99 protein-coding genes and 2 tRNA genes (2 of these 101 running past the window's edge) are annotated in these 115,343 nt (G+C 51.8%); 58 read left to right on the forward strand and 43 right to left on the reverse strand.

All coding sequences use genetic code 11. The features are described from left to right. A protein-coding gene (locus tag OGV71_RS22660) for an aspartate:alanine antiporter (RefSeq protein WP_003035354.1) crosses the window boundary here: on the reverse strand, nucleotides 1–1,258 show its 5' portion. 428 nt of this gene lie to the left of the window's left edge; 1,258 of the gene's 1,686 nt are visible here — the first part of the coding sequence; its start codon is at nucleotides 1,256–1,258; its stop codon lies off the left edge, out of view. Between the two features lie 269 nt (nucleotides 1,259–1,527). On the opposite strand from OGV71_RS22660, the gene OGV71_RS22665 reads away from it, so the two are divergent. Continuing rightward, nucleotides 1,528–1,908 carry an inner membrane protein YbjM gene (locus tag OGV71_RS22665; protein ID WP_003035356.1) on the forward strand — a complete coding sequence of 127 codons (381 nt, stop codon included), beginning with the start codon at nucleotides 1,528–1,530 and terminating at the stop codon, nucleotides 1,906–1,908. A gap of 34 nt (nucleotides 1,909–1,942) precedes the next feature. Here the strand turns inward: OGV71_RS22665 and OGV71_RS22670 are convergent, their stop codons facing one another. Beyond that, complete coding sequence (locus OGV71_RS22670) at nucleotides 1,943–2,206, reverse strand: GrxA family glutaredoxin (protein ID WP_003035358.1); 264 nt, start codon at nucleotides 2,204–2,206, stop codon at nucleotides 1,943–1,945. Between the two features lie 172 nt (nucleotides 2,207–2,378). Between OGV71_RS22670 and OGV71_RS22675 the strand changes: the two genes are divergently transcribed. From OGV71_RS22675 to rlmC, 10 genes are all read left to right on the forward strand, one after another. Next, entirely contained in the window at nucleotides 2,379–2,669 is a 291-nt protein-coding gene (locus OGV71_RS22675) for a YbjC family protein (RefSeq protein WP_003035362.1), read from the forward strand. After that, the gene (nfsA, locus tag OGV71_RS22680; RefSeq protein WP_003836934.1) at nucleotides 2,653–3,375 is read left to right on the forward strand and encodes a nitroreductase NfsA; all 723 of its coding nucleotides are present in this window, start codon (nucleotides 2,653–2,655) and stop codon (nucleotides 3,373–3,375) included. The genes OGV71_RS22675 and nfsA overlap by 17 nt, the downstream gene beginning before the upstream one ends. Before the next feature lie 59 nt (nucleotides 3,376–3,434). Beyond that, complete coding sequence (gene rimK, locus OGV71_RS22685; protein WP_119174095.1) at nucleotides 3,435–4,337, forward strand: 30S ribosomal protein S6--L-glutamate ligase; 903 nt, start codon at nucleotides 3,435–3,437, stop codon at nucleotides 4,335–4,337. Nucleotides 4,338–4,427: 90 nt separating this feature from the next. Further along, nucleotides 4,428–4,904 (forward strand): type III secretion system chaperone family protein, encoded by a 477-nt coding sequence (locus tag OGV71_RS22690; RefSeq protein WP_003035368.1) that lies wholly within the window; start codon nucleotides 4,428–4,430, stop codon nucleotides 4,902–4,904. Nucleotides 4,905–5,337: 433 nt separating this feature from the next. After that, the gene (gene potF / locus OGV71_RS22695; protein ID WP_003035370.1) at nucleotides 5,338–6,450 is read left to right on the forward strand and encodes a spermidine/putrescine ABC transporter substrate-binding protein PotF; all 1,113 of its coding nucleotides are present in this window, start codon (nucleotides 5,338–5,340) and stop codon (nucleotides 6,448–6,450) included. 138 nt (nucleotides 6,451–6,588) lie between these two features. Further along, nucleotides 6,589–7,722, forward strand: coding sequence for a putrescine ABC transporter ATP-binding subunit PotG (gene potG, locus OGV71_RS22700; RefSeq protein ID WP_003035373.1), 1,134 nt, complete (start codon nucleotides 6,589–6,591; stop codon nucleotides 7,720–7,722). A 9-nt stretch (nucleotides 7,723–7,731) separates the two neighbouring features. Continuing rightward, the gene (potH, locus tag OGV71_RS22705) at nucleotides 7,732–8,685 is read left to right on the forward strand and encodes a putrescine ABC transporter permease PotH (protein ID WP_003035374.1); all 954 of its coding nucleotides are present in this window, start codon (nucleotides 7,732–7,734) and stop codon (nucleotides 8,683–8,685) included. Next, a complete protein-coding gene (gene potI, locus OGV71_RS22710) occupies nucleotides 8,682–9,527 on the forward strand; it encodes a putrescine ABC transporter permease PotI (RefSeq protein WP_003035376.1) in 846 nt (281 codons plus the stop codon). Before potH ends, potI begins: the two co-directional genes overlap by 4 nt. Before the next feature lie 59 nt (nucleotides 9,528–9,586). Beyond that, nucleotides 9,587–10,075 carry a YbjO family protein gene (locus OGV71_RS22715; protein WP_003035378.1) on the forward strand — a complete coding sequence of 163 codons (489 nt, stop codon included), beginning with the start codon at nucleotides 9,587–9,589 and terminating at the stop codon, nucleotides 10,073–10,075. A 41-nt stretch (nucleotides 10,076–10,116) separates the two neighbouring features. Beyond that, entirely contained in the window at nucleotides 10,117–11,244 is a 1,128-nt protein-coding gene (gene rlmC / locus OGV71_RS22720; protein WP_204583818.1) for a 23S rRNA (uracil(747)-C(5))-methyltransferase RlmC, read from the forward strand. A 323-nt stretch (nucleotides 11,245–11,567) separates the two neighbouring features. Here the strand turns inward: rlmC and OGV71_RS22725 are convergent. The 3 genes from OGV71_RS22725 to OGV71_RS22735 form a co-directional block, all read right to left on the reverse strand. Then, nucleotides 11,568–11,655: transfer RNA gene (locus OGV71_RS22725), tRNA-Ser, on the reverse strand. 149 nt (nucleotides 11,656–11,804) lie between these two features. Next, nucleotides 11,805–12,482 carry a hydrolase gene (locus tag OGV71_RS22730; RefSeq protein WP_046669941.1) on the reverse strand — a complete coding sequence of 226 codons (678 nt, stop codon included), beginning with the start codon at nucleotides 12,480–12,482 and terminating at the stop codon, nucleotides 11,805–11,807. 16 nt (nucleotides 12,483–12,498) lie between these two features. After that, on the reverse strand, nucleotides 12,499–13,359 hold the full coding sequence (locus OGV71_RS22735) for a pirin family protein (RefSeq protein WP_204583816.1): 861 nt from the start codon (nucleotides 13,357–13,359) through the stop codon (nucleotides 12,499–12,501). A gap of 108 nt (nucleotides 13,360–13,467) precedes the next feature. Between OGV71_RS22735 and OGV71_RS22740 the strand changes: the two genes are divergently transcribed. Further along, a complete protein-coding gene (locus tag OGV71_RS22740; RefSeq protein ID WP_003847025.1) occupies nucleotides 13,468–14,379 on the forward strand; it encodes a LysR family transcriptional regulator in 912 nt (303 codons plus the stop codon). A 79-nt stretch (nucleotides 14,380–14,458) separates the two neighbouring features. Here OGV71_RS22740 and infA read toward each other — a convergent pair whose 3' ends face one another. The 5 genes from infA to trxB form a co-directional block, all read right to left on the reverse strand. Then, nucleotides 14,459–14,677, reverse strand: coding sequence for a translation initiation factor IF-1 (infA, locus tag OGV71_RS22745; RefSeq protein ID WP_002211347.1), 219 nt, complete (start codon nucleotides 14,675–14,677; stop codon nucleotides 14,459–14,461). A 285-nt stretch (nucleotides 14,678–14,962) separates the two neighbouring features. After that, nucleotides 14,963–15,667, reverse strand: a complete 705-nt coding sequence (aat, locus tag OGV71_RS22755; RefSeq protein ID WP_204583814.1) for a leucyl/phenylalanyl-tRNA--protein transferase — start codon at nucleotides 15,665–15,667, stop codon at nucleotides 14,963–14,965. A 44-nt stretch (nucleotides 15,668–15,711) separates the two neighbouring features. After that, nucleotides 15,712–17,433 carry a heme ABC transporter ATP-binding protein/permease CydC gene (gene cydC / locus OGV71_RS22760; RefSeq protein WP_003035722.1) on the reverse strand — a complete coding sequence of 574 codons (1,722 nt, stop codon included), beginning with the start codon at nucleotides 17,431–17,433 and terminating at the stop codon, nucleotides 15,712–15,714. Continuing rightward, entirely contained in the window at nucleotides 17,434–19,200 is a 1,767-nt protein-coding gene (gene cydD / locus OGV71_RS22765; protein WP_204583812.1) for a heme ABC transporter permease/ATP-binding protein CydD, read from the reverse strand. Nucleotides 19,201–19,314: 114 nt separating this feature from the next. After that, a complete protein-coding gene (gene trxB, locus OGV71_RS22770) occupies nucleotides 19,315–20,283 on the reverse strand; it encodes a thioredoxin-disulfide reductase (RefSeq protein ID WP_003035727.1) in 969 nt (322 codons plus the stop codon). A 548-nt stretch (nucleotides 20,284–20,831) separates the two neighbouring features. On the opposite strand from trxB, the gene lrp reads away from it, so the two are divergent. From lrp to OGV71_RS22810, 8 genes are all read left to right on the forward strand, one after another. Continuing rightward, entirely contained in the window at nucleotides 20,832–21,326 is a 495-nt protein-coding gene (lrp, locus tag OGV71_RS22775; protein WP_002439523.1) for a leucine-responsive transcriptional regulator Lrp, read from the forward strand. 134 nt (nucleotides 21,327–21,460) lie between these two features. Then, nucleotides 21,461–25,477, forward strand: coding sequence for a DNA translocase FtsK (gene ftsK, locus OGV71_RS22780; protein ID WP_286534044.1), 4,017 nt, complete (start codon nucleotides 21,461–21,463; stop codon nucleotides 25,475–25,477). Between the two features lie 111 nt (nucleotides 25,478–25,588). Further along, entirely contained in the window at nucleotides 25,589–26,200 is a 612-nt protein-coding gene (lolA, locus tag OGV71_RS22785) for an outer membrane lipoprotein periplasmic chaperone LolA (protein ID WP_003831898.1), read from the forward strand. A 10-nt stretch (nucleotides 26,201–26,210) separates the two neighbouring features. Then, nucleotides 26,211–27,554, forward strand: coding sequence for a replication-associated recombination protein RarA (gene rarA / locus OGV71_RS22790; RefSeq protein WP_003836910.1), 1,344 nt, complete (start codon nucleotides 26,211–26,213; stop codon nucleotides 27,552–27,554). A 92-nt stretch (nucleotides 27,555–27,646) separates the two neighbouring features. Next, a complete protein-coding gene (gene serS, locus OGV71_RS22795; RefSeq protein ID WP_003836908.1) occupies nucleotides 27,647–28,939 on the forward strand; it encodes a serine--tRNA ligase in 1,293 nt (430 codons plus the stop codon). A 236-nt stretch (nucleotides 28,940–29,175) separates the two neighbouring features. Then, entirely contained in the window at nucleotides 29,176–31,620 is a 2,445-nt protein-coding gene (dmsA, locus tag OGV71_RS22800; protein WP_204583808.1) for a dimethylsulfoxide reductase subunit A, read from the forward strand. 10 nt (nucleotides 31,621–31,630) lie between these two features. Then, the gene (locus OGV71_RS22805; RefSeq protein ID WP_003035741.1) at nucleotides 31,631–32,248 is read left to right on the forward strand and encodes a DMSO/selenate family reductase complex B subunit; all 618 of its coding nucleotides are present in this window, start codon (nucleotides 31,631–31,633) and stop codon (nucleotides 32,246–32,248) included. Between the two features lies 1 nt (nucleotide 32,249). Continuing rightward, the gene (locus OGV71_RS22810; protein ID WP_003035744.1) at nucleotides 32,250–33,113 is read left to right on the forward strand and encodes a dimethyl sulfoxide reductase anchor subunit family protein; all 864 of its coding nucleotides are present in this window, start codon (nucleotides 32,250–32,252) and stop codon (nucleotides 33,111–33,113) included. Nucleotides 33,114–33,222: 109 nt separating this feature from the next. Here OGV71_RS22810 and ycaC read toward each other — a convergent pair whose 3' ends face one another. Next, complete coding sequence (gene ycaC, locus OGV71_RS22815) at nucleotides 33,223–33,849, reverse strand: isochorismate family cysteine hydrolase YcaC (protein WP_003035746.1); 627 nt, start codon at nucleotides 33,847–33,849, stop codon at nucleotides 33,223–33,225. 385 nt (nucleotides 33,850–34,234) lie between these two features. Between ycaC and OGV71_RS22820 the strand changes: the two genes are divergently transcribed. After that, nucleotides 34,235–35,383, forward strand: a complete 1,149-nt coding sequence (locus OGV71_RS22820) for an MFS transporter (RefSeq protein WP_003836902.1) — start codon at nucleotides 34,235–34,237, stop codon at nucleotides 35,381–35,383. Nucleotides 35,384–35,596: 213 nt separating this feature from the next. Further along, the gene (locus OGV71_RS22825) at nucleotides 35,597–37,018 is read left to right on the forward strand and encodes an amino acid permease (RefSeq protein WP_204583806.1); all 1,422 of its coding nucleotides are present in this window, start codon (nucleotides 35,597–35,599) and stop codon (nucleotides 37,016–37,018) included. Between the two features lie 43 nt (nucleotides 37,019–37,061). On the opposite strand, the gene pflA is transcribed toward OGV71_RS22825, so the two are convergent. From pflA to ycaO, 4 genes are all read right to left on the reverse strand, one after another. Continuing rightward, nucleotides 37,062–37,802 carry a pyruvate formate lyase 1-activating protein gene (gene pflA / locus OGV71_RS22830; RefSeq protein ID WP_003035751.1) on the reverse strand — a complete coding sequence of 247 codons (741 nt, stop codon included), beginning with the start codon at nucleotides 37,800–37,802 and terminating at the stop codon, nucleotides 37,062–37,064. Between the two features lie 185 nt (nucleotides 37,803–37,987). Further along, nucleotides 37,988–40,270, reverse strand: a complete 2,283-nt coding sequence (gene pflB / locus OGV71_RS22835; RefSeq protein ID WP_003035753.1) for a formate C-acetyltransferase — start codon at nucleotides 40,268–40,270, stop codon at nucleotides 37,988–37,990. A 59-nt stretch (nucleotides 40,271–40,329) separates the two neighbouring features. Next, nucleotides 40,330–41,187, reverse strand: a complete 858-nt coding sequence (focA, locus tag OGV71_RS22840) for a formate transporter FocA (protein WP_003035756.1) — start codon at nucleotides 41,185–41,187, stop codon at nucleotides 40,330–40,332. A gap of 404 nt (nucleotides 41,188–41,591) precedes the next feature. After that, the gene (gene ycaO, locus OGV71_RS22845; protein WP_003035758.1) at nucleotides 41,592–43,352 is read right to left on the reverse strand and encodes a 30S ribosomal protein S12 methylthiotransferase accessory factor YcaO; all 1,761 of its coding nucleotides are present in this window, start codon (nucleotides 43,350–43,352) and stop codon (nucleotides 41,592–41,594) included. 136 nt (nucleotides 43,353–43,488) lie between these two features. On the opposite strand from ycaO, the gene OGV71_RS22850 reads away from it, so the two are divergent. The 13 genes from OGV71_RS22850 to OGV71_RS22910 all read left to right on the forward strand — a co-directional run bounded on the left by OGV71_RS22850 (nucleotide 43,489) and on the right by OGV71_RS22910 (nucleotide 58,459). Then, nucleotides 43,489–44,181, forward strand: a complete 693-nt coding sequence (locus OGV71_RS22850; protein ID WP_003847009.1) for a DUF421 domain-containing protein — start codon at nucleotides 43,489–43,491, stop codon at nucleotides 44,179–44,181. Nucleotides 44,182–44,393: 212 nt separating this feature from the next. Then, a complete protein-coding gene (gene serC, locus OGV71_RS22855; RefSeq protein WP_003847007.1) occupies nucleotides 44,394–45,482 on the forward strand; it encodes a 3-phosphoserine/phosphohydroxythreonine transaminase in 1,089 nt (362 codons plus the stop codon). 69 nt (nucleotides 45,483–45,551) lie between these two features. Next, nucleotides 45,552–46,835: a 3-phosphoshikimate 1-carboxyvinyltransferase gene (gene aroA, locus OGV71_RS22860; RefSeq protein ID WP_204583804.1), complete on the forward strand. Its 1,284-nt coding sequence runs from the start codon at nucleotides 45,552–45,554 to the stop codon at nucleotides 46,833–46,835. 171 nt (nucleotides 46,836–47,006) lie between these two features. After that, the gene (gene cmk / locus OGV71_RS22865) at nucleotides 47,007–47,690 is read left to right on the forward strand and encodes a (d)CMP kinase (RefSeq protein ID WP_003035772.1); all 684 of its coding nucleotides are present in this window, start codon (nucleotides 47,007–47,009) and stop codon (nucleotides 47,688–47,690) included. 113 nt (nucleotides 47,691–47,803) lie between these two features. After that, nucleotides 47,804–49,477: a 30S ribosomal protein S1 gene (gene rpsA / locus OGV71_RS22870; RefSeq protein ID WP_003035776.1), complete on the forward strand. Its 1,674-nt coding sequence runs from the start codon at nucleotides 47,804–47,806 to the stop codon at nucleotides 49,475–49,477. Between the two features lie 159 nt (nucleotides 49,478–49,636). Continuing rightward, entirely contained in the window at nucleotides 49,637–49,921 is a 285-nt protein-coding gene (gene ihfB, locus OGV71_RS22875) for an integration host factor subunit beta (protein WP_003035780.1), read from the forward strand. Between the two features lie 205 nt (nucleotides 49,922–50,126). Next, nucleotides 50,127–52,391 (forward strand): ComEC family protein, encoded by a 2,265-nt coding sequence (locus OGV71_RS22880; RefSeq protein WP_286534048.1) that lies wholly within the window; start codon nucleotides 50,127–50,129, stop codon nucleotides 52,389–52,391. 36 nt (nucleotides 52,392–52,427) lie between these two features. Then, a complete protein-coding gene (msbA, locus tag OGV71_RS22885; protein WP_003035784.1) occupies nucleotides 52,428–54,176 on the forward strand; it encodes a lipid A ABC transporter ATP-binding protein/permease MsbA in 1,749 nt (582 codons plus the stop codon). Then, nucleotides 54,173–55,150 (forward strand): tetraacyldisaccharide 4'-kinase, encoded by a 978-nt coding sequence (lpxK, locus tag OGV71_RS22890; RefSeq protein WP_204583800.1) that lies wholly within the window; start codon nucleotides 54,173–54,175, stop codon nucleotides 55,148–55,150. The genes msbA and lpxK overlap by 4 nt, the downstream gene beginning before the upstream one ends. A 41-nt stretch (nucleotides 55,151–55,191) precedes the next feature. After that, a complete protein-coding gene (locus OGV71_RS22895) occupies nucleotides 55,192–56,424 on the forward strand; it encodes a winged helix-turn-helix domain-containing protein (protein WP_204583798.1) in 1,233 nt (410 codons plus the stop codon). Nucleotides 56,425–56,475: 51 nt separating this feature from the next. Continuing rightward, nucleotides 56,476–56,658 carry a protein YcaR gene (ycaR, locus tag OGV71_RS22900; protein WP_003035793.1) on the forward strand — a complete coding sequence of 61 codons (183 nt, stop codon included), beginning with the start codon at nucleotides 56,476–56,478 and terminating at the stop codon, nucleotides 56,656–56,658. Continuing rightward, complete coding sequence (gene kdsB / locus OGV71_RS22905) at nucleotides 56,655–57,401, forward strand: 3-deoxy-manno-octulosonate cytidylyltransferase (RefSeq protein ID WP_071697302.1); 747 nt, start codon at nucleotides 56,655–56,657, stop codon at nucleotides 57,399–57,401. The genes ycaR and kdsB overlap by 4 nt, the downstream gene beginning before the upstream one ends. Nucleotides 57,402–57,565: 164 nt before the next feature. Next, nucleotides 57,566–58,459: a YcbJ family phosphotransferase gene (locus OGV71_RS22910; RefSeq protein ID WP_003035798.1), complete on the forward strand. Its 894-nt coding sequence runs from the start codon at nucleotides 57,566–57,568 to the stop codon at nucleotides 58,457–58,459. Here the strand turns inward: OGV71_RS22910 and elyC are convergent. Beyond that, on the reverse strand, nucleotides 58,436–59,212 hold the full coding sequence (gene elyC, locus OGV71_RS22915; RefSeq protein ID WP_061547823.1) for an envelope biogenesis factor ElyC: 777 nt from the start codon (nucleotides 59,210–59,212) through the stop codon (nucleotides 58,436–58,438). The two genes, OGV71_RS22910 and elyC, sit on opposite strands and share 24 nt — an antisense overlap. A 135-nt stretch (nucleotides 59,213–59,347) precedes the next feature. Here elyC and cmoM point away from each other — a divergent pair, with 135 nt between their 5' ends. From cmoM to OGV71_RS22950, 7 genes are all read left to right on the forward strand, one after another. After that, a complete protein-coding gene (gene cmoM, locus OGV71_RS22920; protein WP_106902526.1) occupies nucleotides 59,348–60,151 on the forward strand; it encodes a tRNA uridine 5-oxyacetic acid(34) methyltransferase CmoM in 804 nt (267 codons plus the stop codon). Then, nucleotides 60,144–61,466, forward strand: coding sequence for a chromosome partition protein MukF (gene mukF / locus OGV71_RS22925; protein ID WP_003836877.1), 1,323 nt, complete (start codon nucleotides 60,144–60,146; stop codon nucleotides 61,464–61,466). Before cmoM ends, mukF begins: the two co-directional genes overlap by 8 nt. Continuing rightward, nucleotides 61,447–62,151 (forward strand): chromosome partition protein MukE, encoded by a 705-nt coding sequence (gene mukE, locus OGV71_RS22930; protein ID WP_003035809.1) that lies wholly within the window; start codon nucleotides 61,447–61,449, stop codon nucleotides 62,149–62,151. Before mukF ends, mukE begins: the two co-directional genes overlap by 20 nt. Continuing rightward, entirely contained in the window at nucleotides 62,151–66,611 is a 4,461-nt protein-coding gene (gene mukB, locus OGV71_RS22935; protein ID WP_204583796.1) for a chromosome partition protein MukB, read from the forward strand. Before mukE ends, mukB begins: the two co-directional genes overlap by 1 nt. 259 nt (nucleotides 66,612–66,870) lie before the next feature. Further along, nucleotides 66,871–68,622 carry a L,D-transpeptidase gene (gene ldtD, locus OGV71_RS22940; RefSeq protein WP_071697304.1) on the forward strand — a complete coding sequence of 584 codons (1,752 nt, stop codon included), beginning with the start codon at nucleotides 66,871–66,873 and terminating at the stop codon, nucleotides 68,620–68,622. Nucleotides 68,623–68,799: 177 nt separating this feature from the next. After that, nucleotides 68,800–69,348 (forward strand): peptidoglycan L,D-endopeptidase MepK, encoded by a 549-nt coding sequence (mepK, locus tag OGV71_RS22945; protein WP_003035820.1) that lies wholly within the window; start codon nucleotides 68,800–68,802, stop codon nucleotides 69,346–69,348. 28 nt (nucleotides 69,349–69,376) lie between these two features. Continuing rightward, nucleotides 69,377–70,024, forward strand: a complete 648-nt coding sequence (locus OGV71_RS22950; protein ID WP_003035823.1) for an MBL fold metallo-hydrolase — start codon at nucleotides 69,377–69,379, stop codon at nucleotides 70,022–70,024. Nucleotides 70,025–70,077: 53 nt separating this feature from the next. Here the strand turns inward: OGV71_RS22950 and aspC are convergent, their stop codons facing one another. The 4 genes from aspC to pncB all read right to left on the reverse strand — a co-directional run bounded on the left by aspC (nucleotide 70,078) and on the right by pncB (nucleotide 75,911). Next, nucleotides 70,078–71,268 carry an aspartate transaminase gene (aspC, locus tag OGV71_RS22955; protein ID WP_003035825.1) on the reverse strand — a complete coding sequence of 397 codons (1,191 nt, stop codon included), beginning with the start codon at nucleotides 71,266–71,268 and terminating at the stop codon, nucleotides 70,078–70,080. A 183-nt stretch (nucleotides 71,269–71,451) separates the two neighbouring features. Then, nucleotides 71,452–72,540, reverse strand: coding sequence for a porin OmpF (gene ompF, locus OGV71_RS22960; RefSeq protein WP_003035828.1), 1,089 nt, complete (start codon nucleotides 72,538–72,540; stop codon nucleotides 71,452–71,454). A 600-nt stretch (nucleotides 72,541–73,140) separates the two neighbouring features. After that, a complete protein-coding gene (gene asnS / locus OGV71_RS22965) occupies nucleotides 73,141–74,541 on the reverse strand; it encodes an asparagine--tRNA ligase (protein ID WP_003035832.1) in 1,401 nt (466 codons plus the stop codon). Between the two features lie 167 nt (nucleotides 74,542–74,708). After that, nucleotides 74,709–75,911 (reverse strand): nicotinate phosphoribosyltransferase, encoded by a 1,203-nt coding sequence (pncB, locus tag OGV71_RS22970; RefSeq protein WP_003836860.1) that lies wholly within the window; start codon nucleotides 75,909–75,911, stop codon nucleotides 74,709–74,711. Nucleotides 75,912–76,177: 266 nt separating this feature from the next. Here pncB and pepN point away from each other — a divergent pair, with 266 nt between their 5' ends. Beyond that, nucleotides 76,178–78,790: an aminopeptidase N gene (gene pepN, locus OGV71_RS22975; protein WP_286534057.1), complete on the forward strand. Its 2,613-nt coding sequence runs from the start codon at nucleotides 76,178–76,180 to the stop codon at nucleotides 78,788–78,790. A 71-nt stretch (nucleotides 78,791–78,861) separates the two neighbouring features. Here pepN and ssuB read toward each other — a convergent pair whose 3' ends face one another. Genes ssuB through ssuE form a run of 5 tightly spaced genes read right to left on the reverse strand, consistent with a single transcriptional unit; the run spans nucleotide 78,862 to nucleotide 83,112 of the window. After that, nucleotides 78,862–79,629, reverse strand: coding sequence for an aliphatic sulfonates ABC transporter ATP-binding protein (gene ssuB / locus OGV71_RS22980; protein ID WP_003035840.1), 768 nt, complete (start codon nucleotides 79,627–79,629; stop codon nucleotides 78,862–78,864). After that, a complete protein-coding gene (gene ssuC, locus OGV71_RS22985) occupies nucleotides 79,626–80,417 on the reverse strand; it encodes an aliphatic sulfonate ABC transporter permease SsuC (RefSeq protein ID WP_003035843.1) in 792 nt (263 codons plus the stop codon). The genes ssuB and ssuC overlap by 4 nt, the downstream gene beginning before the upstream one ends. A gap of 10 nt (nucleotides 80,418–80,427) precedes the next feature. Beyond that, nucleotides 80,428–81,573, reverse strand: coding sequence for an FMNH2-dependent alkanesulfonate monooxygenase (gene ssuD / locus OGV71_RS22990; protein WP_204583792.1), 1,146 nt, complete (start codon nucleotides 81,571–81,573; stop codon nucleotides 80,428–80,430). Beyond that, nucleotides 81,570–82,544: a sulfonate ABC transporter substrate-binding protein gene (locus OGV71_RS22995; RefSeq protein WP_204583790.1), complete on the reverse strand. Its 975-nt coding sequence runs from the start codon at nucleotides 82,542–82,544 to the stop codon at nucleotides 81,570–81,572. The genes ssuD and OGV71_RS22995 overlap by 4 nt, the downstream gene beginning before the upstream one ends. Beyond that, the gene (gene ssuE, locus OGV71_RS23000) at nucleotides 82,537–83,112 is read right to left on the reverse strand and encodes an NADPH-dependent FMN reductase (protein ID WP_115454553.1); all 576 of its coding nucleotides are present in this window, start codon (nucleotides 83,110–83,112) and stop codon (nucleotides 82,537–82,539) included. Before ssuE ends, OGV71_RS22995 begins: the two co-directional genes overlap by 8 nt. A gap of 243 nt (nucleotides 83,113–83,355) precedes the next feature. Here ssuE and pyrD point away from each other — a divergent pair, with 243 nt between their 5' ends. Further along, nucleotides 83,356–84,366, forward strand: coding sequence for a quinone-dependent dihydroorotate dehydrogenase (gene pyrD / locus OGV71_RS23005; RefSeq protein ID WP_003831973.1), 1,011 nt, complete (start codon nucleotides 83,356–83,358; stop codon nucleotides 84,364–84,366). A 165-nt stretch (nucleotides 84,367–84,531) separates the two neighbouring features. Beyond that, the gene (gene zapC / locus OGV71_RS23010) at nucleotides 84,532–85,074 is read left to right on the forward strand and encodes a cell division protein ZapC (protein ID WP_003035852.1); all 543 of its coding nucleotides are present in this window, start codon (nucleotides 84,532–84,534) and stop codon (nucleotides 85,072–85,074) included. On the opposite strand, the gene OGV71_RS23015 is transcribed toward zapC, so the two are convergent. After that, complete coding sequence (locus tag OGV71_RS23015) at nucleotides 85,071–86,177, reverse strand: YcbX family protein (protein WP_086503916.1); 1,107 nt, start codon at nucleotides 86,175–86,177, stop codon at nucleotides 85,071–85,073. The two genes, zapC and OGV71_RS23015, sit on opposite strands and share 4 nt — an antisense overlap. Before the next feature lie 98 nt (nucleotides 86,178–86,275). Between OGV71_RS23015 and rlmKL the strand changes: the two genes are divergently transcribed. From rlmKL to rmf, 6 genes are all read left to right on the forward strand, one after another. After that, nucleotides 86,276–88,384 (forward strand): bifunctional 23S rRNA (guanine(2069)-N(7))-methyltransferase RlmK/23S rRNA (guanine(2445)-N(2))-methyltransferase RlmL, encoded by a 2,109-nt coding sequence (rlmKL, locus tag OGV71_RS23020; RefSeq protein ID WP_204583786.1) that lies wholly within the window; start codon nucleotides 86,276–86,278, stop codon nucleotides 88,382–88,384. Nucleotides 88,385–88,396: 12 nt separating this feature from the next. Further along, on the forward strand, nucleotides 88,397–90,304 hold the full coding sequence (locus OGV71_RS23025) for an ABC transporter ATP-binding protein (protein WP_003846957.1): 1,908 nt from the start codon (nucleotides 88,397–88,399) through the stop codon (nucleotides 90,302–90,304). A gap of 14 nt (nucleotides 90,305–90,318) precedes the next feature. Next, nucleotides 90,319–91,572, forward strand: a complete 1,254-nt coding sequence (pqiA, locus tag OGV71_RS23030) for a membrane integrity-associated transporter subunit PqiA (protein ID WP_003035862.1) — start codon at nucleotides 90,319–90,321, stop codon at nucleotides 91,570–91,572. A gap of 4 nt (nucleotides 91,573–91,576) precedes the next feature. Beyond that, entirely contained in the window at nucleotides 91,577–93,217 is a 1,641-nt protein-coding gene (pqiB, locus tag OGV71_RS23035; RefSeq protein ID WP_003836843.1) for an intermembrane transport protein PqiB, read from the forward strand. Continuing rightward, nucleotides 93,214–93,777, forward strand: coding sequence for a membrane integrity-associated transporter subunit PqiC (pqiC, locus tag OGV71_RS23040; protein ID WP_003035868.1), 564 nt, complete (start codon nucleotides 93,214–93,216; stop codon nucleotides 93,775–93,777). Before pqiB ends, pqiC begins: the two co-directional genes overlap by 4 nt. Nucleotides 93,778–94,032: 255 nt before the next feature. Beyond that, nucleotides 94,033–94,200: a ribosome modulation factor gene (gene rmf / locus OGV71_RS23045; protein WP_003035871.1), complete on the forward strand. Its 168-nt coding sequence runs from the start codon at nucleotides 94,033–94,035 to the stop codon at nucleotides 94,198–94,200. 107 nt (nucleotides 94,201–94,307) lie between these two features. Here the strand turns inward: rmf and fabA are convergent, their stop codons facing one another. Beyond that, entirely contained in the window at nucleotides 94,308–94,826 is a 519-nt protein-coding gene (gene fabA / locus OGV71_RS23050) for a bifunctional 3-hydroxydecanoyl-ACP dehydratase/trans-2-decenoyl-ACP isomerase (protein WP_003035875.1), read from the reverse strand. 68 nt (nucleotides 94,827–94,894) lie between these two features. Further along, a complete protein-coding gene (locus OGV71_RS23055; protein ID WP_204583784.1) occupies nucleotides 94,895–96,655 on the reverse strand; it encodes an AAA family ATPase in 1,761 nt (586 codons plus the stop codon). 185 nt (nucleotides 96,656–96,840) lie between these two features. Here OGV71_RS23055 and matP point away from each other — a divergent pair, with 185 nt between their 5' ends. Next, nucleotides 96,841–97,293 carry a macrodomain Ter protein MatP gene (gene matP, locus OGV71_RS23060; protein WP_003035881.1) on the forward strand — a complete coding sequence of 151 codons (453 nt, stop codon included), beginning with the start codon at nucleotides 96,841–96,843 and terminating at the stop codon, nucleotides 97,291–97,293. An 89-nt stretch (nucleotides 97,294–97,382) separates the two neighbouring features. On the opposite strand, the gene ompA is transcribed toward matP, so the two are convergent. Both ompA and sulA read right to left on the reverse strand, forming a co-directional pair. Next, complete coding sequence (ompA, locus tag OGV71_RS23065; protein ID WP_003836839.1) at nucleotides 97,383–98,441, reverse strand: porin OmpA; 1,059 nt, start codon at nucleotides 98,439–98,441, stop codon at nucleotides 97,383–97,385. A gap of 357 nt (nucleotides 98,442–98,798) precedes the next feature. After that, complete coding sequence (sulA, locus tag OGV71_RS23070) at nucleotides 98,799–99,308, reverse strand: SOS-induced cell division inhibitor SulA (protein ID WP_032936288.1); 510 nt, start codon at nucleotides 99,306–99,308, stop codon at nucleotides 98,799–98,801. 217 nt (nucleotides 99,309–99,525) lie between these two features. Between sulA and OGV71_RS23075 the strand changes: the two genes are divergently transcribed. Next, on the forward strand, nucleotides 99,526–100,140 hold the full coding sequence (locus tag OGV71_RS23075) for a TfoX/Sxy family DNA transformation protein (protein WP_003035889.1): 615 nt from the start codon (nucleotides 99,526–99,528) through the stop codon (nucleotides 100,138–100,140). Here OGV71_RS23075 and yccS read toward each other — a convergent pair. Both yccS and OGV71_RS23085 read right to left on the reverse strand, forming a co-directional pair. Continuing rightward, nucleotides 100,118–102,271, reverse strand: coding sequence for a YccS family putative transporter (gene yccS / locus OGV71_RS23080; protein ID WP_032941200.1), 2,154 nt, complete (start codon nucleotides 102,269–102,271; stop codon nucleotides 100,118–100,120). The genes OGV71_RS23075 and yccS overlap by 23 nt on opposite strands. Nucleotides 102,272–102,289: 18 nt before the next feature. Further along, nucleotides 102,290–102,736 (reverse strand): YccF domain-containing protein, encoded by a 447-nt coding sequence (locus tag OGV71_RS23085; protein ID WP_086503917.1) that lies wholly within the window; start codon nucleotides 102,734–102,736, stop codon nucleotides 102,290–102,292. A gap of 125 nt (nucleotides 102,737–102,861) precedes the next feature. Between OGV71_RS23085 and helD the strand changes: the two genes are divergently transcribed. Next, entirely contained in the window at nucleotides 102,862–104,916 is a 2,055-nt protein-coding gene (gene helD, locus OGV71_RS23090; RefSeq protein ID WP_204583782.1) for a DNA helicase IV, read from the forward strand. Nucleotides 104,917–104,948: 32 nt separating this feature from the next. Here the strand turns inward: helD and mgsA are convergent, their stop codons facing one another. Together mgsA and csgI are read right to left on the reverse strand one after the other, a co-directional pair. Then, on the reverse strand, nucleotides 104,949–105,407 hold the full coding sequence (gene mgsA / locus OGV71_RS23095) for a methylglyoxal synthase (RefSeq protein WP_003035897.1): 459 nt from the start codon (nucleotides 105,405–105,407) through the stop codon (nucleotides 104,949–104,951). Nucleotides 105,408–105,500: 93 nt separating this feature from the next. Continuing rightward, complete coding sequence (gene csgI / locus OGV71_RS23100) at nucleotides 105,501–106,163, reverse strand: curli synthesis inhibitor (RefSeq protein WP_016149882.1); 663 nt, start codon at nucleotides 106,161–106,163, stop codon at nucleotides 105,501–105,503. Nucleotides 106,164–106,335: 172 nt separating this feature from the next. Between csgI and OGV71_RS23105 the strand changes: the two genes are divergently transcribed. Beyond that, nucleotides 106,336–106,749, forward strand: a complete 414-nt coding sequence (locus OGV71_RS23105; protein WP_003035903.1) for a CoA-binding protein — start codon at nucleotides 106,336–106,338, stop codon at nucleotides 106,747–106,749. Nucleotides 106,750–106,810: 61 nt separating this feature from the next. Here the strand turns inward: OGV71_RS23105 and hspQ are convergent, their stop codons facing one another. Both hspQ and rlmI read right to left on the reverse strand, forming a co-directional pair. Beyond that, nucleotides 106,811–107,128: a heat shock protein HspQ gene (gene hspQ / locus OGV71_RS23110; RefSeq protein ID WP_003035905.1), complete on the reverse strand. Its 318-nt coding sequence runs from the start codon at nucleotides 107,126–107,128 to the stop codon at nucleotides 106,811–106,813. 57 nt (nucleotides 107,129–107,185) lie between these two features. Further along, a complete protein-coding gene (rlmI, locus tag OGV71_RS23115) occupies nucleotides 107,186–108,376 on the reverse strand; it encodes a 23S rRNA (cytosine(1962)-C(5))-methyltransferase RlmI (protein ID WP_032936284.1) in 1,191 nt (396 codons plus the stop codon). 94 nt (nucleotides 108,377–108,470) lie between these two features. Between rlmI and yccX the strand changes: the two genes are divergently transcribed. Next, on the forward strand, nucleotides 108,471–108,752 hold the full coding sequence (gene yccX, locus OGV71_RS23120) for an acylphosphatase (protein WP_003836833.1): 282 nt from the start codon (nucleotides 108,471–108,473) through the stop codon (nucleotides 108,750–108,752). On the opposite strand, the gene tusE is transcribed toward yccX, so the two are convergent. Both tusE and yccA read right to left on the reverse strand, forming a co-directional pair. Then, nucleotides 108,749–109,078 (reverse strand): sulfurtransferase TusE, encoded by a 330-nt coding sequence (tusE, locus tag OGV71_RS23125; RefSeq protein ID WP_003035914.1) that lies wholly within the window; start codon nucleotides 109,076–109,078, stop codon nucleotides 108,749–108,751. The genes yccX and tusE overlap by 4 nt on opposite strands. An 88-nt stretch (nucleotides 109,079–109,166) precedes the next feature. Next, a complete protein-coding gene (yccA, locus tag OGV71_RS23130) occupies nucleotides 109,167–109,826 on the reverse strand; it encodes an FtsH protease modulator YccA (RefSeq protein ID WP_003035917.1) in 660 nt (219 codons plus the stop codon). 270 nt (nucleotides 109,827–110,096) lie between these two features. Here yccA and OGV71_RS23135 point away from each other — a divergent pair, with 270 nt between their 5' ends. Together OGV71_RS23135 and OGV71_RS23140 are read left to right on the forward strand one after the other, a co-directional pair. Then, the gene (locus tag OGV71_RS23135) at nucleotides 110,097–111,725 is read left to right on the forward strand and encodes an ABC transporter substrate-binding protein (RefSeq protein WP_204583780.1); all 1,629 of its coding nucleotides are present in this window, start codon (nucleotides 110,097–110,099) and stop codon (nucleotides 111,723–111,725) included. Nucleotides 111,726–111,867: 142 nt separating this feature from the next. Beyond that, nucleotides 111,868–111,955: transfer RNA gene (locus OGV71_RS23140), tRNA-Ser, on the forward strand. A 154-nt stretch (nucleotides 111,956–112,109) separates the two neighbouring features. Here OGV71_RS23140 and OGV71_RS23145 read toward each other — a convergent pair. The 5 genes in view from OGV71_RS23145 to OGV71_RS23165 are tightly spaced (at most 27 nt apart) and all read right to left on the reverse strand, a layout consistent with a single transcriptional unit that may run on beyond the window. Further along, the gene (locus OGV71_RS23145) at nucleotides 112,110–112,913 is read right to left on the reverse strand and encodes a cytochrome c1 (RefSeq protein ID WP_044700752.1); all 804 of its coding nucleotides are present in this window, start codon (nucleotides 112,911–112,913) and stop codon (nucleotides 112,110–112,112) included. A 2-nt stretch (nucleotides 112,914–112,915) separates the two neighbouring features. Next, nucleotides 112,916–114,076 (reverse strand): cytochrome b, encoded by a 1,161-nt coding sequence (locus OGV71_RS23150; RefSeq protein ID WP_071697315.1) that lies wholly within the window; start codon nucleotides 114,074–114,076, stop codon nucleotides 112,916–112,918. Nucleotide 114,077: 1 nt separating this feature from the next. After that, nucleotides 114,078–114,629: a ubiquinol-cytochrome c reductase iron-sulfur subunit gene (gene petA, locus OGV71_RS23155; RefSeq protein WP_204583778.1), complete on the reverse strand. Its 552-nt coding sequence runs from the start codon at nucleotides 114,627–114,629 to the stop codon at nucleotides 114,078–114,080. A 27-nt stretch (nucleotides 114,630–114,656) separates the two neighbouring features. Beyond that, nucleotides 114,657–115,097 carry a pseudoazurin gene (locus OGV71_RS23160; protein WP_003035925.1) on the reverse strand — a complete coding sequence of 147 codons (441 nt, stop codon included), beginning with the start codon at nucleotides 115,095–115,097 and terminating at the stop codon, nucleotides 114,657–114,659. Nucleotides 115,098–115,107: 10 nt separating this feature from the next. Further along, nucleotides 115,108–115,343, reverse strand: the 3' portion of a protein-coding gene (locus OGV71_RS23165) for an ABC transporter ATP-binding protein (RefSeq protein WP_204583776.1). The gene runs 580 nt beyond the window's last position; only the last 236 of its 816 coding nucleotides appear in the window; its start codon lies off the right edge, out of view; it ends in the stop codon at nucleotides 115,108–115,110.

Below are 115,343 nucleotides of genomic sequence, written 5' to 3' on the forward strand. Positions count from 1 at the left end.
CGGCGAACAGCAGTCCAGCCGCATTCCCGATGCCGAAGCTGAAATTACTGAACTGGAAGGTGATCATCCCGATCATCAGACCGATGATAAAGAAGGCGCAGAAGGCCAGCAGATCGGTCACCTGACTGTGAATCGAAATGAAGCCGATACGATCGGCAATAGTTTTCACGCGACGAGCATCACCGCTGACCTGCAAAACGTCACCTTTATTGAGCACGACGTTGTCATCAATAGGCATTTCAATCTGGCTGCGGATCACGCGGTTCAGGAAACAACCGTGGTCGGTCAGTTTCAACTGGGCCAGGCGACGACCAACGGCATTGTGGTTTTTCACTACAATTTCTTCAGTGACGATGCGCATATCGAGCAGATCGCGATCGAACACCTCTTTACCGTTACGGAAGCTGGGATCGAGGCGGGCATGGGCGTCCGGATAACCCACCAGAGCTATCTCATCGCCCATTTGCAGCACCGCGTCACCATCCGGGTTGGCAAGAATGCCGTTGCGACGGATACGTTCAATGTAACAACCGGTCTGACGATAAATACCCAGTTCGCGCAGATTTTTACCATCGGCCCATGCCACTAGCTCCGGGCCAACGCGATAGGCGCGAATCACCGGGAGGTAAACTTTACGATTGGCATCAGTATCCAGGCCTCGTTCACGCGCGATTTGTTGGGCGCTGGTTTGCAGGTCCTGATGCTGAAGTTTCGGCAAATAGCGTGCACCAACAATCAGACTGACCAGACCAATCAAATAGGTGAGGGCGTAACCCAAGCTCAGGTTATCGAGAGCGCTTGAAAGTTGTGTTCCTGACATTCCTGAATGGCGCAAGGTGTCACCTGCGCCGACCAGCACCGGCGTTGAGGTCATCGAGCCAGCCAGCATACCCGCCGTCAGGCCGATGTCCCAGCCAAATAGCTTACCCAGCCCCAGGGCGATCAGCATTGCGCTACCGACCATTACCAGGGCAAGCATTAGATAATTTTTCCCATCGCGAAAAAAAATCGAAAAAAAGTTGGGGCCGGCTTCGACGCCGACGCAAAAAATAAACAGCATAAAGCCGAGATTTAATGCATCGGTGTTAATACTAAAGTGCTGCTGACCTAATAATAGGGAGACCACTAAAACGCCAATGGAATTACCGAGTTGGACTGAACCCAGACGTAATTTGCCCAGACACAGGCCCAGAGCCAGGACCACAAATAATAACAGGATGTAATTCCCATTTAACAAATCTGCGACGTTTATATTCACGGAGACTAACTTCTTGTTTACTAGTAAGCTATTGAAAGAAATGGCAATTTACGCTAATGTTTTTGCCAGAAATTAAGGGGCGACAGCATCGTACACAGCCCCGAATAATGCAGCATAACAATATATGCGGCTAGTTTAATCTCATTACGTATCAACGGCTATAAGAATCGTGTGGGTGTGTTTTTGGCATGGAATGCCGAGTTACTTTATCTGACTGGACGCCTGCGGGCGAAAAGAGTGTTCGATAGAGAATGTGTCAGGAGGAACGATTGAAACATAAGCAAAGTTGGGCGAGTGCGGTCTGCTGCTTTGTGCTCTTTATTGTGGTGTGTCTTTCATTAACGCTGAACGTGAAAGGGGCATTCAGAGCGGCAGGGCATCCTGAGGTCGGATTGTTGTTTTTTATCTTACCAGGTGCTGCAGCAAGCTTTTTTTCCCATCGTCGGGAAGTACTCAAACCCCTTCTTGGTGCAATGTTGGCGGCGCCGTGCTGCCTGTTACTGATGCGGTTCGTTTTTATGCCGACGCGTTCATTGTGGCAAGAGCTGGCGTGGTTGTTTAGTGCGGTGTTTTGGTGCGCGCTTGGCGCATTATGTTTTTTATTTATCAGTAGCTTATTCAATCAGCATCAACGGCGGAAAAAGAACTGATGACGCCCTCAAGCTGAGGGCGTAGAAACAGCTATCAGGCGAACAGATTCATATTCTCTTTTGCCCAGGCTTCAAAATCCGTGCAGCCGCCGATGTGTTTTTGATCGACGAAAATCTGCGGAACGGTTTCAACTGGCTTACCTACTGTTTTTTCCAGATCTGCTTTGGTAATTCCTTCAGCATGGATATCAATGTAGCGGAAGTTAAAATCGTCATGCTCACTGCTTAATTTTTCTGCTAATTCTTTTGCGCGCACGCAATACGGGCACCCTGGACGACCAAAAATAACGGCAAACATCTCTTTCTCCTCGAACTTATCAGGCCGGATGGCAATACTTGTTATGATGCCGCGATTTGTGACGGATGGAAAGCAGGTTCAGCCTGTTGCTTTGATATCCTCAAGCTATATCTGTTAAACACGGCAAGCTGGAACGTTTTATAATGAAAGCCATTTCGCCGGGAGGCCGCGTATGCGCACAATTGGTGTATTACCCAAAAGCGTATTGATGCTGGAAATAGTTGGGATGGTTTTGTTATCGCTGGCGCTGCTATCGCTTAACGATTACCTCACCTTGCCCGCACCGCTTAACAGCCCGTTAGCCTGCGTGGTGATGATATTTCTGGGCGTACTGCTGATGCTCCCTGCTGCGGTGGCGTTGATGTGGCGTATTGCGCAACTGCTGGCACCGCAACTTATGTCACGCGCACCCGGTGATTCAACTGATTTAGACAGAGACAAAAGAGATGACACCAACCATTGATTTACTCCGCAGCCACCGTTCCATTCGCCATTTTACCGATGATGCTATCTCGGATGCACAGCGTGAGGCGATTATTGCCGCCGCTCAGGGAACGTCAAGCTCCAGTTTTCTACAGTGCACGACGATCGTTCGTATAACGGATAAATCTCTGCGTGAATCGCTGGCTACCTTATCTGGCGGCCAAAAGCATGTGGCGCAGGCCGCTGAGTTCTGGGTGTTTTGCGCTGATTTTAATCGTCATTTGCAGATTTGCCCTGATGCGCAACTTGGGCTGGCGGAACAGCTGCTGCTGGGCGTGGTTGATACTGCAATGATGGCGCAAAATGCGTTGACGGCGGCAGAGTCGCTGGGACTTGGCGGCGTATTCATTGGCGGTTTGCGTAACAATATTGAGCCGGTCACCGAACTGCTGAAGCTGCCACAGCACGTTCTGCCGCTGTTTGGTTTGTGCCTTGGCTGGCCTGCGGATAACCCGGATATCAAGCCGCGCCTGCCTGCGTCACTTGTTGTGCACGAAAACCAGTATCAGCCGCTCGATACAGACGTTTTGTCGCAGTATGACGAACAGCTTGCTCAGTACTATCTGACCCGCGGCAGCAATACGCGTCGTGACACCTGGAGCGATCACATTCGCCGTACCATCATTAAAGAAAGTCGCCCCTTTATCCTGGAATATTTGCATAAACAGGGATGGGCCACGCGCTAAAGATTTTAACCCAGTGTATGATACGCCAGCTTTTACCAGGTCATTCAGAGAGGTGCAGGGTGAAAATTGCCATTTTGTCCCGGGACGGAACGCTCTATTCTTGTAAACGCCTGCGTGAAGCGGCGATGCAGCGCGGTCACCTGGTTGAAGTTATCGATCCCCTTTCTTGCTATATGAACATCAGTCCGGCGGCATCTTCTATTCATTACAAGGGCCGTCAGCTTCCCCATTTCGACGCGGTGATCCCGCGGATTGGTTCCGCGATTACCTTTTATGGGACGGCGGCGCTGCGCCAGTTTGAGATGCTGGGTAGCTATCCGTTGAATGAATCGGTAGCGATTACACGGGCGCGCGATAAGCTGCGTTCGCTACAGCTGCTGGCGCGTCAGGGAATTGATTTACCCATCACCGGGATAGCCCACTCTCCCGACGATACCAGCGACATGATTGACATGGTTGGCGGTGCGCCGTTAGTGGTGAAACTGGTTGAAGGCACCCAGGGTATTGGCGTGGTGTTGGCGGAAACGCGGCAGGCTGCAGAAAGCGTGGTAGATGCCTTTCGTGGGCTGAATGCCCATATCCTGGTTCAGGAATATATCAAAGAAGCGAAGGGGCGCGATATCCGCTGTTTCGTGGTGGGCGACGAAGTAGTGGCCGCCATTGAACGACGAGCTAAAGAGGGCGATTTTCGTTCTAATCTCCATCGCGGTGGTGTGGCGACTATTGCGAGTATCACGCCGCGCGAAAGAAAAATTGCGCTCAAAGCCGCCCGGACTATGGGCCTGGACGTTGCAGGCGTTGATATTCTGCGCGCTGATCGAGGGCCACTGGTCATGGAGGTCAACGCGTCTCCGGGGCTGGAAGGAGTGGAGAAAACCACCGGGATAGACATAGCTGGCAAGATGATCCAGTGGATCGAACGTCACGCTACGCCTGAATTTTGCCTTAAAATCGGCGGCTAAGCGCAATATCGATTGCGATCGTGGTATGACACGCTCTTTTTGCGTAAGCTGTGCCGGTATTTTTTTCATCAATAGAGGTCGCACATTATTATGACATCACTGGTCGTTCCCACTCTGGATACGTTGCGTCAATGGCTCGACGACCTGGGCATGAGTTTTTTTGAATGCGATACCTGTCAGGCGCTGCATTTGCCGCACATGCAGAATTTTGACGGCATCTTTGATGCAAAAGTTGATTTGGTCGATAACGTCATTCTGTTTTCCGCGATGGCAGAAGTCAGACCTTCTGCACTGCTGCCGCTGGCCGCCGATCTGTCCGCGATCAATGCCAGCTCACTGACGGTGAAAGCTTTTCTGGATATGCAGGATGATAATCTGCCAAAACTGGTGGTTTGCCAGTCTTTATCCGTTATGCCGGGCGTGACGTTTGAGCAGTTTGAATGTTTTGTTCGCCAGAGCGAAGAGCAGATATCGATGGTGATCCTTGAAGCCGGTGCGCATCAGCTGTTATTTAATGCTGAAGAAGATGCGCAGAATAGCACCGCTGAAATTCATTTCCTCCATTAATTCTTCCTGAATCTGGACATATATTGCGCAGCCGCTGCCAGAGCGGTTGCGTATTGCCCGTTTTTATTCTGTATTTAACCTTTCATTAAAGAATTATTCACCTCTATTCAGCGCCTTCCGCTTTACGTCATAGACAATTCCTGCATAAAAAATTGATAAAAGACGTTTTTTAATCTGGGCTATATCCACAATTCCTGGCTAAAGTTATTCTTGCGAAGCTTACCAACGTCATCATTTAAACAGCCCCTTGTGACCTGTTCTACGGCCACAATGTATGTTGAATGTCTGGACGGATGCCAGCGAGCAATAGCGGCGTGAGGAGAGGTCTCTCTTTACATCGGTGCCGCATGAAAGAATATGCACGTTTCTTGCATATCATTAGAGTGTGACATTTTTGTTCGTTTGTTAACGAACTTTCAGAAGGAAAGAGATTATGACCGCCTTAAATAAAAAATGGTTATCAGGCCTGGTTGCGGGTGCTCTGATGGCCGTCTCTGCCGGCACGCTCGCTGCTGAACAAAAAACGCTGCATATATATAACTGGTCTGATTATATTGCCCCGGACACGGTGGCTAATTTTGAAAAAGAGACCGGAATTAAAGTCATCTATGACGTATTTGATTCCAATGAAGTGCTGGAAGGTAAGCTCATGGCTGGCAGTACCGGCTTTGACCTTGTCGTTCCATCCGCCAGCTTCCTTGAGCGTCAACTGACCGCGGGCGTATTCCAACCGCTGGATAAGAGCAAATTGCCGGGCTGGAAAAACCTTGATCCTGAACTGCTGAAGCTGGTGGGCAAACACGATCCGGACAACAAGTTTGCGATGCCGTATATGTGGGCTACGACCGGTATTGGTTACAACGTGGATAAAGTTAAAGCTGTGCTGGGGCCGGATGCGCCGGTTGACAGCTGGGATTTGATCCTCAAGCCAGAAAATCTGGAAAAACTCAAAAGCTGCGGCGTCTCTTTCCTTGATGCCCCCGAAGAGGTGTTCGCCACGGTGCTGAACTATTTGGGTAAAGATCCAAACAGTACCAAAGCGGATGATTACACCGGACCGGCAACGGATCTGTTGTTGAAACTGCGACCGAATATTCGCTATTTCCACTCTTCGCAGTACATCAACGACCTGGCAAACGGTGATACCTGCGTCGCAATCGGCTGGGCTGGGGACGTATGGCAGGCCGCAAACCGTGCGAAAGAAGCGAAAAATGGCGTCAATATCTCTTTCTCAATTCCTAAAGAAGGTGCAATGGCGTTCTTTGACGTATTCGCGATGCCTGCCGATGCGAAAAACAAAGACGAAGCCTATCAGTTCCTCAACTACCTGCTGCGCCCTGATGTTATTGCGCATATCTCCGACCACGTTTTTTATGCCAATGCCAACAAAGAAGCGACGGCTTTGGTCAGCCCTGAAGTTCGTGACAACCCGGGTATTTACCCGCCTGCGGATGTGCGAGCTAAGTTGTTCACACTGAAAGTACAGGATCCGAAGATCGATCGTGTACGTACCCGCGCATGGACGAAGGTAAAAAGCGGGAAATAAACCGATGTTTGGGACATGACCCGGCAGGATTTGTGCCTGCCGGGCAGCGTTGAGCCCGGACACATATAACCCGGCAATACGCACTGTTATAGTGCGTTATTTGCACCGTTTCTTTGTTTTATGCCGGAGAGCACCTGAGTGAATGATGCAACCCCACGCCCACAAGCGAAAATCCGCAAGGCGCTGACCCCGCTGCTTGAAATTCGCAATCTGACCAAGTCATTTGACGGTCAGCACGCCGTTGATGACGTCAATCTTACTATCTACAAAGGTGAAATATTTGCTCTGCTCGGCGCGTCCGGCTGCGGCAAATCGACACTGCTGCGGATGCTGGCGGGATTTGAACTGCCGACTACCGGGCAAATCATGCTTGATGGCGTCGATTTAGCGCATGTCCCGCCTTATCTGCGTCCAATTAATATGATGTTTCAGTCCTACGCCTTGTTTCCGCATATGACTGTCGAGCAGAACATTGCCTTTGGTCTCAAGCAGGACAAACTGCCGAAGGCTGAAATCGCCAGTCGGGTGAATGAGATGCTGGGACTCGTGCATATGCAGGAGTTCGCTAAACGCAAACCACATCAGCTTTCTGGCGGCCAGCGTCAGCGCGTGGCATTGGCGCGCAGCCTGGCAAAACGTCCAAAACTGCTGCTGCTGGATGAACCAATGGGGGCGCTGGATAAAAAACTCCGAGACCGCATGCAACTGGAGGTAGTGGATATCCTGGAACGCGTCGGTGTGACCTGCGTGATGGTGACGCACGATCAGGAAGAAGCCATGACGATGGCGGGTCGTATTGCGATCATGAATCGTGGAAAATTTGTCCAGATTGGTGAGCCAGAAGAGATCTACGAGCATCCGACCACGCGTTACAGCGCAGAGTTTATCGGTTCGGTAAACGTTTTTGAGGGACTGCTGAAAGAACGTCGGGAAGATGGTCTGGTGATTGAGTCTCCAGGACTGGTACATCCGCTGAAAGTGGACGCCGATGCTTCTGTTGTCGATAACGTCCCGGTGTATGTTGCGCTGCGTCCGGAAAAAATCATGCTCTGCGAAGCGCCTCCGCCAGAGGGTTATAACTTCGCGGTAGGCGAAGTGGTGCACATTGCCTATCTGGGTGATTTGTCGGTGTACCACGTACGTTTGAAAAGCGGTCAGATGTTGAGCGCCCAGCTACAAAATGAGCATCGTTATCGTAAAGGGTTACCAACCTGGGGCGACGAAGTCCGTTTATGTTGGGATGCGGACAGCTGTGTGGTGTTGACGGTTTAAGGAGCGAAGATGAGTACACTTGAACCTGCGGCACGCGTGGATAACGCGGGGCGATTCAGGCTGTTTATGTCGCGGCTACAAATGAAGCACGGGCGCAAGCTGGTGATCGCACTGCCGTATGTGTGGCTGCTGCTCCTGTTTCTGCTGCCTTTTCTGATCGTCTTCAAAATCAGTTTGGCTGAAATGGCGCGCGCTATTCCACCCTATACCGACCTCGTTTCATGGGCTGACGATCAGTTATCCATCACGCTCAACTTAGGCAACTTCCTGCAACTGACGGACGATCCGCTCTATTTCGATGCCTACCTGCAATCGTTACAGGTGGCGGGAATTTCGACAATCTGTTGTCTGCTGCTGGGATACCCGCTGGCATGGGCCGTCGCGCACAGTAAACCCTCAACGCGTAATATTCTGCTGTTGCTGGTGATCCTACCGTCCTGGACCTCGTTTTTAATTCGCGTGTATGCCTGGATGGGGATCCTGAAAAACAACGGCGTCCTGAACAACTTTCTAATGTGGCTGGGCGTCATCGACCAACCGTTGACTATTTTGCACACCAATCTGGCGGTCTATATCGGCATTGTTTACGCCTATTTGCCCTTTATGGTGCTGCCGATTTATACCGCGCTGACCCGTATTGATTACTCGCTGGTGGAAGCGGCGCTGGATTTAGGTGCCCGACCGCTGAAGACTTTCTTTAGCGTGATTGTGCCGTTGACCAAGGGCGGGATTATTGCCGGGTCAATGCTGGTGTTTATTCCGGCTGTTGGCGAGTTTGTGATCCCTGAGCTGCTGGGTGGCCCGGACAGCATCATGATTGGCCGTGTGCTTTGGCAGGAGTTTTTCAATAACCGCGACTGGCCGGTGGCTTCTGCGGTCGCCATTATTATGTTGCTGTTACTGATTGTGCCGATCATGTGGTTCCACAAATATCAGCAAAAAAGCGTGGGGGAACACGGATGAATAACTTACCGGTCGTTCGCTCTCCGTGGCGTATTTTTATCCTGGTAGTTGGCTTTACCTTCCTGTACGCGCCGATGCTGATGTTGGTTATCTATTCGTTTAACAGCTCGAAGCTGGTGACGGTTTGGGCAGGGTGGTCAACGCGTTGGTATGGCGAGCTTTTTCACGATACCGCGATGATAAGCGCCGTAGGCATGAGCCTAACGATTGCCGCGGGCGCTGCGACGATGGCGGCAATCCTTGGCACCATCGCCGCCGTGGTAATGGTGCGCTTTGGTCGTTTTCGTGGTTCGAATGGTTTCGCCTTTATGATCACCGCGCCGCTGGTTATGCCAGATGTCATTACCGGTTTGTCGCTGCTGCTGCTGTTTGTAGCGTTGGCTCACGCCATCGGCTGGCCGGCTGATCGCGGAATGCTGACCATCTGGCTGGCGCACGTCACCTTCTGTACAGCGTACGTAGCGGTGGTGATTTCTTCACGTTTGCGCGAACTGGATCATTCCATTGAGGAAGCAGCGATGGATCTTGGCGCCACGCCGCTGAAGGTCTTTTTCGTCATCACGCTGCCGATGATTATGCCGGCGGTGATTTCCGGTTGGCTATTAGCCTTCACGCTGTCACTCGATGATCTGGTTATTGCCAGCTTTGTCTCTGGTCCTGGTGCCACAACGTTACCGATGCTGGTGTTCTCCAGCGTACGTATGGGGGTCAACCCGGAGATCAACGCGCTGGCGACGCTGATTCTTGGTGTGGTAGGAATTATCGGATTTATCGCGTGGTATCTGATGGCGCGAACAGAAAAACAACGGATCCGCGATATCCAACGTGCAAGACGCGGCTGAAAAAACTAAAATCTGCCAACCTGTCTATACGGCGCAGCTGTGGTGGTTGCGCCGTTTTCATGGAAGACGACGCGTTGGGATTTTTTAAGAAATCATCCACATCACATGCTCGCTTAAACGTCCCTGCTTTGGTGCAGGTGGCGGCGCTGGCTATTATTATGATCCGCTGTCTCGATCTGTTGATGATTTTTAATACGCTTGGGTTTCGTGGAACCAGTGAGTTTATTCATCGCAGTGTGCAGACCTGGAATTTGACGCTGGTGTTTCTGGGCAGTCTGGTGCTGCTATTTATCGAAATTTACTGTGCATTTTCGCTGGTAAAAGGACGGAACTGGGCACGCTGGATCTATCTGTTGACCCAGATTATCGCCAGCGTCTATCTGTGGGCAGCTTCGCTGGGCTACGGATATCCCGAACTGTTCAGTATTGCGGGGGAGTCCAGACGCGAAATCCTGCATACGCTGGTGATGCAAAAACTGCCGGATATGCTGGTATTGCTGCTACTGTTTGTTCCTGCGTCCAGCAGGCGGTTCTTCCGTTTGCAATAATGTGTATAATCTTGGCCCCCGGTTAATTTGTAGGTCTTTGTATGCAGTGCGCACTTTATGACGCCGAACGCTGTCGCTCCTGTCAGTGGATGACACAGCCTGTCGCCGATCAACTCTTCGCTAAAACAGCCGATCTACAGAATCTGCTGGCCGATTATCCGGTCGGAGAATGGTGCGCGCCGGTCAGTGGTCCGGAAAGCGCGTTTCGCAATAAAGCCAAAATGGTGGTCAGCGGCAGCGTGGAAAAACCGTTGCTGGGGATGTTGCATCGTGACGGTACGCCGGAAGATTTGTGCGACTGTCCGCTCTACCCTGAGTCTTTCGCGTCCGTATTTTCCGCGCTTAAGCCGTTTATCGCCCGAGCAGGGTTAACGCCCTATAACGTTGCGCGTAAACGCGGGGAACTGAAATATTTGCTGTTAACGGAAAGCCGGTTCGATGGTGGCATGATGCTGCGTTTTGTCCTGCGTTCTGAAGCAAAACTGGCACAGCTGCGCGCGGCGCTGCCCTGGCTGCAGGCACAGCTCCCACAGTTAAAAGTGATCACTGCCAATATTCAGCCGGTGCATATGGCGATTATGGAAGGGGAGACAGAAATCTTCCTGACGGAACAACAGGCGCTGGCGGAACGCTTTAACGATGTACCGTTGTGGATCCGCCCACAGAGCTTTTTCCAGACTAACCCGGTGGTGGCGGGGCAGTTGTATGCCACGGCGCGCGACTGGGTGCGTCAGCTTCCGGTTAATCACATGTGGGATCTGTTTTGCGGCGTTGGGGGTTTTGGTCTGCACTGCGCTACACCGCAAATGAAACTGACGGGGATTGAAATCGCGCCAGATGCGATTATCTGCGCGAAGCAGTCGGCGCAGGAACTTGGGTTGCAGAATCTGCATTTTCAGGCGTTGGATTCAACTCAGTTTGCTACCGCTCAGGGCGAAGTTCCGGATCTGGTGCTGGTGAATCCGCCGCGTCGCGGGATTGGGAAACCGCTGTGCGATTTTCTTTCCCGCATGGCACCGCGTTTTATTGTTTATTCCAGCTGTAATGCGCAAACCATGGCGAAGGATATTCGTGAGTTGCCTGGGTATCGCATTGAACGCGTTCAGCTTTTCGATATGTTCCCGCACACCTCGCATTATGAAGTGTTAACGCTGCTCAGCCGACAATAACTGCTATGCCTGATGGCGCTTCGCTAATCAGGCCTACAGGTTGTTCGTCATTCGTAGGCCGGATAAGGTGCTTGCACCGCATCCGGCAAATGCAATATGCGAAAAAAAAGCCCGTACTTGCGTACGAGCTCTTCTTAAAATATGGCGGTGAGGCGGGGATTGACTCGCTTCGCTCGCCCTGCGGGCAGCCTGTTCGCTGTGCTCACAGTCTGTCCAACTGGCTGCGCCAGTAGTCGAACCCCGGTCCGGGCTTCTCATACCCGCCATGCTGTGCAACATGCGAAAAAAAAGCCCGTACTTGCGTACGAGCTCTTCTTAAAATATGGCGGTGAGGCGGGGATTCGAACCCCGGATACGTTGCCGTATACACACTTTCCAGGCGTGCTCCTTCAGCCACTCGGACACCTCACCATATTGTATTGCTGCCTGACCGCTTGGGGGGCAACGGGGCGCTACTATAGGGAGTTGCGCTAAAACGGTCAAGCAGAATTTACGTGTTAACTCTCGTTTGGTTACGCAATATACATATTCCTCCGCCCAGGCAGGCGCGGAGGATAGGATTAGCGCTGAGAGTCCAGTTTTTCGCCGTTGGTCACGACTTCCTGGGCTTTACTGTAGCTCTCGATCAGCAACTGATAAGCCGGGAAGACTTTGGTATACACTTCCGCCCATTCGGCGGCGTCTTCACGGTTCCATGTGCCCTGAATTTCAGACGCGACGGCGGCGGTATCCATCGGCACGACGCCAGCCTGAACAACGCGAGCCAGGGTGATTTCCTGCGCCATTTTGCTGTAAGTACCGGAAGCGTCGATCACTACGAAGACCTTATAGCCTTCCGCAACCGCGCTGATAGCCGGGAAAGCCATGCACACGCTGGTAATCGTACCGGCGATAATCAGCGTCTTACGACCTGTTGCTTTGACCGCTTTCACGAAGTCTTCGTTATCCCAGGCGTTGATTTCGCCTTTACGCGCCACGTATTGGGCATGTGGCGCATTAGCGTGGATCTCGGGGATCAGCGGGCCGTTAGGTCCCTGCGGTACGGATGCCGTGGTAATCACCGGTATCTTCGCCAGGGTCGCCATTTTAGCCAGCGCGGCGGCACGCGCACGCAGTTCTGGCATTGGCATGTCGCCGACGGTCTGGAACAACCCGCTCTGATGATCGATAAGCAGCATGACGGAATCATTTACATCGATGACCGGACGTGAACCATTAAAGTTTGCAGGACTGGACATATTCTTCTCCTTCGATTCAGATTTGGCCAAAGCGGCCGGAGTTAAAATCGCGTACGGCTTCAGCGATTTCTTGTTTCGTGTTCATTACAAACGGACCGTAACCAACAATCGGCTCGTTCAACGGTTCTCCAGAAAGCAGCAGCACGCTGGCGTCGCTGGAGGCTTCAATATGCAGCGTTTTCCCTTGCTGGCTCAGCACCACCAGTTGCGCTTCGCTGGCAGACGTAGTGCCGTTTACGGTGATATTCCCTTTCAATACCACCAGCGCAGTGCTCCATCCTTCCGGCTGGGACAACGTGAGCTGATGATTACGTTGTAAACGCATATCCCAAACGTTCAGCGGCGAGAAGGTATGTGCCGGGCCTTTTGTATCCTGATAGCTGCCCGCAATCACCCGAACGCTTCCTGCTTCATCAGGCAGGGCGACAGAGGGGATCACATCGCTGCTGATGCCCTGGTAACCCGGAACGGCCATTTTGTCTTTTGCTGGCAGATTGACCCACAGCTGTACCATTTCCAGTTCGCCGCCCTGACGGGTAAATTCTGGTGAATGGAACTCTTCGTGTAATATTCCTGCACCCGCGGTCATCCACTGCACGTCGCCGGGGCCGATAATGCCGCCGCGACCGGTTGAATCACGGTGTTGAACTTCGCCGCTGTAAACGATGGTCACCGTCTCAAAACCACGGTGAGGGTGCTCGCCTACGCCGCGTTTTTCGTTACCCGGCGTAAACGTATGTGGACCGGCGTAATCCAGCAGCAGGAACGGACTTAGTTGCTCAGCATGAGACTGGTAAGAAAACATCGAGCGAACCGGAAATCCATCGCCAACCCAGTGCGGGCGAGGTGCGGTGTAGACGCCTGTTACGTGTTTCATTTGTGTCTCCTCAGTGGCGTTATCTTGATGTGAATAAGCTTATATTCATGACAGCGAGCTGAGTAGTAGCTAAAATAGCTCTCACTGTCTCATAAATAGGACAATTAGATGACGAAGCCAGATCTCAATGATTTTGCATGGTTTGTGCATGTTGTAGAGGAAGGAGGATTCGCGGCGGCGGGTCGGGCGCTTGATGAACCGAAATCAAAACTAAGCCGACGGATAGCGCAACTGGAAGAGAGGCTGGGAGTTCGACTGATTCAGCGAACCACCCGCCAGTTTAACGTGACGGAAGTGGGGCAAACCTTTTACGAACACTGTAAGGCGATGTTGGTTGAAGCGCAGGCGGCGCAGGATGCCATTGCCGCGTTACAGGTTGAACCGCGTGGCGTGGTGAAGTTGACGTGCCCGGTCACGTTGCTGCATGTGCATATCGGGCCAATGCTTGCTCGTTTTATGGCGCGTTATCCTGACGTATCAGTGCAACTGGAGGCGACAAATCGCCGTGTTGACGTCGTTGGAGAAGGTCTGGACGTGGCGATTCGTGTCAGGCCTCGACCATTTGAGGATAGCGACCTGGTGATGCGTGTGCTGGCGGACAGGGGGCATCGTTTGTATGCCAGCCCGCAGTTAATCGAGCAAATGGGGGCGTTACACTCTCCGGCGGAGCTGACACGCTGGCCTGGTTTGAGTCTCGCCTCGGGCAAACATGTACATCGTTGGGAGTTATTTGGCCCGCAGGGCGCGCGGGCAGAAGTGCATTTCACGCCGCGAATGATTACCACGGATATGCTGGCGCTACGTGAAGCCGCAGTTGCCGGTGTGGGGGTAGTGCAGCTTCCGCAACTGATGGTAAAAGATCAATTAGCCGCGGGTGAACTGGTGGCGTTGCTCGACGGTTGGGAACCGAAGCGAGAAATTATTCACGCAGTCTTTCCATCACGCAGGGGATTATTGCCGTCAGTGCGCGCGTTAGTAGATTTCTTAACGGAAGAATATGCGCGGATGATTGAGGATTAAATACATATCCTCAGCCCACAAAAAAGGCCGGTTAAACCGACCTTTTATTATCTGGACGCCATTCGGGCGTTAAAAACAATCAGCGACTACGGAAGACAATGCGGCCTTTGCTCAGGTCGTACGGGGTCAGCTCAACAGTCACTTTGTCGCCCGTCAGGATGCGGATATAGTTTTTGCGCATTTTACCGGAGATGTGTGCAGTAACCACGTGACCGTTTTCTAACTCTACGCGGAACATGGTATTAGGTAACGTATCGAGAACGGTACCCTGCATTTCAATATTGTCTTCTTTGGCCATCTAATCCTCTGGGGTATCACTACCGTAATTTGAACCGGCAAGATAATGCCGAAGTTCTTTTAATAAGTAAAGATTTGTGCGTTTAAAACACAGCAAATCGGGTTTGGCGCATTACTCTAACCACACACGGCAAAGCCGCACTTAAAGCGCAACGTGTAAGGGAACGAGGAGATAAACGATAGGCGTTGCCTGACGCGAACTGTTCCTTAACGGCGGCGGGGTAATGGGCTAAACCAACTCTGCGCGACAATTATAACACCCCGACAAAAAATGTGCCGAAAACATTCACCCCTGAGGCGAAAATAACGTCCTGGGAACCCAGAAATGGCTCGGTAGCCGCTGCTGGCGCAGTCTGCTCAGGTGTTCAAGGTACTCCCGACGAGGGGTTTCGACGGCGCCCAGCGAAGCTGTGTGGCTATTTAATACCTGGCAGTCGATTAATTTTCCGCCCTGACGGATAAATTCAGCGCAAAAAACAAGCAGTGCGGTTTTGGACGCATTTTCCTGACGGCTGAACATTGATTCGCCACAAAATAGTGTACCTTGCTCCACGCCATACATACCGCCCACTAATTCATTTTTTCGCCACACTTCAATGGAGTGCGCATGGCCCAGTTCGTGCAGGCGATGGTAGGCGTCCACTACATCATGCGTGATCCAGGTGCCTTCTTCCCGGTCGTTCGCGCAGCCTTCAATCACCTGACCGAACGCGTAATTGAGCGTCACGCGATAAGGCGAGTTTTTATGAAAGCGTTTCATGCTGCGGCTGAGATGAAATTTCTCGGGCCAAAGAATGGCGCGTGGATCGGGCGACCACCAAAGGATGGGGTCGCCAGGCGAAAACCACGGGAAAATTCCGCGCTGATAGGCCATTAATAGTCGGGCTGGACTGAGATCGCCGCCAAGCGCCAACAAACCGTTAGGCTCGCGTAAAGCGCCTTCCGGTGAAGGGAAGGCTATAGAATGACGGGACAATTGCACCAGGCGCATGACTGCGAAACTCCACTACGCGAGTTTGATCGTTCAATAATAGCTTACAGACGTTGCTTAAACTGGTAATAACGTCCCTGCCGGGCTAACAAATCTGCGTGATTACCTTGCTCAATAATGTGTCCGTTGTCCATCACTATTATTTGATCAAAACGTGACAAGCCGCGCAGACGATGTGTCACCATCAGTACGGTTTTATCACGCATGGCATCGCCAATTAATTCAAGCATTTGGCTTTCTGTTGTTGCATCAAGTCCTTCGGTCGGTTCGTCCAGCAGCATCAGTGGGGCATCGTGCAATAAGGCACGGGCGATAGCCAGACGACGAAGTTCGCCACCAGAAAGCTGTCGACCCCCTTCGCCTAACCAGGCGTTGAGTCCATCACCCTCAAGCAGTTTGTCCAGACCGACGCGGCACAGCATTGCGGATAATGTGTCATCACTGGCGTGCGGTGCCGCCAGCAGAAGATTGTCGCGAAGCGTCGCGCTGAACAGGTGCACGCGCTGTGGCACGACGCTGATGCTCTGGCGCAGCGTGGTTTCACTGAGGGCTGAAATCGGCTGCTCATTAATCAGAATTTCGCCGTGCTGCGGATCCCATGCACGGGTAAGCAATTGCAGTAACGTTGACTTACCGCATCCGGTGCGGCCGAGAATCGCAATATGCTCACCGGGCTGAGCCTTCAGGGAAAGGGTGTCGAGCGCTTTTTGTGCTTGTCCCGGATAACTGAATGATACATCGCGTAGCGTGAGAGTGACCTGCTCAGAAACCGGGGAACCGGCATCCGGGAAGGTGACTTCTGGCTGCTGTTCAGTCAGTTCGGTGATGCGCAGCGCAGAGGCAATAACCTGTCCGAGATGCTGAAACGCGCCGGTGACGGGTGCTAATGCTTCAAATGCGGCCAGCGCACAGAAGACAAACAGCGCGATCAGCGCACCAGGCTGGGTATTGCCACCTACGCCACCTGAGGCCATCCATAACATCACAACCACTGCCAGTGCGCCGACTAACAGCATGACCGCCTGTGATAGCGCCGTTAATTCAGACTGACGTCGTTGGGCTTCATGCCACTGCAACTCAGTGGCTTCCATTTGCGCGCGGTAACGTTCACTGGCACCAAAGATGGTCAGTTCAGCCTGGCCCTGCAGCCAGGATGTTAACTGCTGACGATACTGCCCACGTAAATGCGTCAAGCTTTGCCCGGTGCTTTTACCTGCCTGATAAAAGAGTGGGGGCAAGATAAATAAGGTCAGCAGCATAATACCGCCGAGAGTAATAGCCAGCGTGAAATCGAGAACGCTTAGCCCCAGCGTGACCACCATGATGACGACAAAAGCGCCTACAAGCGGGGAGAGCACGCGTAAATAGAGATGATCGAGCGTGTCGACATCCGCCACCACGCGGTTAAGCAATTCACCTTGTCCATAACGGGACAGGCCAGCAGGAGAGAGCGGCAGCAGTTTGCTGAAGGTATATATACGCAAATGTTGCAGCACGCGGAACGTCGCGTCGTGGCTGACCAATCGCTCGAAATAGCGGCCCGCGGTGCGGGTGATTGCCGCACCGCGTACCCCGGCGGCAGGGAGCATATAGTTAAAACTGTAAATCCCGGTGACACCCACCACAGCAGAAGCCGACAGGAACCAACCGGAAAGCGTCAGCAAACCAATACTTGCCAACAGTGTGACGATCGCCAGAACGATCCCCAGGGTTAACATCCATTTGTGACGTTTATACAGCGTCAGATAAGGTAGCAAAGCGCGCATTTAGATGTCCTCCTGACGATGAGCCAGTAATGTCGCAAACGCCCCGTTGGCTGCGCTAAGTTCTGCATAAGTGCCTTGTTCAACGATCTGTCCGTCCTGCATCACCCAGATAGCGTCCCAGTCGGCAAGGTCTTCAAGTTGGTGTGTCACCATCAGCGTAGTCTGGCGGCGTGACGCTGCGTTCAACGCTTGCATCACGCGTTGTTCGCTGTGTGCATCCAGGCTGGCGGCAGGTTCATCCAGCAGCAGCAACTGACACGGATTGAGTAAGGCGCGAGCCACGGCAACGCGCTGCGCTTGTCCGACAGAAAGTCGAGCCGCCTGATCGCCTACTGGTGTATCTACACCCTGCGGCAGTAGCGGTAAAAACTCACTGACCGAGGCGCTGTCGAGTGCGGACTGCAGTTGTTCTTCGCTGGCATCGGGGCGAGCGAGCAGCACGTTATCGCGTAACGTGGTGGCAGGGAGCTGCGGATTTTGTCCAACCCAGGACAGCTGTTTGCGCCAGCAATCAGGCGACAGGTCGCGTAGTTCAAAGCCGTTAATCCGCAGCGATCCCTGATAAGAGAGAAATCCGGACAGGACATTAAGCAACGAACTTTTTCCGGAGCCGCTGCGGCCAACCAGCACCGCGCGTTGGCCCGCTGGCAGGGTAAAGTTGAGCGGGCCTGCAAGCACTTTACCTTCCGGCGAGGTGATGACCAGATCTCGTGCTTCGATTGACACGGCGTCTTTTGTCGCCAGCTCAATATCGCCACGCTCAGGATGTGCAAGCGGGGTTTCCATGAAGGTTTTCAGACTGTCTGCTGCACCAACGGCTTGTGCTTTGGCGTGATAAAACGTGCCCAGATCGCGCAGGGGCTGGAAAAATTCCGGCGCCAGAATGAGCGCGAGGAAGCCGGCAGCCAATGTGACACCTGTGCCGTAGTGTCCAAAATCGAGTTCGCCAAGGTAGGAAAAGCCGAAGTAAACCGCGACCAGTGCGATGGACAGGGAGGTAAAGAACTCAAGGACACCGGATGACAGGAAAGCCAGGCGCAGGACTTCCATGGTGCGCTGGCGGAAATCCTGTGACGCAGCGCGGATGCTTTCCGTTTCGGCTTCACCGCGACCAAAGATTCTTAGCGTCTCCATGCCCCGCAGGCGGTCGAGGAAATGGCCGCTGAGGCGAGCAAGAGCCTGAAAATTGCGGCGGTTAGCGTCGGCAGCACCCATACCAACCATCGCCATAAACAACGGGATCAGCGGGGCAGTTCCAAGCAGAATAAGGGCGGCCACCCAGTTTGACGGGAATACCGCCGCCACGATCAATAAGGGGACGCATACGGCCAACGCCATTTGCGGCAGATAACGTGCATAGTAATCATGCATATCGTCAATCTGCTCCAGGATCAACGTGGCCCAACTCCCAGCCGGTTTGCCTTGTATCCAGGCCGGACCTGCCTGTTGCAGACGGTCAAGCACCTGGCGGCGAATTTCAAAGCGAATATGCTGTCCTGCGTGAAACCCGACCCGTTCGCGTAACCAGACGACCCATGCCCGCAGGATGAAAATCAATACCAGCACGATGAAAGGAAGCAGAAGCGCCTCTCGGGGAATATTGGCCATGATCATATGGTCCAGAATTCGGGCCATGAGCCAGGCCTGAGCGACAATTAACAGGCCGCTCACGAACCCCAACAGGCGCGAAATGTTCAGCCATCGTTGGGAAATTACACTTTGCTGTTTTAACCAGCGGGTCAGCTCTTTTTGACGGGTTTTATTCATTGCACGCTTAGCAGGTGAGTTATTGGAATTTTTGGGCAGGGCAATGTTACAACGAGGCAAAAATAAAGGCGACTTATAGTCGCCTTTTTTACTTTTGTTACTGATTTGTAAAACTTATTTGCAAGCGTCCGCCAGACCGTCGAGATAACGTTCTGCATCAAGCGCGGCCATACAGCCCGTGCCCGCAGACGTAATCGCCTGGCGATAAATATGGTCCATCACGTCACCGGCTGCGAAGACACCCGGAATGCTGGTTTGAGTGGCATTGCCGTGAATACCGGACTGAACTTTGATGTAGCCGTTTTCCAGTTCAAGCTGACCGTCGAAAATAGCGGTATTCGGGCTGTGACCGATAGCGACAAATAACCCGGCAACGTCCAGTGATTCCACGTTGTCAGTGTTTTGCGTATCGCGCAGACGCAGTCCGGTTACGCCCATTTGATCGCCGGTCACTTCTTCCAGCGTGCGGTGGGTGTGAAGCACGATGTTGCCGTTTTCAACTTTATCCATCAAACGTTTGATGAGAATTTTCTCCGCGCGGAAGCTGTCGCGACGGTGAATCAAATGCACTTCAGATGCGATATTCGCCAGATATAGCGCTTCTTCAACAGCGGTGTTGCCGCCGCCGATCACCGCAACTTTTTGGTTACGGTAGAAGAAACCGTCGCAGGTCGCGCAGGCGGAAACGCCACGGCCTTTGAATGCTTCTTCTGAAGGCAGACCCAGGTAACGTGCTGAAGCGCCGGTGGCGATGATCAGTGCGTCACAGGTGTATTCACCGCTGTCGCCGGTCAGACGGAAAGGACGGTTTTGCAGATCAACTTTGCTGATGTGATCAAAAATGATTTCAGTGTCAAATTTGGACGCATGTTCGTGCATACGCTCCATCAGCAGCGGGCCAGTAAGATCGTGCGGATCGCCAGGCCAGTTTTCCACTTCTGTTGTTGTGGTCAACTGACCACCTTTTTCCATACCGGTAATCAGTACCGGTTGCAGGTTCGCGCGTGCAGCGTAGACCGCAGCGGTATATCCCGCAGGGCCAGAGCCCAGAATAAGAAGTTTACTGTGTTTGGTTGCGCCCATGAGATCCCCATAGTTGTTGGCAGGCAATGAGCAGGATTGTAGGGAATTTACAGACGTAAAAAAAGAGTATGGCGATTTTGTTAACAATATGTGTAATAGCAGAAACCGATGAACGGGGTGATCCAGCCGTAATACTATAACGATTTCTACTTAAAATCGGTCAGTTATAAGGTGATAAAATGACGATTTTCCATCACTGCGAATGAATAACTGGCATGTTGTACTAAAAATCGATGTTTTGCTTTGACAATCCCCTGCTGTTTTGCGAAAACATTCAAGGAAGAAAAAAACTGTGTCATGTATGTGCTGCATAATCATGCATGTAGATACCATGTTTACCGTGTTAGCGAAATCTACGCATGGTGTGGACAGATGCCATTCGTGATGTCGATAGCCGCCGACAGGCAACGGTCTTCTCACCATAAACCCAGACATTGCGAACCGAAAATCCCTCTGGGTTGCGGTTTATTTTGATGGGTAGCGACTCTGAACAGTGATGTTGGTAGAGTCAGGCAGGAGTAGGGAAGGAATACAGAGAGACAATAATAATGGTAGATAGTAAGAAGCGCCCTGGCAAAGATCTCGACCGTATCGATCGTAACATTCTTAATGAGCTGCAAAAGGATGGGCGTATTTCTAACGTCGAGCTTTCTAAACGTGTGGGACTTTCACCAACGCCCTGCCTTGAGCGTGTGCGTCGGTTGGAAAGACAGGGTTTTATTCAGGGCTATACAGCGCTGTTAAACCCGCATTATCTGGATGCATCACTTCTGGTTTTTGTTGAGATTACTCTGAATCGTGGCGCCCCGGATGTGTTTGAACAATTCAACTCTGCAGTACAAAAACTTGAAGAAATTCAAGAGTGTCATTTGGTTTCCGGTGATTTCGACTATTTGCTGAAAACACGCGTACCGGATATGTCGGCATACCGTAAGCTGTTGGGGGAAACCCTGCTGCGTCTGCCTGGCGTGAATGACACACGTACTTATGTAGTCATGGAAGAAGTCAAACAGAGCAATCGTCTGGTAATTAAGACGCGCTAACACGGAACAGGTGCAAAATCGACGCAGTTTGATTACACTCCTGTTAATCCATACAGCAACAGTGCCGGGGTAACCCGGTGCTGTTGTCCGTTTTAGCATCGGGCAGGAAAAGCCTGAAACCTGGAGAGCCGTTTTTGAGCCAGGAATACACTGAAGACAAAGACGTCACATTGACGAAGTTAAGCAGCGGGCGCCGACTTCTGGAAGCGCTACTGATCCTTATTGCCCTTTTTGCCGTCTGGTTGATGGCTGCCTTACTCAGCTTTAACCCTTCGGATCCCAGTTGGTCACAAACCGCATGGCATGAACCTATCCATAATCTGGGGGGAATACCCGGAGCATGGTTGGCGGACACGCTGTTCTTTATTTTTGGCGTCATGGCCTACACCATTCCCGTCATCATTGTTGGCGGCTGTTGGTTTGCCTGGCGACACCAGGCCAGCGACGAATACGTCGATTATTTTGCCGTCTCGCTGCGCATTATTGGCGTTCTGGCGCTGATTCTCACTTCCTGCGGGCTGGCCGCAATTAACGCCGATGACATCTGGTATTTCGCCTCTGGCGGCGTGATCGGCAGTCTGCTCAGCACTACGCTACAACCCTTACTGCACAGCAGCGGCGGCACGCTGACGTTGTTGTGCATTTGGGCGGCGGGATTAACGCTGTTCACCGGTTGGTCATGGGTGAGCATTGCGGAAAAACTGGGCGGCTGGTTACTCAATATCCTGACGTTTGCCAGCAACCGTACCCGCCGCGACGATACCTGGGTCGATGACGAAGAATATGAAGATGAAGAAGAGTCTGTCGATGCCGCTGATGGCAAACCCCATGAATCGCGTCGGGCTCGTATTCTGCGCGGTGCGTTAGCGCGCCGTAAGCGTCTGGCAGAGAAATTTACCAACCCGCTTGGTCGTCATACTGATGCGGCGCTGTTCTCTGGCAAACGCATGGATGATGAAGACGAAATTGAATACAGCGCCCGTGGCGTGGTTGCCGATCCTAACGATGTGCTGTTTTCCGGCAATCGCGCGACGCTGCCTGAATATGACGAGCTTGACCCACTGCTTAACGGCCACTCGGTGACCGAGCCTGTGGCTGCAGCAGCCGCAGCTACAACGGCCGCTCAGGCCTGGAGCGCGCCGGTAGATCCGTTGCTGCAAACCTCGCCCGTGACCAACACTGTTATGGAGCAACCGGCTCCAGCCGTAGCCTGGCAATCCGCACCAGGCCCGCAAACCGGTGATGCCGCGATTGCACCAACGCCTGAAGGTTATCCGCATCCAGCCCAGTACGCGCAACCTCCGGTGCAGCAGCCGTATGAGCCATGGCAACAGCCGGTTGTGGAGGAGAGTCCGCAGCCGCAATATTACGCACCGCAGCCGGAACCTGTTTATGCGCAGCCAGTCGCGCCGCAGCCGGAACCTGTTTATCAGCCAGAGCCTGTGCTGCAGCCTGTCTATCAACAGGATCCGACCTCTCAACAGAACGCCACATTCCAGCAGCCTGCTTATCAGCCGGAGCCTGCGCCGCAACCTGTTTATCAGCAGGAATCAATCCTTCAACAGAGCACTACGTTCCAGCAGCCTGTGGTTGAACAACCGCTTGTGGTGGAACCTGAGCCCGTGGTTGAAGAAGTTAAACCGACTCGTCCGCCGCTCTATTACTTTGAAGAAGTCGAAGAGAAACGTGCGCGTGAGCGTGAGCAACTGGCCGCATGGTATCAGCCGATTCCAGAACCTGCTCAGGAGCCTGAGCGTATTAAACCGTCTACGCCATCTATGCCGACGACTGCATCCATACCGCCCGTTGAGTCTGTTGCTGCTGTTGCACCGCTGGCTGCCGGTGTAAAAAGCGCCGCTTTAGGGGCGGGTGCAGCAGCAGCTGCACCTGTCTTTAGCCTTGCGGGCAGCGGTGCGCCGCGTCCGCAGGTGAAAGAGGGGATTGGCCCGCAGTTACCGCGCCCAAATCGTGTGCGCGTGCCTACTCGCCGGGAATTGGCGTCGTATGGCATCAAACTGCCGTCACAGCGTATGGCTGAAGAGAAAGCGCGCGAAGAGCAGCTTGATACAGATGCGTATAATGACGATGAAATGGATGCAATGCAGCAGGACGAGCTGGCACGCCAGTTCGCTCAGTCGCAGCAGCATCGTTATGGCGAAGAGTATCAGGACGATACCCACCAGACTGATGACGAAGATTCAGCCGCAGAAGCGGAACTGGCTCGCCAGTTTGCTTCTTCTCAGCAGCAGCGCTATTCCGGTGAACAGCCTGCCGGAGCGAATCCGTTCTCGCTCGATGACTTTGAATTTTCGCCAATGAAAACGCTGGTAGATGAGGGGCCGCATGAGCCACTGTTTACGCCTGGCGTGATGCCGGAGCCTGCGCCGCAGTACCAGGAACCAGTTGCACCGCAGCAGCATTATCAGCAACCGGCGCAACCTGTTGCACCGCAGCAGCATTATCAGCAACCGGCGCAACCTGTTGCACCGCAGCAGCATTATCAGCAGCCGGCGCAGCCTGTCGCACCGCTGCAGCATTATCAGCAACCGGCGCAGCCTGTCGCACCGCAGCAGCATTATCAGCAGCCAGCGCAGCCTGTTCCGCCGCAGGATAGTCTGATCCATCCGCTGCTGATGCGTAATGGCGACAGCCGTCCGGTGCACCGTCCAAGCACGCCGCTGCCATCGTTAGATCTACTCACACCGCCGCCGAGCGAGGTTGAGCCGATAGATACGTTCGCGCTGGAGCAAATGGCACGTCTGGTGGAAGCGCGTCTGGCGGATTTCCGCATTAAAGCCGATGTGGTGAACTACTCTCCAGGCCCGGTGATTACTCGCTTTGAGCTTAATCTGGCTCCTGGGGTTAAAGCGGCGCGTATTTCCAACCTGTCGCGAGATCTGGCGCGTTCATTGTCGACCGCAGCGGTACGTGTGGTTGAGGTTATTCCAGGCAAACCGTATGTCGGACTGGAGTTACCGAATAAAAAACGTCAAACCGTTTATCTGCGTGAAGTGCTGGATAACGCTAAATTCCGTGATAACTCATCTCCGCTGACTGTGGTGCTGGGTAAAGATATTGCGGGCGAACCGGTGGTGGCCGATCTGGCAAAAATGCCGCACCTGCTGGTAGCAGGGACAACCGGATCCGGTAAGTCTGTTGGGGTGAACGCCATGATCCTCAGCATGCTCTACAAGGCGCAGCCGGAAGACGTTCGCTTTATCATGATTGACCCGAAAATGCTGGAACTGTCGGTTTATGAAGGCATTCCGCATCTGCTGACCGAAGTCGTGACCGACATGAAAGATGCTGCTAACGCCTTGCGCTGGAGCGTCAATGAAATGGAACGTCGCTACAAGCTGATGTCGGCGCTTGGCGTGCGTAACCTTGCCGGTTATAACGAGAAAATCGCCGAAGCCGCCCGCATGGGACGTCCGATTCCGGACCCGTACTGGAAGCCGGGTGACAGTATGGATGTTCAGCATCCGGTGCTGGAAAAACTGCCGTATATTGTTGTGCTGGTGGATGAATTCGCCGACCTGATGATGACGGTTGGCAAAAAGGTGGAAGAACTGATTGCTCGTCTGGCGCAAAAAGCGCGTGCGGCGGGGATCCACCTGGTGCTGGCAACCCAGCGACCGTCGGTTGACGTTATCACTGGACTGATTAAAGCGAACATTCCAACGCGTATCGCCTTTACCGTGTCCAGTAAAATTGACTCGCGTACCATCCTTGACCAGGGGGGAGCGGAATCGCTGTTAGGTATGGGTGACATGCTCTATTCCGCACCGAACTCGACGATCCCTGTGCGTGTTCACGGCGCCTTTGTCCGCGATGAAGAAGTTCACGCAGTGGTTCAGGACTGGAAAGCGCGCGGTCGTCCACAATACGTCGACGGCATTACTTCTGACAGCGAAAGCGAAGGAGGCGGTGGCGGCTTTGATGGTGGCGAAGAGTTGGATCCGCTGTTCGATCAGGCGGTAAACTTTGTGACCCAGAAACGCAAAGCCTCAATCTCCGGCGTCCAGCGTCAGTTCCGCATCGGCTACAACCGAGCGGCGCGCATCATCGAGCAGATGGAAGCGCAGGGTATTGTCAGCGAACAAGGGCATAATGGTAATCGTGAAGTGCTGGCTCCGCCGCCCTTCGAATGATTGCAAAGTTAAGTAATTCAGTATTTTCTACTTTCCTCATGCTGATTTTTGGCCTGAAATGGATAGCAGAGGGATCTCCCCGTTGGGAGTGACGTATTTTGAGGAATAACGATGAAAAGAATCGCAATCACCTGTGCATTACTGTCGAGCTTTGTGGTGAGCAGTGTCTGGGCTGACGCTGCCAGCGACCTGAAAAGCCGTCTGGATAAAGTCAGTAGCTTCCATGCCAGCTTTACTCAGAAGGTCACGGACGGCAGCGGCGCAGCGGTGCAGGAAGGTCAGGGTGATTTATGGGTTAAACGTCCTAATCTGTTTAACTGGCATATGACCCAGCCTGATGAGAGCATCCTGGTTTCCGATGGGAAAACGCTGTGGTTCTTTAATCCGTTTGTTGAACAGGCGACCGCGACCTGGCTGAAAGACGCCACGGGCAATACGCCGTTCATGCTGATCGCGCGTAACCAGGCCAGTGACTGGCAGCAGTACAACATTAAGCAAAACGGCGATGATTTCGTGCTGACGCCAAAAACCAGCAGCGGTAACCTGAAGCAGTTTACGATCAATGTTGGGCGTGACGGAACGATCCATCAGTTTAGCGCCGTTGAGCAAGACGATCAGCGCAGCAGCTATCAGCTGAAATCTCAGCAGAATGGTGCGATTGAACCTTCCAAATTCACCTTTACCCCGCCGCAAGGTGTAACGGTTGACGATCAACGTAAGTAGAGGCGTGTGAGTGAGCAATCTGTCGCTCGACTTTTCTGATAATACCTTTCAGCCACTGGCCGCGCGTATGCGGCCAGAAAATTTAGCGCAGTATATCGGCCAGCAGCATTTGCTGGCTGCGGGTAAACCCTTGCCGCGCGCTATCGAGGCGGGACACCTGCACTCCATGATTTTATGGGGGCCTCCGGGGACGGGAAAAACTACGCTTGCCGAAGTCATTGCCCGTTACGCCAACGCCGATGTCGAACGCATTTCGGCGGTTACGTCTGGTGTAAAAGAGATTCGTGAAGCGATTGAGCGTGCACGTCAGAACCGTAACGCTGGTCGGCGTACGATCCTGTTTGTCGACGAAGTTCACCGTTTTAATAAAAGCCAGCAGGATGCGTTTTTACCGCATATTGAAGACGGTACCATCACGTTTATTGGCGCCACCACCGAAAACCCCTCGTTTGAACTGAACTCGGCGCTGCTGTCACGCGCACGCGTTTACTTACTGAAATCGTTAACCACCGACGATATTGAACAGGTGCTGGACCAGGCGATGTCAGATAAAGCGCGGGGTTACGGCGGCCAGGATATCGTACTGCCGCCAGAGACGCGTCGGGCTATTGCCGAACTGGTTAATGGTGACGCGCGCCGGGCGCTGAATACGCTGGAAATGATGGCCGATATGGCCGAAGTTGATGATTCTGGCAAGCGTGTATTGAAACCAGAATTGCTCACTGAAATTGCCGGTGAGCGCAGCGCACGCTTCGATAATAAAGGCGATCGTTTTTACGATCTCATCTCCGCATTACATAAGTCGGTTCGCGGCAGTGCACCGGATGCAGCGCTTTATTGGTATGCGCGCATCATTAGTGCAGGCGGTGACCCGCTGTATGTTGCTCGTCGCTGCCTGGCAATTGCCTCTGAAGATGTGGGCAATGCCGATCCTCGCGCCATGCAGGTGGCAATTTCCGCATGGGACTGCTTTACCCGTGTGGGACCAGCGGAAGGCGAACGTGCGATTGCTCAGGCGATTGTTTATCTGGCCTGCGCGCCGAAAAGTAATGCAGTTTACACCGCCTTCAAAGCCGCGCTGGCTGATGCACGTGAACGTCCGGATTACGACGTGCCGGTTCACCTGCGCAATGCGCCGACGAAGCTGATGAAGGAGATGGGCTACGGTCAGGAATATCGTTACGCCCATGATGAGCCAAATGCCTATGCCGCCGGAGAAGAGTACTTCCCGCAGGAAATGGCACAAACGCGCTATTATCACCCCACAAACAGAGGTCTTGAAGGCAAGATTGGCGAAAAGCTCGCCTGGCTCGCCGGACAGGATCAAAATAGCCCTATAAAACGCTACCGTTAGTGTTATCGTTGCGGTAATGTTGTCTCTGTATCCCTGTGACCGCAGGCTGTGGTCACTTTCTCCTATTTTAATTCGATAAGCACAGGATAAGCATGCTCGATCCCAATCTGCTGCGTAATGAGCCAGACGCAGTCGCAGAAAAACTGGCAAGCCGGGGCTTTAAGCTGGATGTAGATAAGCTGCGCGCTCTTGAAGAGCGTCGTAAAGTTCTGCAGGTACAAACTGAAAACCTGCAGGCAGAGCGTAACTCTCGATCGAAATCCATCGGCCAGGCAAAAGCGCGCGGGGAAGATATCGAGTCTTTACGTCTGGAAGTGAACAAACTGGGCGAAGAGCTGGATGCCGCGAAAGCTGAACTTGATACCTTACAGGCCGAGATCCGCGATATTGCGCTGACCATTCCTAACCTTCCAGCGGACGAAGTTCCGGTGGGTAAAGATGAAAATGACAACGTCGAAGTCAGCCGCTGGGGTACACCACGTGAGTTTGATTTCGAAGTGCGCGATCACGTTACTCTGGGTGAAATGCACACGGGTCTTGATTTCGCCGCGGCGGTTAAGCTGACTGGCTCTCGTTTCGTTGTTATGAAAGGCCAGATCGCGCGCATGCACCGTGCGCTGTCTCAGTTCATGCTGGATCTGCATACCGAACAGCATGGTTACAGCGAAAACTACGTTCCGTATCTGGTTAACCATGACACGCTGTACGGAACAGGCCAACTGCCGAAATTTGCTGGCGATCTGTTCCACACCCGTCCGCTGGATGAAGAAGCTGACAGCAGCAACTATGCGCTGATCCCAACGGCAGAAGTGCCGCTGACCAACCTGGTACGTGACGAAATCATTGACGAAGATGCGCTGCCGATCAAAATGACTGCGCATACGCCGTGCTTCCGTTCTGAAGCAGGTTCTTACGGTCGTGATACCCGTGGTCTGATCCGTATGCACCAGTTCGATAAAGTTGAGATGGTGCAGATCGTTCGCCCGGAAGATTCGATGGATGCGCTGGAAGAGATGACCGGTCATGCTGAGAAGGTCCTGCAACTGTTGGGTCTGCCGTATCGCAAGATCATCCTGTGCACTGGCGACATGGGCTTCGGCGCATGCAAAACCTACGATCTGGAAGTGTGGATCCCGGCGCAGAACACCTATCGCGAAATCTCCTCTTGCTCCAACGTGTGGGATTTCCAGGCTCGTCGTATGCAGGCGCGTTGCCGAAGTAAATCCGATAAAAAGACCCGTTTAGTACATACGCTGAACGGTTCTGGTCTGGCGGTAGGACGTACGCTGGTTGCGGTAATGGAAAACTATCAGCAGGCTGATGGTCGCATTCAGGTTCCGGAAGTGTTGCGTCCGTACATGAATGGCCTGGAATTCATCGGCTAAGCTATCTTTCCCTGCTAAAAAAGCGCCTCCGGGCGCTTTTTTTATGCCCGTTTGACGTCGGACAATAACGACTACCTCCATAGGAGTAATACTGCCTTCAAATGAAAGTCAGTATTTATCTCTGTCTTTTCGCAAATTCAGTATCTACCAGTCTGTATATCGATAGTAACGCTATATAAAAATCTATACAACGAATATTTGCCTTTTGTTTATTGTGAGCAGCAGAGTGAGCCACTATGAAAACTAAGATCCCCGATGCCATGCTGGCAGCTGAGGTTAGTCGCCGAGGTTTGGTGAAAACGACGGCGATAGGCGGACTGGCGGTGGCCAGTAGCGCGTTTACCCTGCCATTTACCCGTATTGCAAATGCTGCAGAAGCCCTTAATCCAACACAGGCCAGTGAGAAAGTCATCTGGAGCGCGTGTACGGTGAACTGTGGTAGCCGCTGTCCTCTGCGTATGCACGTGGTAGATGGTGAAATAAAGTATGTTGAAACCGACAACACCGGTGATGACAACTACGACGGTTTGCATCAGGTACGCGCCTGTCTGCGAGGTCGCTCCATGCGTCGTCGCGTCTATAATCCCGATCGTCTGAAATACCCGATGAAACGCGTCGGCAAGCGTGGCGAAGGTAAATTTGAGCGTATCAGCTGGGATGAAGCCTACGACATCATTGTCAGCAATATGCAGCGTCTTATCAAAGACTACGGCAACGAGTCTATCTACCTGAACTACGGCACAGGTACGCTGGGCGGCACCCTGACACGCTCCTGGCCACCGGGCAAAACGCTGGTAGCACGATTGATGAACTGCTGTGGTGGCTACCTGAATCACTACGGTGACTACTCTTCAGCGCAAATCGCTGCCGGGTTGAACTACACCTACGGCGGCTGGGCAGACGGTAACAGCCCGTCAGACATTGAAAACAGCAAGCTGGTGGTTCTGTTCGGGAATAACCCAGGTGAAACCCGTATGAGCGGGGGTGGGGTAACCTATTACCTTGAACAGGCGCGACAGAAATCCAATGCCCGCATGATCATTATCGATCCTCGCTACACGGATACTGGCGCGGGTCGTGAAGATGAGTGGATCCCCATCCGTCCGGGTACGGATGCCGCGCTGGTAAATGGGCTGGCGTATGTTCTGATCACCGAAAACATGGTTGATCAACCGTTCCTTGACAAATATTGCGTAGGTTACGACGAGAAAACCTTACCGGCCGATGCACCGAAAAACGGTCACTATAAGGCGTATATTCTTGGGCAGGGCAAAGACGGTATTGCCAAGACCCCGGAATGGGCTGCGCAAATTACCGGGATTCCTGCTGAACGAATCGTCAAACTGGCACGTGAAATCGGTAGCGCTAAACCGGCATACATCAGCCAGGGGTGGGGACCGCAGCGTCATGCTAATGGTGAAATAGCGACCCGCGCCATTTCTATGCTGGCTATTCTGACCGGTAACGTTGGGATTAACGGCGGCAACAGCGGGGCGCGTGAGGGCTCATACAGTTTGCCGTTTGAACGTATGCCTACGCTGGAAAACCCTGTAGAAACCAGTATCTCGATGTTTATGTGGACGGACGCCATTGAGCGAGGTCCGGAGATGACGGCGCTGCGTGACGGTGTTCGTGGTAAAGATAAGCTCGATGTTCCGATTAAGATGATCTGGAACTATGCGGGTAACTGCCTGATTAACCAGCACTCCGACATCAACCGCACACACGAAATCCTACAGGATGATAAGAAGTGCGAGATGATCGTTGTCATCGACTGCCATATGACCTCCTCGGCGAAATACGCGGATATTTTGCTGCCGGACTGTACCGCTTCGGAGCAGATGGACTTCGCACTGGATGCCTCCTGCGGGAATATGTCGTATGTGATTTTCACCGATCAGGCGATCAAACCACGCTTCGAATGCAAGACTATCTATCAGATGACCAGCGAGCTTGCTCAACGCCTAGGCGTTGAGCAGCAGTTTACAGAAGGTCGCACTCAGGAAGAGTGGATGCGTCATCTGTACGAGCAGTCGCGCAAAGCAATTCCTGAACTGCCAACGTTTGAAGAATTCCGCAAGCAGGGGATCTTTAAACAGCGCGACCCACAAGGGCATCACGTGGCGTACAAGGCGTTCCGTGAGGATCCTGACGCCAATCCGCTGACTACTCCGTCAGGTAAGATCGAAATTTATTCGCAGCAACTTGCCGAGATCGCGGCGACCTGGGAACTGCCGGAAGGTGATGTGATTGATCCACTGCCGATTTATACCCCAGGATTTGAAAGCATAAACGATCCGCTGGTGGAGAAATTCCCTCTGCAACTGACCGGTTTCCATTACAAGTCTCGTGTGCACTCGACCTATGGCAACGTGGATGTTCTGAAAGCATCCTGCCGTCAGGAAATGTGGATCAACCCGATGGATGCGCAGAGACGCGGCATTAACAACGGCGACAAGGTGCGCATCTTTAACGATCGTGGTGAAGTGCACATCGAGGCGAAAGTAACGCCGCGTATGATGCCTGGCGTGGTGGCACTAGGCGAAGGGGCGTGGTATGACCCGGACGCAAAACGCGTGGACCAGGGCGGTTGTATTAACGTCCTGACGACCCAGCGTCCGTCTCCTCTCGCGAAGGGGAACCCATCACACACGAACCTTGTTCAGGTTGAAAAGGTGTAAGGAGTAACCGATGACAACCCAGTATGGATTTTTTATTGATTCCAGCCGTTGCACCGGTTGCAAAACCTGCGAACTGGCCTGCAAAGATTTTAAAAATTTAACCCCGGAGGTCAGCTTCCGCCGCATTTATGAGTATGCAGGCGGTGACTGGCAGGAGGACAACGGCGTCTGGCATCAGAATGTCTTTGCCTATTACCTCTCCATTGCCTGTAACCACTGTGAAGATCCGGCCTGTACCAAGGTTTGTCCGAGCGGCGCGATGCACAAACGTGAAGATGGCTTTGTCGTTGTCGATGAGGATGTGTGCATTGGCTGTCGGTATTGCCACATGGCCTGTCCTTACGGCGCGCCGCAGTACAATGCTGAAAAAGGGCATATGACTAAATGCGATGGCTGCCATGAGCGCGTCGCTGAAGGTAAAAAACCTATCTGCGTCGAATCCTGCCCACTGCGTGCGCTGGATTTTGGTCCGATTGAAGAGCTGCGCAAAAAGCATGGCACCCTGGCTGCGGTTGCGCCACTGCCGGGTGCGCACTTTACCAAACCGAGTATTGTCATCAAACCTAACGCCAATAGCCGCCCGACCGGGGATACCACAGGTTATCTGGCCAATCCGAAGGAGGTGTAAGATGGGAAGTGGATGGCATGAATGGCCGCTGATGATCTTCACGGTCTTCGGACAGTGTGTGGTTGGTGGCTTTATCGTTCTTGCGCTGGCGTTGATGAAAGGTGACTTGCGTCCAGAATCGCAGCAGCGCGTGATTGCCTGCATGTTTGGACTGTGGGTATTAATGGGCATTGGCTTCATTGCTTCTATGCTCCACCTGGGCTCGCCGATGCGCGCCTTTAACTCGCTCAATCGCGTTGGGTCTTCGGCGTTGAGTAACGAAATTGCCAGCGGTTCAATCTTCTTTGCCGTTGGTGGTATCGGCTGGCTGCTGGCCACGTTGAAAAAAATGTCGCCCGCATTACGCAATCTGTGGTTAGTTGTCACCATGGTGCTGGGTGTGGTTTTTGTCTGGATGATGGTACGCGTTTATAACACCATTGATACTGTGCCGACCTGGTACAGCGTCTGGACTCCGCTGGGCTTCTTCCTGACGATGTTTATGGGCGGTCCGCTGCTGGGGTATCTGTTACTGAGAATTGCTGGCGTGGATGGTTGGGCTATGCGCCTGCTGCCGGCAATTTCAGTGCTTGCTCTGGTCGTAAGCGCCATCATGTCTGTCATGCAAGGGGCTGAACTGGCGACGATCCACAGTTCGATTCAACAGGCTTCTGCGCTGGTTCCGGATTACGGCTCGCTGATGGCGTGGCGGATTGTGGCGCTGGCATTAGCGTTGTGCTGCTGGATTGTACCGCAAGTGAAGGGTTACCAGCCTGCCGTTCCGCTGCTTTCCGTGGCGTTTATTTTGCTGTTAGTCGGCGAGCTGATTGGTCGTGGCGTGTTCTACGGGCTGCATATGACAGTCGGTATGGCGGTGGCGAGTTAATCCATAATATGCCGGATGGCGGCTTGCGTCTTATCAGGCCTACAGATCCGTAGGCCTTAAAGCTGCGCGTCATCAGGCAATATGTCAGGCCAGGGTTTTCGCCCTGGTTTTACTTCTGCTTAGTTAACGTGTCGTAGCTGGTCATCAGATTGCGGTAGTCCGGAATGTGATTCGAGAACAGCGTTGCCAGACCTTCGATATCGTTGCGCCAGTCGCGGTGCAGCTCGCACGCTACTCCGAACCATGTCATCAACTGAGCGCCTGCTTGAGACATCCGATCCCAAGCTGAATGACGGGTAATTTCATTAAATGTGCCTGAAGCATCGGTTACCACAAAGACGTCAAAGCCTTCTTCAATAGCTGAGAGCGCAGGGAAGGCGACGCAAACTTCCGTCACGACACCGGCGATAATCAGCTGCTTTTTGCCGGTCGCTTTCACTGCCTTCACGAAATCTTCGTTATCCCATGCGTTAATGTTTCCTGGGCGAGCAATATAGGGCGCATCGGGAAATTGCGCTTTCAGTTCCGGTACCAGCGGCCCGTTTGGTCCTGTCTCAAAACTGGTTGTCAGAATGGTTGGGAGGTTGAAGTATTTTGCTAAGTCACCCAGGGCTAGCACGTTGTTTTTAAATTTATCGGGATCGATATCCCGAACCAGAGAGAGCAGGCCAGCCTGATGGTCGACCAGCAGTACTGCCGCATTATCTTTATCAAGTCTTACGTAAGGTTTAGTCATGATATTTCTCCTGTTCAGCATCAGTGGGGGAAATTTGATGAATTTAAGTCTACGAAAAGAACGATATCTGGAGTAGATGCCTAAATAAGAACTCACGGTTCTATTTTGAAGACAATGCAGCTCAGCATCCCGCATTGAGTTTAGTAAGAAATAAAAGTAAGGGTAATCCATGAAATTTTTCGACTGAACGTAACGCGAGATTTTTGTTTTAGATCAATAAAAACAAGCAGATGTGATTTTGTATTTTTTATCTATTCACATTAAGAATCAGTAACGCAAATCGATCGACCAGAAAGCGCCTCAGCCCTTTGATTACGCCGATTGACAATGTTTTTAGCAGTGGCATGATGCGCATGAAATTTGAACTTCCTCACGGTTTTTATTCATGTCCACCTATACCCGTCCCGTCATGCTATTGCTGTGCGGGCTACTTCTGTTGACCCTGGCGATCGCCGTGTTAAACACGCTCGTCCCGCTTTGGCTCGCCCATGAAAATCTGCCCACCTGGCAGGTAGGCGTGGTGAGCTCGTCTTACTTTACCGGTAATCTGGTAGGGACGTTGTTGACAGGGTATTTAATAAAACATCTGGGTTTTAACCGCAGCTATTACATCGCCTCGCTTATTTTTGCTGCGGGCTGTGTCGGGCTGGGGATTATGGTGGGATTCTGGAGCTGGATGACCTGGCGTTTTATCGCCGGTGTTGGCTGCGCCATGATTTGGGTGGTGGTGGAAAGCGCGCTGATGTGCAGCGGGACTTCGCGTAATCGCGGACGTTTGCTTGCCGCCTATATGATGATCTATTACGTGGGGACGTTTTTAGGCCAACTGCTGGTGAGTAAAGTATCCACGGAATTGATGAACGTCCTGCCGTGGGTGACGGGTACTATCCTGGCGGGTGTTTTGCCGCTGCTGTTTACGCGCATTGCCAATCAGCAGGGTGATGAGCAGCAGTCTACGCCTATTGTCTCCATGCTGAAACTCCGCCAGGCGCGTCTGGGTGTGAATGGCTGTATTATTTCCGGGATTGTGCTGGGGTCTTTGTATGGCCTGATGCCGCTGTATCTCAATCATCAGGGGGTGAGTAACGCCAGCATTGGTTTCTGGATGGCAGTCCTGGTAAGTGCAGGTATTCTGGGGCAATGGCCGATTGGCCGTCTGGCGGACAAGCTGGGACGTCTGTTGGTTTTACGCGTCCAGGTCTTCGTGGTGATCGTCGGGAGTATCGCCATGCTGAATCAGGCGGCGATGGCGCCCGCGTTGTTTATGTTGGGTGCGGCAGGCTTTACCCTCTACCCGGTCGCGATGGCCTGGGCCTGTGAAAAGGTGGAACATCATCAGTTGGTCGCCATGAATCAGGCATTGTTATTGAGCTATACCGTGGGCAGTCTGCTGGGTCCTTCATTTACTGCGATGCTGATGCAGAATTATTCAGATAGCTTGCTGTTTATCATGATCGCCAGCGTATCGTTTATTTATTTACTGATGCTGTTGCGTAAAACGGGCCATACACCCAATTCTATTGCGCACATTTGACCTGATTTAACAGAATATGAACAGGTTCCCATACATACTGTTTATGTATGCTTTATGGGAACCTGCATTATTTAATCACACACTTCTTTCCTAAAAATAAAGTGTGCAGAAGGTTATAGTTTTACATCCTGCCGTTTCCGCTCGCTCATTTTACCGCGCATAATCCCACGCCTCATTTATTGATAATCATAAAGCTTCCACGAAGGATTGCGTATGGCTGGTGTGCAGGAAAAACAATTGCGATGGTACAACATTGCATTGATGTCTTTTATTACCGTTTGGGGTTTTGGCAACGTCGTTAACAACTATGCCAATCAGGGATTAGTTGTTGTCTCCTCTTGGATATTTATTTTCGCGCTCTATTTTATTCCTTATGCGTTGATCGTCGGTCAGCTTGGCTCGATTTTTAAAGAGGGCAAAGGCGGCGTCAGTACCTGGATTAAACATACCATGGGGCCAGGGCTGGCCTATCTTGCTGCATGGACCTATTGGGTTGTGCATATTCCTTATCTGGCGCAAAAACCGCAGGCTATTCTGATTGCGCTGGGATGGGCGCTGAAGGGCGATGGTTCGTTGATTAAAGAGTACACCGTCGTGGCGTTGCAGGGGCTGACGCTGGCGCTGTTTGTCTTTTTCATGTGGGTTGCGTCCCGTGGCATGAAGTCGCTGAAAATTGTTGGGTCAGTTGCAGGCATCGCGATGTTTGTGATGTCCATTTTGTATGTCGTGATGGCGGTAACTGCGCCTGCAATTACGGATGTGCAGATAGCGACAACTAATATCACCTGGGAATCGTTTATCCCGCACATTGATTTTACCTACATTACCACGATCTCCATGCTGGTCTTTGCCGTGGGCGGCGCGGAGAAAATTTCGCCATACGTTAATCAGACACGTAATCCGGGCAAAGAATTTCCGAAAGGGATGCTCGTTCTGGCTGTTATGGTGGCGGTATGTGCGATTCTCGGGTCGCTGGCTATGGGAATGATGTTTGACTCCCGGCATATTCCAGATGACCTGATGACGAATGGTCAATATTACGCCTTCCAGAAACTGGGCGAGTATTATGGTATGGGTAATTCGCTGATGGTTATTTACGCGATTGCCAATACGCTGGGACAGATTGCGGCATTGGTATTTTCTATTGATGCACCGCTTAAAGTTCTGCTGGGTGATGCTGATCGTAAATATATTCCCGAGAGCCTGTGTAAAACCAACGCTTCCGGTACGCCGGTAAATGGTTATATTCTGACGCTGGTGCTGGTGGCGATTCTGATTATGTTGCCAACACTGGGAATTGGCGACATGAATAATCTGTATAAATGGCTATTGAATCTTAACTCTGTCGTGATGCCATTGCGTTATTTATGGGTGTTTGTGGCGTTCATTGCCGTTATTCGTCTGGCGCAAAAATATAAATCGGAATATGTCTTTATTCGCAACCGATCGCTTGCGATGACCGTGGGGATCTGGTGCTTTGCCTTTACCGCATTTGCCTGTCTGACCGGGATTTTCCCGAAAATGGAAGCCTTCACCCCAGAGTGGACATTCCAGCTCACGCTGAATATTGTGACGCCATTTGTGCTGGTTGGACTGGGATTGATTTTCCCGTTACTGGCGAGAAGAGGGCGTTAAGGCAGAGTCAGGTGGGTAACGTATCTGTTACCCACCATAAAAATCAATACATCACTTTATGTCCATATTGCTCGAGAATACCCTTCACGCGCTCCATGGTCTCTTTCTTCGGCGGTTTGACGCCATCCAGTTTGTACTCTTCGCCCATTGCCACCCATTTGTGTTTGCCCAGCTCGTGGTAAGGCAGCAGCTCGATTTTTTCAACGTTGCCCATATCGCGGGTAAATTCGCCAAGGCGGTGTGCGGAGTCGTCATCGTCAGACCAGCCAGGTACGACAACATAGCGGATCCACACTTTGATGTCTTTGTTGGACAGGTAACGCGCGAACTCGAGTGTACGATGGTTAGATACACCCACCAGATTCTGATGGATTTCATCGTTCATCTGTTTGAGATCGAGCATGACCAGGTCGGTGACTTCCAGCAGCTCATCGATCACCGGATCGTAGCGGCGAACAAAACCATTAGTATCCAGACAAGTATGAATACCTTCTTTTTTACAGGCCCGGAACCAGTCACGTACGAATTCAGCTTGCAAGATAGCTTCGCCGCCAGACGCTGTCACGCCGCCGCCGGAGGCGTTCATAAAGTGGCGGTAGGTCACCACCTCTTTCATTAATTCGTCAACGGTAACTTCTTTACCGCCGTGCGTATCCCACGTGTCGCGGTTATGGCAATACAGGCAGCGCATCAGGCAGCCCTGAAAGAAGGTAATAAAACGGATGCCCGGGCCATCAACAGTGCCACAGGATTCAAAGGAGTGAATGCGACCAATAACTGACATTGCGGTGTTTCTCCAGGTGTGGCCCATCCGGGGCCAGTGTTAGTGCACAGTTATTAACTGTGTCGAGTCTGTTTTGGCTGCTATCCATAAGTATAGATGGCTGACAAAGCAGGCTATTAAAAAGGCCCCACTTACGTGGAGCCTTTATTGTACGCTTTTTAAAGTACGATTTCAGTCAAAACCAATTACATAGTCTGAGTGAAGGTACGAGTAATAACGTCCTGCTGCTGTTCTTTAGTCAGGGAGTTAAAACGTACTGCGTAGCCAGAAACGCGGATGGTCAACTGCGGATATTTTTCCGGATGTTCCATCGCATCCAACAGCATTTCACGGTTCATGACGTTCACGTTCAGGTGCTGACCACCTTCGATGGACGCTTCGTGGTGGAAGTAACCATCCATCAGACCTGCCAGGTTGGTCTTACGAACTTCGTCGTCTTTACCCAGAGCGTTCGGAACGATAGAGAAGGTGTAAGAGATACCATCTTTAGCGTAAGCAAACGGCAGTTTAGCAACGGAGGTCAGAGAGGCAACAGCACCTTTCTGGTCACGGCCGTGCATTGGGTTAGCACCCGGTCCGAACGGCGCGCCAGCACGACGACCATCTGGGGTGTTACCAGTTTTTTTACCATAAACCACGTTAGAGGTGATGGTCAGAACAGACTGAGTCGGGATAGCGTTACGATAAGTAGTCAGTTTCTGAATTTTCTTCATGAAACGTTCTACCAGGTCAACCGCCATGTCATCAACGCGAGAGTCGTTGTTACCAAACTGCGGGTATTCGCCTTCGATTTCGAAGTCGATAGCCAGACCGTCTTCGTCACGAATCGGTTTAACTTTCGCATATTTGATTGCAGACAGGGAGTCAGCAGCAACGGACAGACCAGCGATACCACACGCCATGGTGCGGATAACGTCACGGTCGTGCAGCGCCATCAGAGAGGCTTCGTAGCTGTACTTGTCGTGCATGTAGTGAATAACGTTCAGTGCAGTGACGTACTGTTTAGCCAGCCAATCCATGAAGTGATCCATGCGGTCCATAACTTCGTCGAAGTTCAGAACGTCGCCTTTGATCGGTTCAGATTTAGGACCAACCTGCATTTTCAGTTTTTCATCAACGCCACCGTTGATTGCGTACAGCATGGTTTTCGCCAGGTTTGCACGCGCACCGAAGAACTGCATTTGTTTACCAACAACCATCGGGCTTACGCAGCAAGCGATAGCGTAGTCGTCGTTGTTGAAGTCCGGACGCATCAGGTCATCGTTCTCGTACTGCAGAGAAGAGGTGTCGATGGACACTTTAGCGGCGAATTTCTTGAAGTTCAGAGGCAGTTTTTCAGACCACAGAACAGTGATGTTCGGCTCCGGAGAAGGACCCATAGTGTACAGGGTGTTCAGGAAGCGGAAGCTGTTTTTGGTAACCAGAGTACGGCCATCAACGCCCATACCACCGATTGATTCAGTTGCCCAAATCGGGTCACCGGAGAACAGTTCATCATATTCAGGAGTACGCAGGAAGCGAACCATACGCAGTTTCATGACCAGGTGGTCGATCATTTCCTGTGCGTCTTGCTCGGTGATTTTGCCTGCTTTCAGGTCACGTTCGATGTAAGCATCCAGGAAGGTGGATACGCGACCGAAGGACATTGCTGCACCGTTCTGAGATTTAACTGCGGCCAGGTAGCCGAAGTAAGTCCACTGGATAGCTTCCTGAGCGTTGGTAGCCGGACCAGAGATATCGCAGCCATATTTAGCAGCCATTTCTTTGATCTGACCCAGAGCGCGGTGCTGTTCAGCGATTTCTTCACGCAGACGGATAGTTGCTTCCAGGTTTACGCCGTTTTCCAGATCGGACTGCAGAGAGACGAACTGAGCGTATTTGTCTTTCATCAGGTAGTCGATACCGTACAGCGCAACGCGACGGTAGTCACCGATGATACGGCCACGGCCATAAGCATCTGGCAGACCAGTCAGAACACCGGATTTACGGCAGTTCAGAATGTCTTTGGTGTAAACATCGAATACGCCCTGGTTGTGGGTTTTGCGGTATTCGGTGAAGATTTTTTTCAGCATCGGGTCCAGTTCGCGATTGTACGCTTTGCAGGAACCTTCAACCATTTTGATGCCGCCAAACGGAATGATCGCACGTTTCAGCGGAGCTTCAGTCTGCAGACCAACAATCTTCTCGAGCGCTTTGTTGATGTAGCCAGCGTCGTGAGAAGTGATGGTAGAAGCAACGGAGGTGTCAAAGTCAACAGGCGCGTGAGTGCGGTTTTCCTGTTTAACGCCTTCCATCACGCTGTCCCACAGTGCAGTGGTCGCATCAGTTGCGCCAGCCAGGAAGGACTCGTCACCCTCATATGGAGTGTAGTTTTTCTGAATGAAGTCACGTACGTTTACTTCATTCTGCCAGTCACCTTTGGTAAAACCTTCCCAGGCTGTGGCTAACTTTTCATTAAGCTCGGACATGTAACACCTACCTTCTTAAGTGGATTTTTTATTTACTGCGTGTAATGGGCATCATCAGATTAATGATGATCGTTACCACGCAGATAAATGACCCAGTATGTCAACCCGACCAACAAACCGCCGCCGATAATGTTACCGATCGTAACCGGAATCAGGTTATCGGTGATGAAATTCATCACGGTCAGGTGAGAAAAATTCTCCGGAGAAGACCCAACAGCGGTCCAGAATTCCGGGGTGGCGAAATCGCGTATTACAATACCCATAGGGATCATAAACATGTTTGCGATACTGTGCTCAAAACCGCTGGCAACAAACATTGCGACCGGTAATACCATGATAAACGCTTTGTCCATCAGGCTGCGGCCCGAGTAGCTCATCCATACCGCCAGGCACACCATCAGGTTAGCCAGGATGCCAAGGCTTACTGCCTCAACAAAAGTATGGTGCACTTTGTGGTCGGCTGTTTGTAGGACGTTGAGCCCCCACGCGCCGTTGGCGGTCATGTATTCGCCGGAAAGCCACATCAATAGCACGAAGAGCAAGCAACCCACCAAGTTACCGACATAAACGTTAAGCCAGTTTTTCGCTAACTGACCCCAGGTAATACGACCACTGGCTTTAGCAACGACGATCAGTACGGTTGAAGTGAAGAGGTCTGCACCGCAGACAACACAAAGAATCAGCCCCAGGGAAAAGCAGATACCACCTACTAATTTCGCCATGCCGAAAGGCATAGTACCAGTGCCGGTTGTGGCGGTAATATAGAAAACAAAGGCAATTGAAATGAATACACCGGCAGTAATTGCCAGATAGAACGTCTTAAGCGGATGTTTCGTTGCTTTATAGACGCCTGCTTCTTCGGCAACTTTGGCCATTGCAGCAGGTAGAATAAGATCAAAAGGGTTGTCAGCTTTCACACTAACTCTCTCTTTATTAAGTCGGCGACGAGATACTAACAAAGCATTATAGATGAGAATTTGATATAGATCATATCTCGCCTGGCTTATAGGCCCGTAAGACGCATGGTTTTTATGCGATTACGGTGTAACATGTTGATTATCCATATAAAAATAAATTTTAAAAATTATAAAGTGAGTTGAATTTTTTCTTTCAGCCTCCTATGGGACGGTTAATTAAAATGGAGTAATTGAGATAAAAAACCACATTAATAAGCTAATTTTTTTAATATCAACTACTAATATTTAACCTTGTTTTTACATTTATTTTTTGGTTTGACCAAAATAAAAAACGGGGCGCTTTAAGCGCCCCGTAATATAGCTCAGACAATACATTTAGCCTACTCGAGGCAAGTTGTTTGTCACTATTTTGACCAGTGTGCCGCTTTCGCGCGTTGCAATTTCTCATAGGCTTTCAGCAGAGACTGATGTGCCGGGAATGCCTGCAGATCGCTGTCTACTGGCTGAAGTCCATAAAACGGAGCTTCACCACTCAGTGCCGCACTTGCCGCTTCAACCGCCTCAGCGCCGTACATGCGGACAAATGCGTTCAGATATTGCAGCGGCTGACGGTCCTCTTCCTGGGACAGCAGCAACAATGTTTGCAGGCAGCGATAGTAGTTTGCACGTTCCGCGCTAAAGACGGAGGCGTTAAATTCCATCGTCCATTCAGTCCACACCAGCGCCTGCTCCAGATCGCCACCGGCCAGCGCCAGCATCACTTTAAGCTCGCCAATACGCAGGGTGTACCAACCGTTATCCGCACCGGTCGCCAGACCGAGTAGCTCGCGCACGCGGGTGAAGTCGTCAAAACCTTCTTCATCCAGTTGTTCGATCAGATTGAGGTAGTCTTCTTTATCCCATTCGCTGCCCGGCAGAGAGAGAATGGTGTCACGCAGATGGGCGCCCATAGCGTTGTTGGCTAACCACAGATCTTCTGCCGGGTAGATGTCAGACATTCCCGGCACAATAATGCGGCACGCGTAAACGCTCAGGTGCTCATAGTCAGCGATATACACTTCTTTATCTTCAGCATTGAAGATGGCCATCAGAGTGGCGAACTCTTCTTCCGTGGTGCCAGAGAAATTCCAGTCAACGAACGGATAGTCGGCATCCTGCTTGAACAGATCCCATGAGATCAAACCGCTGGAATCGATGAAGTGAGTTTCAAGGTTGGTATGTTCTGCCACTTCTTCATCGTCGAAGGTCGGTGGGGTGAAGACATCAAGATCCTTCAGACCACGACCCTGCAGCAGTTCAGTGACGGTACGCTCCAGCGCCACGCCGAAATCCGGGTGTGCGCCGAAGGAAGCGAAGCAGGTACCGTTGGTCGGGTTGAACAGGACAACACAAATCACCGGATACTTACCGCCCAGCGAGCCATCATAGGCAAAAATTGGGAAACCTTCAGCTTCCAGTGTGGCGATGGACTCCACCACTGCCGGATAGCGCGCCATCACCTCGGCCGGGATTTCCGGCAGGCTGATGCTTTCGGCGATAATACGGTTCTTCACATGGCGTTCAAAGACTTCAGACAGGCCCTGAACGCGCGCTTCGTTAGGCGTGTTACCCGCGGACATGCCGTTAGAAACATACAGGTTGCCGATAATATTCATCGGAATATAGACAATCTGGTTATCCGACTGACGGGTAAACGGCAGGCCGCAGACGCCACGTTCTTCATTACCAGACTGCAGATCGATAAGCATGCTGCCAGTCAGTTCGTTATCTGGATCGTAAAATGCTCGCAGACGTGCATCCAGTAAACCTTCTGGTACATCGTCTTCTTCTGTCAGCGGGAACCATTTTTCGTTCGGATAATGCACGAACGGGCCATTGGCGATAGTTTCGCCCAACCAGAAATCCGCAAAGAAATAGTTAGTCGACAGACGCTCAAAGTATTCGCCCAGCGCGGAAGCCAACGCCGCTTTTTTCGTCGCGCCTTTACCGTTGGTGAAGCACAGCGCGCATTCTTTGTCGCGAATATGTACAGACCAGACGTTAGGGACGGGATTCAACCACGAGGCTTCTTCAATTTGAAAACCGAGGTCGAGCAATTTTTGCTGGAAGCGAGCGATGGAGTCTTCCAGAGCGGCATCTTTGCCGGGGATAAATGTTTGCGTCATGAAAATCACTTTTGTCGTACGGAAAGCGCGCAATGATACGGGTTTTCAATGAACGGCGCTATCGCCGCCGGAGCTCAGGCGTAAATAAAAGCATTGGCTATGCTTTCTTACAACCAACCACGTTTAGAGCATATTAATGAAAGCTTTCGATTTGCACCGTATGGCGCTTGATAAGGTGCCCATGGATTTTCTGGGGGAAGTTGCGTTACGCAGTCTCTACACCTTCATATTGGTTTTTCTGTTTTTAAAAATCACCGGACGTCGCGGCGTACGCCAGATGTCGCTTTTTGAAGTGCTGATCATCCTTACGCTGGGTTCTGCAGCGGGAGACGTGGCATTCTATGACGATGTCCCGATGCTGCCGGTGCTGGTGGTTTTTATTACTCTTGCTGTGCTGTATCGGTTGGTAATGTGGCTGATGGCGCATAGTGAAAAAATGGAGGACCTGCTGGAGGGCAAACCCGTCGTGATCATTGAAGATGGCGAGCTGGCATGGTCAAAGCTCAATAGTGCCAATATGACGGAATTTGAATTCTTTATGGAACTGCGTTTGAACGGCGTGGAGCAATTGGGACAGGTGAAACTGGCTATTCTGGAGACGAATGGACAAATCAGTGTCTACTTCTTTGCCGATGAAGACGTAAAGCCGGGGCTCAGTATTTTACCTAAGCACTGTACGCAACGATTTAAAGTAATGCCTGAAGCAGGGGACTATGCCTGTATACGTTGTAGCGAAGTGGTGCAAATGAACGCAGGAGATCATCAATTATGTCCACGCTGTGCAAATCCAGAATGGTCGAAGGCCAGTCGGGCAAAACGGGTTACCTGACAGCAAAAATCTCGGTTTTTACCCGTCAATCCGATAGATTCTGTTGTGTGACCAATGACACATTTTTACCCTGGTCAGTTTTACCCATTGCGGCGCGTGTCACTGAATGATAAAACCGATATCCACAGGAATAACTTATACCAATGTCTGTCACCGGATTATCGTCAATGACAGGATGTTGATTGGACAACAACACAACGTGGTGAGGGGAAATGGCTCAGGTCTTTAATTTTAGTTCAGGTCCGGCAATGCTACCGGCAGAAGTACTTAAACTGGCTCAACAGGATCTTCGCGACTGGAACGGTCTTGGCACGTCGGTGATGGAAATTAGCCACCGTGGCAAAGAATTCATCCAGGTCGCCGAGGAAGCGGAGCAAGATTTTCGTGATCTTCTTAGCATCCCCTCCAATTATAAAGTGTTGTTCTGCCATGGCGGTGGTCGTGGGCAGTTCGCGGGTATCCCGTTAAATATTCTGGGTGATAAAACCACCGCGGATTACGTCGATGCCGGTTATTGGGCCGCCAGTGCAATTAAAGAAGCGAAAAAATACTGCACGCCAAACGTTATTGATGCCAAAGTCACCGTGGACGGCCTGCGTGCTGTTAAGCCGATGAGTGAATGGCAGCTTTCTGATAACGCGGCGTACCTGCACTATTGTCCGAACGAAACTATCGATGGCATTGCGATCGATGAAACACCGAATTTTGCCAGCAACGTTGTGGTCACGGCTGATCTGTCCTCTACCATTCTTTCCGCACCGCTTGACGTTAGCCGTTATGGCGTAATTTATGCCGGAGCACAGAAAAACATCGGCCCGGCCGGCCTGACGATTGTCATCGTCCGTGAAGATTTGCTGGGTAAAGCTCATGTATCATGCCCGTCAATCCTCGACTATACCGTGCTGAATGACAACGACTCCATGTTCAATACGCCGCCAACCTTTGCCTGGTATCTGTCTGGCCTGGTCTTTAAATGGCTGAAAAAGCAGGGCGGTGTTAATGCAATGGATAAAATTAACCAGCAAAAAGCGGAACTGCTCTACGGCGTAATTGATAACAGCGATTTCTACCGTAACGATGTGGCGAAATCCAACCGTTCACGCATGAACGTACCGTTCCAGCTGGCTGACAGCGCACTGGATAAACTGTTCCTGGAAGAGTCTTTTGCTGCGGGCCTGCACGCGCTGAAAGGGCATCGTGTGGTCGGCGGTATGCGTGCGTCCATCTACAATGCAATGCCGCTTGAAGGTGTAAAAGCACTGACCGATTTCATGGTCGATTTTGAACGCCGTCGCGGCTAATCTGCTGTACTTTTCATCCCCACAGCCTGTCTGTGGGGTTTTTATGTCTGTTTTTGAGAGTCGAGTTTCATGGAATCCCTGACGTTACAACCCATTGCGCGGGTGGATGGCGCAATCAATCTGCCTGGATCCAAAAGTGTTTCTAACCGCGCTTTGCTGCTGGCCGCATTAGCCAATGGCACCACTGTCCTGACCAACCTGCTGGACAGCGATGATGTTCGCCATATGCTCAATGCTCTGAATGTGTTAGGGATTAGCTATACCCTTTCTGCTGATCGTACCCGCTGCGAGATTATTGGCAATGGTGGTGCATTACATGCGCAAGGCTCAGTGGAACTGTTCCTTGGTAATGCCGGAACTGCAATGCGCCCGCTGGCCGCAGCGCTATGTCTGGGCAGCAATGACATCGTGCTGACGGGCGAACCGCGCATGAAAGAGCGCCCGATAGGCCATCTGGTTGATGCGCTGCGCCAGGGCGGAGCCAAAATTGACTATCTGGAGCAGGAAAACTATCCACCTTTACGTCTGCGCGGTGGCTTTACCGGAGGCCAGGTTGAGGTAGACGGTAGCGTTTCCAGCCAGTTCCTCACTGCGCTGCTGATGACTGCGCCGCTTGCGCCGCAGGATACGACGATTGCAATTAAAGGTGACCTGGTATCCAAACCTTACATTGATATCACACTGAACCTGATGAAAACGTTTGGTGTTGAAATTGAAAATCAAAACTACCAGCGCTTTGTCGTGAAGGGGCAGCAGCAGTATCAGTCACCGGGTGCATACCTGGTTGAAGGCGATGCTTCTTCCGCCTCCTATTTCCTCGCGGCGGGTGCCATTAAAGGCGGTACGGTAAAAGTTACCGGGATTGGCCGTAACAGCATGCAGGGTGATATTCGTTTTGCCGATGTACTGGAAAAAATGGGTGCTACCATTACATGGGGCAACGATTTTATTGCCTGTACTCGCGGCGAGTTGAACGCAGTGGATATGGATATGAACCATATTCCTGATGCGGCGATGACCATTGCAACGGCGGCGCTGTTTGCGAAAGGCACCACGACATTACGTAATATCTACAACTGGCGCGTCAAAGAGACCGATCGTCTGTTCGCGATGGCGACGGAGTTACGCAAAGTGGGCGCGGAAGTGGAAGAGGGGCATGACTTTATCCGCATCACCCCGCCTGCAACATTGCAATTTGCGGACATCGCGACCTACAACGATCACCGCATGGCGATGTGTTTCTCGCTGGTGGCGCTATCTGACACGCCTGTGACCATTCTTGATCCAAAATGTACCGCCAAAACTTTCCCGGATTATTTCGAACAGCTGGCGCGTATTAGTACATCTGCCTGATTTCATTGCCGCACTTTCGGGTGCGGCACATTCTGACATCTCCGATTGCCTATTTATTCTACACTCAGCTTCAATGATTCTGCATTTTTCACACAAAGATAACGATCGTTGGCGTTGGCGCGTATAATGCGCGGCGTTCACGTTAATGTACGCCCGTTTAAGGAGAAAAAGATGACGGCAATTGCCCCGGTTATTACCATTGATGGCCCAAGCGGTGCAGGAAAAGGCACCTTGTGCAAGGCAATGGCGGAAGCATTGCAGTGGCATCTGTTAGATTCAGGCGCGATCTACCGCGTACTGGCGCTCGCAGCGTTACATCACCATGTTGATGTAACATCTGAAGATGCTCTGGTACCGCTTGCCTCACACCTTGATGTGCGTTTTATCTCAACAGACGGCAACCTTGAAGTCATTCTTGAAGGTGAGGATGTCAGCGGTGAAATACGCACTCAGGAAGTGGCGAATGCCGCCTCTCAGGTCGCGGCGTTTCCTCGCGTGCGTGAAGCGCTTTTACGTCGTCAACGCGCATTTCGCGAAACCCCAGGTCTGATTGCTGATGGACGTGATATGGGGACCGTGGTGTTCCCGGATGCGCCGGTGAAAATTTTTCTGGACGCCTCCTCGCAAGAACGTGCGCATAGACGTATGCTACAGTTGCAGGAGAAGGGCTTTAGTGTTAACTTTGAACGCCTTTTGGCCGAGATCGAAGAACGCGATTATCGCGATCGTAACCGTGCTGTAGCGCCGCTGGTTCCTGCTGCTGATGCTTTAGTTTTGGATTCAACCCGATTAAGCATTGAGCAAGTGATTGAAAAAGCGTTACAATACGCGCGCCAAAAACTGGCTCTCGCTTAAGTGCGACCGAATTTGCAGTACCCCCGTTGCAATGGATTGACAGCGGGTATGTTAAACAACCCCATCCGGCATGGAGCCAGGTGGACGTTAAATATGAAACCTGAAGATTAAACATGACTGAATCTTTTGCTCAACTGTTTGAAGAATCCTTAAAAGAAATCGAAACCCGTCCGGGTTCCATCGTTCGTGGTGTTGTTGTTGCTATCGACAAAGACGTAGTACTGGTTGACGCTGGTCTGAAATCTGAGTCCGCCATTCCGGCAGAGCAGTTCAAAAACGCCCAGGGCGAGCTGGAAATCCAGGTTGGTGACGAAGTTGACGTTGCTCTGGATGCAGTAGAAGACGGCTTCGGTGAAACCCTGCTGTCCCGTGAAAAAGCTAAACGTCACGAAGCTTGGATCACGCTGGAAAAAGCTTACGAAGAAGCTGCAACCGTTACTGGTGTTATCAATGGCAAAGTCAAGGGTGGCTTCACTGTTGAGCTGAATGGTATTCGCGCGTTCCTGCCGGGTTCCCTGGTAGACGTTCGTCCGGTCCGCGACACGCTGCACCTGGAAGGCAAAGAGCTTGAATTCAAAGTAATCAAGCTGGATCAGAAGCGTAACAACGTTGTTGTTTCCCGTCGTGCCGTTATCGAATCCGAAAACAGCGCAGAACGCGATCAGCTGCTGGAAAACCTGCAGGAAGGCATGGAAGTTAAAGGTATCGTTAAGAACCTCACTGACTACGGTGCATTCGTTGATCTGGGTGGCGTTGACGGCCTGCTGCACATCACCGACATGGCATGGAAACGCGTTAAGCATCCGAGCGAAATCGTAAACGTTGGCGACGAAATCACTGTTAAAGTGCTGAAGTTCGACCGCGAGCGTACTCGTGTATCTCTGGGCCTGAAACAGCTGGGCGAAGATCCATGGGTAGCTATCGCTAAGCGTTATCCAGAAGGTACCAAACTGACTGGTCGCGTGACCAACCTGACCGACTACGGCTGCTTCGTTGAAATCGAAGAAGGCGTTGAAGGCCTGGTTCACGTTTCCGAAATGGATTGGACCAACAAAAACATCCACCCGTCCAAAGTTGTTAACGTTGGCGACGTAGTGGAAGTTATGGTTCTGGATATCGACGAAGAACGTCGTCGTATCTCCCTGGGTCTGAAGCAGTGCAAAAACAACCCATGGCAGCAGTTCGCGGAAACCCACAACAAGGGCGACCGTGTTGAAGGTAAAATCAAGTCTATCACTGACTTCGGTATCTTCATCGGCCTGGACGGCGGCATCGACGGCCTGGTTCACCTGTCTGACATCTCCTGGAACGTTGCAGGCGAAGAAGCAGTTCGTGAATACAAAAAAGGCGACGAAATCGCAGCAGTTGTTCTGCAGGTTGACGCAGAGCGTGAGCGTATCTCTCTGGGCGTTAAACAGCTCGCAGAAGATCCGTTCAACAACTGGGTTGCACTGAACAAGAAAGGCGCAATCGTAAACGGTAAAGTCACTGCAGTTGACGCTAAAGGCGCAACCGTAGAACTGGCTGACGGCGTTGAAGGTTACCTGCGCGCTTCTGAAGCTTCACGTGACCGCGTTGAAGATGCAACTCTGGTTCTGAGCGTAGGCGACGACGTTGAAGCTAAATTCACCGGCGTTGATCGTAAGAACCGTGCAATCAGCCTGTCTGTTCGTGCTAAAGACGAAGCTGATGAGAAAGATGCAATCGCAACTGTTAACAAACAGGAAGATGCTAACTTCTCTAACAACGCAATGGCTGAAGCTTTCAAAGCAGCTAAAGGCGAGTAATATCGAGTGCTCTAAATCCTTTGTGCTGTTAACGGCGCAAAGGATGACGAGTAGCTTGACAGATTACAGGATTCGTCCTGTAATCAATGACAAAGGGCGGCTACGGCCGCCCTTAATCAATGCAGCAGCTAATTATGCCTTTAAGGAACCGGAGGAATCATGACCAAGTCAGAATTGATTGAAAGACTTGCAACCCAGCAACCTCATATTCCCGCGAAAGCGGTTGAAGATGCAGTTAAAGAGATGCTGGAACATATGGCCTCGACTCTTGCGCAGGGCGAGCGTATTGAAATCCGCGGTTTCGGCAGCTTCTCTTTGCATTACCGCGCACCACGCACCGGACGTAATCCGAAGACCGGCGATAAAGTGGATCTGGAAGGGAAATACGTTCCGCACTTTAAACCGGGTAAAGAACTGCGCGATCGCGCCAATATTTACGGTTAAGTTTTTAGCGAGACTTAACGCCGAGAAAGCACCCACATGGGTGCTTTTTTCATTTCTGTGCGCCTATCCTGGAATCCTCATCCCAGTTAATTTGTACGTTACAACCCCCACTAAATGTCTGTGGAACTCAGGTCGTATAACGATAAATTGATGCCAGACAACCGTCGAAGAGTACTGCACACTCCCTGTAACAGGGAGGTTATTGATGAAAATAACAACGGTGAGTACGTGTGCATTATTCGGCATTCTCCCACTCATGCTATTACCTACGCTGCCAGGCATGTTGTGTATCGGCATTGTATTTTGTCTGGCATGTCTGCTCTGTTTTCTCCCCCACAAATACATACGTTCCGCCGGACTAACCCTGCTGTTTTTTCTTTGGGGAATCCTGGCTGCGAAAGAGGCTCTGTGGGCCGGTAATGCGCTGCCTGCGAAAACCCAGCAAGCCATTGTGCAGATAACCGGAACTGACAATATGACAACGCACTACGGCCAAATTACTCACCTTCAGGGGAAACGAATCTTTCCTGCACAAGGAATCGTCTTATACGGACAGTATTTACCCGGTGATGTTTGTGCGGGTCAGACATGGGCGATGACGTTGAAAGTCCGCGCCGTACACGGTCAGTTAAACGAAGGCGGATTTGATAGCCAGCGTTACGCATTGGCGCAGCATCAACCGCTGACGGGGCGATTCTTACAGGCTTCGGTTATCACACCACAATGCAGTTTGCGTTCGCGATTTCTCGACTCGTTGAAAACGGTACTCGCCGACTATCCCTGGCAGCAGGTTATACTGGGTCTGGGAATGGGTGAGCGCTTGTCCGTGTCACAAGAGGTGAAAACGATTATGCGTGATACCGGCACGGCTCATTTGATGGCTATCTCCGGGCTGCATATTGCGTTTGCTGCACTTCTGGCTGCCGGAATAATTCGCGCGGGACAATTTTTTATGCCCGCCAGATGGATTTGCTGGCAGGTTCCATTAGTGGGTGGGATTGTCTGCGCAACATTATATGCCTGGCTGACGGGGCTGCAACCCCCGGCATTACGAACGGTTGTTGCGCTGCTAGTCTGGGGGGCGCTAAGACTTAGCAGCAGGCAGTGGAGCGGATGGTCGGTATGGATCTGCTGTCTGGCAGCCATTCTGGTGGTGGATCCTGTTGCCGTTCTTTCGCAAAGCCTATGGTTGTCTGCATCCGCCGTTGCGGCACTGCTGTTCTGGTACCAATGGGTACCGCTCCCGGACTGGCCGCTGTCGCGTGCTGGTCGTCAATTTCTGGCGCTGGCTCATCTGCAATTGGGTATTACGCTTCTGCTTCTTCCCGTACAAATCGCAATGTTTCACGGTTTTAGTCTGACCTCGTTTCCGGCTAATTTGTTTGCCGTCCCTTTGGTCACGTTTGTTTCCGTACCCTTGATATTAGCAGGCATGATCGTGCATTTAGCCGGACTGGTGATGATTGAATCGAATCTGTGGTATTTAGCGGATCGCTCTCTGGCGCTACTATTTTGGGGGCTCAGGAGCCTGCCTGAAGGGTGGATCAATATTGATGCACGCTGGCAATGGCTCGCATTTTTACCCGGAATGATGATTATCGCATGGCGACTAAATATCTTGCGTACGCTACCGGTGGTCTGTTTCTCTGCGCTACTTTTGCTGAGTGGGCCGCTTTGGCGTGCACCGCGTACAGATGCGTGGCAAGTGCATATGCTGGATGTCGGGCAGGGGCTGGCGATGGTGATTGTGCGTAATGGAAAAGCGCTGCTTTACGATACCGGTCTGGCATGGCCTGAAGGTGATAGCGCGCAACAGCTGATTATTCCCTGGTTGCGTTGGCATAATCTGGAGCCGGAAGGGGTCATTTTAAGCCATGAACATATGGATCACCGGGGAGGGTTGCACTCCTTACAACAAGTCTGGCCATCACTATGGATAAGAAGTCCGCTAGGCTGGAAAGGACACCTCCCGTGTTTTCGCGGAGAACGTTGGCAATGGCAAGGGTTAACCTTCAGTGCGCACTGGCCTGTGCGTGGAAATACAGGGCAGGGGAATAACCACTCCTGCGTGGTTAAAGTTGATGATGGGTATCAGAGTGTTCTGCTGACCGGCGATATTGAGTCTCCCGCTGAACAAAAAATGCTAAGTCACTACTGGCAGCATCTGCAGTCTACGGTGATGCAGGTTCCGCATCATGGCAGCAATACTTCATCATCACTGGCACTCATTCAGCGAGTTGACGGGCAGGCCGCACTAGCCTCTGCATCTCGTTACAACGCCTGGCGTCTGCCATCCTGGAAAGTGAAGCAACGTTATCGGAAACAAAATTATCAATGGCTGGATACACCACATCAGGGGCAGATTACGCTGGATTTTTACCAAAAAAACTGGCGAATACACAGCTTGCGGGATCAGATTTTACCTCGTTGGTATCATCAGTGGTTTGGCGTGTCGGAGGATAACGGGTAGAATATGCGGCTATTCTAACAAATGCTGGTTTTTTGAATGCATAACGATAAAGATCTCTCTACGTGGCAGACGTTTCGCCGACTATGGCCAACCATAGCGCCTTTTAAATCGGGTCTGATCGTGGCGGGTATAGCGTTAGTCCTTAACGCGGCCAGCGATACCTTCATGTTATCGCTCCTTAAACCATTACTGGATGATGGTTTTGGTAAAACGGATCGTTCGGTGCTGCTGTGGATGCCGCTGGTGGTCATTGGGCTGATGATAGTTCGTGGCTTAACCAGTTATGTCTCCAGCTACTGTATCTCATGGGTGTCAGGCAAAGTGGTCATGACCATGCGTCGCCGCCTGTTTGGTCATATGATGGGCATGCCAGTCTCCTTTTTTGATAAACAGTCTACAGGTACGCTGTTGTCACGTATTACCTATGATTCAGAGCAGGTCGCGTCATCGTCTTCCGGCGCGCTGATCACCGTGGTACGTGAAGGGGCATCAATCATTGGCCTGTTTATCATGATGTTCTATTACAGCTGGCAGCTGTCACTGATCCTGATTGTACTGGCGCCAATTGTGTCAGTGGCGATCCGTGTGGTTTCCAAGCGCTTTCGTAGCATCAGTAAAAACATGCAAAACACTATGGGGCAGGTTACGACCAGTGCGGAGCAGATGCTGAAAGGCCACAAAGAAGTTCTGATTTTTGGTGGTCAGGAAGTCGAAACCAAGCGCTTTGATAAGGTCAGCAACAAGATGCGTTTGCAGGGTATGAAGATGGTTTCCGCTTCTTCTATCTCCGACCCTATCATCCAGTTGATTGCGTCTCTGGCTCTGGCCTTCGTGTTATATGCGGCCAGCTTCCCAAGCGTAATGGAAAACCTGACGGCAGGGACAATTACGGTTGTCTTCTCCTCAATGATCGCGCTGATGCGTCCGTTGAAATCGCTGACCAACGTCAACGCGCAGTTCCAGCGCGGTATGGCGGCATGCCAGACCTTATTTACGATTCTGGATAGCGAACAGGAGAAAGATGAAGGTAAACGTGTTATCGAGCGTGCTACCGGCGATCTCGAATTCCGCAACGTGACTTTCACCTATCCGGGACGTGAAGTACCGGCTCTGCGTAACATCAACCTGAATATTCCCGCGGGTAAAACCGTTGCTCTGGTTGGCCGTTCGGGCTCAGGAAAATCCACCATCGCCAGCCTGATTACGCGCTTCTACGATATTGATGAAGGGCAGATTCTGATGGACGGACACGATCTGCGCGAATATACCCTGGCATCCCTGCGCGATCAGGTTGCGTTGGTTTCGCAGAATGTGCACCTGTTTAACGATACGGTTGCCAACAACATCGCCTACGCGCGTACCGATATGTACAGTCGTGAGCAGATCGAAAAAGCGGCACAGATGGCCTACGCCATGGATTTCATCAACAAGATGGATAATGGTCTGGATACGGTGATTGGTGAAAACGGCGTCCTGCTTTCCGGCGGACAACGTCAGCGTATCGCTATCGCCCGTGCCTTGTTGCGTGACAGTCCAATTCTGATCCTTGATGAAGCAACATCAGCTCTTGATACCGAATCTGAACGTGCGATTCAGTCTGCGCTGGATGAGCTACAGAAAAACCGTACATCTCTGGTCATCGCTCACCGTCTTTCAACCATTGAACAAGCCGACGAAATCATCGTGGTGGAGGATGGTCTGATTGTCGAACGCGGAACCCATAGCGACCTGATTGAGCAGCGCGGGGTCTATGCGCAATTACACAAAATGCAATTCGGTCAATGATCGCACGTATCTGGTCTGGTGAATCGCCGCTGTGGCGATTGTTACTTCCACTCTCCTGGCTTTATGGCCTGGTGAGTGGCGGGATCCGTCTATGCTACAAGCTTGGGCTGAAACGCGCTTGGCGCGCGCCAGTACCGGTTGTGGTGGTCGGAAACCTTACAGCCGGCGGCAATGGCAAAACACCGGTGGTGATTTGGCTGGTTGAACAACTGCAGCAACGCGGGATTCGCGTGGGCGTGGTGTCGCGTGGTTACGGCGGGAAAGCGGCTGCTTACCCGTTGTTATTGACCGCAGAGACCACTACCGCAGAAGCGGGTGATGAACCTGTGCTGATCGCCCAACGTACCGGCGTGCCGGTAGCGGTATCCCCGGTAAGATCGGATGCGGTAAAAGCCATTTTGGCCCAACATGACGTGCAGATTATTGTGACCGACGATGGGCTACAGCACTATCGTCTGGCGCGAAATGTTGAAATCGTGGTTATTGACGGCGAACGTCGGTTTGGCAACGGCTGGTGGCTTCCCGCTGGTCCAATGCGGGAACGCGCAGGTCGTCTAAAATCGGTGGATGCGACTATTGTTAACGGTGGCGTTGCGCAACCAGGGGAAATCCCTATGCGACTTGAACCGGGGCTGGCCGTTAATTTACGTACAGGTGAACGCCGTGATGTATCGCAATTGCCCAATATTGTCGCCATGGCGGGCATTGGCCACCCACCGCGTTTTTTTGCCACGCTGAAAGCATGCGGTGCCAGCGTGCAAAAAAGCATTGCGCTGGCAGACCATCAGTCTCTGACCTACAGTGACGTCAGTGCGTTTGTAAACGCCGGGCAAACGCTGGTGATGACGGAAAAAGATGCGGTTAAGTGCCGGGCATTTGCCGATGAAAACTGGTGGTATTTACCTGTTGACGCTCATTTGTCAGGCGATCGGCCTGACGTGTTGCTGGATAGTTTAATCTCGCTGACTCGCTAACTGATTCACGCTGCGGCAGCGAATCATTTATGAGGCCATAGATGTCGTTGCCGCACCTTTCTCTGACGGATGCCCGTCATCTTCACCTTGCCGCTCAAGGTCTGCTGAAAAAAACACGCCGTCGGGCAACCCCGGCAGATATTCTCGCGACTATTTCGCGCATGTCGTTACTGCAAATCGATACTATCAATATTGTGGCGCGAAGTCCTTACCTGGTGCTGTTTAGTCGTTTAGGAGATTATTCACCCCAATGGCTGGACGACTCGTTACAGCAGGGCGAACTGATGGAATACTGGGCGCACGAGGCCTGCTTTTTGCCGCGCAGCGATTTTATGCTGATACGTCACCGCATGCTGGCCCCGGAGAATATGGGCTGGAAGTATAAAGCGGCGTGGATGAAAGAACATGCTCATGAAATTGAGCAACTGCTCCAGCACATCCAGTATAACGGACCGGTACGATCTGCTGATTTTGAGCATCCACGCAAGGGGACCAGCGGCTGGTGGGAATGGAAACCGCAGAAGCGTCATCTTGAAGGGCTGTTCACTGCCGGGAAAGTGATGGTGGTGGAACGGCGTAATTTCCAGCGCGTGTATGATTTAACCCATCGCGTCATGCCACACTGGGACGATGAACGCGACCCACTTTCGCAGGAAGATGCTGAAAGCGTTATGCTGGATAACAGCGCCCGCAGTCTGGGGATTTTCCGCGAACAATGGCTGGCAGACTACTACCGCCTGAAGCGCCCGGCGCTAAAAAACTGGTGCAACGAACGGGCGGAACAGCAACAGATTATTCCTGTCGACGTTGAAGGGCTGGGAACGCTGTGGCTGCATAGCCACCTTCAGCCGCTACTCGAACAGGCGCTGGCGGGCAAATTAACGGCGACCCACAGCGCAGTGTTATCGCCTTTTGATCCGGTGGTTTGGGATCGTAAACGGGCAGAGCAGCTATTCGATTTTAGCTACCGGCTGGAGTGTTACACGCCAGCACCAAAACGTCAGTACGGTTATTTCGTCTTGCCGTTGCTGCACCGCGGGCAGTTAGTTGGGCGAATGGATGCCAAAATGCACCGTAAAACGGGCGTGCTGGACGTGATTTCGCTGTGGTTACAGGATGGGGTTAAGCCTGGGGTGACTTTGCAAAAAGGATTGTTTCAGGCGATTGACGATTTTGCCCGCTGGCAGCAGGCAACACGCGTTACGCTGGGACGTTATCCTGAAGGTTTATTTGCTGATGCACGCCATGGTTGGGAAATAGACCCAGCCCTTTAAGCGATTATGTTAATATTTACGGATTCACAATCCGGTCCATCTGGAGGAACTATGGATCATCGTCTGCTTGAAATCATTGCCTGCCCGGTATGCAATGGCAAACTCTGGTTTAACCAGGAAAAACAGGAACTGATTTGTAAACTGGATAACCTTGCTTTCCCACTGCGTGATGGCATTCCTGTGTTACTGGAAACCGAAGCCCGCGTTCTGACTGCTGATGAGAGTAAATCATGAGTTTTGTGGTCATTATTCCTGCGCGTTATGCGTCCACTCGTCTGCCGGGCAAGCCGCTACTGGATATCAACGGCAAGCCAATGATCGTGCATGTCCTGGAGCGTGCGCGTGAATCTGGTGCTGAACGTATCATCGTGGCCACCGATCACGAGGATGTCGCTCGCGCGGTAGAAGCGGTGGGGGGGGAAGTATGCATGACCCGCGCCGATCACCAGTCTGGTACGGAACGCCTGGCGGAAGTCGTCGAGAAATGTGGTTTTAGCGATGATACCGTTATTGTGAACGTACAGGGTGATGAGCCGATGATTCCGGCGGTCATTATTCGCCAGGTGGCTGAGAATCTGGCGCAACGTCAGGTCGGCATGGCGACTCTTGCGGCTCCGATTCACAGTGCGGAAGAGGCATTTAATCCGAATGCGGTAAAAGTCGTTTTGGACGCTGAAGGATATGCGCTCTATTTTTCACGCGCGACCATCCCATGGGATCGCGATCGTTTCGCCAAAAGTCTGGAAACGGTGGGGGACACCTTCCTGCGCCATCTGGGCATTTACGGCTATCGCGCCGGTTTTATTCGCCGCTATGTTAACTGGCAGCCTAGCCCGCTTGAGCATATCGAAATGCTGGAGCAGCTGCGAGTGCTGTGGTACGGTGAAAAAATTCACGTTGCCGTCGCAAAAGAAGTCCCGGGTACCGGCGTAGACACTACCGAAGATCTCGAGCGCGTTCGCGCCGAAATGCATTAGTTTTTCTCACGGCACTCCCCCATATTGATGTGTATTTTTGGGAGGAGTGTCGTATCGTTGCGCTTTCCCTCCACTTTTCTTTTCATCAATTGATCTCATCCGGGTGACATCTGTCTGCCCGACGCTCATTATGAAAGCAGTAGCATTTATGAGGGCAATCTGAAATGGAACAGTTGCGTGCCGAACTCAGCCACCTGCTGGGCGAAAAACTCAGTCGTATAGAATGCGTGAATGAAAAAGTGGATACGGCCCTGTGGTCACTGTACGACAGCCAGGGAAATCCGATGCCGCTGATGGCGAGAAGTTTCACCACGCCAGGTATGGCGCAGCAACTGGCATGGAAAACCTCCATGTTAGCGCGCAGCGGTACGGTGCGTATGCCCGTCATTTACGGGGTCTTAACCCACGAAGAGCATCCCGGCCCCGATGTGTTACTGCTTGAGCGTTTACGGGGTGTGCCGGTGGAAGCGCCAGCCCGAACGCCCGAACGCTGGGAACATTTAAAAGATCAGATCGTAGAAGGTCTGCTGTCATGGCATCGGCAGGATAGCCGTGGCTGCGTGGGCATGGTGGATAACACGCAAGAGAATATCTGGCCATCCTGGTATCGCCAGCGTGTTGAGGTGCTGTGGACCACGTTAAATCAGTTCAACAATACTGGCTTGACGATGCAGGATAAGCGCATCCTGTTTCGTACCCGTGAGTGTTTACCCGCTTTATTTGAAGGATTCAATGATAACTGCGTACTGATCCACGGTAATTTCAGTTTACGTAGCATGCTCAAAGACGCCCGTAGCGATCAGCTACTGGCCATGGTGGGACCGGGGTTGATGCTGTGGGCACCCAGAGAGTATGAATTGTTCCGTTTAATGGATAACGCGCTGGCGGAAAGCCTGCTTTGGCAATACCTGCAACGCGCGCCCGTGGCGGAGTCCTTCATCTGGCGGCGCTGGCTGTATGTGTTATGGGATGAGGTGGCGCAACTAGTCAACACAGGACGTTTTAATCGCACCAACTTTGATCTGGCAACGAAATCACTGCTGCCGTGGCTCGCCTGAACCTTTTAACCACTGCCAGATGCGACCCAATGTTTCGTAACCAGCGCGATCGCTGTGCATCAACCAGACGGGAGAGGGGATCGCGCGTTCCCACGGATTTAGCGGTGAATCAATTGCTAACTGATTAGCCGGCGCGGGCAACGGGTGTAGTCCAGCCTGTTGGAAGAAAATCATTGCTCGTGGTAAGTGCGATGCGGAGGTCACCAGCAGGAACGGCGCGCTGCCGATGGCCTGCTTAACCGCTGCGGCTTCTTCTTCAGTATCTTTAGGTTTATCCAGCGTGATGATATCACCGTGTGGCACACCCAGTGACTGCGCTACGCGGGCTCCTGCTTCTGCAGTACTGACGTTATTGCTCTTTGCCGCAGCACCGGTAAAGATAAGCTTCGATCCCGGATTAGCACGCCAGAGGCGAATACCTTCATTCAGACGCGGAAGACTGTTGCTGATTAGGTTTGAACTTGGTGCCCACTGAGGATTCCAGGTATACCCTCCGCCCAGCACCACAATGTATTCCACTTTTTGTGTATCCTGCCAGGTTGGATAGCTGTCCTCAATCGGTTTCAGTAGGCTATCAGCGACGGGTTGCAAGCTAAGAAGTAACAGCGCCAGCCAACTCAGGCTAATGCACACTTTCCCTGTTTTTTGAAAGCGGCTAAACCAGAGCAGCGCCAGGCCTATACCCATGATAATGAGCATTAGCGGAAGTGGCAGCATCATACCGCCAATCACTTTCTTCAGCGTAAAAAGCATCCTTTTTGGTTCCTTTTTTAACCATACAGCAGGGGATCTGCAGCGATATTACACCAGGAAGGTTCATTCTCGGCGTGGGTGTGACAAAATAGCGGTTTTACTTAGTCACCCTAAAGCCAGCATGTGGAGAGCCCGATGCGGGATCGCAATTTTGATGACATTGCAGAGAAGTTTTCCCGTAACATTTACGGCACCACTAAAGGTCAGCTTCGCCAGACGATCCTCTGGCAGGATCTGGACAAACTTCTTGCCGACTACGCGGGCCAGACATTGCGTGTGCTTGATGCGGGTGGCGGAGAAGGGCAGACAGCCATTCTGATGGCGCAGCGGGGCCATCACGTTACCTTGTGCGATCTTTCTGCTGAGATGGTGGCGCGAGCGCAACGGGCGGCAGAAGAGCAAGGTGTGAGCGACAACATGCATTTTATACATTGTGCCGCTCAGGACATCCCACAGCATTTGGATTCTCAGGTTGATCTGATATTGTTTCATGCTGTGCTGGAATGGGTGGCCGATCCACAATCCGTCTTAAAAACATTGTGGTCGATGTTACGCCCGGGCGGTGCTTTATCGCTGATGTTCTACAATGCAAATGGCCTGTTGATGCGTAATGTGTTGGTCGGTAATTTCGGCTATGTACAGCAGGGAATGTATAAAAAGAAACGGCGCACGTTGTCTCCCGATTTCCCGCGCGACCCTCAGCAGGTCTATGGCTGGCTGGAGGAGATTGGCTGGGAGATAACCGGTAAAACGGGCGTGAGGGTGTTTCATGATTATCTGCGTGATAAACAAAAACAGCATGACTGTTTTGATGCTTTAACAGAAATAGAAACGCGCTATTGCCGCCAGGAACCGTATATCAGCCTTGGGCGCTATATTCATGTCACCGCGATTAAACGTCCGGCCCGAGCCGCAGATGCAAGGATAACCTATGAGTGAATTTTCCCAGACAGTCCCCGAACTGGTTGCCTGGGCCAGAAAAAATGACTTCTCCATCTCTCTGCCGGTAGACAGACTTTCGTTCCTGCTGGCGGTCGCCACATTGAACGGTGAGCGACTTGACGGTGAGATGAGTGAAGGTGAACTGGTGGATGCGTTCCGCCATGTGAGTGATGCGTTTGAGCAAACCAGCGAAACCATCGGCGTCCGCGCCAACAACGCGATCAACGACATGGTGCGTCAACGTCTGCTGAACCGCTTTACCAGCGAGCAGGCTGAAGGCAACGCCATTTACCGTTTAACGCCGCTCGGGATTGGCATCACAGATTACTATATTCGTCAGCGCGAGTTCTCTACGCTGCGTCTTTCCATGCAACTGTCGATTGTTGCAGGCGAACTGAAGCGCGCGGCGGATGCGGCAGCGGAAGGTGGCGATGAGTTCCACTGGCACCGCAACGTCTATGCGCCATTGAAATACTCGGTGGCGGAGATTTTCGACAGTATCGATCTGACCCAGCGCATCATGGATGAACAGCAGCAGCAGGTAAAAGACGACATCGCACAGTTGCTAAACAAAGACTGGCGGGCGGCGATTTCCAGCTGTGAACTGCTGCTTTCTGAAACGTCTGGTACGCTGCGTGAACTGCAGGATACGCTGGAAGCGGCGGGGGATAAGCTGCAGGCTAACTTGTTACGCATCCAGGACGCCACAATGACGCATGATGATTTGCATTTTGTTGATCGGCTGGTGTTTGATTTACAAAGCAAGCTCGACCGCATTATTAGCTGGGGTCAGCAGTCCATTGACTTGTGGATCGGCTACGATCGTCATGTGCATAAATTTATCCGTACCGCGATCGATATGGATAAAAATCGCGTCTTCGCCCAGCGTCTGCGTCAGTCTGTGCAGACCTACTTTGACGACCCATGGGCGCTGACCTATGCCAACGCCGATCGTCTGCTGGATATGCGTGACGAGGAGATGGTGCTGCGTGACGAAGAGGTCACTGGTGAACTTCCGGAAGATCTGGAATATGAAGAATTTAACGAGATCCGTGAACAACTGGCGGCGATCATCGAAGAACAGCTGGCTATCTACAAATCCAGACAAACACCACTGGATCTCGGTTTGGTAGTGCGCGAGTATCTGGCGCAATACCCACGTGCGCGTCATTTCGACGTCGCGCGTATTGTTATCGATCAGGCGGTACGCCTTGGCGTAGCGCAAGCAGACTTCACCGGACTGCCAGCCAAATGGCAGCCGATTAATGATTACGGAGCCAAGGTACAGGCGCATGTCATTGACAAATATTGAACAAGTGATGCCGGTAAAGCTGGCGCAGGCGCTGGCGAATCCGTTATTTCCGGCGCTGGATAGTGCCTTACGTTCGGGCCGCCATATCGGTCTGGATGAACTGGATAATCATGCCTTCCTGATGGATTTTCAGGAATATTTTGAAGAGTTTTACAGCCGCTATAACGTGGAATTGATCCGTGCGCCGGAAGGGTTCTTTTACCTTCGTCCGCGTTCAACGACGCTCATTCCGCGTTCGGTCCTGTCTGAACTGGACATGATGGTGGGTAAAATTCTTTGCTATCTCTATCTCAGCCCGGAACGCCTGGCGAACGAAGGGATTTTTACCCAGCAAGAGCTGTATGACGAGCTGTTAACGCTGGCGGATGAAGCCAAACTGCTGAAGCTGGTGAACAACCGTTCAACCGGTTCTGACGTTGACCGCCAGAAGCTACAGGAAAAAGTGCGTTCTTCGCTCAACCGTTTGCGCCGCTTAGGCATGGTGTGGTTTCTGGGCCACGACAGCAGCAAATTCCGTATTACAGAATCTGTCTTCCGCTTTGGCGCGGATGTGCGTAGCGGTGACGATCCGCGTGAAGCACAGCGTCGCTTAATTCGTGATGGTGAAGCGATGGCGGTCGAGAACCGTCTGCAGCTCAACGATGAGCCCGAAGAAAATCAGCCGGACAGTGGAGAAGAAGAATAATGATTGAACGCGGTAAATTTCGCTCACTTACGCTGATTAACTGGAATGGTTTTTTTGCCCGTACGTTTGATCTCGATGAGCTGGTCACCACGCTGTCCGGTGGTAACGGTGCGGGTAAATCCACCACCATGGCGGCATTTGTTACGGCGCTCATTCCGGACTTAACCCTGCTGCATTTCCGTAACACCACCGAAGCTGGTGCAACCAGCGGTTCACGTGATAAAGGTCTGCACGGTAAGCTGAAAGCAGGGGTCTGTTACTCAATGCTCGACGTCCTCAACTCGCGTCATCAGCGCGTGGTCGTGGGTGTGCGTCTGCAACAGGTTGCGGGTCGTGATCGCAAAGTGGATATCAAACCGTTTGCCATTCAGGGGCTGCCGATGTCGGTACAACCAACCCAACTGGTGACGGAAACGCTGAACGAACGCCAGGCGCGCGTACTGTCTCTACCTGAGCTGAAAGAGAAGCTTGATGAGATGGAAGGTGTGCAGTTTAAGCAGTTCAACTCAATAACCGATTATCATTCGCTGATGTTCGATCTGGGCATCATTGCCCGTCGCCTGCGCTCCGCGTCTGATCGTAGTAAATTCTACCGTCTGATTGAAGCCTCGCTGTACGGCGGGATCTCCAGCGCCATTACCCGTTCACTGCGTGACTACCTGCTGCCGGAAAACGGCGGCGTCCGTAAAGCGTTCCAGGATATGGAAGCCGCGCTGCGTGAAAACCGCATGACGCTGGAAGCGATTCGCGTAACCCAGTCTGACCGCGACCTGTTTAAACATTTGATCAGCGAAGCGACCAACTATGTGGCTGCGGATTATATGCGCCACGCCAACGAACGTCGTATCCATCTGGATAAAGCACTGGAATATCGTCGTGAACTGTATACCTCACGTAAGCAGCTGGCGGCAGAGCAGTACAAGCACGTGGATATGGCGCGTGAACTGGGCGAGCATAACGGCGCCGAAGGCGATCTGGAAGCCGATTATCAGGCCGCGAGCGATCACCTGAATCTGGTGCAAACCGCGCTGCGTCAGCAGGAAAAAATTGAACGCTACGAAGCGGATCTCGAAGAACTGCAGATCCGTCTTGAAGAACAAAATGAGGTGGTTGCGGAAGCCGTTGACCGCCAGGATGAAAACGAAGCCCGCGCGGAAGCCGCCGAACTGGAAGTGGATGAGCTGAAAAGCCAGCTTGCCGATTACCAGCAGGCGCTGGACGTCCAGCAGACGCGAGCCATCCAGTATACCCAGGCGATCCAGGCCCTAAATCGGGCGAAAGAGCTCTGCCACCTACCGGATCTGACAGCCGACAGCGCCGCCGAATGGCTGGAGACTTTCCAGGCCAAAGAGCAGGAAGCCACTGAAAAGCTGCTAACGCTTGAACAAAAAATGAGCGTGGCGCAAACCGCGCATAGCCAGTTCGAACAGGCTTATCAGCTGGTGGCGGCTATCAACGGCCCGCTGGCACGTAGTGAAGCCTGGAGCGTGGCGCGTGAACTGCTGCGCGAAGGCGTTGAACAGCGCCACCTGGCGGAACAGGTTCAGCCATTGCGTATGCGACTGAGCGAACTGGAGCAGCGTCTGCGCGAACAGCAGGATGCCGAGCGTCTGCTGGCCGAATTCTGCAAGCGTCAGGGTAAACAGTTTGATATCGATGAGCTGGAAGCGCTGCACCAGGAACTGGAAGCGCGCATCGCCGCCTTGTCGGACAGCGTCTCGTCTGCCAGCGAACAGCGTATGACGCTGCGTCAGGAACAGGAACAGCTACAATCCCGTATTCAGCATTTGATGAAGCGGGCACCTGTCTGGCTGGCTGCGCAAAATAGCCTGAATCAGCTTAGCGAGCAGTGTGGCGAAGAGTTTACCTCCAGCCAGGATGTGACCGAGTATCTGCAACAATTGCTGGAGCGCGAGCGTGAGGCCATTGTTGAGCGTGATGAAGTCGGTGCACGTAAAAATGCGGTTGATGAAGAGATTGAACGTTTAAGTCAGCCGGGCGGGGCGGAAGATCAGCGTCTGAACGCGCTGGCGGAACGCTTTGGCGGCGTGCTGCTGTCAGAAATTTATGATGACGTTAGCCTTGAAGATGCCCCGTACTTCTCTGCGCTGTATGGTCCTTCGCGCCATGCCATCGTGGTACCGGATCTATCACTAATTACCGAACAGCTTGAAGGGCTGACGGATTGCCCGGAAGATCTCTATTTCATCGAAGGGGATCCGCAGTCGTTTGATGATAGCGTCTTCAGCGTTGATGAACTGGAAAATGCGGTGGTGGTGAAAACCGCCGAGCGTCAATGGCGTTATTCCCGCTTCCCGAAGGTGCCTATTTTTGGTCGTGCAGCCCGTGAAAGCCGTATCGAAACCTTGCATGCCGAGCGTGAAGGGCTGTCTGAACGTTTCGCCACGCTCTCCTTTGATGTCCAGAAAACCCAGCGTCTGCATCAGGCGTTCAGCCGCTTTATCGGCAGCCATCTGTCGGTGGCGTTTGAAGCCGATCCAGAAGCGGAAATTCGCCAACTGAATGGCCGTCGCGTTGAACTGGAACGTGCGCTGACTAATCATGAAAATGATAACCAGCAAAGCCGTATGCAGTTTGAACAGGCGAAAGAGGGTGTCTCCGCGCTGAACCGCCTGCTGCCGCGCTTGAATCTGCTGGCCGATGACACGCTGGCCGATCGCGTGGACGAAATTCGCGAGCGTCTGGATGAAGCTCAGGAAGCCGCGCGTTTTGTACAGCAACATGGCAATCAGTTGGCGAAACTGGAACCAATCGTTTCAGTTCTGCAAAATGACCCTGAGCAGTTTGAACAGCTGAAGGAAGACTATACGTATTCCCAGCAGATGCAGCGCGACGCACGTCAGCAGGCTTTTGCGCTGACTGAAGTCGTACAGCGTCGGGCTCACTTTAGTTATTCCGACTCAGCCGAAATGCTGAGCGGTAATAGCGATCTAAACGAAAAATTGCGTGAACGCCTGGAACAGGCGGAAGCCGAACGTACCCGCGCTCGTGAGGCGCTGCGCAGTCATGCTGGACAGTTAAGCCAGTATAACCAGGTCATGGCATCGCTAAAAAGCTCTTATGACACCAAAAAAGAGCTGCTTAACGATTTACAACGTGAACTGCAGGATATTGGTGTTCGTGCGGACAGCGGTGCCGAAGAGCGCGCGCGTATCCGTCGTGACGAACTGCATGCGCAGCTCAGCAACAACCGTGCACGCCGCAACCAACTTGAGAAAGCACTGACCTTCTGCGAAGCGGAGATGGAAAACCTGACCCGCAGACTGCGCAAGCTGGAACGTGATTATCATGAAATGCGTGAGCAGGTAGTCACCGCCAAAGCCGGCTGGTGTGCAGTCATGCGGATGGTGAAAGATAACGGTGTGGAACGTCGTCTGCACCGTCGCGAGTTGGCCTATCTTTCCGGTGACGAACTGCGTTCGATGTCGGATAAGGCGCTCGGTGCGCTACGTCTGGCGGTTGCGGATAACGAACACCTGCGCGATGTGTTGCGTATGTCTGAAGATCCAAAACGCCCAGAGCGCAAAATCCAGTTCTTCGTCGCGGTTTACCAGCATCTGCGTGAACGTATTCGCCAGGATATTATCCGTACCGACGATCCGGTTGAAGCCATCGAACAGATGGAGATTGAGCTGAGCCGTCTGACGGAAGAATTAACCTCTCGTGAACAGAAACTGGCGATCAGCTCACGCAGCGTGGCGAACATTATTCGTAAGACCATTCAGCGTGAACAGAACCGTATTCGCATGCTGAACCAGGGGCTGCAAAGTGTGTCGTTTGGCCAGGTTAACAGCGTTCGCCTGAACGTCAATGTGCGTGAAACGCATGCTACCTTGCTGGACGTACTTTCAGAGCAACATGAACAGCATCAGGATCTGTTTAACAGCAATCGCCTGACCTTCTCAGAAGCGCTGGCGAAGCTGTATCAGCGCCTGAATCCGCAGATCGACATGGGGCAACGCACGCCGCAAACCATTGGTGAAGAGCTGCTGGACTATCGTAACTATCTGGAAATGGAAGTTGAGGTTAACCGTGGTTCTGACGGCTGGCTGCGTGCTGAATCTGGCGCGCTGTCAACGGGTGAAGCGATCGGGACCGGGATGTCTATTCTGGTGATGGTGGTGCAAAGCTGGGAAGATGAAGGTCGCAGATTGCGCGGGAAAGACATCTCTCCTTGCCGCCTGCTGTTCCTTGATGAAGCAGCACGACTCGATGCGCGTTCTATTGCGACTCTGTTTGAGCTGTGTGAGCGTTTGCAGATGCAGCTGATTATCGCTGCGCCGGAAAACATCAGCCCAGAGAAAGGCACCACCTACAAACTGGTGCGTAAAGTCTTCCAAAACACCGAGCACGTTCATGTGGTGGGGCTGCGCGGATTTGCGCCTCAGTTACCGGAACCACTGCCGGGGACTGAAGATGCCTCCTCGCAGGCAAGCTAAGCAAAAAGGCGGCTACAAGGCCGCCTTATTTTTTTCCGCAAAGACGTTATGCCTGGTGTAATTTCTTTAGACTTCTTTACATTAGGTTAGGCAAAAACTTTTTGATGTTTATATACTAAAGGTAAGCCCAACGCGTCACGGGCTTGCTCGTCATACTTCAGTTTGTATTGGCGTTTTACAGGTCCGCCCCCGTCAAAATAAAGGGGAATACAGGCGGCCTGGCTATTCAGAGTATGATAAAGAAAACAGGGGGCAAGGGATGTTGCTTAATAAAATGTGTGGTCGTCGGCTGTCGGCAATCAGTTTATGCCTGGCCGTAACATTCGCTCCACTGTTCAATGCGCAGGCCGATGAGCCTGAAATGATCCCTGGCGATAGCTCTGCGACCGTCAGTGAACAGCCAACAGCGTTATCGCAGCCGCAGGTTCAATCTTCTGCGACGGCTATCATGGCGGGTATTCAACCGCTGCCAGAAGGCGTGTCTGTCGATAAAGCCCGCGCCGAAATACACTCTCAACTGCCAGCAGGCTATACGCCGGTCTACATGAGCCAGCTGGAACTGCTGTATGCCGCACGTGAAATGAAGCCGATGTGGGAAAATCGTGATGCGGTAAAGGCCTTTCAACAACAGTTGGCCGAGGTCGCGATTGCTGGCTTTCAGCCGCAGTTTACTACCTGGGTTGCACTTCTGACTGATCCGGCAGTAACCGGTCAGGCGAGAGACATTGTGCTCTCGGATGCGATGATGGGGTATCTGCACTTTATCGCTAATATACCTGTCAAAGGTAATCGCTGGCTTTACAGCGATAAGCCCTATGCGCTAACGACGCCGCCGATTTCTGTCATCAACCAGTGGCAGGTCGCACTGGATAACGGTCAACTAACTTCGTTTGTTGCCAGCCTGGCGCCTCAGCATCCGCAGTATGCAGCCATGCATGAATCGCTGCTCAAGCTGGTAGGTGATACACATCCCTGGCCGCAGCTCACCAGTACAGCAACGCTACGTCCGGGGGAGTGGAGTAATGACATCCCTGCGCTGCGTGAAATTTTGCGACGAACCGGGATGCTGGAGCCTGCCGTCAGTACGTCTGGCAAAGAAGGTCGTGGCACCTACGATCGTGAACTGGTTGATGCGGTAAAGCGTTTTCAGACGTGGCAGGGACTTGGCGCCGATGGCGCGATTGGCCCTGCCACGCGTGACTGGCTGAACGTGACGCCCGCTCAGCGTGCGGGCGTGCTGGCGTTAAATATTCAGCGCTTACGCCTGCTGCCGAGTGAGCTGTCTACCGGTATCATGGTGAACATTCCTGCCTATTCGCTGGTTTATTATCAGAATGGCAATCAGGTGCTGGCCTCGCGCGTTATTGTCGGGCGTCCAGATCGCAAAACGCCGATGATGAGTAGTGCGCTGAATAACGTGGTCGTTAACCCACCGTGGAACGTTCCGCCGACGCTGGCCCGAAAAGATATTCTGCCTAAGTTATGGAATGATCCGGGATATCTTGAACGTCACGGCTATACCGTAATGCGCGGCTGGAACAGTAAAGAGACGATAGATCCGTGGCAGGTTGACTGGGCCACCATCACTGCGTCCAATCTGCCGTTCCGCTTTCAGCAGGCTCCGGGCGCACGTAACTCGCTCGGACGCTATAAATTCAATATGCCGAGTTCGGACGCTATTTATCTGCACGATACGCCGAACCACAATCTGTTCCAGAAAGATACGCGGGCGTTAAGTTCCGGCTGTGTGCGTGTGAATAAGGCATCTGAGCTGGCGAATATGCTGCTACAGGACGCGGGTTGGAATGATACCCGCATCTCGGATGCCCTGAAGCAAGGGGATACGCGGTACGTGAATATTCGCCAGAATATTCCGGTCAACCTCTACTATCTGACCGCATTTGTTGGCCCGGATGGTCGCACGCAGTATCGTACAGATATTTACAATTACGATCTGACAGCGCGATCCAGCGCACAAATTGTGTCAAAAGCCGAGCAATTAATCAGATAAATGAAGCAGTTCGAGGAAAATGATTGTCGTAAGTTATGCTGGAAACGGGGCAAAATGGCTGTGAGCCCCGTATTTCCTGGGGTTGGGAGCCTTGACGTGGACTACTTAGCCAGATAAGGTTTCCCGCGTGCGCTAGAGCATACATACGATAACATTGACCTTGTAGACCTTAATACCATGGACAAATTTGACGCTAATCGCCGCAAACTGCTGGCGCTTGGTGGTATTGCCCTCGGCGCTGCCATCCTGCCTACGCCTGCGTTTGCAACACTCTCTACCCCACGTCCGCGTATATTGACTCTGAATAACCTGCATACCGGTGAGTCAATAAAAGCAGAGTTTTTTGATGGCAGGGGCTATATTCAGGACGAATTAGCAAAACTTAACCACTTTTTCCGTGATTTTCGGGCCAATAAAGTGAAATCCATTGACCCCGGACTGTTTGATCAACTCTTCCGTCTGCAGGGCCTGCTGGGTACGCGTAAACCCGTACAGCTGATCTCCGGTTATCGTTCCGTCGATACCAATAATGAACTACGTGCGCGCAGTCGCGGTGTGGCCAAGAAAAGCTACCACACCAAAGGCCAGGCCATGGATTTCCATATTGAAGGCATCGCATTAAGTAATATTCGCAAAGCTGCGTTATCTATGCGCGCAGGTGGTGTAGGATACTACCCCAGCAGTAACTTTGTGCATATTGACACCGGCCCTGCACGGCACTGGTGAGCCATAAGCTTAATGAAACAGGAGCTGTATGAACTATCGTATTATTCCGGTCACTGCATTCGCCCAGAACTGCTCGCTAATCTGGTGTGAGCAGACTCGTCTGGCCGCGTTGGTCGATCCCGGCGGCGATGCCGAGAAAATCAAACAGGAAGTGGATGCCAGCGGTCTGACGCTAATGCAGATCCTGCTTACTCACGGTCATCTTGATCATGTTGGGGCGGCAGCTGAACTGGCACAGCATTATGGTGTACCGGTTATTGGTCCGGAAAAAGAAGATGAGTTCTGGCTACAGGGGCTCCCTGCGCAGAGCCGCATGTTTGGCCTGGGCGATTGTGAGCCGCTGACGCCCGATCGCTGGCTGAACGAAGGTGATCGGGTCAGCGTTGGCAACGTGACGTTGCAGGTGTTGCATTGTCCGGGTCATACACCGGGACATGTGGTCTTCTTTGATGAGCAATCAAAGTTACTGATTTCGGGTGACGTGATTTTCAAAGGTGGCGTAGGGCGAAGCGATTTTCCGCGCGGAGATCACAGCCAACTGATCGATTCGATTAAACGTAAACTGTTGCCGCTGGGCGATGACGTGACGTTTATTCCGGGTCACGGCCCACTTTCTACGCTGGGTAACGAACGGCTTCATAACCCGTTCCTGCAGGACGAAATGCCTGTCTGGTAATACCGCAGATAAATAAAAAGGCCGCTATTGCGGCCTTTTTTGTACGCGATAGATTACAGTACTGCGACAATCGCTTCGCACAGCGGCGCCATGTTATCTGGCGTCATTCCTGCAACGTTTACACGTCCGGAAGCGACAGCGTAGACACCAAACTCTTCACGCAGACGTAGAACCTGCTCTTTTGTCAGACCGCTGAATGAGAACATGCCGTTCTGTTTGATGATAAAGCTGAAGTCGCGGTTCGCACCTTTCTCCTGCAGCGTATTCACGAACAGTAAACGCATGCGCTGAATGCGTTGGCGCATATCGGTCAGTTCCTGTTCCCAGATGGCACGCAGCGCGTCATTGCTCAGAATCGTGGCAACTACGGATGCGCCGTGCGCTGGCGGGTTGGAATAGTTAGCGCGAATGGCTGATTTCATCTGACTAAACGCACGGTCGACGGTTTCAGCATCAGCCGCAACCAGCGTACAGGCACCTACGCGCTCATTGTACAGACCAAAGTTCTTGGAGTAGGAACTGGCAACGATCAGCTCTTTGTGCAGCGCGGCGAATGCGCGCAGACCTTCTGCATCTTCTTCCAGACCGCGGGCAAAGCCCTGGTATGCGAAGTCAAACAGCGGCAACCACCCTTTCTCGACAGAAAGCTGAGCCAGCGTTTGCCACTGCTCAAGCGTAGGATCGATACCGGTTGGGTTATGGCAGCAGCCGTGGAACAGTACCACATCGCCAGCCTGAGCTTCGCTGAGGCTGGCCAGCAGCGCATCAAAGTCTAATGAGTGGTTCGCTGCATCGTAATAGTTGTATTCACGAACTTCCAGACCGGCAGAGTTAAAGACGCTCTTATGGTTCGGCCAGCTTGGGTTGCTCACCCATACGCGTTTAGCCGACGTATTTCTTGCGAGAAAATCAGCTGCCACGCGCAGTGCGCCAGTGCCGCCAGGGGTCTGTGCTGTACGTGCGCGTTTATCGTTGATAAGCGAACTCGTTTTACCAAACAGTAATTCCTGAGTGCAACGACCAAACTCTGGAATACCGTCAATGCCAAGGTAGTTTTTGGTGGTTTCATTTTCCAGTATATATTGCTCGGCTTTTTTTACGCTGGTCAGTACCGGCGTTTTGCCTGTCTCATCTTTATATACACCGATCCCGAGGTTTATTTTTCCAGGGCGGTCATCGGCACGAAACAAATCAGCCAGACCCAAAATGGGGTCGGCAGGAGCGGCGGTAATGTTCTCAAACATGACGAGGTTCCATAGTGATTACAGAAGGGAAGTCCGCTATCAGGTTAACGGTAGATTTACAAAATGCCAACCGTTACTGACGAAAAGCTGAGGTGTTTTTTTAAGACGCAAGAATTTGCTAGCAGATATAAAAAAACAGGACCGAAGTCCTGTTTTTAAGGCATTTAACAAAGAGGTCTGCTATTAGAACTGGTAAACGATACCGAGTGCTACGGTGTCGTCAGAGTTCACACCCAGTTTGTTGTCAGAATCGATCTGGTTGATCTGGTAGTCAACATAGGTGGACATGTTTTTGTTGAAGTAGTAGGTTGCGCCTACTTCAATGTAGTTCACCAGATCTTCGTTACCTACACCTTCTACGTCTTTCGCTTTAGATTTGTTGTAGGAGATGGACGGGCGCAGACCGAAATCGAATTGGTACTGAGCGACAACAAAGAAATCTTGCGTTTTGTTGGCGAAGCCGCTGGTGGTCACGCCATTCTGGGTAGTGGAGAGGCGGGTTGCGTTACGGGTTTCACCGTAGTTCGCTGCCAGGTAGATGTTGTTAGCATCGTACTTCAGGCCGGTTGCCCACTGTTCAGCTTTTTTGCCACCGTTAGCGTAGAAAGAGTTTTCCTGCGCGTTGGTACGGTCAGCTGCACCGTAAGCACCAACGATACCGAAGCCATCCATTTCGTAGCTTACAGAACCGCCAACGCCGTCGCCGTTAGAACGACCGGTATTGCCATCACGCTCGTTTTTACCCAGATACTGGATACCGAAGTTCAGGCCGTCAACCAGACCGAAGAAGTTAGAGTTACGGTAGGTCGCAACACCACCTACACGGCCAACGAAGAAGTTGTCGCTGTACGCGGTATCACCACCAAATTCTGGCAGCATATCGGTGTAACCCAGGGCATCGTAAACGATACCGTAGTTACGACCGTAGTCGAAAGAGCCCAGATCGGCATATTTCAGACCAGCAAATGCCAGACGGGTTTTGTTACCATTCTGAGCGTCGCTGCCGCCTTCGGAGTTGTTACCGGCAAAGTTGTATTCCCACTGACCGTAACCGGACAGATCGGAATTAATCTGAGTTTCCCCTTTGAAACCAAGACGGGCATAAGTCTGATCGCCATCGTTGCCAGCGTTATCAGAAAAATAGTGCAGACCTACGGTTTTACCGTATACATCCAGCTTGTTGCCATCTTTGTTATAAACTTCTGCAGCGTTAGCTGCCCCGGCTACCAGCAGAGCAGGGATAACCACTGCCAGAATATTGCGCTTCATCATTATTTATTACCCTCATCGGTTTTTATATGACACCTGCCACTGCCGCCAATAAATTCCGTCAATGAAAATTTACGGAACTATTGATGAGAGTTTGGTGTCTTTATGTGTCTGACAGGCATCTTTCCATTCAAACTACCGTTTCGCTACCGTCAAAGTGCTACAAATATAAAGATTTGGTTTCAAAAAGAAAAAATGTGTAACAAGATGTTATTTTTGTGCAACTTTGTGAACAGCGTCAAACTTCGGATACCCTTGCGCCCAAAATTCTCGTTTTTATTTCTATTTATATGATTTTCTTATATTTAATTTTGCTAAGGTTATTTTTTCTCCGTAATACCGGAAAGTTTGGATTTTACAGGTAACGATTTTTGGACGTCTGGAGTGCCGTGCGAAAGGCTAAAAAATGTACTATTTAATCAGAAAATGCTAATCCACAATAAAATTACTGGTTATTTTTTGTGCAAATGTATTGCGATGAAATATTACGTAACAGGTGGAGGGGATTGAAAGGTTGTGTTTAACGTGAGATGGGTATCCAGATAACATGAAAAGGGTATAAAAAAGGCCAGCAATGCTGGCCTTTGAAACAATAACGCACGTTTAGAAGGTGGCGTTACGCGGAGTGCGCGGGAACGGAATAACATCACGGACGTTTTGCACGCCGGTGACGTAAGCGATCAGACGCTCGAAGCCCAATCCGAAGCCGGAATGCGGAACGGTACCGTAGCGACGCAGGTCGCGATACCACCAGTAATCCTCTTTGTTCAGACCCATTTCCAGCATACGGGCATCCAGCACGTCCAGACGCTCTTCACGCTGAGAACCACCGATGATTTCGCCGATTCCAGGAGCCAGAACGTCCATTGCAGCAACGGTTTTACCGTCTTCGTTAAGGCGCATATAAAACGCTTTGATATCTTTCGGGTAGTTTTTCACCACCACCGGCGCTTTAAAGTGCTCTTCAGCAAGATAACGTTCATGCTCGGAAGACAGATCCACACCCCAGTAAACCGGGTTTTCAAACTGTTTGCCGCATTTTTCCAGAATGCTTACCGCGTCGGTGTAATCCACCTGCGCGAAGTCAGCGTCAATGAAACGTTCCAGGCGTGAAATCGCGTCCTTGTCGACACGTTCAGCGAAGAATTTCATATCATCTGCACGCTCTGCCAGTACGGCTTTGAACGCGTATTTCAGCATCGCTTCAGCCAGGCCTGCAACATCGTTCAGGTCAGCGAACGCCACTTCTGGTTCCAGCATCCAGAATTCTGCCAGGTGACGACTGGTGTTAGAGTTTTCTGCACGGAACGTCGGACCAAAAGTATAAATTTTGGACAGAGCGCAGGCGTAGGTTTCACCGTTCAACTGACCGGAAACGGTCAGGAAGGCTTCCTTACCAAAGAAGTCTTTATCGAAATCGACTTTACCCTGATCGTTACGCGGCAGGTTTTCCAGATCCAGCGTAGAAACACGGAACATTTCACCGGCACCTTCCGTATCGGAAGCGGTGATCAGCGGAGTCGATACCCAAAAGAAACCCTGCTCGTGGAAGAAGCGATGCAGCGCTTGCGCCAGCGTATGACGTACGCGCGCTACCGCACCAATCATATTGGTGCGCGGACGCATATGCGCCACTTCACGCAGATACTCGATGCTGTGACGCTTAGCCGCCATTGGGTAGGTATCAGGATCTTCAACCCAGCCCGCGACTTCAACTTCAGTGGCCTGAATTTCAAAGCTCTGTCCTTGTCCAGGTGATGCAACGACTTTACCCGTTACGATAACTGAACAACCCGTCGTCAGGCGCAGTACGTCCTGATTGTAATTGGGCAGAGAATTATTGATGACGGCCTGTACAGGATCAAAGCAGGAACCGTCATAAACGGCGAGGAAGGAGATGCCAGCTTTTGAATCTCGGCGGGTACGCACCCATCCGCGCACGGTGACTTCGCTGTCAACGGCTACGCGGCCCTGGAGTACGTCGGCTACAGGCACAACGCTCATAATATTCTCTCTGTTAATAGTCGGATATATAAACACATGTCCACCCATAATGGGGGGGATACCTATGTTACCTGGCATCTGCAATCAGACAAGCAGAATTCGTAGCTGGAGTGAAAGATTTCGGAAATAAACGCGAATAAGGGAGCCAAAATGGCTCCCTGGAAGGATTAACTGGCTTTTTTAATATGCGGGAGATCGAAGGCTTTGCGCAGTGCACGAACAAATGCTTTATCGTGGCAGATGGTTTTACCCGGGCTGTCAGATAACTTCGCCACTGGTTTGCCGTTACATTCCACCAGCTTAATTACGATATTAAGCGGCTTAACCTGTGGAATGTCGCATGTTAGCCGTGTCCCAATACCAAAACTCAACTGTACGCGGGAAGAGAAGTGGCGGTAGAGTTCAATCGCTTTTTTCAGATCGAGGTTATCTGAAAAGACCAGCGTTTTGCTCAGCGGATCAATACCCAGTTTTTCATAATGGGCGATGGCTTTTTCACCCCATTCCACCGGATCGCCTGAGTCATGGCGTAATCCCTGATAGCGGGTCGCAAACTCAACGCCAAAGTCGCGTAAAAATGCGTCCATGGTGATGCAATCGGTCAATGCAATGCCGAGTTGATCAGGATACTCATTTAACCAGGCGGCCAGGGCTACACGTTGGCTGGTGGCAAGTTCAGGACTGATTTGCTGATGAGCCTGGAACCACTCATGCGCCTGCGTACCCATTGGGGTTAATGACAGGCGGCGGGCCAGATCGTAGTTACTGGTACCGACAAACCAGGGCTCTTGCTGCAGGCGTTTAACGATAGCCTGCTGTACTTCGCGCGAAAAACGACGACGCGTACCGAAATCCATCAAATGGAAGCGGGACATATCGACATCTTTTGTTAAAGCAGAGAATTCTACTAGTTTGCTTTCCAGCTCATCGAGTGCCTGCGGGACGCCTGATTCAGGTGAGCGATAACGGTGCACCAGTTCGCTAATCACCGCTAACAGCGGGACTTCCCACATGATCACTTCACGCCACGGACCGGTTAAGCGGATGTTTAGCTTACCGTTATCATTGGTGACGCAAACCTGTTCCGGGTTATAGCGGAAATCACGTAACCAGGTGAGGTAATCAGCTTTAAAGAAAGGCAGGCCGGAGAGCCACTGGTACTCATCCTCCTGCAGTCGCAGGTGCTGCATAGCATTCACCTGCTCACGAATAGAATCGGCATAAATACCGAGCAGGTCATCGCCACGGCAACGAAATTCAGCCGCTACTTGTACGTCATAGTAGTGGTGAAAAACGGCTTGCTGCATATGCAACTTATAAGCGTCTGTATCCAGCAGCGAGTGCAGAACAGGAGAAGCGAATTGTGTCATAGGTGCGCAGTAGCATCCTCTCACGGGAGCGTTTAGTACAATAAACAACTAAGAAAACCGCTGGAGTATACCCTGTTTAGCGATTTATTGAACCCCGATCACACCATAAGCTCTCTTTCTGGTCGAGGGCAATTCGTGCCACGTGTTATAAAAATGTAGCAAAAAGGGTGTTTGTGCCTGAAAAGATGAACATTCTGCGTAGCGCGATTTACGCAACAGGAATAGACTGAAGCCGAGACTCTATTAAAGATGCTAAAGGTTTTTTTATGACACAACAGCCACAAGCCAAATACCGTCACGACTATCGTGCGCCGGATTACCAGATTACTGATATTGATTTGACCTTTGACCTGGATGCTGAAAAAACCGTGGTCACCGCAGTGAGCCAGGTTGTCCGTCATGGCGCGTCCGACGCGCCCCTGCGCCTGAATGGCGAAGATCTGACCCTGGTGTCGATCCACGTAAACGACGAGCTGTGGACAGAGTATAGAGAAGAAGAGGGCGCTCTGGTCATCAATCTACTGCCGGAACGTTTTACGCTGCGTATCGTGAATGAAATTAGCCCAGCGGCGAATACCGCGCTGGAAGGGCTGTACAAGTCAGGCGATGCGCTGTGTACCCAGTGCGAAGCAGAAGGTTTCCGCCATATTACCTGGTATCTTGATCGCCCGGACGTGCTGGCGCGTTTTACTACCAAAATCATCGCCGATAAAACGCAATATCCGTTCCTGCTCTCCAACGGTAACCGCGTGGCGCAGGGTGAACTGGAAAATGGTCGTCACTGGGTACAGTGGCAGGATCCATTCCCGAAACCGTGCTATTTATTTGCGCTGGTAGCCGGTGATTTTGACGTCCTGCGCGATACTTTTACTACCCGCTCAGGGCGTGAAGTGGCACTGGAACTGTACGTCGATCGCGGTAACCTGGACCGCGCGCCATGGGCGATGACCTCGCTGAAAAACTCCATGAAATGGGATGAAGAGCGCTTTGGCCTCGAGTATGACCTCGACATCTATATGATTGTCGCTGTGGATTTCTTCAACATGGGCGCGATGGAGAATAAAGGTCTGAACATCTTTAACTCCAAATACGTGCTGGCGCGTACCGATACCGCCACCGACAAAGATTACCTTGATATTGAGCGCGTTATCGGTCACGAATATTTCCATAACTGGACCGGCAACCGCGTGACCTGTCGCGACTGGTTCCAGTTGAGCCTGAAAGAGGGTTTAACTGTGTTCCGCGATCAGGAGTTCAGTTCCGATCTCGGCTCACGTGCGGTAAACCGCATCAGCAATGTGCGTACCATGCGCGGTCTGCAGTTTGCTGAGGACGCCAGCCCGATGGCGCATCCTATCCGCCCGGATATGGTCATCGAAATGAACAACTTCTATACCCTGACCGTGTACGAGAAGGGTGCGGAAGTGATTCGTATGATCCACACCCTGTTGGGTGAGGCTAACTTCCAGAAAGGGATGCAGCTGTACTTTGAGCGTCACGACGGTAGCGCTGCAACCTGTGATGATTTTGTGCAGGCGATGGAAGATGCGTCTAACGTTGATCTCTCCCATTTCCGCCGCTGGTACAGTCAGTCCGGTACGCCGATTCTGACCGTGCGTGATGACTATAACCCATCAACTGAACAGTACACGCTGACCATTAGCCAGCGCACGCCGGCCACGCCGGATCAGGCTGAAAAACAACCGCTGCATATTCCATTCGCTCTCGAGTTGTATGACAACGAAGGGAAAGTGATCCCGCTACAAAAAGGCGGGCACCCGGTGAATTCCGTACTCAACGTCACCCAAGCAGAGCAGACGTTTGTCTTTGATAACGTCTACTTCCAACCGGTTCCGGCGCTGCTGTGCGAATTCTCCGCGCCGGTAAAACTGGAATATAAATGGAGCGATCAGCAACTGACCTTCCTGATGCGTCACGCGCGTAATGATTTCTCTCGTTGGGACGCGGCGCAAAGCCTGCTGGCGACCTACATTAAGCTCAACGTTGCCCGCCATCAGCAGGGACAACCGCTGTCGCTGCCGGTACACGTGGCCGATGCATTCCGCGCAGTTTTGCTGGATGAGAAAATCGATCCGGCGCTGGCGGCAGAGATCCTGACGCTGCCTTCAGTAAATGAAATTGCCGAACTGTTCGACATCATTGATCCGGTGGCGATAACCGAAGTACGCGAAGCGTTAACCCGCACGCTGGCCGCCGAGCTGGCGGATGAATTCCTCGCCATCTATAACGCTAATCATCTTGATGAGTACCGCGTTGAGCATGCCGATATTGGCAAGCGTACGCTGCGTAACGCCTGCCTGCGATTCCTGGCTTTTGGCGAAACCCATCTGGCTGACACGCTGGTAAGCAAGCAGTACCGTGAAGCGAACAATATGACCGATGCGCTGGCGGCGCTATCCGCGGCAGTCGCTGCGCAGCTTCCTTGTCGTGACGCGTTGATGCAGGAGTATGACAATAAGTGGCACCATGACGGTCTGGTGATGGATAAATGGTTTATCCTGCAATCCACCAGCCCGGCTAGAAACGTACTGGAAACGGTACGCGGCCTGTTGAAGCATCGCTCTTTTAGCATGAGTAACCCAAACCGCATCCGTTCTCTGATCGGTGCCTTCGCGGGCAGCAACCCGGCAGCATTCCATGCGGAAGATGGTAGCGGTTATCAGTTCCTGGTTGACATGCTGACTGAGCTCAACAGCCGTAACCCGCAGGTGGCGTCACGCCTGATTGAGCCGCTGATTCGCTTAAAACGTTATGATGCAAAACGTCAGGCGAAGATGCGTGCGGCGCTGGAACAGCTGAAAGGTCTGGAGAATCTGTCAGGCGATCTGTTCGAAAAGATCTCTAAAGCGTTAGCCTGATAATATTGCCGGATGGGTCCGGCCTACCATTCACGCGTAGGCCGGATAAGCGGTAGCGCCATCCGGCATTTTTAACCTTGCTTGCGTAGCTGAACTTCATTGTCGCCACGCTGCATCACCCGGTTCAACACCTCGGCTTCCAGTTCTGTCAAACGCACGGAACCAATCCGGCGAGGTCGTGCAATATCCACCGTTAAATCCAGCCCGATTTTTCCGTCCTCAATCAGCAAAACGCGATCGGCCATTGCTACCGCTTCGCTGACGTCATGGGTGACCAACAGTACGGTAAAGCCGTGCTCTTGCCATAAAGAGACGATCAGCTCCTGCATTTCAAGGCGGGTTAAGGCATCCAGTGCGCCGAGGGGTTCATCCAGCAGCAGCAGACCAGGACGATGAATTAATGCCCGGGCCAGGGCCACGCGCTGTTTTTGTCCGCCAGAAAGCGCTGCGGGCCACTCCTGAGCACGATTCTCCAGTCCAACGGCGGCCAGCGCATCTCGGGCTGCATTGTGCCAGTGACCTTTCAGACCCAGACCGACGTTATCGATAACCGTCTTCCATGGCAGCAGACGCGCATCCTGAAACATCATACGCGTATCATCCTGAATTTCCGCCAGTGGGGTGGTTCCGGCAAGTAATGCGCCTGAGGTGGGCGACTCCAACCCTGCCAGCAGACGCAGCAACGTGCTTTTACCACCACCGCTGCGGCCAACTACGGCAACGAATTGCCCGGCCTGTATATGCAAATCTAACTGATTGAGCACCGTATTGGCGGCGTATTGTTTTGTCACGGCGCTCAGCAACAGCGGCGTACCCTGGTTCAAGCGAGCGGTATTCATACGGTAGCCTCCTTTATATGGTAAGCCGGGTGCCAGCGCAGCCAGACTCGCTCCAGCAATTGGGCGCTGACGTCGGCAAGTTTGCCGAGTAAGGCGTAGAGAATAATGGCCACCACGACCACATCGGTTTGCAGAAATTCGCGGGCGTTCATCGCCAGGTAGCCAATACCGGCATTGGCTGAAATGGTTTCTGCGACGATAAGCGTCAGCCACATCAGCCCGAGAGCGAAACGCACGCCGACCATAATTGAGGGCAGGGCGCCAGGGAGGATGACATGAACAAACAGTGAAAAGCCGGACAACCCATAGCTGCGCGCCATCTCTACCAGCCCACGATCGATATTACGGATCCCATGCCAGGTGTTGATGTAAATCGGGAACAGCGTGCCCAACGCAACGAGAAAGATCTTGGCGGATTCATCAATGCCGAACCACAAAATCACCAGCGGGATCAGCGCCAGATGCGGTACGTTACGCAGCATCTGCACCGAGGTATCCAGCAGGCGTTCTCCCCAACGCGAAAGACCGCTGATCAGTCCCAGCGTCAGGCCAATCGATCCTCCGATGGAGAATCCGATCAGCGCGCGCCAGGAACTGATGGCCAGATGCTGCCAAAGCTCGCCGCTGGCGGAAAGCGTCCAGAAGGCTTCGATAACACCCTCTGGAGAGGGCAGTATGCGGTTGGACAGCCAGCCCATTGATGATGCGAGCTGCCAGAGCGCCACCAGACCTACCGGTAAAAACCAGGGCGCGAGGCGCAATAACCATCTGTTTTTCGTCGTTGCCATTAGCCGCTCCTTAGCTTTGAGCGACTTTGCGCGGGATGAATTCGTTTGCAACCGCTTCGCCTTGCTGTTGCAGGCGCTGCGGTTGCGGAATTTCTGGTATCGCGACATCCAGATGCGGGAACAGCAGCTCACCAACCTTGTATGCCTCTTCCAGATGCGGATACCCGGACAGCACAAAGCTGTCGATTCCCAGCGCGGCATACTCGTTAATACGTGCTGCGACCGTAGGACCGTCTCCAACCAGTGCGGTCCCTGCGCCACCGCGTACCAGTCCTACCCCTGCCCACAGGTTCGGACTAATTTCCAGTTTGTCGCGTTTACCGTTGTGCAGTGCAGCCATTCGCTGCTGACCAACCGAATCCGTTTTTGAGAAAGCGGCCTGGGCTTTGGCGATGGTATCGTCATCCAGATGGACTATCAGACGATCCGCTGCCTGCCATGCCTCGTGCGTTGTCTCTCGTACGATCACATGCAGACGAATACCGAAGCGAATCTTACGCCCGAGCGCCGCTGCTTTGGCCCGCACCTGTTCAATCTTCGCTTTCACCTGTTCGGGCGGCTCGCCCCAGGTCAGGTAGAGATCAACCTGTTCTGCAGCAAGATCTTGTGCGACATCAGACGAGCCGCCGAAATAAAGCGGTGGTCGGGGTTGTTGTACGGGAGGGAAAAACAGCTTCGCGCCGCGGACGTGAATATGTTTGCCGTTGAAATCCACCGTTTCACCTTGCAGCAAGCGCCGCCAGACCTGAGTAAATTCAGCAGAGGCTTCATAGCGCTCGGTGTGATCGAGGAACACGCCGTCGCCTGCCAGCTCCTGTGGATCGCTGCCGGTCACCAGGTTAAATAACGCCCGGCCATTTGAGAGTCTGTCGAGCGTTGCAGACTGACGTGCGGCAACCGTTGGCGAGGTAACGCTTGGACGCAGCGCGACCAGAAACTTTAATCGCTGGGTGACCGGGATCATCGAGGCGGCGACCAGCCAGGCATCTTCGCAAGAGCGACCAGTTGGGATCAGAACGCCGGTAAACCCAAGACGATCGGCCGTTTGCGCGATTTGTTGCAGATAACCGTGATCGACAGGGCGCGAACCTTCTTCCGTTCCAAGATAATGACCGTCACCATGGGTGGGTAAAAACCAAAACATGTTCAGACTCATAATTTTTCTCCTGCCTGCTGAGTGGGTTGCCAGATACGCTGGCGAATATCGATTTTTTTCGGCACCAGACGGTTGTCATAAAACAGATCGGCGGTTTGTTGTTGCAGGGTTGCAACAGAGGCGTTGACTGGCACAATGGTGGTTGGCGGACGGTGATCCAGATAAGACGCAATCACCGGTTCTGGCAGTCCCATGGTTTTGGCCAGCAGGGTAATACTTTGCTGGCGCTGGCTGAGGGTTAACGCATCGGCCTGGCTAAAGGTATCCAGTACGCCAAGAACAAATGCGCCATTTTTCTCGGCATAGGGACGGGCGGCGAGATAAAACGAACCGGTTTGCTTGAGGTCTGAGCCGTCTTTTAGCACGCGTACATCACCTTGTAGTAACGCGGCGGAATAATAGGGGTCCCAGATAGCCCATGCATCAACGTTTCCTTGCTGAAAGGCTGCTCGCGCGTCGGCGGGAGTCAGATAGGTCGGTTGAATATCGGTAAATTTCAGTCCGACCTGTTGCAGCGCCCGGAGCAGTAAATTGTGGGCGCTGGACCCTTTCTGGAAGGCGACTTTATGTCCTTTAAGCTGCGCGACGCTCTGGATCGGGCTATTTTTCGGCACCAGAATCACTTCTGCTTTCGGCTTGGGCGGCTCGACGCCTACGTAAACCAGATCGGCTCCGGCAGCCTGGGCGAAAATTGGCGGAATATCACCGGTGCTGCCGAGATCGATACTGCCGATGTTGAGCGCTTCCAGCATTTGCGGCCCAGCCGGGAATTCAATCCACGAGATTTTGGTCTGCGGGTAGCGTTTCTCCAGTAGCTGATGGCTTTTGGCCAGTACCATACTGACGCTTCCTTTCTGGTAACCAATACGCAAGGTATCGGGGGCCGATTCTGCGGCATGCCCCAGAGTTGACAGCGACAACAACCCACTCAGTGCCAGCCATGACGTGTGACGCTTGAGCCGATCAAACATGCGCGGCACCTCGCAGGGTGTTCAGTTGAGGAAGTTGGACATCGCGACGATGCAACGCCAGCCAGAAGGTATCAAGCGCACTGTCCAGACGCTGCTGAAGGTTGGGCGTAAACTGAGGTTTATGTTGATAATCAATGACCTGTGAATCATCGGCAAACACACCGTGCAGGATCTCCTGGGCCTTTAATGCGCTCAGTACCGGTTTCAGCGCGTAATCGACGGCAAGCAAATGTGCCACGCTGCCGCCGGTAGCCAACGGCAAAACTACTTTCCCTTCCAGCGCTCGCTCGGGGAGCAGATCGAGCAGGGTTTTCAGGGCGCCAGAGTAAGCGGCTTTATAGACCGGCGTGGCGACAATCAGCCCGTCTGCATCCTGCAATTGTTCGCTAAATGTGTTCAGCGCCGGACTGTCGAAACGGGCATAGATCAGGTCTTCCGGGGCAAAGTTATGCAGGTTCCAGTGAAAGACTTCGACATCATGACCGTTTAGTTTTTCTCGGGCATATTCCAGTAACGCGCTGGAGCGAGAGGGAAAGCGTGGGCTTCCCGCCAGAGTAATGACGCGCATAATTTTAATCTCCACTTATAACTAATTGTTTGCTTTTAGTTAACATTGATAACAATTTATGCAGTCTGGCAGAGAGATTTTGTTTATCGAAATGATTTATACGGGATAGAAAAGTTGGAAATTGAATAAAAAGGCAGGGGCCAGGAAAACGATTGCTATTTATTGCCGCAGGTCAATTCCCTTTTTGCTCGCGATCGCACATAATACGCCCCCGGTTTGCACACCGGGAATCCAGGAGAGTTCATGTACTACCCCTTCGTTCGTAAAGCCCTTTTTCAGCTCGATCCAGAGCGCGCTCATGAATTGACATTCCAGCAATTACGTCGCATTACCGGCACACCGCTTGAAGCGCTTGTGCGCCAGAAAGTACCGGCAAAACCGGTTACCTGTATGGGGTTGACGTTTAAAAATCCGCTCGGGCTTGCTGCCGGACTGGATAAAGACGGGGAGTGCATTGATGCGCTCGGCGCGATGGGATTTGGTTCCATTGAGATTGGTACCGTGACGCCACGCCCTCAGCCGGGTAACGATAAACCGCGTCTGTTCCGTCTGGTCGATGCAGAAGGTTTGATCAACCGTATGGGGTTTAATAACCACGGGGTTGATAACCTGGTTGAGAACGTTAAAAAATCGCATTTTGACGGTATTCTGGGGATTAATATTGGTAAGAATAAAGATACTCCAGTAGAGAACGGCAAAGATGACTATCTGATTTGTATGGAAAAAGTCTATGCTTATGCGGGTTATATCGCGATTAATATCTCTTCACCGAATACGCCGGGATTACGTACGCTGCAATACGGCGAGGCGCTAGACGATCTCCTGACGGCAATTAAAAATAAGCAAAATGATCTGCAAGCGATCCACCATAAATATGTTCCAGTGGCGGTAAAGATCGCGCCGGATCTTTCTGTGGAAGAACTGATCCAGGTTGCTGACAGTTTAGTTCGTCATAATATTGATGGCGTAATTGCGACTAACACTACGCTCGATCGTTCTCTCGTTCAAGGAATGAAAAATTGCGATCAAATGGGTGGCCTGAGCGGTCGACCGTTACAATTAAAAAGTACAGAAATTATTCGCCAGTTGTCTCAGGAATTAAAAGGCCAGCTGCCGATTATTGGTGTTGGTGGTATCGACTCGGTGATTGCTGCACGTGAGAAAATAGCTGCTGGTGCCACCCTCGTACAGATTTATTCGGGCTTTATTTTTAAAGGTCCGCCGTTGATAAAAGAAATCGTCAGCAATATCTGAATGCTACCTTAATCACAAACCAGGGCTTTATTTCTAGCCCTGGTTGTTTTATATTCCTTTACTGTTGCTTATTTAAACATTCTGAGCTTTTATTATTAGGGCAATAAACGAAGCGGCAAAAGGATACTGTCGTAACGGTGATGATTAAGGAAAGGAGAGAAACTGATGCGAATTAAACCCGACGATAACTGGCGCTGGTATTATGATGAAGAGCACGATCGTATGATGCTCGATTTAGCCAATGGCATGTTATTCCGTTCGCGTTTTGCTCGTAAAATGCTCACTCCTGATGCATTTTCTCCGTCAGGTTTTTGTGTTGATGACGCCGCGCTATATTTTTCCTTTGAAGAAAAATGTCGCTACCTGGATTTAGCCAAAGAACAAAAAGCGGAACTGGTGCTCAATGCGCTGGTGGCGATTCGTTATCTCAAACCGCAGATGCCGAAAAGCTGGCACTTTGTTGCACACGGTATTAACTGGTCACCGGTCGTGGGTGACGCTGCCTGTGTTGATTTAAGCGATACCGATGAACAGGTAAACCTGTTAGTGGTTGAGCCGGGTGAAAACGCCGCGCTTTGTCTGCTTGCGCAACCTGGTGTGGTTATCGCCGGGCGTACGATGCAGCTTGGCGATGCGATTAAAATAATGAATGACAGACTGAAACCGCAGGCCGTTGTTGACAGTTTCAGCCTTGAGCAGGCGGTTTAGCTCTCCAGCCTGATTGCCGTTTTGGGAACACAACTGCAGCACAGAATCGTTCCGTCGTCCCCTATCGCTGATTTCTTCAACGGGCTAACTTCGCCATCTACCAGTCGAATTCGACAGCATCCGCAAATGCCTGCCCGGCATGAATAGGGAACCCGGATACCCTGGTTTTCCAACTGCTCAAGCAATACCTGCTGATTATTTCCGCGAAAGGTTTGTCCCTGCCAGTCAATAAGCACCGTGGCATCAGGTTGTTGTTCGTGGGCAGTGTCGTCTGATTCCGCCGCGCCGTACGCTCTGGCGAGGCCGGTTGCCAAAATTTCTACCTCATCGCCGACGCGAATAACGCCACTGTTGCGTGCGATAAGATTCTGGCCGAAATCGACATCGCCGTTATCTACCGCAGTACGGAAGGTTTGCAGTGTTGCGAGCGGTTCGCCGGATGGATGTTTCTGGCCTTTTTCCGGGCTAACCGTAGTGAAAATACAGCGGCTACAGGGTTTTGCAACATCAAAAATGACGTCGCCAATACGAATCACTTTCCAGGTATCTTCTTCCCAGGCGCCAGCTCCTGAAACCACCAGATTGGGGCGAAACTGTTCCATTTTGACGCTTGCCGGACAGCGCTGTTGCACATCGCGCAGGGATGCTTCGTTGGCCAGCAGATAGGGATAACCATCAGCGAAGGATAAAGGAACATCAACATGTCGTTTTACACGGCGCGTCAGCTGCGGACCGACCCAGCGTAGCTGCACGTCACGGGAGAAAAAACTGCTAAGCCACTGGTTAATAGCCACTGGCGCAATGCGCGCGGTAAAATGATTTCCCCATACTTCAGTTGGCGCATCCTGGGTGGCGAAGTCGGCAAACCGTACGAGCGCACTGCTGCCGTCTGGAGCCGTAAGATGCAGCCCATCGTGGAATGGGGAAGGCGTAAAACGGACCATTTGTGGGAACTGGCGGGCGGTTATGAACGTTCCATCAGGTTCAGTGATCATAAATATGCGATCAAAGGCGAGACCGCTAATATCTGCCAGGGCATGCGTAAGCCCAATGCCGCGCATTGATTTAACCGGATGAATAAAAAGTCGGGTTAACGTGACCACTGTACAGCCCCTCGAATGAAAATAAGCCTTCAACTTTATGACATACAGCCCATATTAGCTATAATGCGCAGCAATTTTCTCGGAGTAAAAGTGACATTATGAATTCTCTGTTTGCCAGTACGGCCCGCGGGCTGGAAGAGCTGTTAAAAACTGAACTGGAAAACCTCGGCGCGCTGGAGTGTCAGGTCGTTCAGGGTGGGGTCCATTTTAAGGGCGACACACGGCTTGTTTACCAGAGCCTGATGTGGAGTCGCCTGGCCTCGCGCATTATCCTGCCGATGGGAGAGTGCAAGGTCTACAGCGATCTTGATCTGTACCTCGGCGTTCAGGCAATCGACTGGACAGAGATATTTAACCCTGGTGCTACGTTTGCCGTTCATTTTAGCGGCCTGAACGAAACCATTCGTAACAGCCAGTACGGTGCGCTAAAGGTCAAGGATGCGATTGTCGATGCATTTACCCGTAAAAATATGCCGCGTCCGAATGTGGATCGTGAATCTCCGGATTTGCGCATCAACGTCTGGTTGAACAAAGATACCGCCAGCATTGCGCTCGATCTGAGCGGTGATGGTTTGCACCAGCGTGGCTATCGCGATCGCGCGGGTCAGGCACCGATTAAAGAAACGCTGGCCGCCGCTATTGTTATGCGTTCTGGCTGGCAACCGGGAACCCCGTTACTCGATCCGATGTGTGGTTCCGGCACACTGCTGATTGAAGCGGCGATGTGGGCAACCGATCGCGCGCCGGGCCTGCACCGCGGGTACTGGGGCTTCAGCGGTTGGGCGCAGCACGACGAAGCCGTCTGGCAAGAAGTTAAAGCCGAAGCGCAGGTGCGTGCGCGTAAGGGACTGGCTGACTATACCTCGCATTTTTATGGATCCGACAGCGATGCGCGAGTGATTGAAAAAGCGCGCAGTAACGCTCGCCGCGCCGGTATCGCCGATCTGATGACGTTTGACGTTAAAGATGTCGCCAAACTGAGCAATCCGTTGCCGAAAGGACCGTATGGGACAGTTATCAGTAACCCGCCTTACGGCGAACGTCTGGATAGCGAACCGGCGCTGATTGCCCTGCACAGCTTGCTGGGCCGTACGATGAAAAACCAGTTTGGCGGCTGGAATTTGTCGCTGTTCAGCGCCTCTCCGGATCTGCTCAGCAGCCTGCAATTACGTGCCGACAAGCAGTTCAAGGCGAAAAACGGCCCGCTGGATTGTGTGCAGAAAAACTATCACGTTGCAGAGATCACCGCGGACAGCAAGCCTGCCACGGTCGCGGAAGATTATGCTAACCGCCTGCGCAAGAACATCAAGAAACTGGAAAAATGGGCGCGTCAGGAAGGCATTGAATGTTATCGCCTGTATGACGCTGATCTGCCGGAATACAACGTTGCTGTGGATCGTTACGGTGACTGGGTCGTGGTTCAGGAATATGCTCCACCGAAGACCGTTGATGCGCAAAAAGCGCGCCAACGCCTGTTTGACATTATTGCCGCAACGCTGTCAGTACTGGAAATCGCGCCCAATAAACTGGTGCTGAAAACCCGTGAACGCCAGAAAGGCAAGAATCAGTATCAGAAGATGAATGAGAAGGGTGAATTCATTGAGGTAAGCGAGTACAACGCGCGCCTGTGGGTGAACCTGACTGACTACCTTGATACGGGTTTATTCCTCGATCACCGTATTGCGCGCCGTATGCTGGGGCAGATGAGTAAAGGTAAGGACTTCCTTAACCTGTTCTCCTACACCGGCAGCGCCAGCGTACATGCAGGATTGGGCGGTGCGCGTAGCACCACGACGGTTGATATGTCGCGTACCTATCTGGAATGGGCGGAACGCAACCTGCGTCTGAACGGCCTGAGCGGTCGCGCTCACCGTTTAATTCAGGCCGATTGCCTGGGCTGGTTGCGTGATGCCAATGAACAGTTTGATCTGATTTTCATCGATCCACCGACGTTCTCTAACTCAAAACGTATGGAAGACTCGTTTGATGTGCAGCGCGATCATCTGGCGCTGATGAAAGATCTGAAACGTCTGCTGCGTAAAGACGGCACGATCATGTTCTCCAACAACAAACGTGGGTTCCGTATGGATCTCGACGGTTTGGCTGAACTGGGATTGAAAGCACAAGAAATCACCCAAAAAACGCTTTCCCAGGACTTTGCCCGTAACCGTCAGATCCACAATTGCTGGCTGATTACCGCAGCCTGAAAGGAAAATTAAATGTCATTAATCAGTATGCATGGTGCATGGCTGTCGTTCAGCGATGCGCCGCTTCTTGATAATGCTGAACTGCATATCGAAGATAACGAGCGGGTCTGTCTGGTTGGCCGTAATGGCGCGGGTAAATCGACGCTGATGAAGATCCTGAACCGTGAACAGGGTCTTGACGATGGGCGTATTATTTATGAGCAGGATCTGGTTGTGGCGCGTCTGCAGCAGGATCCGCCGCGCAACGTGCAGGGTAGCGTCTACGATTTTGTTGCCGAAGGGATTGCAGAACAGGCGGTTTACCTCAAGCGTTATCACGATATCTCGCATCTGGTGATCGCCGATCCGAGTGATAAAAACCTCCAGGAACTGGCGAAGGTTCAGGAACAGCTGGATCACCACAATCTGTGGCAGCTGGAAAACCGTATTAATGAAGTACTGGAACAGCTTGGCCTGGAAGCAGACATGGAGCTGGCATCGCTTTCCGGCGGCTGGCTACGTAAGGCGGCGCTAGGCCGCGCGTTAGTGAGCAACCCGCGCGTGCTGCTGCTGGATGAACCGACGAACCACCTGGATATTGAAACCATCGACTGGCTGGAAGGGTTCCTGAAAACCTTCAATGGGACAATTATTTTCATTTCCCATGACCGTTCATTTATCCGCAATATGGCGACGCGCATTGTCGATCTTGACCGCGGCAAGCTGGTGACCTATCCGGGGAGTTACGATCAGTATCTGCTGGATAAAGAAGAAGCGTTGCGCGTAGAAGAGTTACAAAACGCGGAATTTGACCGCAAGTTGGCGCAGGAAGAAGTCTGGATCCGTCAGGGTATCAAAGCGCGTCGTACGCGTAACGAAGGTCGCGTGCGCGCACTGAAAGCCATGCGTCGCGAGCGTGGCGAACGTCGCGAAGTGATGGGCACAGCGAAGATGCAGGTCGAAGAGGCTAGCCGTTCAGGCAAGATTGTTTTCGAAATGGAGAATGTGGATTACCAGGTTGACGGAAAGCAGCTGGTGAAAGATTTCTCCGCGCAGGTGCAGCGTAGCGACAAGATCGCGCTAATCGGACCTAACGGCTGCGGCAAAACAACGCTGCTGAAGTTGATGTTAGGTCAGCTTCAGGCTGACAGCGGACGCATTCACGTCGGTACCAAGCTGGAAGTGGCCTATTTCGATCAGCACCGCGCCGAACTGGATCCCGATAAAACCGTGATGGACAACCTGGCTGAAGGTAAGCAAGAGGTGATGGTTAACGGTAAACCTCGCCATGTGCTGGGTTACCTGCAGGACTTCCTGTTCCATCCGAAACGTGCGATGACGCCAGTACGTGCGCTCTCTGGCGGGGAACGTAATCGCCTGTTATTGGCGCGTTTGTTCCTGAAACCCAGCAATCTGTTGATTCTCGATGAACCAACGAACGATCTTGACGTCGAAACGCTGGAACTGCTCGAAGAGTTGATTGATAGCTACCAGGGCACCGTGCTGCTGGTGAGCCACGACCGTCAGTTTGTCGATAATACCGTGACCGAATGCTGGATCTTCGAAGGCGGCGGTAAAATTGGTCGTTATGTCGGCGGTTATCATGATGCGCGCAGTCAACAATCGCAGTATGTGGCGTTTAAGCAGCCAGTTGCGAAAAAAACAGAGGAGCCAGCCGCTCCTAAAGCAGAAATTGTCAAACGCGGCACCAGCAAACTAAGCTATAAACTGCAGCGCGAACTGGAGCAGCTCCCCGTGTTGCTTGAAGAACTGGAAGCTAAGCTGGAAGCCTTACAGGCTCAGGTTGCTGACGCCGCGTTTTTCAGTCAGCCTCACGAGCAAACGCAACAGGTGTTAGCTAATTTGAACGAAGCGGAACAAGAACTTGAGCAAGCCTTTGAGCGCTGGGAGTATCTTGAGTCTTTGAAGAATGGCGCATAATTAAAGGAGCACCTATGTGCGAACATCACCATGCCGCGAAGCATATTTTGTGCTCGCAGTGTGACATGCTGGTGGCGTTACCTCGCCTTGAGCATGGTCAGAAAGCGGCATGTCCACGATGTGGCACTACGTTAACCGTTGAGTGGGACGCGCCCCGGCAGCGTCCCACTGCCTATGTTTTAGCCGCACTATTTATGCTGCTGCTGTCAAACCTCTTTCCCTTTGTGAATATGAACGTCGCAGGGGTGAGTAGTGAAGTGACGTTGCTGCAAATTCCCAGCGTGCTCTTTTCTGAAGATTACGCCAGTCTCGGCACCTTCTTTATCTTATTCGTTCAGCTAGTTCCGGCCTTTTGCCTGCTGACGATCCTGCTACTGGTAAACCGGGTTCAGATGCCCGAGCGGCTTAAAGCATGGCTGGCGCGCATTTTGTTTCAGTTAAAAAGCTGGGGAATGGCAGAAATCTTCCTCGCCGGCGTGCTGGTGAGCTTTGTTAAGCTGATGGCCTACGGCGATATCGGCGTGGGCAGCAGCTTTATTCCGTGGTGCTTCTTTTGCGTTTTACAGTTGCGTGCATTTCAGTGCGTTGACCGTCGCTGGCTATGGGATGATATTGCGCCAATGCCTGTCATAAAGCAGGCCTTAAAACCTGGCGTGCCTGGTATTCGACAGGGACTGCGTTCCTGCTCTTGCTGCACTGCAATACTTCCCGCTGATGAACGGGTGTGCCCACGCTGTCAGACGAAAGGCTATGTGCGGCGTAAAAACAGTCTGCAATGGACGTTGGCATTACTGTTTACGTCAATCATGCTTTATCTTCCTGCCAATATTCTGCCGATTATGATTACCGATTTGCTCGGGTCAAAGCTGCCGTCAACGATACTTGAGGGGGTGGTTTTAATCTGGAGCGAAGGCTCGTATCCGGTGGCTGCGGTTATCTTTATCGCCAGTATTATGGTGCCGACGTTGAAAATGATCGCCATTGCCTGGCTATGCTGGGACGCCAAAGGGCACGGCAAACGCGACAGTGAACGTATGCACCTGATTTATGAAGTTGTGGAATTTGTCGGTCGCTGGTCAATGATCGACGTATTTGTGATTGCGGTACTCTCTGCGCTGGTGCGCATGGGAGGGTTAATGAACATTTATCCTGCAATGGGTGCTTTGATGTTTGCTTTAGTCGTCATTATGACAATGTTTTCTGCGATGACATTTGATCCGCGTCTGTCGTGGGATCGTGAACCAGAACCAGGCCATGAGGAGTCCTGACAGCATGGAATCTAAAAGTGGGGAAGCCAAAGTGCAAAAGGTAAAAAACTGGTCGCCCGTGTGGATATTTCCTATCGTCACTGCACTCATTGGCGCGTGGGTTCTGTTTTATCACTACAGTCATCAGGGGCCACAGGTCACGCTTATTACCACCAATGCCGAAGGTATTGAAGGGGGCAAAACGACGATTAAGAGCCGCAGTGTGGACGTCGGCATCGTTGAGAGCGCAACCCTGACGGATGATCTGACCCATGTGGAGATTAAAGCGCGTCTTAACTCCGGAATGGAAAAGCTGCTGCATAAAGATTCTGTCTTTTGGGTGGTGAAGCCGCAGGTTGGACGTGAAGGTATAAGTGGGCTCGGCACGCTATTGTCCGGGGCTTATATTGAACTGCAGCCTGGTAATAAAGGCAGTAAGCTGGAAAATTACCAACTGCTGGATTCACCGCCGCTGGCCCCGCCAGATGCAAAAGGGATCCGTGTGATTCTGGACAGCAAAAAAGCCGGTCAGTTGAGTCCGGGCGATCCGGTGCTTTTTCGCGGCTATCGTGTAGGTTCGGTTGAAACCAGCACATTTGATGCGCAAAAGCGTACGATCAGCTATCAGCTTTTCATTAATGCGCCTAACGATCGTCTGGTGACCAGTAATGTGCGTTTCTGGAAAGACAGTGGAATCGCCGTAGATCTTACCTCAGCAGGTATGCGCGTAGAAATGGGTTCGCTCTCCACGCTGTTTGGCGGTGGTGTAAGTTTTGATGTGCCAGAAGGTTTAGAGCAGGGCGAGCCGGTCGCACAACAGTCAGCGTTTAATCTTTATGACGATCAAAAAAGCATTCAGGATTCACTGTATACCGATCATATCGATTATCTGATGTTCTTTAAAGATTCGATTCGTGGCCTGCAGCCTGGTGCGCCGCTGGAATTCCGTGGCATCCGCTTGGGTACGGTGAGTAAAGTACCTTTCTTCTCACCGAATATGCGCCAGGTGTTCAACAATGATTACCGCATTCCGGTGCTGGTACGCATCGAACCAGAACGTCTGAAGGCGCAGCTGGGCGAAGATACTGATGTTGGTGCTCATCTGGCGGAATTGCTTAAACGCGGATTACGGGCATCGCTCAAAACCGGGAACCTGGTGACCGGCGCGCTGTATGTCGATCTCGACTTCTACCCGAAAGAGCCGCCGATTACTGGTGTGCGTGAATTTAATGGTTATCAAATTATTCCGACCGTGAGCGGTGGTCTGGCGCAGATCCAACAGCGTCTGATGGAAGCGTTGGATAAGATTAATAATCTGCCGCTGAACCCGATGATTGAGCAGGCAACCAATACGCTGTCGGAAAGCCAGCGCACGATGAAGCATCTGCAAACCACGCTGGATAACATGAACAAGATCACGTCCAGCCAGTCGATGCAGGATCTTCCGGCGGATATGCAGAACACGCTGCGTGAACTAAATCGTAGCATGCAGGGCTTCCAGCCTGGTTCCGCGGCCTACAACAAGATGGTGGCAGATATGCAGCGTCTTGATCAGGTGCTACGTGAACTGCAACCGGTACTGAAAACGCTGAACGATAAGAGTAATGCGCTGGTATTTGAAGCGAAGGACAAAAAAGATCCAGAGCCGAAGAGGGCGAAACAATGAAAAAGTGGCTAGTGGTGATGATGGCGGTCTGGCTGACGTCATGCAGCTCCAGCGGAGAGAATAAAAGCTATTACCAGCTCCCTATCGCACAAGGCGGTGTGCAGAGCTCCGCCAATCAGGGAAACCGTCTGCTGTGGGTTGAACAGATTGCGGTACCTGATTATCTGGCCGGTAATGGGGTGGTTTACCAGACCAGCGATGTGCAATATGTTATAGCCAATAATAATCTCTGGGCCAGCCCATTAGATCAGCAATTGCGCAATACGCTGGTTGCTAACCTCAGCATGCAGTTGCCTGGCTGGGTTGTTGCTTCGCAGCCGCTGGGAAGCACTCAGGACACGCTGAACGTCACCGTAACCGGCTTCCACGGTCGTTACGATGGTAAGGTTATCGTGAGTGGAGAATGGTTGCTGAATCATCAGGGACAACTGATCAAACGTCCATTCCACATCGAAGCTGTACAGACTAAAGACGGCTACGATGAGATGGTGAAGGTTCTTGCCAACGCCTGGAGTCAGGAAGCGACGGCTATTGCTCAAGAGCTGAAACGCATCCCATAAGCTTAAATAATTGTAAATTATGCCGCCCCTGGCTCACTGCCCGGGGCGGTTTTTTTATTTTTTTAGCCGTGGAGATAGCTGTTCTGACTGACTATTTTTGTACAAATGATTTAGAGGCTAGCTCACAAATATGACACTGGCGTGAATTTTGCGCATTGACGAGCCTAATGTTTAGGGGTATTCGTTTAGTGTGATTGCACACTTAGTAATCACTGTTTTCTTTTCCACCAGACCAAAAAATGAGGGAAACGAGGCATGAAGAGACAAAAACGAGATCGCCTGGAACGGGCACATCAACGTGGATATCAGGCCGGCATTGCCGGACGCTCAAAAGAAATGTGTCCCTATCAGACGCTGAATCAGAGGTCATACTGGCTGGGAGGCTGGCGAGAAGCCATGGGGGATAGGGTTTTAATGGCCTGATTCTGTCTCTTTAGATAAAAGAAACCTCCGCAGAGCGGAGGTTTCGCCTTTTTGCACACCAGATAAAACGGAGAAACGTTAATGTCTGGCTGCTACGCCGTCCTGGATTAGAACGCGGAAGTGTCCTGGAACAGACCCACTTTCAGATCGTTTGCGGTGTAGATCAGACGACCATCAACCAGCACTTCACCATCAGCCAGGCCCATGATCAGGCGACGGTTAACGATACGTTTGAAGTGAATGCGGTAAGTGACTTTCTTCGCAGTCGGCAGAACCTGGCCGGTGAATTTAACTTCACCTACGCCCAGCGCACGGCCTTTACCTTCGCCGCCCAGCCAGCCGAGATAGAATCCAACCAGCTGCCACATGGCGTCGAGACCCAGGCAGCCCGGCATCACCGGATCGCCGATAAAGTGACAACCGAAGAACCACAGGTCTGGGTTGATATCCAGTTCAGCTTCAACATAACCTTTGTCAAAGTTGCCACCGGTTTCGGTCATCTTGATGACACGGTCCATCATCAGCATGCTTGGTGCTGGCAGTTGTGGCCCTTTTGCGCCAAACAGTTCACCGCGACCAGAGGCAAGAAGGTCTTCTTTCGTATAGGATTCGCGTTTATCTACCATGTTCTCTGTAAGCCTTATTTTATTGAAGCACGCAGGATAGCTAACACGTGTACGCTGAACAAGTCCGATCAGTTCGGAATAATCCAGTTCAGCCAACGTAGCGGCCATGGAAAACGGTGACGACCTTCCTGTTGCGTAGCCGTGGCAATACGTTCCTGAATGGTTTGCATCAGCGTTGTCTGGCCTTCGCCATCCCACACCAGATTTAACAACAGTGGCAGCGCATCAGTTACGTCGTCCACCGCCCAGATAGTGAATTTTTCTTCTTCTATGGCCTGTAGCAGCGCGGGATGCAGGCTGAGGTGTCTGACGTTAGCCGAAGGAATGATAACGCCCTGCGTGCCCGTCAGCTCACGCTGCTGGCAGATGGCGAAGAAACCTTCAATTTTCTCATTCAGACCACCGACAGGTTGCGCCCGACCAAACTGATCGACAGAACCGGTAATGGCGATACTTTGATTAACAGGCACGTCGGCGAGGGCGCTGATCAATGCGCACAGTTCTGCCATAGACGCGCTGTCACCGTCCACTTCGCTGTAAGATTGCTCAAAGGTCAGCGAGGCAGAGAAGGGGATTTGCTGCTCAAGCTGGAGTTCCGACATCAGGAACGCCTGCATAATCATCATACCCTTGGCATGAATATTTCCGCCGAGCTCAGCTTTGCGCTCAATGTCCGTAAACTCGCCGTCGCCAATATGCACGACGCAACTGATACGAGAAGGTTCGCCAAATGCGCGTGGGTGGCCTGGAAACTCAATCACCGACAAGGCGTTGATCTGGCCAATACGCTCGCCTTCTGTCTCGATAAGGATCTGCTCTTGCAGAATTTCATCCTGCATGCGTTCAGCCAGGAATCCCTCACGCCATTCGCGCTGAGCCAGCATCAGGCTGAACTGCTCAGCGTTGCAGGTTTCGCTCTCGCATAACGGGGCTACCTCTTTGAACTGTCTGGTGATCCACAGCGGGTTAAGCGGCAATGCATCCTGTTCACCGGTATAGCGGACGGCTTCACGGATCAAAACCTGCCAGGCATCAGGAGCGGGGTAAGGCAAATTATTGCGCATGGCAGTATGCGTGACCCACTGACACCACTGCGTCATGGTTTCGGCATCCACTATCTGCAGATTATCTTCAAACTCGCTGTAAATGGCCTGCTCAGCCAACTCTGGTTCCATGTCCTGGAAATCCGCCAGCGATTCACGCTCACCCACCAAAATCACTTTCAGTTTAAGCGGCATAGGCGGAACAGAGACAGGCAGTGGGCGAGACTCATCAAAAGCCACCCAATCAAAACGCTCGTGGCTGACAATGGCTTTCAGACGCATCCACAACAGAGGTTGGGCCAACAGCGTGCGCAATGAGATAACCAGCACCCCCCCATTGGCCTGATGTACCAGACCTGGCTGCAGCGTAATTTCGCCATTGAACTGACGTAGACAGCCAAACAGTTGTTCAGCTTCGGCCCAGTCAGCGCTGACCACCTGCGTCAACGTCGCAAAATTGTCTTCCGCTTTTTCAGCTGTACGATAACGAATAGTGTGACCGGAGATGTCGTAATGACCGCCAGTCAGGCTTCCTGCATCCGTGTGCAAGGGACGTGCAGCTTTTGCAATAAGGTTGAGATACTCAAGCTCCTCCGGTGCTTTCACCAACATGAACGAGGATGTTGTCCAGTGCTGAAGAAGCTGCTCTAGCGCGAATTGTAAACGTGGCTGAGTATCACTAAGTAAGGTGTCGGTGTCGTCAGTGACGTGCGGCTGTGCAAATACTTCCTGATAACTGTCGGTATCAGGAACCAGATCACGCCATGCAAGTTTCGTAATGGTCAAAGTTGATGTTTTTTAGTCTGTTGTAAAAAACGAGATTATACCGTAACCCTCACCACTAAACACCTGGAAAGCGGCGCGAAACGGTTGTGATGACGCGCGGCAGTTCACAGGCTGGATATTCTTTTCTTCAGATGCCGAAAAAGCTGATATTCTGATAAGAGTTACACGGTAACATTGAGATCGCAATGAAATATCAACAACTTGAAAATCTTGAAAGCGGATGGAAATGGAAGTACCTGGTGAAGAAGCATCGCGAGGGGGAGTTGATTACCCGCTATGTGGAAGCCAGCGCTGCCAAAGAAGCCGTTGATTTGTTGCTAACCCTCGAAAATGAACCGGTTCGGGTCAACGCCTGGATTGAAGAATACATGAACCCTGCACTGCTCAATCGTATGAAGCAAACGATCCGGGCGAGGCGTAAGCGGCACTTTAATGCAGAACATCAACATACGCGTAAGAAATCTATCGATCTGGAGTTTATGGTCTGGCAGCGTCTGGCAGGTCTTGCGCAGCGGCGCGGAAAAACACTTTCTGAAACTATAGTGCAGCTGATTGAAGACGCAGAGCATAAAGAGAAGTACGCGAACAAAATGTCGACATTGAAGCAGGATTTACAGGCGTTGCTGGGAAAAGACTAGCGGTTGGCTGGTGTAACAAGAGGCTTGTTTTGAGTGGAAACAGATGAAAAAAAACCCCGCATAGCGGGGTTTTTTTATAAGACGATAACTTAAGCCTGAGGCTGAGTTACAACGTCTTTGATGCCTTTAACTTCGATCTCAACACGACGATCCGGAGCCAGGCAGTCGATCAGTGCAGCGCGAGCTTTCACGTTGTCACAGGTGTTGCCAGTAACTGGGTTGGATTCACCCATGCCACGTGCAGAGATTTTGTCAGAAGGAATACCTTTAGAGATCAGGTAATCAACAACGGACTGAGCACGTTTCTCGGACAGACCCTGGTTGTAAGCGTCAGAACCGATGCGGTCAGTGAAGCCCAGAACCACTACGGAACCGTCTTTCGGATCCAGGTTGCTCAGCTGGCTGTACATCTGGTCCAGAGCCTGCTGGCCTTCTGGTTTCAGAGTTGCTTTGTTGAAGTTGAACAGAACGTCAGACTTCAGAGTGAAGTGCTTGGTCTGTACTTCTGGAGCCGGAGCCGGAGCAACAACTACTGGAGCTGCTTCTTCCTGCTGGCCGAAACGGTAAGAAACACCAACGCTCAACAGGCCGTTATCCGGACGACCACCAACGGTGTTCGCGTCACCGATGTTGTTGGTCCACTGGTATTCCAGACGGGTAGCGATTTCAGGAGTAATTGCATACTCTACGCCACCAGCGAATACTGGGGATACACCAGTGTCGTGGTCTTTGAAGCCTTCGTTGTTTTTAGCGTCTGCACGCCAAACCATACCACCCAGACGGGTATAAACGTCCAGATCGTCAGTGATTGGGTAACCCAGTTTAGCGGTCAGCTGAACGCCCTGAGCTTTGAAAGCGCCGTTTTGATGAGTCTGGTCGGTGTAGCCTTTGTACGGCATACGGCCTAACCAGTCGTAACCCATTTCAAAACCAACGTACGGGTTAACCTGATAACCACCGAACGCACCGGCACCCAGTTGGCTTTCGTGGGTCGGACCGGCGTTGTTGATCTGGTTGTTGCCAATATCATGGTACTGAGACCAGCCCATTTTAGCACCAGCGTACCAGGTGTTATCTTTCGGAGCGGCCTGCGCCACGGTAGCGAAACCAGCCAGTGCCACTGCAATTGCGATAGCTGTCTTTTTCATTTTTTGCGCCTCGTTATCATCCAAAATTCGCCATGAATATCTCCGAAGAGAGATAACACGGTTAAATCCTTCACCCGGGGACCAGTTCAATAGTTGCTCTACCGATATCTGCGGCTTACGCCGAGCACCCCTGGCGATGTAAAGTCTACAACGTAGTTGAAAACTTACAAGTGTGAAGTCCGTCAGGCATATGAAAAAAAAAGGCTTGTATACATAATATTTAACATTTATTGATGACTAAATGCACTGAGGATTTCCTGAAAACCGCTTGAGACAGGCGTTCGGACGAAAAACGCGTTAAAGCTCAAAGGCAAATTAAAGCATGAAAAAAAATTCCAGGATAAATCCTAATTTTACTCAATGATACAAATTCGAGTGAATTTTTAGCCCGGAATGCTGTCTCCCCGCAAGTGACTGTGCGCAAACAGGACGCATGATAAAACCCATCGCATTTCCTTCATCAGCCGCTTTTACCAGCTCGGCATGTTCATCTTCCGTTAATTCTTCTGCCAGCCAGCCGATAACGACACTGTAATTACCTGTGCGCAGCGCACGGATCATAGATTCCAGCGTATTGCAGGGGGAGAGTTGGCTAATCTGCATTACTTTTGTCAATGGAAGTCCGGCTGACTGCACCCACTCCCGGCTTAATTTTTGCTGAGGCGTCAGCCACAGCTGCCAGCGTGATTGCTGCCCTAACTGTTGCAGCAGAGGAAGCAGCAGTAGTTGCGTCATCATGGGCTGGTCCTCGCGATAGACTACTTCACTGATAAGCCCAGCGGTTGCGTTCTCTGATGAAACGCGCGCAATGCTGCTTGATGCGGAAGAGAACGACGAAGAACGATTTGCATAGCCTGAAGTGTACATAATCAATCCAGCCCTGTGAGTTACTGTATGAATATACAGTAACCCTGCCATCAACAAAGATCAACCTTATTTTCGGAAACAGGTTCGCAATTTTTAGTCATCGTCACGGGAAAAATAAAATTCATCTTGCCCCATACGCATAAGTTGCCTATTTTCGTCATTAACGGATCCGCTACTGAAAATCATTTGCTTACGTTATGATTTAAAAAGGATTTTTATGAAAGAGCTTTCTTATGCAAGGATCTATAAATCGCAGGAATATCTGGCTTCTCTGGGGACAATTCACTATCGCTCACTGTTTGGTGGCTACAGTCTGACGGTTGGCGATACGGTCTTTGCCATGGTCGCCAATGGTGAGTTGTATCTTCGCGCCTGTGAACAGAGCGCCCAGTATTGTGTACAAAATTCTCCTGTCTGGCTGACATTTATTAAGCGGGGACGTCCTCTTGTACTTAATTATTACCAGGTGAACGATGCCCTGTGGCAAAACCAGCAGCAACTGGTGTCGTTATCGCGATATTCGTTGGATGCAGCGGTTAAGGAAAAACAGAGTCGCTTTACCCAGCATCGTCTGCGGGAATTGCCGAATATGACGTTTCATCTGGAGACTCTGCTGAATGAAGTTGGAATTAAAGATGAGGGGACAATGCGGTCGTTGGGAGCACAAATGTGCTGGCTGAAACTTCGGCAAAATAACCCGGCTCTGACGGTAAAAGTACTCTATGCCCTTGAAGGCGCGGTTGGGGGGATACATGAAGCCGCGCTCCCGGCGACGCGTCGCCAGGAGCTGGTGGAGTGGGTAAGTTCTCTTACGCCGGAACCGGGGTATTAGAAGGTAGTACGGCAATTTGCTGCTGTAATCGCCGGATTTCCGGGAGCAGAGCGATCAATAACCCAACTTGCTGAACGACCAGAGGCTCTTTACTGTCCGGGCGTGGTTCCAGGTGCTGAATTCGCTGCTTCAGCCCTTCTAACGCCTGGTATACGCGTTGCTCGTCAGCGGGTTGATGGTGAAGGGCATCATCAACATAGCAAACAGCGTCATCCAGCAATGCCAGAACGTCTGGATTGGTCAACTGTTCGCGATGTGCGCCAAGCGCAGAAATATAGCTGGTAAACGTATGGTTGAGACACAGTAAACGGAACGCCGTTTCGCGGGTTTGGGCCGTCACATCCGGCTCGCTCGACATGTTTGACACCACGGAGGCGAGCTCAGCATCACGGTTATGCGCGTCACGGCGAGCGATACGGTAGGCCAGACGATTATCACGACCCTGATGATATTGTTCGAGAATTGCATCAAGGTAGCGGCAGTTAGCGTCAGTCGCCCGCTCAATTACCCGTGGTAGATTACGAAAACGCCAGTCTGGCCAGATGAAACTGACAGCCGCCCAGGCGATAGCACAGCCAATTAGCGTATCGATGACACGCGGCAGCGCAACCTCAAAGCCTTCGCCGAGCAGGTTAAAGCACAGTAATACCAGCAGCGTGATAAACATGGTGGCATGCGCATACTGGACGTTGCGAAAGGCAAAAAACAGTACACCAGTGATCACTAAAAGTATTAGCTGCCCTTCTAAAGAGGGCACAAACCACAGGATCGGTAAACCGATGGCAATTCCAACCAACGTGCCGATAATCCTGAGCGCCAGGCGATGTCGGGTGGCATTGTAGTTTGGTTGACAGACAAACAGGCTGGTCAGCAAGATCCAGTATCCGTGATTCATGCCGGTTACCTGGATAATGGCATAACCAACACAGAGCACTAACGACATGCGGACGGCATGGCGAAACAGTGCGGACTCTGGGGTGAAATTACGGCTCAGGCGTAACCAGATATCACTGAATCCATGGGGACTGTCATCAGCAAGCTGATTTTCAGACTCATTGCGCGAGAGTACCTGAGCCTGTTCAGACTCAATGGTGGCCAGTTGCGCATCGATAGCCCGCAGGTTCGATAGTAAGAATCCCAGCGTATTGAGCAGATCTGCAGGCTCACCACTGGCACGCATGCGCTCAAGTGCGGCATCTATATGGGTGAAGACGCGTTCAAAGTGCGGATCGTGCTGGTAAGGCGTGCGTAATAAAATACAACGAGACAATTGTGAACAGGCTTGTCCTTGCATCGACATCAACCGCTGGAAGCGGAACATCACATCGCTGTGACGGAAATGATCGCGTAGCGTTTGATACTGAATATGTGAGGAGCTTGCGCGTTCATGAATATCCTGCGCCACAAAATAGTAATGTAGCGTGCGACGTGTTCCCCGTTGTCCACGGTCACCGCGCAGGCGAGTCAGCAGCGACACTTTGGTCTGGTTTAGCGTTGCCATCAGTTGCCCATTAGCGAGGGCTAAATCATACAACGGCGCCTGGCTTTCATCTTCTATGTCGGGATCAAAAAGACGCGACTTCAGTTCCAGGTAGTGCGCTAATTGTTCGTAGCTGCGTGCAAGATTATCCTGTAAGGGGCGGATGGGGAACAGAAGATGTCCGGTGAGCGTCAGCAGGTTATACCAGATAGCGCCAGCGAGCAGCAGGATTGGTTGTTGATACCACTGATCGTAAAGCGAGGTGCCCAGCATCGTGTAAATGGCGATGAGCAACGCGCCAAAAGCGATGGTTGCATAGCGCTGGCCTAATCCCCCCAGCAGAATAAAACCGCTGGTGGAAAGCGTTAACCCAATAGCAAACAGCCAGGGCCATGGGAAGAGCAGTTCAACGGAGGCTGAGGCAATAAAAAAGCACACCAGCGTGATGATTAAATTGCGCAGTCGGCCCGCGAGACGATCGTCGAGATCGGTAAGTGCGGCAGCGACCATACCTAGCGTGAGAGGGATGGTCAGCTTGACGTCACCCAGCCACCAGGGCAGCGCCGTTGTACCGCATAGCGCGATAAAAATCCGCACGTAGTACAACCAGGTGCTGTTCCAGGTATAGCGTTTGAGCAGAGGACTTAACATAAAGGCCATTGGTCCTGATTATTCAAAGCGACGACGTGCATTGGCTTCACGCGCTGCACGGGCAACTTCTACTGAAACTACCCGGCGACCCACCGGCCAGAGCGCAATGGCAGCGATTTTAAAGTTCGCAATGCCAACCGGAATACCAATAATCGTTATGCACTGAGCAATACCAGAGACAATGTGCATCAGACACAACCACCAGCCGAAGAAAATCAGCCAGAAAATATTGAGCACGGTGCCGCCGGTATTCAACAGGACGCTTTTACCGGCCGGATTCAGCTCATCGACATGTATCGCTTCGTTGCCATAGGGAAACAGCGAAAGTCGGGTTATCTCCCAGCATGAACGGGTTAAGGGTAAAGTAAAAATAAGCACGACACTGACCAGCGTTGCCAGTAACCAGGCCAGGGTGGTGGCGAACCCTCCAAGCACAAAATTTAAAATATTCAGAACAGTACGCATAAACCCTCGGTTAACTCTGGTTTTCTGTGAATTCGGCAATTGTAACGTTTTTTTGGGCTGGAGCACGTTTTCTCTGGCGGTTACACTGATAAGCAAACCTCTTCGTGTGGATCCGCTTGAGTCTTATGGAACTGAAAGCTACTTCTCTTGGAAAACGTCTGGCACAACACCCTTACGATCGGGCCGTTATTCTCAATGCCGGGATTAAAGTTTCCGGCGATCGTCACGAGTATCTTATTCCCTTCAATCAGTTACTGGCTATTCATTGCAAACGTGGTCTGGTGTGGGGCGAGCTGGAGTTTGTACTCCCGGATGAGAAGGTGGTCCGTCTTCACGGTACAGAGTGGGCGGAAACCCAGCGCTTCCATCATCATTTGAATGCACTCTGGCAACAGTGGAGCCAGGAAATGAGTGACGTTGCTGCGGGGGTTTTACAGCAGCAGTTGGATGCGATAGCGGCGCGTACTAGTGAAAGTAAATGGCTGACACGCGAACAAACATCAGGGCTGCAGCAGCAGATTCGCCGTGCCTTTGCTGCTTTACCGCTCCCGGTTAATCGGCTGGAAGAATTTGAAAATTGCCGGGAGGCGTTACGTCAATGCCAGGCGTGGTTGAAGGACATTGAAGCCTGCCGCTTACAGCACAATCAGGCGTACACCGAGGCAATGCTGGAAGAGTATGCTGAGTTTTTCCAGCATATTGAATCTTCGCCGTTGAATCCGGCTCAGGCGCGCGCGGTAGTGAACGGTGAGCAATCCTTATTGGTTCTTGCGGGGGCCGGAAGCGGCAAAACATCCGTATTGGTCGCCCGTGCGGGCTGGCTGCTTGCTCGAGGAGAGGCGGCGGCTGAACAGATCCTGTTGCTGGCGTTTGGACGCAAAGCAGCCCAGGAGATGGATGACCGCATTCGTGAGCGTCTGCATACGGACGAGGTCACTGCGCGGACGTTCCATTCACTGGCGTTGTACATTATTTCGCAAGGTAGCAAAAAAGTTCCAACAGTGAGCAAGCTGGAAAATGATGCCGCCGCTCGCAACAAACTATTTATAACGACCTGGCGTCAGCAGTGCAGTGAGAAAAAGGCTCAGGCTAAAGGCTGGCGACAATGGTTAGAAGAAGAAATGCAGTGGTCTGTACCCGAAGGTAACTTCTGGGATGACGAAAAATTACAGCGCCGTCTGGCCTCCCGGTTGGATCGCTGGGTTAGTTTGATGCGGATGCATGGTGGAGCACAGGCGGAGATGATTGCTAATGCTCCGGAGGAGATCCGCGATCTGTTCAGTAAACGCATAAAGCTAATGGCGCCGCTGCTCAAGGCCTGGAAGAGTGCCCTGAAGGATGAGAATGCCGTCGATTTCTCCGGGTTGATCCATCAGGCTATTGTCATTCTGGAGAAGGGGCGGTTTATCAGTCCGTGGAAACATATTCTGGTCGATGAATTTCAGGATATTTCCCCTCAGCGCGCCGCCCTGTTAGCCGCCTTGCGAAAGCAAAACTCGCAGACCACGCTGTTTGCCGTGGGAGATGACTGGCAGGCCATTTACCGGTTCAGCGGAGCACAGCTTTCTCTGACGACCGCATTCCAGCAAAATTTTGGTGAGGGCGATAGCTGTAATCTGGATACGACTTACCGTTTTAATAGCCGGATTGGCGAAGTCGCAAACCAGTTTATCCAGCAAAACCCACATCAGCTCACGAAACCGCTGAACAGCCTGACGACCGGTGATAAAAAAGCTGTCACGTTGCTCGATGAAAGTCAGTTAGATCTGTTGCTGGATAAGTTGTCGGGTTTTGTGAAAGCTGAAGAGAGAATTCTGGTGCTGGCGCGGTACCATCATCTGAAGCCAGCCAGCCTGGACAAAGCGGCCACCCGCTGGCCCAAGCTGCAGTTGGATTTTATGACTATTCATGCCAGCAAAGGGCAGCAGGCGGATTACGTCATTGTTATGGGGCTTCATGACGGGAATGACGGTTTTCCGGCTCCGGCTCGTGAGTCGATTATGGAAGAGGCGTTACTCCCGGCTGTTGAAGATTTTCCTGATGCTGAAGAGCGGCGGTTGCTGTATGTGGCGCTAACGCGTGCACGACATCGGGTATGGCTACTGTTTAGTAAAGACGCGCCATCATGTTTTGTTGATGAGCTTAAGCAATTAGACGTTCCGGTGACCCGGAAACCCTGAAAAGCAGGCGGCAGTTGCCGCCTGCTTAGCGTTTATTTGAGGCGTTCTGCAAGATAACGGGCGTAATCCGGGATCAAGATATCCGTTGCGTCGTTGAAGTTTGGCGACTGGATAATAAAATCAGCCGTTGACACGTTGGTGGCGACCGGAATGTTCCAGACTGTGGCCAGGCGTAGCAGGGCTTTGACATCAGGATCGTGGGGAACGGCGTTGAGCGGATCCCAGAAGAAGATCAGCACATCAATTTTCCCTTCTGAAATTAGCGCACCCACCTGCTGGTCACCCCCCATCGGGCCGCTCAGCATGGCGTTGACGTCCATTCCTGTCGCGCGTTGAATTAGATTTCCTGTTGTTCCTGTAGCATACAGGACGTGTTTTTCCAGTAATGGCTGGTGGCGTTCAACCCAGCTCATCAACATCTTTTTGCAGTGATCGTGTGCGACCAACGCAATATGTTTCTGCGCTGGTAATGTGCGAGTCGTTAATTCCATAGTACAGCTCCCAAGTTAACCTTGTTACAGAGTACTGGAAGCACTTGACGCTGCAAGAGAAAGACAAAAAAAATGCGTATGCGAACATAAATGTCACGATGGGGGCTGTTTCTCAGCCCATTGTAAGAAGTTACTTCGCGTTTGTGCGTCAGCCTGTTGAAACCAATATTTTAAGCGCTGCTCGGTCAGCGTTTGCGACTGAGGCGGCACGCGATCCAGTTCAGATACCCCGGAAAGCAGCGAACTGTCATCGGCCATCATCGTGGCAAATTGCGGTAAAGACGCATGCTTAGCCGCTTTGTTATAGCGCTCTGTTTCCATTTCATAATCTACGATTTTTGCGGTGGATGTGATTGACAGAATATCCAGCTTAACCGGTATAGGCATGGAATCCCCATCCAGCAGTTCTACGCGTGGGGCATCATCAAAATGCGTTGCATCTCGCTCGTTGCTCAGACGTGGCAGATGAAAATTAACCTGACTGACGAGTTGGGTATCAAAGCTGATGACCAGCGGGGGCGAAATATACAGACGTTCTTCGTGGCTGGACAGGCGAATGGTTTTTTCTACGCGAAACACGAGCTGGTGCCGACCATTTTCCAGCTCAATACTGTCGGCACCACGCAGTAATGAGCTGGAGACTTTTTTTCCGTCCAGCACCAGAAGGTCAATATCATTAGACAGACGTAGAGAGGTAGCAAAAACGGTTACCGGCAAACACAGAGCAATTAAGGCTGTCACAATGCCGGCTTTCATAGGTTTCTCCTGTCCAGAAAAAATCTGTATAAGATGTATCTAAATTTTTCGATAATCATGTTTACTAACATATAGACATATTTTTGAGTTTAGCTCTCATGCGCCAGTATGGGATGAATGGTCGCAAAGTCCGGTTTGTCGTACACTTTGCTAAACAGCCTGGAGGAAAACGATGAAAGAGACCGATATTGCTGGCATTTTGACAACGACCCGCACGATTGCACTGGTGGGAGCAAGCGATAAACCCGATCGCCCAAGCTATCGGGTTATGAAATATTTACTCGATCAGGGCTATCACGTTATTCCTGTTTCACCGAAAGTTGCCGGAAAAACACTGCTGGGGCAGCAGGGCTATGCGACGCTGGCAGATGTACCAGAGAAAGTGGATATGGTAGATGTCTTCCGTAATTCCGAAGCGGCGTGGGGTGTTGCTCAGGAGGCAATTGCCATCGGCGCGAAGACCCTATGGATGCAGCTCGGCGTGATTAACGAGCAGGCAGCCGTACTGGCTCGTGATGCAGGGTTGACGGTGGTAATGGATCGTTGCCCGGCGATTGAGATCCCGCGGCTGGGACTGGCGAAGTAAGGTTGATCTGTAGCCGAACAAAACGCACAGACCCGATTAGCTAATCGGGTCTGTGTTTGCATCAATTGCGCAGGCGCGGGGCCTGAAGCTGTTTTCGAATTGTTCGCGCCAGTTCATCCATCGACGGTTGCTCCGGATGTTCTTCCTGTAGCTCGCTACTCAGTTGTGCTTCGGCCAGATACGTATGTACTGGCAGACCATTATCGTCTTCCATCACCACGTGATACCAGGGAGCGGCGCGAAGTTCGTCGTTAACCGCCAACTCATCGGCTGACGGTTGATCAAGCGAATATTCCGGGTCGATATCCACGACCACTCCGAGGTAACCTAACAGGGAATGGCGGACCTGCTGGCCGATACCGAATTTGCTGGCAATCATAGTCACCTCCCGGGAAATAGATACCCTCTATGTAAGGGTAATATTCCACTTTTCAAGTTACATGATGCGACAGGCAAACCCTTTCAGATACAGCCCTTCCGGGTAGGTAGCGATCACCGGGTGATCGGCGGCCTGACGGAACTGCTCTATAAATTGTACATCACGACCAGCATCTATTGCGGCATCAGCGATGATTTTCTGAAATAAATCGGTGGTCATAAGCCCAGAGCAGGAGAAAGTCAGCAGTACGCCGCCCGGATTGAGCAACTGAATAGCCAGCATATTGATGTCCTTATAGCCGCGGCAGGCACCCATCAACTGGCTTTTGTTTTCGACAAATTTCGGCGGATCCATCACGATGACGTCGAATTTCTCACCACGATCGCGATAAGCTCGCAGAAGTTTGAACACATCATCACGCACGAACTCAGCTTTGCTCAGATCCAGCTTGTTCAGTTCCACGTTCTGGCGGGCAATATCGAGCGCTTCCTGAGAGGTGTCAACGCTGACGACCTGACGGCATCCACCCATTAATGCTGAAACCGCAAATCCACCGGTATAAGAGAAACAGTTCAGCACACGCTGATTTTCCACATAACGACGCGTGGCCAGGCGGCTATCGCGTTGATCGAGGTAATAGCCGGTTTTGTGACCATGCTGAATATCAACCAGTAGCTTCATGCCGTGCTCTTCAATTGGCAGCAGTGCTGGCGGAAGCTCGCCCGTTACTGGCCCTTGAGTCAGCTCCATACCTTCTTTTTTTCGCACCGCTACGTCGCTACGGTCATAAATGGCGCAGTCCGGGAAAACAATTTGCAGAGCGCTAATCAGCGCGGCGCGTTGGTATTCAGCCCCCGCACTGAGCAACTGCAACACCAGGAAGTTGCCGAAGCGGTCAATGGTGACACCCGGCAGACCATCGGATTCGCCGGCGATCAGACGGTAGCTGTCCAGACCGTCTTTTTTCGCCAGCCAGTCACGCCATGTCTGCGCCTGCTGCAGACGACGGGTGAAGAAATCAATATCGATGGACTCAGACTTGTCAAATGTCCAGACGCGTGCACGGATCTGCGACGCGGGTGAGTACGCGCCGCGTGCTAACCATTTACCCTGATGGTCAACAATATCGATGGTTTCACCGAGGTTGGCTTTACCTTCCATACGTGCGACAGCACCGGAAAATACCCACGGATGGCGGCGCAGTAATGATTTTTCGCGCCCTTTGGCTAACACTAAACGTACACTCATAATTTACTATTCTGTCAATTCAAATAAATGGGCGCCATTGTCCTGAGTTTTACGCATATTTGCAACGCGCGCTGTGATGATAAGGAGAACCGCAATGTCGAAAGTCTGCATAATCGCCTGGGTCTATGGCCGGGTTCAGGGGGTAGGATTTCGCTACACCACCCAGCATGAAGCACAACGGCTGGGATTGACCGGATACGCGAAGAATATGGATGACGGCAGCGTAGAGGTTGTCGCCTGCGGTGAAGGTGACCGGGTGGAACAACTGATGAAGTGGTTGAAAGCCGGGGGGCCGCGAAGCGCCAGGGTAGACAGAGTTCTCAGCGAACCCCATCGTCCTGGCGACGAGCTAAAGGGATTTAGTATCCGTTATTAAATACATTTCACCGGTTTCGGCAGGCCGGCAATTTTAGTCGCCTGCTTGGCGGGTCCTTTCGGGAACAGGCGGTAGAGATAACGGCTGTTGCCTTTTTCTTCGCCAAACTTGTTGGCCATCGCTTTTACCAGCATGCGAATAGCGGGGGAGGTATTAAATTCCAGATAAAAATCGCGGACAAAACGCACCACTTCCCAGTGTTCTGCGGAGAGCGTAATGCCTTCGTTTTCGGCGATTTTCTCCGCCAGCGGCTCGCTCCACAGCGTGGTATCTTTCAGATAGCCTTCGCTATCGGTACTGATTTCTTTACCTTCAAAGATCAACATAATTCGTCACTACGTTAGTCAAACTGGCGGCAGTTTACCAAAAAAGAAAGCCCCGCATAAGCGGGGCTGGATAGTGCGAGTTGACAACTTAGTCGCGGCTGGCGAAGCCCAGAATGCTCAGCAGGCTGACGAAGATGTTGTACAGCGAAACATACAGGCTGACCGTTGCACGGATGTAGTTGGTTTCACCACCACGGATGATATTGCTGGTTTCAAACAGGATAGCGCCTGAAGAAATCAGAATAAACACCGCACTGATGGCCAGATGCAGAGCTGGCAGTTGCAGGAAGATATTCGCAACCATACCAATCAGCACCACCACGATACCTGCCATCAGCATACCGCCGAGGAAGGACATGTCTTTACGGGTGGTCAGCACATAGGCAGAACAGCTAAAGAAGACCAGAGCAGTGCCGCCCAGCGCCATACCGATAACATCACCCATGCCTGCAGACAGGTAGGTGTTCAGAATCGGTCCCAGAATGTAGCCCAGGAAGCCGGTGAATGCGAAAGCAGACAGAATTCCGACCGGCTTATCCGCAGTTTTATATGTCAGGAACATCAGACCATACATACCCACCAGCGTCAGGATTAGACCCGGGGATGGCAGCATCAGCACGGTGCTTGCCGTTGCGGTGATGGCAGAAAACGCCAGCGTCAGGCTGAGCAGAAAATAGGTATTGCGCAGCACTTTATGCGTGCTGAGTAGCGATGTACGGTCGCGCGAAGAACTAATAATACGATCCATGAGTCACTCTCTTATGACAGATGTAATTAATGATGGAGGATAATGAAATCAAGGGGAATGACACAGCGGTTTTACCCATCTTTACGCATTTTAACCCGCCAGACTTAAGCATATTATTTCAGCAAAAGTGCCTAAATTAGATGTTACCACTTATTGTTTGAAAATGTCAGATCGACATCTTATAGGTCACTGAAAAATATTGCGTTATTCCTGAATCTCTCTGACAGTGAAAGCGGTGTCTACATAAAACAGAACAATAAGGTGCAGGGAATGACTCAACACAAATCGAAGGTATTTACGTTTACGCTGTTGGCCGCCTGTATGATATCAATAAACGGCGCGGTATGGGCAGCTCATGTTCCCGCAGGAACAGCATTGGCTGAAAAGCAGGAACTGGTGAGAAATAACGGCAGTGAGCCGGCATCGCTGGATCCGCATAAAGTCGAAAGCAACGTTGAGTTTAATTTAATCAGCGATATGTTCGACGGTCTGGTTGCTGTTAATCAGGATGGGTCTATCGAGCCCCGCCTTGCGGCATCCTGGGAGAATAAAGACAATACTATCTGGATCTTTCATTTACGTCCGGGCATTACCTGGTCTGATGGCTCTGCGATTACCGCACAGGATGTTGTCTGGAGCTGGCAGCGTCTGGTCTCGCCGCAAACGGCTTCACCTTATGCTTCGTATCTGGGCAATATGCATGTTGCGAACGCGGTTGATATTGCCCAAGGGAATAAAGATCCCGCTACACTAGGGGTCAAAGCCCTGGATGATACCACGCTGGAAATTACCCTGACGCAACCGACGGCGGCGTTTCTGGCGATGCTGGCGCATCCATCGCTGGTGCCGCTGGATAAAGTTCTGATTGGGCGTTTTGGCGACAAGTGGACCCGACCAGAACATTTTGTCAGCAGTGGGCCGTACAAACTATCGCAATGGGTGGTCAATGAGCGCATCGTTGCCGAGCGTAACCCACATTACTGGGACGATCGGCATACGGTTATTAATAAAGTTACTTATTTGCCCATCAGCTCAGAGTCGGCTGACGTAAACCGCTATAAGGCCGGTGAAATCGACATTGTTTATAGCGTACCGGTCAATCAGTTCGCCCAACTGAAAAAAACGATGGGCGATGAACTGCATGTCTCTCCCCAGCTTTCAACGTATTACTATCAGTTCAATACAACCCGCGCGCCGTTTAATGATCCGCGCGTGCGCCGGGCGCTGAATATGGCGTTGGATAAAGACATCATTGCGCAAAAGGTGATGGGGCAGGGGCAGCGAGCAGCGTGGGTTATCAGCCAGCCGGAAATAGGTGGGGTGAAACTGCATGCACCGGAGTATGCGTCATGGCCGCTCGAAAAACGTATTGCTGAAGCCAAAAAACTGCTTGCTGAAGCCGGTTTTGGTCCTGAGCATCCGCTTAGCTTGAATTTGCTCTACAACACCTTCGAAACGCACCAGCGTATTGCGATTGCCGCATCGTCGATGTGGAAGAAAAACCTTGGCGTCGAGGCGAAGCTGCAAAACCAGGAATGGAAAACCATGCTGGACACTATGCACACCGGTAATTTTGACGTCGTGCGCTATGCGTGGATAGCCGATTATGATGATGCTTCAAGTTTCCTCAATATTTTCCGTACCGGTGATAGCGAGAATACTACCAAGTACAGCAATCCCGCCTTTGATGAAGCGATGCGTAATGCGGCGAAAGCAAATTCACTGGAAGAACGAGGCAAATACTATCAGCAGGCTGAAGATCTTTTAGGTGATGATGTCCCTGCGATTCCGGTTTACCACTATGTCCGCACGCATCTGGTGAAGCCGTGGGTGGGGGGATTTGCGCCGGATAACCGGGGCAATTACTACACCAAAGATATGTACATCAAAAAACATTAAGCGTTGTAGCCGGTATTTGTGCTGATTAAATGGTCAATCTGTTGTTATTTCAGTCGATTAACAACATTTTGGCTGTTTTTCAGGCAAACGAACACATTGGTGCTTTACAGGTCCGTTCGGGATGTTTATAGTGCGCCTCATTGGAAGCGTGGCCGAGCGGTTGAAGGCACCGGTCTTGAAAACCGGCGACCCGAAAGGGTTCTAGAGTTCGAATCTCTACGCTTCCGCCAAACATAAACCCCAAGCTATCAAATAGCTTGGGGTTTTTTCGTTTTGCTCGGTTTATATTTTGTCTTTCTTTACTCGTCTTAGTCGCGCAAGAGCAACAGTGCTGCTGACCAGTTGAATGCTGGTGAACTGAGTAATCACCCCGCCTCGCAAAAGCTACATGAGCGAACGTCTCTTCATTCGTCGTAATATCCATAGCAGCCCCAGCATAATAGCCAGATAGCCCATAACGTAATTCCCTTGCTGTTTTCGTTCAGAGAGCGCCGGATCGGCTGCCCATGCCAGAAAGGCGGTAACATCCCTGGCGTATTGCTCCTCAGTTTCAGCTTTCTGCGACGCCGGACTCCATTGGATCTCTCCGCTATTCAGCGGTTTCGGCATGTTAATCACGCCGCCCGGAAAATAGCGGTTAGCCTTCAGTTCGGGATCGTCAGGCAGATAGCCGGTGAGTAGCGCGTAGACGTAATCAGCTCCCTGGTCCGTGTAGGGCAGAAAAGCATCTAACAGGAATTGCGGAAATCCACGATCGTATGAGCGGGCGCGGACGATATAGCTCAGGTCAACAGGTTCTGCGCCATTATTAAGGTATCGAGCTTCCCGCTCGTTTAAATATGGCGATATAAAGCTGTCATTTAGCGTCCCGTCCCGCTCACCCATCTGGCCGTCATCCTGAATCTCAGGAAACTGATAGCCGTTAGCGATACTTCTTGCTTCTTCTTCCGTGAGTTCCGGGCCGCCGGGTCTGGTCAAGGTTCGAAAGGTAAGGTGCTTCATGCCGTGACAAGCGCGACACTTCTCTTCATAAACCTGCAGACCACGCCGAAGCTGCTCTTTATCATACTGGCCATTGATGCCGCTGAAACTCCATTCCTGCCGTTCAGGCGTGGCTTCTTGCGCATAGGTGGAGCCCAGTCCCAACAGAGAAAAACACAGAACACTGAATTTCAATAGTCGTTTCATCATCAGTCCTGTTTTTCCAGAAAACGACGGCAAGGTAATACGATTAAAAACCAGGCAAACCAAATCAGCGTCGAAAGCTGGGACGCGGCACGTATCCAACCTTCTTCGTTACGAAAACCGTCAAGAAGGTCGGGGCCAACCAGCGCTTTCGATCCTAACCAGCCTAAAAAGCAGGCATTGATGACCCACAGCCAGAATCCGCATTTAACCAGTTTGCTGTAATGGCGAAAACGAGCTCGGGAGGTATCAAGCCAGGGAAGAAAATAGAAAATCAGTATTGAACCGCACATCGCGGCTAGTCCCACGAATTCATTCGGGAAGCAACGCAAGATGGAAAAGAAGGGAAGGAAATACCATTCTGGCGCAACAATCGCCGGTGTAATCGTTGGGTCTGCGGGAATAAAGTTATCGGCGCTGCTCAGATAGTGCGGAGCAAAGAATAAAAACCAGGCGAAGAGCATCAAAAAAAGGGTGATTTTGATGGCATCGAGATCGGTAATTTTGTAATCGAACAACAGGCTCCTGGACTCTTTCTCGCTGAACCTCTTTTTCATCGCCTGGGCAAACGCTGACTGTACGGTTCGTATATGAAAAACCGTTGCCACGACAATCACAAAAGGAAGAATAAAGTGGATAACAAAAAAGCGGCCAAGCATCGGTGTTCCCGGCGTATGGCTACCGACTAAATATGCGTATAACGTATCACCCACTAGCGGAATGGCTTGGGCAAAGCGAGTAATGACCGTTGCCGCCCAGTAGCTTTTTTGCCCCCAGATAAGACTATAACCAAGAAATGCGGTTATCATCAGGAGGATATACAGCGTGACGCTAATCAACCACATTGTTGTCCAGGGCTTGCGGTACACGTTGTAGTACATACCGCGAAAAATATGCAGATAACAGGCAAAGAAAAAGAGCGATGCGCCAATAGCATGCATATTGCGTATCAGTTCTCCGTGGCGAACCGCACGCATAATATGAATAATGGAGTCAAATGCCAGCCCGGCTGTCGGCACGTAAAACATCGCCAGTACGATACCTGTCAGGATCTGCACGCCGAGCATAACCAGCAGGATTGCGCCGATAGCGAACAGCCAGAGTCCGGCAATCGAACGAGGAAAAGGAATTCGCCAGCGAAGCGAATAGACGCGCTCACTCATCATGTCAGGCTTCCTTAGTGCCGATACGCACGATCTGACCATCAGAATGAAAGGCGTAATCCGGGATTGCCAGGTTGGTCGTTGCGGGGCCGCGCGTCACGCGCCCGGAGGTATCAAATTCCGAGCCGTGGCACGGACAAATCCAGCCCAGCCCTCCCGGCTGGGCGTTGGGGACACATCCGGCATGTGGACAGTACCCTTGAACCACCAGCCATTGGGGATGAACCGCAGAGACCCTCTCGCTGTCAGACTGTGGGTCAATAAGCGTATGCAAGTCGGTATTTCTGGCGGCGACAATCTCTTCCTGCGTGCGGTGGTGAATAAGAATCAGCTTTCCCTGCCATATGCGCCTGATGGTTTGTCCAGCAGCAACACCCGCAAGAGAAACATCAATCGGTTCATTTTCCCCTAGCGTTTTCTCATCCGGGCTTAAGGCCGAAACCAGCGGCCACACGGCAGCCGCGACGCCCGCCGCGCCGACGAATTTCGTCAGTTTACACAGGCATTCCCGACGCTGTTCCTGGATTTCGCCATCTGCAAGTTTTTTATCTGCCACCTTGTATTTCTCCCAGAGTAATGCGGATTATTGTTTGTCGATACGCGCGTAAATTTCCTGAAAGCGCTTATCAGCAATACCCGGCGCTTTGAATGCCCGATAGCTATCCGGTAACGTGGTATCGCCAACCTTAATCATCATCACCATGCCCTGAGCGTAATGCGGTGAGCATTTGATGCCGTAAAATCCAGGGTTGTCATAAGTCACCTCGATCTCTTCATCTATTTTTCCCATGAAACCGGGATAGTCAGCTGGAGACAATTCAGCAATTGAAGCCGCGTTGTGGCTCTTATGCTTACGGATAAACTTCACCGTATCACCGGGTTGGATCTCCAGATAATCCGGCTCGTAGACCATCGGGCCCGCAGACCCACGATTCTTCATCAACACTTCGTGAGTTTGCGCGAAGGCTGAAGAGGCGAGGGCGAGTAAACACAAAACTTTCAGACTCTGTTTGAGGTATTTCATCGATTCTTCCTTAAAATTCATCAGGTCTTTGATAACGAATAAAACAGTTTTCACTACCCGCTTCATGTTCGACAACGGCGTCGATACCAAACCAGGCATGGAGATTTTCGTGGGTAAAAACGGTGCAAGGTTTACCCTGCATCGCCATATGTCCGGAGGTCATTACGATGATGCGATCGCAGAACATCGCGGCATGATTAAGGTCGTGCAGAGCAGCAATCACCGTGAGTTTTTCACGTTTAACCA

Origin of the sequence: Citrobacter sp. Cf088, from assembly GCF_030334295.1 — a bacterium.
GTDB lineage: Bacteria > Pseudomonadota > Gammaproteobacteria > Enterobacterales > Enterobacteriaceae > Citrobacter > Citrobacter freundii.

Excerpts from the sequence above, each read along its gene's own strand:
- OGV71_RS22670 (WP_003035358.1), bottom strand. The coding sequence starts at position 2,206 with ATGTTTGCCGTTATTTTTGGTCGTCCAGGGTGCCCGTATTGCGTGCGC.
- OGV71_RS22675 (WP_003035362.1), top strand. The coding sequence starts at position 2,379 with ATGCGCACAATTGGTGTATTACCCAAAAGCGTATTGATGCTGGAAATA.
- nfsA (WP_003836934.1), top strand. The coding sequence starts at position 2,653 with ATGACACCAACCATTGATTTACTCCGCAGCCACCGTTCCATTCGCCAT.
- OGV71_RS22690 (WP_003035368.1), top strand. The coding sequence starts at position 4,428 with ATGACATCACTGGTCGTTCCCACTCTGGATACGTTGCGTCAATGGCTC.
- potF (WP_003035370.1), top strand. The coding sequence starts at position 5,338 with ATGACCGCCTTAAATAAAAAATGGTTATCAGGCCTGGTTGCGGGTGCT.
- potH (WP_003035374.1), top strand. The coding sequence starts at position 7,732 with ATGAGTACACTTGAACCTGCGGCACGCGTGGATAACGCGGGGCGATTC.
- potI (WP_003035376.1), top strand. The coding sequence starts at position 8,682 with ATGAATAACTTACCGGTCGTTCGCTCTCCGTGGCGTATTTTTATCCTG.
- OGV71_RS22715 (WP_003035378.1), top strand. The coding sequence starts at position 9,587 with ATGGAAGACGACGCGTTGGGATTTTTTAAGAAATCATCCACATCACAT.
- rlmC (WP_204583818.1), top strand. The coding sequence starts at position 10,117 with ATGCAGTGCGCACTTTATGACGCCGAACGCTGTCGCTCCTGTCAGTGG.
- OGV71_RS22730 (WP_046669941.1), bottom strand. The coding sequence starts at position 12,482 with ATGTCCAGTCCTGCAAACTTTAATGGTTCACGTCCGGTCATCGATGTA.
- OGV71_RS22735 (WP_204583816.1), bottom strand. The coding sequence starts at position 13,359 with ATGAAACACGTAACAGGCGTCTACACCGCACCTCGCCCGCACTGGGTT.
- OGV71_RS22740 (WP_003847025.1), top strand. The coding sequence starts at position 13,468 with ATGACGAAGCCAGATCTCAATGATTTTGCATGGTTTGTGCATGTTGTA.
- infA (WP_002211347.1), bottom strand. The coding sequence starts at position 14,677 with ATGGCCAAAGAAGACAATATTGAAATGCAGGGTACCGTTCTCGATACG.
- aat (WP_204583814.1), bottom strand. The coding sequence starts at position 15,667 with ATGCGCCTGGTGCAATTGTCCCGTCATTCTATAGCCTTCCCTTCACCG.
- cydC (WP_003035722.1), bottom strand. The coding sequence starts at position 17,433 with ATGCGCGCTTTGCTACCTTATCTGACGCTGTATAAACGTCACAAATGG.
- cydD (WP_204583812.1), bottom strand. The coding sequence starts at position 19,200 with ATGAATAAAACCCGTCAAAAAGAGCTGACCCGCTGGTTAAAACAGCAA.
- trxB (WP_003035727.1), bottom strand. The coding sequence starts at position 20,283 with ATGGGCGCAACCAAACACAGTAAACTTCTTATTCTGGGCTCTGGCCCT.
- lrp (WP_002439523.1), top strand. The coding sequence starts at position 20,832 with ATGGTAGATAGTAAGAAGCGCCCTGGCAAAGATCTCGACCGTATCGAT.
- lolA (WP_003831898.1), top strand. The coding sequence starts at position 25,589 with ATGAAAAGAATCGCAATCACCTGTGCATTACTGTCGAGCTTTGTGGTG.
- serS (WP_003836908.1), top strand. The coding sequence starts at position 27,647 with ATGCTCGATCCCAATCTGCTGCGTAATGAGCCAGACGCAGTCGCAGAA.
- dmsA (WP_204583808.1), top strand. The coding sequence starts at position 29,176 with ATGAAAACTAAGATCCCCGATGCCATGCTGGCAGCTGAGGTTAGTCGC.
- OGV71_RS22805 (WP_003035741.1), top strand. The coding sequence starts at position 31,631 with ATGACAACCCAGTATGGATTTTTTATTGATTCCAGCCGTTGCACCGGT.
- OGV71_RS22810 (WP_003035744.1), top strand. The coding sequence starts at position 32,250 with ATGGGAAGTGGATGGCATGAATGGCCGCTGATGATCTTCACGGTCTTC.
- ycaC (WP_003035746.1), bottom strand. The coding sequence starts at position 33,849 with ATGACTAAACCTTACGTAAGACTTGATAAAGATAATGCGGCAGTACTG.
- OGV71_RS22820 (WP_003836902.1), top strand. The coding sequence starts at position 34,235 with ATGTCCACCTATACCCGTCCCGTCATGCTATTGCTGTGCGGGCTACTT.
- OGV71_RS22825 (WP_204583806.1), top strand. The coding sequence starts at position 35,597 with ATGGCTGGTGTGCAGGAAAAACAATTGCGATGGTACAACATTGCATTG.
- pflA (WP_003035751.1), bottom strand. The coding sequence starts at position 37,802 with ATGTCAGTTATTGGTCGCATTCACTCCTTTGAATCCTGTGGCACTGTT.
- pflB (WP_003035753.1), bottom strand. The coding sequence starts at position 40,270 with ATGTCCGAGCTTAATGAAAAGTTAGCCACAGCCTGGGAAGGTTTTACC.
- ycaO (WP_003035758.1), bottom strand. The coding sequence starts at position 43,352 with ATGACGCAAACATTTATCCCCGGCAAAGATGCCGCTCTGGAAGACTCC.
- OGV71_RS22850 (WP_003847009.1), top strand. The coding sequence starts at position 43,489 with ATGAAAGCTTTCGATTTGCACCGTATGGCGCTTGATAAGGTGCCCATG.
- serC (WP_003847007.1), top strand. The coding sequence starts at position 44,394 with ATGGCTCAGGTCTTTAATTTTAGTTCAGGTCCGGCAATGCTACCGGCA.
- aroA (WP_204583804.1), top strand. The coding sequence starts at position 45,552 with ATGGAATCCCTGACGTTACAACCCATTGCGCGGGTGGATGGCGCAATC.
- cmk (WP_003035772.1), top strand. The coding sequence starts at position 47,007 with ATGACGGCAATTGCCCCGGTTATTACCATTGATGGCCCAAGCGGTGCA.
- rpsA (WP_003035776.1), top strand. The coding sequence starts at position 47,804 with ATGACTGAATCTTTTGCTCAACTGTTTGAAGAATCCTTAAAAGAAATC.
- ihfB (WP_003035780.1), top strand. The coding sequence starts at position 49,637 with ATGACCAAGTCAGAATTGATTGAAAGACTTGCAACCCAGCAACCTCAT.
- OGV71_RS22880 (WP_286534048.1), top strand. The coding sequence starts at position 50,127 with ATGAAAATAACAACGGTGAGTACGTGTGCATTATTCGGCATTCTCCCA.
- msbA (WP_003035784.1), top strand. The coding sequence starts at position 52,428 with ATGCATAACGATAAAGATCTCTCTACGTGGCAGACGTTTCGCCGACTA.
- lpxK (WP_204583800.1), top strand. The coding sequence starts at position 54,173 with ATGATCGCACGTATCTGGTCTGGTGAATCGCCGCTGTGGCGATTGTTA.
- OGV71_RS22895 (WP_204583798.1), top strand. The coding sequence starts at position 55,192 with ATGTCGTTGCCGCACCTTTCTCTGACGGATGCCCGTCATCTTCACCTT.
- ycaR (WP_003035793.1), top strand. The coding sequence starts at position 56,476 with ATGGATCATCGTCTGCTTGAAATCATTGCCTGCCCGGTATGCAATGGC.
- kdsB (WP_071697302.1), top strand. The coding sequence starts at position 56,655 with ATGAGTTTTGTGGTCATTATTCCTGCGCGTTATGCGTCCACTCGTCTG.
- OGV71_RS22910 (WP_003035798.1), top strand. The coding sequence starts at position 57,566 with ATGGAACAGTTGCGTGCCGAACTCAGCCACCTGCTGGGCGAAAAACTC.
- elyC (WP_061547823.1), bottom strand. The coding sequence starts at position 59,212 with ATGCTTTTTACGCTGAAGAAAGTGATTGGCGGTATGATGCTGCCACTT.
- cmoM (WP_106902526.1), top strand. The coding sequence starts at position 59,348 with ATGCGGGATCGCAATTTTGATGACATTGCAGAGAAGTTTTCCCGTAAC.
- mukF (WP_003836877.1), top strand. The coding sequence starts at position 60,144 with ATGAGTGAATTTTCCCAGACAGTCCCCGAACTGGTTGCCTGGGCCAGA.
- mukE (WP_003035809.1), top strand. The coding sequence starts at position 61,447 with ATGTCATTGACAAATATTGAACAAGTGATGCCGGTAAAGCTGGCGCAG.
- mukB (WP_204583796.1), top strand. The coding sequence starts at position 62,151 with ATGATTGAACGCGGTAAATTTCGCTCACTTACGCTGATTAACTGGAAT.
- ldtD (WP_071697304.1), top strand. The coding sequence starts at position 66,871 with ATGTTGCTTAATAAAATGTGTGGTCGTCGGCTGTCGGCAATCAGTTTA.
- mepK (WP_003035820.1), top strand. The coding sequence starts at position 68,800 with ATGGACAAATTTGACGCTAATCGCCGCAAACTGCTGGCGCTTGGTGGT.
- OGV71_RS22950 (WP_003035823.1), top strand. The coding sequence starts at position 69,377 with ATGAACTATCGTATTATTCCGGTCACTGCATTCGCCCAGAACTGCTCG.
- aspC (WP_003035825.1), bottom strand. The coding sequence starts at position 71,268 with ATGTTTGAGAACATTACCGCCGCTCCTGCCGACCCCATTTTGGGTCTG.
- ompF (WP_003035828.1), bottom strand. The coding sequence starts at position 72,540 with ATGATGAAGCGCAATATTCTGGCAGTGGTTATCCCTGCTCTGCTGGTA.
- asnS (WP_003035832.1), bottom strand. The coding sequence starts at position 74,541 with ATGAGCGTTGTGCCTGTAGCCGACGTACTCCAGGGCCGCGTAGCCGTT.
- pncB (WP_003836860.1), bottom strand. The coding sequence starts at position 75,911 with ATGACACAATTCGCTTCTCCTGTTCTGCACTCGCTGCTGGATACAGAC.
- pepN (WP_286534057.1), top strand. The coding sequence starts at position 76,178 with ATGACACAACAGCCACAAGCCAAATACCGTCACGACTATCGTGCGCCG.
- ssuB (WP_003035840.1), bottom strand. The coding sequence starts at position 79,629 with ATGAATACCGCTCGCTTGAACCAGGGTACGCCGCTGTTGCTGAGCGCC.
- ssuC (WP_003035843.1), bottom strand. The coding sequence starts at position 80,417 with ATGGCAACGACGAAAAACAGATGGTTATTGCGCCTCGCGCCCTGGTTT.
- ssuD (WP_204583792.1), bottom strand. The coding sequence starts at position 81,573 with ATGAGTCTGAACATGTTTTGGTTTTTACCCACCCATGGTGACGGTCAT.
- OGV71_RS22995 (WP_204583790.1), bottom strand. The coding sequence starts at position 82,544 with ATGTTTGATCGGCTCAAGCGTCACACGTCATGGCTGGCACTGAGTGGG.
- ssuE (WP_115454553.1), bottom strand. The coding sequence starts at position 83,112 with ATGCGCGTCATTACTCTGGCGGGAAGCCCACGCTTTCCCTCTCGCTCC.
- pyrD (WP_003831973.1), top strand. The coding sequence starts at position 83,356 with ATGTACTACCCCTTCGTTCGTAAAGCCCTTTTTCAGCTCGATCCAGAG.
- zapC (WP_003035852.1), top strand. The coding sequence starts at position 84,532 with ATGCGAATTAAACCCGACGATAACTGGCGCTGGTATTATGATGAAGAG.
- rlmKL (WP_204583786.1), top strand. The coding sequence starts at position 86,276 with ATGAATTCTCTGTTTGCCAGTACGGCCCGCGGGCTGGAAGAGCTGTTA.
- OGV71_RS23025 (WP_003846957.1), top strand. The coding sequence starts at position 88,397 with ATGTCATTAATCAGTATGCATGGTGCATGGCTGTCGTTCAGCGATGCG.
- pqiA (WP_003035862.1), top strand. The coding sequence starts at position 90,319 with ATGTGCGAACATCACCATGCCGCGAAGCATATTTTGTGCTCGCAGTGT.
- pqiB (WP_003836843.1), top strand. The coding sequence starts at position 91,577 with ATGGAATCTAAAAGTGGGGAAGCCAAAGTGCAAAAGGTAAAAAACTGG.
- pqiC (WP_003035868.1), top strand. The coding sequence starts at position 93,214 with ATGAAAAAGTGGCTAGTGGTGATGATGGCGGTCTGGCTGACGTCATGC.
- rmf (WP_003035871.1), top strand. The coding sequence starts at position 94,033 with ATGAAGAGACAAAAACGAGATCGCCTGGAACGGGCACATCAACGTGGA.
- fabA (WP_003035875.1), bottom strand. The coding sequence starts at position 94,826 with ATGGTAGATAAACGCGAATCCTATACGAAAGAAGACCTTCTTGCCTCT.
- matP (WP_003035881.1), top strand. The coding sequence starts at position 96,841 with ATGAAATATCAACAACTTGAAAATCTTGAAAGCGGATGGAAATGGAAG.
- ompA (WP_003836839.1), bottom strand. The coding sequence starts at position 98,441 with ATGAAAAAGACAGCTATCGCAATTGCAGTGGCACTGGCTGGTTTCGCT.
- sulA (WP_032936288.1), bottom strand. The coding sequence starts at position 99,308 with ATGTACACTTCAGGCTATGCAAATCGTTCTTCGTCGTTCTCTTCCGCA.
- OGV71_RS23075 (WP_003035889.1), top strand. The coding sequence starts at position 99,526 with ATGAAAGAGCTTTCTTATGCAAGGATCTATAAATCGCAGGAATATCTG.
- yccS (WP_032941200.1), bottom strand. The coding sequence starts at position 102,271 with ATGTTAAGTCCTCTGCTCAAACGCTATACCTGGAACAGCACCTGGTTG.
- OGV71_RS23085 (WP_086503917.1), bottom strand. The coding sequence starts at position 102,736 with ATGCGTACTGTTCTGAATATTTTAAATTTTGTGCTTGGAGGGTTCGCC.
- helD (WP_204583782.1), top strand. The coding sequence starts at position 102,862 with ATGGAACTGAAAGCTACTTCTCTTGGAAAACGTCTGGCACAACACCCT.
- mgsA (WP_003035897.1), bottom strand. The coding sequence starts at position 105,407 with ATGGAATTAACGACTCGCACATTACCAGCGCAGAAACATATTGCGTTG.
- csgI (WP_016149882.1), bottom strand. The coding sequence starts at position 106,163 with ATGAAAGCCGGCATTGTGACAGCCTTAATTGCTCTGTGTTTGCCGGTA.
- OGV71_RS23105 (WP_003035903.1), top strand. The coding sequence starts at position 106,336 with ATGAAAGAGACCGATATTGCTGGCATTTTGACAACGACCCGCACGATT.
- hspQ (WP_003035905.1), bottom strand. The coding sequence starts at position 107,128 with ATGATTGCCAGCAAATTCGGTATCGGCCAGCAGGTCCGCCATTCCCTG.
- rlmI (WP_032936284.1), bottom strand. The coding sequence starts at position 108,376 with ATGAGTGTACGTTTAGTGTTAGCCAAAGGGCGCGAAAAATCATTACTG.
- yccX (WP_003836833.1), top strand. The coding sequence starts at position 108,471 with ATGTCGAAAGTCTGCATAATCGCCTGGGTCTATGGCCGGGTTCAGGGG.
- tusE (WP_003035914.1), bottom strand. The coding sequence starts at position 109,078 with ATGTTGATCTTTGAAGGTAAAGAAATCAGTACCGATAGCGAAGGCTAT.
- yccA (WP_003035917.1), bottom strand. The coding sequence starts at position 109,826 with ATGGATCGTATTATTAGTTCTTCGCGCGACCGTACATCGCTACTCAGC.
- OGV71_RS23135 (WP_204583780.1), top strand. The coding sequence starts at position 110,097 with ATGACTCAACACAAATCGAAGGTATTTACGTTTACGCTGTTGGCCGCC.
- OGV71_RS23145 (WP_044700752.1), bottom strand. The coding sequence starts at position 112,913 with ATGAAACGACTATTGAAATTCAGTGTTCTGTGTTTTTCTCTGTTGGGA.
- OGV71_RS23150 (WP_071697315.1), bottom strand. The coding sequence starts at position 114,076 with ATGATGAGTGAGCGCGTCTATTCGCTTCGCTGGCGAATTCCTTTTCCT.
- OGV71_RS23160 (WP_003035925.1), bottom strand. The coding sequence starts at position 115,097 with ATGAAATACCTCAAACAGAGTCTGAAAGTTTTGTGTTTACTCGCCCTC.